A 115343-nucleotide genomic window follows, 5' to 3' on the forward strand; every position below is an offset into this window, starting at 1 on the left:
GGACAACATATCGGGCGCCAGCTTGGCCGCGAGTAGATCTGACGGACGAACACCTCGCTCCGTAGCAAAGCGTTCTGCTTTGGATACGAGGTCCCGCAGTTGGGCGAGGTAGCGGAGGAAGACGGGAACGGATGCGTCGTGTAGCGAGAGGGACATGGGATTCAAGGCTTCTTTGACGCCATAACGTGGGCAACGATGGCATTGGCATGACCGTGCCCCAACCCATGCTCAGACTTAAGAAGCGCAACAATTTCCATGTGCTTCTTGTCTTTGTTTTTGCGAACCAGATCGAGCCAATGGTCGATTGGTTTTCCGTACTTTTGCTCGATAGACGGAAAGTACGATGCAGGGCCTTTGACCTTCTCAGTTGCCATGTGGGACTCCGGTTATGGGTAGTGACTTGAAATACGAGACAGGAAGAATGCCACGGATGCGGCATTGTTTCTACAGCTTGCTCCGCTTGCTGGCGCACACCCCGAAAGCGCCAAACCCAACAGGAGCGAACACGGCGCTTGAAAGAGTGGCAATCGCCTGAATCCTCATGGTCGCAACTTCTGCCGCTACGTCGCCTCACCAACCGAACGGAGATCGACATGCCTACACATCATGCAAAGTGGGTTGGGTACGGGCGCTGTTGAAGACAGCAAACTGCGCCGCAAACGCGCGTTGGAAGGCAGGCCTAGCTTCGGCGCGCGCAATGTAAGCGCAGAGGCTTGGGTACTCTGAAAGCAAGTTCGAACTCCCCAGCCTGCGCAACACCTGCACCACGAGTAAATCACCTGCACTGAATGTGCCGTCTAGCCAATCAAAGGTCCCCAGCCTTTCAGAAAGTTCCCCAAGCCGAATGCGAATCAGGTCTTTCACGAGGGGCAGGCGCTCGAAAAACCAAGGTTTGTCCCGTTCCATGTATACGGTGTTTTCCAGCTGAGTGATCACCGGCTCCACAGTCGACACGGCAGCAAACATCCAGGTGATGGCACGCGCACGCGCGTCGGGATCATCCGGCAGAAGCCCTGTGTGGTTCTGTGCAATATGAAGGACGATGGCTCCTGACTCGAACAGTGCAAGACCGCCGCACTCGTAGGTTGGAATTTGTCCGAATGGCTGTAGCGTGCGATGGGCTGTTTGCTTCATCTCCGCAAACGATAGAAGTCGAACGTCGTAAGGTTGCCCAACCTCCTCGAACGCCCAGCGAACCGGCATATCCCTCGCCAAACCACGCCCTCTATCTGGCGATGCTGCAAACGCAGTAATTACAGGATGCATGGATGAATCTCCATTGGGTGCGTACTTCCAGACTCACTAAGGGCCTAGTCTCTCTCAACCCTGCGACGAATAGGCTGAACTTGCTTGTGCCGCCTATTGCACCGAAAGGGGCTGCTCTTTATACTGTATATACAAACAGTATAAAGATATCAAGACCCCATGTCCACCCACCCCCTGCACTTCTTCAAAGGCCGCGGCTCGGGCTCCAACCCGGGTTCGCGCTTTGACGCGTTTCAGCGCGAGGCGCTGGCGCCGGAGTTGCAGGACTGGCCGGGGGACGAGGAGCCGGATGCGGAAGACGCGCCTTCTGCCAAGACCATCGTCGTGCAGCAGCAGGCGCGCTCCATCATCAGCCGCAACCAGTCGCCCGATATTGGTTTTGACCAGAGCATCAACCCCTACCAGGGGTGCGAGCACGGCTGTGTGTATTGCTATGCGCGGCCCACGCATGCATATCTGGGCTTGTCGCCGGGCTTGGACTTTGAGACGCAGATATTTGCCAAGGTCAACGCCGCCGCGCTGCTGCGTGCCGAATTGTGCAAGCCGAGCTATGTGCCAGGGCTGATCGTGGTGGGGTCCAATACCGATCCGTACCAGCCCACGGAACGCAAGCTGGGCATCACCCGCTCTGTGCTGGAGGTGCTGGCCGAGGCGCAAGTGCCGGTGGGCATCATCACCAAGAACGCGCTGGTCACGCGCGACCTGGACATTCTCAGCGGCATGGCGCGCAAGGGTCTGGTGCAGGTGAATGTGTCGGTGACCACGCTGGACCACGCGCTGGCGCGCAAGCTGGACCCGCGTGCCAGCTCACCAACGAGCCGCTTGCAGGCCATAGAGATGCTGGCAAGTGCGGGCATTCCGGTGGCGGTGTTCAGCTCGCCCATGATTCCTGCCATCAACGATGTGGAGTTGGAGAAGATCATGCAGGCCGCAGCACAGGCCGGTGCGCGCTATGCCACGTATGTGCTGCTGCGTTTGCCGCTGGAAGTGCGCGAGCTGTTTGTGCAGTGGCTGCAGCAGCACTACCCGCTGCGCGCCGAGCATGTGATGCACCGCGTGCAGCAGATGCGCGGAGGCAAGGATTACGACCCCGACTTTGCCACCCGCATGAAGGGCAGCGGCCTGTTTGCCAGCCTGCTGGCGCAGCGCTTTCAGATTGCGCTCAAGCGCTACGGGCTACGGAAGCCGCCGCCGTTGGCGGATGTGTCGCAGTTCATACCGCCCCGGTTGCCCAGCGCGCAAAGCAGCCTGTTCTAGCGCGTATGCAATTCAGGCAAAAGCCTGCACTACGTTGACCGCGTTGATGCCCACCTCGGCCACGGCATAGCCGCCCTCGAACACCAGCACGGTGGGCAGGCCCGCACGGCGCAGTCGTTCGCCCACGCGCAGGTAGTCATCGCTCTGTAGCTTGAAGCCTGATATCGGGTCACCCGCAAAGGTGTCTACGCCCAGCGACACTACCAGCGCCTGCGCGCCAAATTTCTGAATGTCTGCCAGCGCCGTCTCCAGCGCGGCAAACCATTCGGCAAAGCCGGTGCCGCGCGGCAGCGGCAGGTTGAGGTTGTAGCCCTCGCCTGCGCCCGCGCCCTTTTCATCAGCATAGCCCAGAAAGAACGGGTACTCGGTGCGCGGGTCGCCGTGGATACTGGCGAAGAACACATCGGGGCGTTTATAGAAGATGGCCTGCGTGCCATTGCCATGGTGGTAGTCCACATCCAGCACCGCCACGCGCTCCAGGCCTGAGGCACGCAGGTGTTCTGCCGCAAGCGCGGCGTTGTTCAGAAAGCAGTAACCACCAAAGAAGTCCACGCCTGCATGGTGGCCTGGCGGGCGGCTCAGCGCAAAGGCCGCTTGCTCGCCTTGTGCCACTGCCTGCGCGGCACTCAGCGCACACTCGGCACCGGCACGCGCGGCGACCCAGGTGCCACCCGTGAGAGGCGTGCCCGCGTCATACGAGAACAGCCCCATGCGCGCCGCAAAGTTGTCGGGCAGCACATCGCTGCGCAGGGTACGTGTGGGCCAGACCGAAGGCAGCGCATCACGCGTGGCATTGGCCGGGTCCAGCGCCACCCACTCGCTCCAGGCGTGTTCCAGAAAGTGGAGATAGCGTGCACTGTGCACACGCTCCAGCGCCCCAGCATCGAAGGCCGTCGGTGCCAGCACTTCACCCAGCTTGCGCCGCTGCAGTTCCGCCAGCACATGGTCGGCACGCGCGGGCACTTCGTGACATGGCACCAGCGCACCGCGGAACATTTCGTACTGGCCCTGGTGCTGGGCGTGGAGGTGGTTGTAAAAGGTTTTCATGCTGCCAATCCTAACCAGCGCTTGAACGCCGCACTCACCGCATCCGGTTGCTCCAGCGTCGCCATATGACCGCACTGCTCCACGATGCACAGCTCCGCATGGGCAATGGCGGCAGCCATGCGCTCATGCGCGTCGGGCGGGCTCCACAGGTCTTCGCGGCCGGTAAGTACCAGGGTGGGGCAGTTGATGGTGGGCAGCACCGGAGTGGCGTCGGGGCGGGTCAGCAGCGCGTTGATCTGGGCTGCGTACTGCTCAGCACTGCTGCGCTCCAGCATGTCGAGCACAGCGGCAAACACTGGCGTGCCGTGGCGCGAGGGATGCACCATGGGTTTGGCCCACAGCTCGGCCATGGCGCGCATGCCTTTGCGCTCGGCGGTCTGCAGCAGGCCCATGCGGCCGGCACGTTCCTTGGCGCCTGCATCGCCCTCGGCCAATGGGTGGGTGCCCGTATCCAGCAGGGCCAGGTGGTGCACACGGTGTGGCGCACGGCGAAACACTTCCAGCGCCACGCGGCCACCCATGGAGTGACCGGCCAACGCAAAGGTCTGCACGGGCGCGGTGTCCAGCACATGCTGGGCCATGGCGCCCATGGAATCGAGCAGGCCGTGATCCACCACATGGCAATGCGCATGGGACGACAGGGCTTGCACTTGCGGCGCCCAGACGGCGCTGTCACACACCAGGCCGGGCAGAAGAATGAGCGTGGGTTTCATCAGGATGCGTTTGCAGAAGAAGGCGGGAGCGTTACTGTAATCTCCAGCCCCGGCTCTGCATTGGCAATGCGGAATTCACCGCCATGTGCCAGCGCCACCAACTTGCACAGGTAGAGCCCCAGCCCCACACCGCCGTCTTCACGGGTGCGGGCGGCATCCGGCCGGTAGAAAGCCTGTGCCAGGTGCGGCAACTGCTCCGGCGGCACGCCCGCGCCAAAGTCACGCACGCTCAGCACCACACCCCCCTGCTCTGATGCATGCGCCCGCAGAACCGGCGCTTGCGCTGCATTCGCACTGTGGCGCAAGGCGTTGTCCAGCAGGTTGCGCACCAGCAGGCGGATGCGGGCCGGGTCCAGCATCAGGGTGGGTAGCTCCTGCGCGATGTCTTGTTGCACGGGTTGGCTCATGCCCTGCACCACTTCCTGCAGCAACGCCTGTACGTCCACAGGCTCCAGATGCAGTGCAGCGTGGCGGGTGGAGAGGCGTTCACTCTCCAGCAGGTCGGTGACCAAGTCGCGCATCAAGGCCAGATCGCGCAGCAGGGCTTCGCGACTAGCCTGGAGTTCGGAGGTTTCGGGCAGCAGCTCGGTGTTGAGTCGCGCCCGTGTCAGCGGGCTGCGCAGCTCGTGGCTGATGGCCAGCAACAGGCTACGCTTGGCGTCCAGCATCTGCTGGATGTCGGTGGCCATGGTGTTGATGGTGGTGGCCAACTCGCCCAGTTCGTCGGGTTTGCGGGCACGGCGCACGGGAATAGGCTTGGCAAAGTCGCCTGCGCCATAGCGCAAGGCGCCGGCACGGATATCGTCCAGTGGATGCAGCAGGCGACGCACGCGACGGTACGCCAACGCCGTAAAGAACAGCAGCAGGGCCAGCGTGAACCAGCCCACCAGCCGCGGGCGGTCTTCCCAGGCGGCAACATTCAGGGCGAATTCCAGCCGGTGACCATCTGCAGTATTGCGCTCCAGCAAATGCTCCCGTTGATTCCAGCGGCTGCTATCGCGCCAGCGCGCGCTGCGGTCCGGCAATTGCGGATGGCTGTTCCAGTTCACCACCGGTCCGGTGATGATGATGTGCAAGGGCAGTCTGTCCACAATGGCCTGCGCGCGCTCCACGCTGGGCGGGCTTCCGATGTCCGCGGCCAGCCGGTCCACATAGTCCACCACCAGGGGACGGGCCGCGTCGCGCCAGCCTATGCCCAGCGCGTACTGCATGCCACCTATGAACACCGCCGCCATGGCCAGCGCCAGCACTACAAACAGGGCCATGAGGCGCATGCGCAGCGAATGCGAGAAGGCGTGGCGCGCCCGCCTGTGCCACCTCATGCCGGGGCCCGGCTGACGGCCAGCGTATAGCCGGCGTTTCGCAATGTCTTGATGCAGTCCAGTGGTTCCAGCTTCTTACGCAGGCGGCTGACCACAATGTCCACCGCACGGGTGAGCATGTCCACCTCGTGGCCGCGCAGGTGGTTGAGGATGTCGTCACGGCTGAACACCTTGCCCGGCTCCAGCGCCAGCAGATGCAGCAAGTCGAATTCAGTGCTGGTGAGGTTGAGCACTTCGCCCTGGCGCATCACCGTGCGCGTCACCGGGTCAATGCGCAAGCCATCAAACACCAAGGCACCGTCGGCGCGGGCCGTGGGCTGCGCGGGTGGCTGCACGCGCCTGCGCAACACGGTTTGCAGCCGTGCCACCAGCTCGCGTGGCTCAAAGGGTTTGGGCACATAATCGTCCGCGCCCAGCTCCAGCCCGACCACGCGGTCCATCACCTCGCCACGGGCGGTGAGCATGATGATGGGCATGTCGCTCTCTTTGCGGATGGCGCGGCACAACGCAAAGCCATCCATCTCGGGCAGCATCACATCCAGGATGGCGGCGTCATAGCGCTCACGCTGCAAGCGCGCCAGCCCCTCGCTGGGCTTGAGTGCGCAGTCGAGCTTGAAATCAAAACGCGCAAAGTAGGCCGTCAGGGGCGGGCCCAATTGCGCGTCATCGTCGATCAACAGGATGCGAGGCATGGGACTATTGTCACACCGGGCAGCCCAGCGGGTCGCCCGGTGCTCCGTGCCTTAGCCGCGGTGGAACCAGCCGTGGCGGCCTTCCATGAAGTCCCGCACCTTTTGCTGCTGGGTGGGGTTCAGGCTGTCGTAAAACGCTGCCAGTGCAGCCACCACCTCGGGGCTCTTGCTTTGCAGTGCGGCCGTCTTGTCGTTGATCAGGGCCTGGGCCTTGGCGGCATCAAATTTGGGGCCAGCTACCAGCGACTTGATTTCTGCACGCGGGTCGGTGCCTTGGCCCATCAATGCCTTGCGCTGCTCGAACAGCTTGTCGCCCACCACGGCCAGCAGCTTCTTCTGCTCGTCGTTGAGGTCCAACTTGCTGGCGGCACGGTCCACCATCTTGTCGCGGCGCTGGGCGTATTGCTCGGGCGATACATCGGCGCCCCAACGGTCACCGTGGTGGCCGCAGGCCGACAGGCTTCCGACCACCAGCGTGGCCCCAAATAGACCAAACAGGGTGCGGCGGAAATTGCGTTTGAAAAAACTACGCATTGCGATCTTTCTTACTCTTGTGGAGTGGTTGAACATGACCGCAATGGTGCCGGTTCAAAGCGCGCAGCGGGTGTCGCTGCGGTATCGCTTTGTTTCGGTTTATGTCAACGCGCCAGCAGTGCCTGCAAGGCCACTCCGGTGTGGGTGCCCAGGCGCACCACCTGCTCCGGCGTGGCAGCCGCCACCACAAAGCCGCCGCCGCTGCCGCCTTCGGGCCCCAGGTCCAGCACCCAGTCGGCCTCGGCGATCACGTCCAGATCGTGCTCGATGACCACCACGCTGTGGCCCGAGCGCACCAGACGGTGCAGCACGTGGATCAGCTTCTCCACGTCGGCCATGTGCAGGCCCACGGTAGGCTCGTCCAGCACGTACAGCGTATGCGGCGCCTTGTTGCCGCGCTTGCCGATGTCGTCACGCACCTTGCTGAGTTCAGTCACCAGCTTGATACGCTGCGCCTCGCCGCCGCTGAGCGTGGGCGATGGTTGGCCGAGCGTGAGGTAACCCAGGCCCACGTCTTTCAGCAATTGCAGCGGATGGCTGATGTTGGGCATGGCGGCAAAGAAATCCACCGCCTCGTCCACTTCCATCTGCAGCACGTCGCCAATGCTTTTGCCGCGCCAGGTGACGGCCAGGGTCTCGGGGTTGAAGCGTGCGCCCTTGCAGGTTTCGCACAGCACTTTCACATCGGGCAGGAAGCTCATGCCGATGGTGCGTATGCCTTGCCCTTCGCAGCTGGGGCAGCGGCCTTCGCCGGTGTTGAAGCTGAAGCGGTTGGCAGCGTAGCCGCGGGCCTTGGCTTCGAGCGTGTCGGCAAAGAGTTTGCGGATGGTGTCCCAGAAGCCAATGTAGGTGGCGGGGCAACTGCGCGGTGTCTTGCCAATGGGGGTCTGGTCGACTTCGAGCACGCGGTCTACGGTCTCGTAGCCGGACACGGCTGTGCAGCCGGTCCAGTCGATTTTTTCGCCGGCGTCCAGTGCGTCGCGGCCAGCTTTGGTGCTGCGCTTTTGCACTGCCGTCTGCACGTTGGCGAGCAGCACGTCCCGGGCGAGTGTGGACTTGCCGGAGCCGCTGACGCCGGTGATGGCGACCAGGCGTTTGAGCGGGATGTGGGCGGTGACGTTTTGCAGGTTGTGCAGGGTGGCGTTGTGGACGGTTAGCCAGTTGATTTTTTCGTGCTGTCTTGGTTGCGTTGGTAGCGTAGTCGCTGGGCCCGCATCGGCAAGGGGTAGGTCGGGCTCCTCATACGGCAAGCCCAAATCGTCACCCGCCCTACCCCTTGCCGCTGCTGCGGCTGAGACTGTTGGCGCACCCGTGGCTCCAGTGGCTGCAGCAAATGCTGCAGCGCTTTGGGCGGACGTTGCTGCTGCTTGTGCGGCAGCGTTGCTTGCCAAGTAATCCGCCGTTTCCTTTTCGCGCGCGGCAAATTCCGCATTCACCGCCACACTCGCCGCAGCTTGCGTAGCAGCGACGGCAGCGGCCTTGGCGGCTTTACCCCGCAACTTCTTCCCGTTAGCGTCCACGAACCCGGAGGCGGGAGCCGGTGTGCCGGGCGCCGATTTGGGCTTGCCGTATGAGGCGCCCGGCACACCGGCTCCCGCCCCCGAGAGCGCCACAAGAGAGGCATCCAACGTCAACGAGTCCAGATAAGAAACTACGTAGCGCCTATCCACCAAGGGATGCCGAATCGCATGCAACAGATACCGCCCCGTCTGAGACTCCGCCACAGCCTGCACATCCGCAACCGACCCCTGCGCCACCAACCGACCACCGCGTTTGCCAGCGCTCGGACCGATGTCGATGATGTGGTCAGCATGGCGGATGGTGTCTTCGTCGTGTTCCACCACCACCAAAGTGTTGCCCTTGTCGCTAAGCTGCTGCAAGGCGCCCAGCAGGATCTTGTTGTCACGCGCATGCAAGCCGATGGTCGGCTCGTCCAGCACATAACACACGCCCTGCAAGTTGCTGCCCAGTTGAGCAGCCAGTCGGATCCGCTGTGCCTCGCCGCCGCTGAGCGTGGGTGCGCCACGGTCCAGCGTCAGGTAGCCCAGGCCCACTTCTTCCATGAACTCCAGCCGGCTCTTGATTTCGGGAATCAGGTCGCGCGCGATGTCGGTCTCGCGCTGGGTCAGACCACCCAGTTGCTGCAGGGTCTCCACCCATTTGCGTACGTCGGTGACCGACAGGCGCGCCACATCGGCAATGCCGACACCTGCGAACTTCACCGCGCGAGCAGTGGCGTTCAGGCGCGTGCCCTGGCAGGTGGGGCAGGCGGTGTCGTGCAGGTCTTCCACATCGGCTTCGGCAAAAGTCTGCTCGCGGCCCTGGTTGTCATCGGCCTTGACCGAATCGTCGAACACCTTGCGCTGCTCCTTGGTGAGCGCAACGCCGGTGCCCACGCAGTCTGGGCACCAACCGTGCTTGCTGTTGTAGCTGAACAGGCGCGGGTCCAGCTCCGCGTAGGACGTGGAGCACACCGGGCAGGCGCGCTTGGTGGAGAACGCATGCAAGGTGCCTATGCCGGCAGCAGGTGTGCCCGCCAGCATGGCCTCGCGCAGGCCGTGCAGGTCGCTGAGCACCTGCACCATGCCCTTGCCATGCGTGAGCGCATCGGCCAAGGCCTTGCGCAGCGCCGTCTCGTTGGCAGGGTTCACATCCAGACTGGCCACGGGCAGTTCGATGTTGTGTTCCTTGAAGCGGTCTATGCGCGGGAAGTGGGTGGTCGGCAGGAAGTTGCCGTCCACCCGCAGGTGCGTGTAGCCACGCAGTCGCGCCCAGTCGGCCAGCTCGGTGTACACGCCCTTGCGGCCCGACACCAGCGGCGCCAACAGGCCAATGTGCTGGCCACGGTAGGTCTTGAGCAGTTGCGCGGCAATGCTGTCCGCCGACTGTGGCTGCACCGCGGCGCCGTCCTTGTAGCAGTGCTGCGTGCCCAGCTTGACGTAGAGCAGGCGCAAGTAATGCCAGACCTCGGTGGTGGTGCCCACGGTGGATTTGCGGCCGCCCCGGCTGAGGCGCTGCTCAATGGCCACGGTGGGCGGGATGCCGTATACGGCATCCACTTCGGGACGCCCCGCCGGTTGCACGATGGAGCGTGCGTAGGCGTTGAGGGATTCGAGGTAGCGGCGCTGGCCTTCGTTGAAGAGTATGTCGAACGCAAGTGTGGATTTGCCCGAGCCCGAGACCCCGGTGACCACGCTGAACTTGCCACGCGGGATGTCGACGCTCAGGGACTTGAGGTTGTGTTCCTTGGCGTTGACGATACGGATGGAATTGTTGTTATCTGTGCCCGCCACCACTCCGTAGGAGGCCGGGGGTACGCCGGTCGCCGATTTGGGCTTGCCGTATGAGGTGACCGGCGCACCCCCGGCCTCCGGAGAGCGAGCAGCTGCCACATAAGCATCTGCAGCAGAAAACTCCCGAACCTCGTGCACCACCCCCATGGCCGCCGCGTACTCCCGTAGCGCCTTGCCAGTGTGCGAGGTAGCGTGCAGCAGCATATCTTCCGGCGTGCCCACACCTACCACCTCACCACCGCCCTCGCCGCCTTCCGGCCCCAGGTCAATGACCCAATCGGAGGCGCGGATCACGTCCAGGTTGTGCTCGATCACCAGCAGCGAATGCCCCGCATCCAGCAGCTTGCGCAGGGCGCGCATCAGCTTGGCGATGTCGTCAAAATGCAGGCCGGTGGTCGGCTCGTCCAGCATGAACAGCGAACCACGCCGCGCCGTGGCCTGGCGGCTGGCGGTGTTGCTCTTGGCGGCTTCGGCCAAGAAGCCGGCGAGTTTGAGGCGTTGCGCCTCGCCGCCGGACAGCGTGGGCACGGGTTGACCCAGCTTCACGTATTCCAGCCCCACATCCACGATGGGCTGCAACACGCGTATCACGTCACGGTCTGCGCTGAACAGATCGGCGGCCTCGCTCACCGTCAGGTCCAGCACATCGGCCACGTTGAGCGCACGACCCTTGCGTTCGATGGTGACTTCAAGGATTTCGGGGCGGTAGCGCTTGCCGTCACAGTCCGGGCAACGCAGGTACACGTCGCTGAGGAACTGCATCTCGATGTGCTCGAAGCCCGAACCGCCGCACGTGGGGCAGCGGCCATCGCCGCTGTTGAAACTGAACTTGGAGCCGGTGTAGCTGCGCTCGCGCGACAGCGGCGCAATGGCAAACAGTTCGCGGATGGCGTCCCACGCGCCCACATAGCTAACCGGGTTGGAACGCGCCGTCTTGCCGATGGGCGACTGGTCCACGAACACCACTTCACTCAGCAGCTCGGCGCCCAGCAGCCGCGCATGGGCACCCGGGGTTTCGGTGGCCTTGCCGAAGTGGCGCAGCAATGCCGGTGCCAGCACGTCCTGGATCAACGTGGACTTGCCCGAGCCGCTGACGCCGGTGACGCACACCAGGCGCTGCAGCGGAATCTCGACATCGATGTTCTTGAGGTTGTGCTCGGTCACGCCTTCCAGAATCAGGCGCGGCGTGTTGGGTGCCACCATGCGCTTGAAGCCCATGCCGACCTGCTTGCGTCCACCCAGGTAAGCACCGGTCAATGTGTCGGCGCCGCGCAGTGCTTCGGTACTGCCGTCAAACACGATTTGCCCGCCCCGCTCACCGGGGCCGGGGCCCATGTCGATCATGCGGTCTGCAGCGAGCATGACAGCCGGGTCGTGCTCCACCACCACCAGCGTGTTGCCCGCATCGCGCAGGCGCTGCATGGCCACGATGATGCGGTGCATGTCACGCGGGTGCAGACCGATGCTGGGCTCGTCCAGCACGAACAGTGTGTTGACCAGCGAAGTTCCCAGTGCGGTGGTGAGGTTGATCCGCTGCACCTCGCCGCCGCTGAGTGTGCGGCTCTGACGGTCCAGGGTGAGGTAGCCGATGCCTACGTCGCACAGGTATTTCAGACGCGTGCCGACTTCTTCGAACAGGAGCTTGAGTGTTTTGGCTTCGGCCTCGCTCGTTGTGTTTGCCTGCTTCGGTGGGGTGGTGCCAGGGGGAGTGGCCGTCGCCTCATGCGCGAGCGCAAAATCGGCGGCATCCACTCCCCCTGTCACCACGTCGTGATTCGGAACATCGCGCGCCGATAACAGTGCGGTGTTCTGTAGCGCGTCCGGCGCGGAGCCTTCCGATCGCGAAGCGGAGGAAGGGGTATCGGGGGGTGACGATTTGGGCTTGCCGTATGAGGAGCCCCCCGATACCCCTTCCTCCGCCCCGCCCCGCAAAGAAGAAGAGTCCAACTGCAACTGCAACGAATCAAAAAACCGCCGCAACCGATCCAGCGGCATCAACATCATGTCGTGCAAACACAGCCCCGGCAGCGCCTCCAGCTGCGCACGGGTCCAGGATACACCTTGCGGCATGAACCGTTTGGAAGGCGGCAACACCGCGTCCGCCTGCTCCTTGGTGCCAATACGCCAGAGCAAACTCTCGGTCTTCAGCCGCGCGCCACCGCACGTACCGCACGGCGTGTAGCTGCGGTATTTGGACAGCAGCACCCGGATGTGCATCTTGTAGGCCTTGGACTCCAGGTATTCGAAGAACCGGTCCACACCAAACCAGTGCTGGTTCCACTTGCCGTTCCAGTTGGGCGAACCCTTGAGCACCCAGTGCTGCTGCTCTGCGGTGAGCTTGTACCAGGGTGTGTCGCGCGGTATGCCGGCGGCTTCGGCGTGGCGCATCAGGTCGTCCTGGCACTCCTGCCACGCGGGCGTCTGCATCGGCTTGATGGCGCCGGCACGCAGGGTGAGTTTGTCATTGGGAATGACCAAGCCGTAGTCCACCCCCACCACCCGGCCAAAGCCGCGGCACTTCTCGCAGGCGCCCACGGCCGAGTTGAACGAGAACATGGAGGCAATCGGGTCGGTGTAGCGCAGATCGCTTTGCGGGCAATGCAGGCCGGTGGAGAAGCGCCAGGTGGGTGCGGGCGTTGCGCCTTCGGCCGTGGCGGCATCGTCCAGCACATACACGTTCAGGCGGCCGCTGCCGCGTTTGAGGGCGGTTTCTATCGCTTCCAGGGCTCGGGCCTTTTCGGCACCTTCAATACGGAAGCGGTCGGCCACGACGTCCAGAATCTTGCGCGAGCCGCTGATGGTGTTTACCTCACGCTCGGCCTGCACGCGGGTAAAACCGCTGGCGCTAAGCCACTGCGTGACTTCTTCTGCCGAAGTGTCGGCAGGCAGCTCCACCGGAAACGTCAGCACCAGCCTGGGATTGGCCGCCTCGGCTGCGCGGCGCATCAGCTCGGCATAAATGGTCTCGGGCGTGTCGTGCTGCACCGGCAATGCGGTCTGCTTGTCAAACAGGTTGCCCGCGCGTGAAAACAGCAGCTTGAGGTGGTCGTTGAGCTCGGTCATGGTGCCGACCGTGGATCGGCTGGAGCGCACCGGGTTGGTCTGGTCGATGGCAATGGCCGGGGGCACGCCTTCGACGCGGTCCACGGCGGGCTTGTCCATGCGGTCCAGAAACTGGCGCGCATAGGCGGAGAAGGTCTCCACATAGCGGCGCTGACCTTCGGCGTACAGCGTGTCGAACACCAGGCTGGATTTGCCTGATCCGCTGGGGCCGGTCACCACCGTCAATTCACCCGTTCGTATATCCAGGTCGAGGTTTTTGAGGTTGTGTTGTCGTGCGCCGCGGATGCGGATGGTGCCCTGGGACATAGTCGATGCTCTTTCGAATGAGGACACACATTCTAGGAGTTCGATATGACCTTCGTATGTGGGCGTGATTGATCAAAAACAAAAAAAGGCCCTCCAATGGAGGGCCTTGAAAACTAGCCCGGCAAGGAACTGCCGGGTGTCGTTAGCTCACTTAGAACAAATCAGTCGTTGGCGTAGATATCCACGTCCTTGGTTTCCTTGATGAAGATGCCGCCAATGATCACGGTAGCACCCGCGATGATGATGGGGTACCAGAGGCCGTTGTACATATTGCCGGTCTGGGCCACGATGGCAAACGCCGTGGTGGGCAGCAGGCCGCCGAACCAGCCATTGCCGATGTGGTACGGCAGGCTCATGGACGTGTAGCGGATGCGCGTGGGGAACATTTCCACCAGCATGGCGGCAATGGGGCCGTACACCATGGTCACCAGAATCACCAGATAGGTGAGCAGGATCACCACCATGACCTTGTCAAACTTGGCCATGTCCGCCTTGGCTGGGTAGCCTGCAGCCTTCAGGGCAGCGCCCAGGTTGGAGCTCAGCAAGGTAGCGCCAGCAGTCTTTTCATTGCCCAGGTCCTTGGCAGCCTTGGCGGCAGCTTCGATGGCCTTGGCATCCGGTGGCTGTGCGGCCTGCAGCTCAGCCAGCTTGGCGTCCGCCTTGGCCTTGGCAGCGGCAATGTCTTCCGGTGTGTACTTGACCTTGATCTCGGTCTCACCCACCTTGATGACAGCCGGTGTGCCAGCAGGTGCGGCCACGTTGTCATAGCTCACCGAAGCGCCAGCCAGGCGTTGCTTGGCAATATCGCAGCTGGATGTGAACTTCTTGGTGCCTGTGGGGTTGAACTGGAACGAGCACTCGGCGGGGTCAGCCGTCACCGTCACCTTGCTTGTAGCCTGGGCTGCAGCCAGATCGGGGTTGGCAGCCTTGGTCAGCGCGGTAAACACGGGGAAATAGGTCACCACCGCCAGCAGGCAGCCTGCCAGGATGATGGGCTTGCGGCCGATCCTGTCGGACAGTGCACCAAACACGATGAAGAACGGTGTGCCGATGATCAGCGATACGGCGATCATGATGTTGGCCGTGGGGCCGTCCACCTTGAGCGACTGCGTCAGGAAGAACAGTGCGTAGAACTGGCCGGTGTACCACACCACGGCCTGACCGGCTGTCAGACCAACCAGTGCCAGGATCACGATCTTGAGGTTCTTCCACTGACCGAAGGATTCGGACAACGGAGCCTTGGAGGTCTTGCCTTCGGCCTTCATCTTGGCGAAAGCGGGTGACTCATTCATGGAGAGGCGGATGTACACCGACACGCCAAGCAACAGAATGGACACCACGAATGGCACACGCCAGCCCCAATCGGCAAAGGCGTCTTCACCGATGCTGGTACGCGTGACCAGAATCACAATCAGTGACAGGAACAGACCCAGGGTCGCTGTGGTCTGGATCCAGGAGGTGTAGGCACCACGCTTGCCGTTGGGCGCATGCTCAGCCACATAGGTGGCAGCACCACCGTACTCGCCACCCAGTGCCAAGCCTTGCAACAGACGCAGGCCGATCAGGATCACAGGTGCGGCCACGCCAATGGATGCGTAGCTGGGCAAGATACCCACGATGAAGGTGGACAAGCCCATGATGAGGATGGTCACCAGGAAGGTGTACTTGCGGCCGATCATGTCGCCCAGACGGCCAAACACTAGTGCGCCGAACGGTCGCACGATGAAGCCCGCGGCAAACGCCAGCAAGGCAAAGATGAAGGCCGAGCCTTCATCGAGTCCGCTGAAGAATTGCTTGGCAATGATGGCTGCCAGCGAACCGTATAGATAAAAGTCGTACCACTCAAAAACCGTGCCCAGCGAGGAGGCGAAGATGACCTTCTTTTCCTCTGCTGACATGGGCCGTGCCACTGTTGTCGCCATATATATGTCTCCTCGTTTATTTAAGTTCACCATTGCCCATGCTCCAGGCAATGGGGGGCACTATCAAGTGATTGACTGACGGCAATCTGACAACGGTCTTTCAAAACCTTACGCGGTACTGAGCGCAGGCTTACGACCCCGTACTTACCCTAGGCGCGGATGAATAGCTCTGATACGTAAGCACTTGGTCAGGCCCCCTCAACAGAATCGCGCCGTGTGTTGACAAGGCACATTCATTCCAACCCATTTCCATTAACCAAGAGGAGACCCACATGAGTGATCCGGTGGTCGACAAAATTCAAAAGAATCCGAAGTACCAAGAGCTTCGACGCAAACGTTCCGGCTTCGGCTGGACACTCACCTTGCTGATGATGGTGGTGTACTACGGCTACATCGCGCTGATCGCGTTCAACAAGCCCTTCCTGGCACAACCCATTGGCGCTGGTGTCACCACCCTGGGCATCCCGATTGGCATGGGCGTGATTGTGTTCACGGTCTTGATTACCGCCATCTACGTACGCCGTGCGAACAGCGAGTTCGACGCACTGACCGCAGAAATTCTGAAAGACGCATCCAAATGAGCAAGGTCCAAAAAACTCTCGCCTCGCTGCTGATGCTGGCAGTTGCCGGTTCGGCGTTTGCAGCCGGTGGCGATCTCGGTCAGGTCGACAAACAGCCCACCAACTGGGTCGCGATCACCATGTTTGCCGTGTTCGTCGTGGGCACGCTCTTCATCACCAAATGGGCAGCAGCCAAGACCAAGTCCGCCGCTGACTTCTATACCGGTGGCGGTGGCATCACCGGCTTCCAGAATGGTTTGGCGATTGCAGGCGACTACATGTCTGCCGCTTCCTTCCTGGGTATTTCCGCTGCCGTGATGGCCACCGGCTATGACGGCCTGATCTACTCCATCGGCTTCCTGGTGGGCTGGCCTGTAGTCACCTTCCTGATGGCAGAGCGCCTGCGCAACCTGGGCAAGTTCACCTTTGCCGACGTGGCCGGTTACCGCTTTCAGGCAACACCCATCCGCGCCTTTGCCGCCTCGGGCACGCTGGTGGTGGTGGCCTTCTACCTGATCGCCCAGATGGTGGGTGCTGGTGCGCTGATCAAGCTGTTGTTTGGTCTGGAGTACTGGATGGCGGTGGTGATCGTCGGCGCGCTGATGATGATTTACGTGCTGTTCGGTGGCATGACTGCCACTACGTGGGTGCAGATCATCAAGGCCTGCATGCTGTTGGCCGGTGTGACCTTCATGGCATTCATGGTCATGGCGCAATTTGGCTTCAGCCCGGAAGCTCTGTTTGCCAAGGGCGTAGAAGTGCGTACCCTGATTGCCGGACACGCCAAGGACGCCGCTGTGGCCGCCGCCGCAGCTGCAACCGCCTCTGCGGCCACACCGGAAGCCGTCAAGGCCGCCGGCGAAGCCGCTGCCAAGGCGGTCGCCATGGACCCCGCCAAGATCGGTCTGGCCATCATGGGCCCAGGCGGTTTTGTGAAAGACCCGATCTCTGCCATCTCCTTCGGTATGGCGCTGATGTTTGGTACCGCCGGTCTGCCCCACATCCTGATGCGCTTCTTCACCGTGCCCGATGCCAAGCAGGCACGCAAGTCCGTGTTGTGGGCCACCACCTGGATCGGTTACTTCTACGTGCTGATCTTCATCATCGGCTTTGGTGCCATCACCCTGGTGCTGACCAACCCTGAATTTTCCAACGTCGTCACCGGTGTCATCAAGGGCGGCGGCGGCTCGGCCAACATGGCTGCGGTGCTGGTGGCCAAGGCGGTGGGCGGCAATGTGTTCTTCGGCTTCATCTCCGCCGTGGCCTTTGCGACCATTCTGGCCGTGGTGGCCGGCCTGACCTTGTCCGGCGCATCGGCGGTGTCCCACGACATCTACGCCACGCTGATCAAGAAGGGCAAGGCCGACAGCGCCTCCGAGCTGCGCGTGTCCCGCGTGACGACCGTGGTGCTGGGCATTGTGGCGGTGGCTCTGGGCATTGCCTTCGAGAAGCAGAACATCGCGTTCATGGTGTCGCTGGCCTTCGCCATCGCCGCATCGGCCAACTTCCCGGTGCTGTTCATGGCTGTGCTGTGGAAAGACTGCACTACCAAGGGCGCAGTGATCGGCGGCTTCATGGGACTGATCTCCTCGGTCGCACTGACCGTGGTTTCCCCTTCCGTGTGGGAAGCCACCCTGGGCAACCCCAAGGGCTCGGCCTGGTTCCCCTACACCTCGCCTGCGCTGTTCTCCATGGCCATCGCGTTCGTAGGTATCTGGCTGTTCTCCATCATGGACCGCAGCGCCAACGCCGCCAAGGAACGCGCTGCGTTCCCCGCGCAGCAAGTGCGCTCCGAAACCGGACTGGGTGCATCCGGAGCTTCCGGTCACTAAGCCGTTGTCTGGCGCGACCTGCGGGTTGCGCCCCGCATGAAAAAGCCGGGCTTCATGCCCGGTTTTTTTATGGGCGTGATTTACCCGCCATTTCTTCGCTTAGAACCGCCATTTGTAACAAGCGCCTTACAAGAACGATATACGGGGGCAACATTGCAGACGAATAATGGAACGGTGAAAAAAGTTCCACCATCACCGTAAGACCATGGATATCAGCCACGTCGAAAAATGCATCCGTGTCCTGGGTGAGGTATCGCGGGCGATTGCTGTTCAACAGAACGCTTCGGCGCGCGCCCTGGAAGATGGCCTGTCCTGCATCAAGGCACAGGGTGTGTTGATTGAATATGCCTCCGCCATGGCGGCACAGCATCGTGCCGAAAAGCACCCCGCGCACCACGACGCCAGCCACAAGCCGGAGTCGCACTCCTTCAAGGACTATGTATTCCGTGGCTCCCGCTCGGCGATGGAACATTTCTACAGCGGCAACCACCATATGGAGTGCCAGGAATACGCAGACGCCATCGGCAGCTACGACGCAGCCATAGAGCAGAACCCATCCATCCCGGAGTTCCACTTCAACAAAGGCAATGCACTGGCCAAGACGCAAAGCTATTCGCAAGCCATCCTGTGCTACGACCTGGCAATTGCTCTGCGCCCCGACTATGCGGTGGCCTATGCCAACCGCGGCAACTGTCTGTATGAAGCCCAGCGCTTTGAAGAGGCCGTCGAGAGTTTCAATGCGGCGGCCATTCTCAACCCCGGCTTGGCCAACGCCTACCTGGGCAAGGGCAACGCGCTGGTGCGTCTACAGCAGTTCGAGGCTGCGGTGCAAGCCTACGACCTGGCAAAAGCGCAGGACCCGATGCTCATTGAGGCCACGTACAACAAAAGCATAGTCCTGGAGCTGATGCTCCTGGAAAGCCAGCCCAAGCAGGCTTAGGCGACTTCATTTTTCCAAAAAGACCAACACCCTTGCATAGAACCTTTTCTCTGCCCGTCATCGCACGGGCACTGTTTGCAGCCATGGCGCTGCAGACCATTCCAGCCATTGCACAAGTCCGGGACGGACTTCCCGACGTTGCCGGCATCGCCGCCAAATACGGTCCGGCCGTGGTCAACATCAGTGTGAGCGGCACGCGCCAGATCTCCACCTCACCCCCATCGCCCGGCGAAGACAGCAAGGGCGAATCCGATGACACCGCCGCGGCGCAGGAGTTCTTCAGGCAGTTCCAGCAGCAGTACGGCAACCTGCCGGCGCAGATTCCCGTACCGGTTCAAAGCGCAGGTTCGGGCTTCATCATGTCTTCCGATGGTCTCATTTTGACCAACGCACACGTGGTCAAGAATGCGCAGGAAGTCACGGTCAAGCTCACCGACCGGCGCGAATTCATTGCGACCGTGGTGGGTGCCGACGCAGTATCCGACGTGGCCGTGCTGAAGATACCGGCACACGATCTCCCCACCATCAATGCCCAGAACACCCGCCCCACCAATGTGGGCGACTGGGTCATGGCCATAGGATCACCCTTTGGCTTTGAGAACACCGTCACGGCAGGTGTGGTCAGCGCCACCAAGAGGCAGGTCCGCAGCGAGAGCAACGCGCCCTATATCCAGACAGATGTGGCCATCAACCCTGGCAACTCCGGTGGACCGCTCATCAACATGAGTGGCGAAGTCATCGGCATGAACGCCATGATCTATTCAAGAACCGGCGGATTCCAAGGTCTGTCCTTCGCCATACCCATTGATGTGGTGCGCAACATTGCCCAACAGATCATCAGCACCGGCTCGGCCCAGCATGCCCGTCTGGGCATGGGCGTGCAGGAAGTCAACCAGCTGCTGGCGGAGGCCTTCAAGCTGCCCCGCCCGATGGGTGTGCTGGTGGATGACATTGAGTTTGGCGCGCCTGCATTCACAGCCGGGCTGCGCACAGGCGATATTGTCCTGAACGTCAATGGCAGACCGATTGAAGCCTCGGTAGACCTGCTGGAAGCACTGGAACTTGCCAAGCCTGGGGATCGCGTGGAAATCGCCTACTGGCGGGATGGACAGACCAAGAAAGGCTTTGCCAATCTGGCAGGCGCCAAACCAGCGCCCAAGCCAGTGGAAAACGCGCTTGCAATGGTCACACTGCCCCGTCTGGGTCTGACACTCAGACCGCAACGCCCAGACGAAAAAGGAAAAGACAATGCCGACTTCGGGTGGGTGATCGAAAAGGTCGATGCATCGGCCTCCAGGGCCGGTTTCCTGGTCGGTGATCTGCTGCTCGCCATCGGAGGCCGCCCGGTCATCTCGGCGGAGCAGATGAAGGCATCCGCACAGGACGGAAGCAAACCGGTTGCACTGCTGATTTCGCGCGCGGGAACCAAGATGTTCCTGGCCATGCACCTGATTTGAATCAAGGCTTCTGTACCAAGAAAGAGATTTTTTACTTAACAATCTGACTTGCATGCCGATACATCAGACATGCAAGTCACCAGTTCAACCTCCTCCACGACGTCCACTGCTTCTGGCTCGAGTGCCAGCAACAGCCAGATCGCTCAGCTACAGAGGAAGCTGAAAGATCTGACCCAGCAGCTCAAAGACCTTGCGACGTCCAACATGGACGCAAAAGCCAAGCAGAAGAAGGCGGAGCTGTTGCAGGCACAGATCGAGGCGATTCAAGCCCAGATTACGGCCATCCAGAACCAGAAGCAGCAAGAGCAGATTGAAAAGGCCAACAAGGCAAAAGCCGAAAAAGACAAGGACAATGACAAGTCCAAGTCAAAAAACACCGGCGCTGCCGCCACAGCTACTTCCGGCTCCCACATCGACGTATTTGTCTGACAGTGACCTAACCGTTGCTGGCGTGTATGGAGTCCCTGACGCGGGGATAGATCTGCTGGTTCCACTTCTTGCCGCTGAACACCCCGTAATGCCCCACGCCGGTCTGCACATGGTGGTTTTTCAAATACGGCCGGATGCCGCTGCACAGGTCCTGCGCCGCCACGGTCTGCCCGACGGAGCAGATGTCATCGCGTTCGCCCTCCACCGTCATGAGCGCCGTGCGCCGTATCGCCCGCGTATTGACCAGGCGACCACGGTAGATCAGCTTGCCCAATGCCAGGTCATAGGTCTGGAACACCTTTTCGATGGTCTCCAGATAGAACTCGGCGGGCAGGTCGTTGACTGCCAGGTATTCGTCGTAAAAGGTCTTGATGGACAGCGCCTTGTCATGATCCCCGTCCACCGTGTGCTTGTACATGTCGATGAAGGCCTGCTTGTGGCGCTCCAGATTCATGCTCATGAAAGCGCTGAGCTGCACAAAACCGGGATACACGCGGCGCATGAAACCGGCATGCGGCAGCGGCACATGGCTGATGAGGTTCTTCTCGAACCACTCGATGGGTTTGCTGGTGGCCAGGGTGTTCACACCGGTGGGGTTAACGCGGCAATCCACCGGGCCGGCCATCAGCGTCAGGCTACGCGGCTGTTTGGGGTTGTCATCCTCCGCCATGATGGCGGTGGCGGCCAGTGCGGCTACGCAGGGCTGGCACACGGCCACCACGTGGGTTCCGACGCCCACTTCCTCTATGAAGCGGATCATGTGGTCGATGTAATCGTCCAGACCGAAACCGCCTTGGGATAGCGGCACGTCGCGCGCATTGTTCCAGTCGGTAATGAACACATCATGGTCCTGCAGCAGGGTGCGCACTGTCTCCCGCAGCAGGGTCGCAAAGTGACCGGACAAGGGCGCTACCAGCAGCACCTTGGGCTGGTCGTCTGGCTGGGCACCCGCTTCTTTGCGAAAGTGCAGCAAACGACCGAAGGGCATTTCCAGCACCGCTTCCTCCTGCACCGCAACGGCCTCTTCCTTGATCCAGACGGTGGATATGCCGTAGTCCGGGCGGCTGTGGGTGAGCCGCATGCGCGAATACACCTCCAGGGCTGCGGAGACACGGCGCGCCAGTCCGGAGCCTGCGCCCGCGAAACCAATGAATGAGCTTCCGATCTGCGACATCAGGCGCAACGGCGAGGTTGCATCGGTCTGGAACTGATAAGCCTGGTACAGCATGAATATCCTGGTCTCTTTTCCAACACAAAAGGTGCATCTGGAGATGGACAGGCAAGTTGCGGGCCAGAATTGCCGCCAGGCTGGCATAAGGCTTGCGGGTGGGCAACCGTCGCAAGTTGCAAGGAGACGTCATGGCCAAGGCAGTATTAACCATCAGCAGCAAGAACTACGGCGCCTGGGCGCTGCGCGGCTGGCTGATGGCCAAGCTGGCCGGGCTGGAATTTACCGAGAAGGTCATCTCGCCGGACGATCCGGCCATGAAGGCGGAGATGCTGCTGCTGTCCTCCAGCATGCTGGTGCCATCACTGCTGCACGACGGCATCAAGGTCTGGGACACCCTGGCCATTGGCGAGTACCTCAACGAGATCAAGCCCAAGGCCCAGTTGCTCCCCGCAGATGCCAAGGCGCGCGCGCATTGCCGCGCCATCTGCGGCGAGATGCATTCCGGCTTTGCTTCGCTGCGGGGCTCCTTGCCAATGAACATCAAGGGCAAGTTTCCGAACTTCAAGGTCTGGTCGCGCGCGCAGGCCGATATCGACCGGGTCAAGGAAATCTGGACCGAGTGTCTGTCCACCTATAAAGGCCCCTTTCTGTTTGGCAAGCAGCCCACGCTGGCCGACGCCATGTACGCGCCCGTGGTGACCCGCTTCCTGAGCTATGACATTCCCATGGACAAGGTGTGCGCGGCGTACGCCAAGCACATCATGGCGCTGCCCGCCATGCAGGAGTGGGTGACTGCGGCATTGGCCGAGCCCGACGAAATCGACGAGCTCGATGCCGAGTTCTGAACCGCGCGCCTACTTCCAGGGTGTGGGCGCAGGGATCTCACAGACCGGTTCCACATCCACCGTCTTGAAGTCTGCTGGCGACACGATCTCCAGGTACTCCATGTCGGGTGAATAGTCGAACAGGTAGTGCCGTATGCCCGGGCGCTGGTGCACCACGTCACCGGCTTTGACCAGCGTTTCCTTGTCCTCGTACATGAAGCGGGCCCAGCCCTTGGTCATGATGACGATCTGAAAATCTGCTTCATGGCGGTGCCAGCCGGTGCCCACTTCTGGTGCCAGGTTGGCTTTTACCAAGTGCGCAATCACTTTGCCGTTGGTTGCGTCGGCAATGCCCAGGTCCCGATACAGAAAGAAGTCGCGCAGACCACCCGACACAAACTCCGTGTCCGTCGGGTGCACATGGGAAAACTTGGTAGCGGTCTTGTCCAGCATGGTGAGCTCCTTGGGTGACAACAGCAAAAATGCTGCGTCGCACCAAGCACAATGTGTTCCACCCGCCGGGAGCTTATTCGCGCACTGTCGCCATCACCGCAGCAAAGCCGACAAAGATGCCTCCGGTCACCCGGTTGAACACGCGCATCACCCGGGCCTGGCGCAGGTAGTGCGAGAGCTTGTGCCCGCTGACGGCGTAGACCAGATACCAGGCCACTTCCACCACAGCAAAGGTACTCAGCAGGATCGCAAACTGGCCGAGCTGTGGCAGCGCCGGGTTGAGAAACTGGGGGAAGAACGCCGCTGCGAACAGAATGGCCTTTGGATTGCTGGCAGCCACCAGTACGCCCTGGCGATACAGGTGTGCCGGGGGTTGCGCCGGCGCCGCGGTGGCTCCTGGCTCTGCCGCATCCGCAACCGGTGCGCGCCAACCCTGCACGCCCAGATAGGCGAGATAGGCCGCACCGGCCAGACGCATGGCATCAAACACGGCCGGAAAGGCATGCAGCAGCACGCCCATGCCAGCAGCCGAGATGCTCATCATCGCCAGCAACGAAGTCATGCAGCCACACATGGTGGCCACTGCGGCGCGCAGCCCGAACCGTGCACTGTGGCTCATCACCAGCAACATGTTGGGGCCGGGCGTGGCAGACACCACAAAGGTCATGGCCACAAACAGCCACCAAGTATGCAAAGTCATTTCACGCCACCCGGAATCGGGCGATTTCCTCAGTCAGTTTGTCGGCCTGGTTTTTCAGGGATTCGGCAGAAGCACTGGTCTCTTCGACCAAGGCTGCATTTTGCTGGGTATGCGAGTCCAGCTCGGTAATGGCACCGACCACTTCGTCCACCTTGGCAGTCTGGGTCCGTGTGGCCACTGCGATTTCGCTCAACAAAAGATTGATCTGCTTGGCATTGGCCATCATCTGGGACATGTTACGCCCTGCCCCTTCGACGACCTCGGCACCGGCAGTCACCTTGTCCACGCTGTTGGTGATGAGATCCTTGATTTCCTGCGCTGCCGTAGCGCTACGGCCAGCCAGGGCCCGCACCTCTGACGCCACCACCGCAAAGCCACGGCCCGACTCACCCGCGCGCGCGGCCTCCACTGCCGCATTGAGCGCCAGGATATTGGTCTGGAAGGCGATGCCATCGATGACGCTGATGATGTCCGCAATACGCTTGGAAGACTCCTGAATGTCGTGCATGGTGGCGTTCACCGAGGTGATGATCTTGCCGCCATTCTCCGCCACCTGGGCATTTTCCTGGGCCATGCTGGCGGCTTCCTGCGTGCGCTGAGCCGAGTGCCTGGTCTGTTCTCCGATCAGCGCCACGGCACCCGCCTGCTGCCCCAGGTTGGATGCGGCGGCCTCGGTACGCTGGGACAGGTCCAGGCTGGCGCGCGACACTTCGGCACTGGTGATGGCCAGCTCGCGCGCCGAGTGGCGCACCCGGCGGATCAGCTCACGCATGGAGTCATACACCTGGTGCAAACCGTGGATCAACTCGGCGGGCTCGTCCCGGCCCAGCGGGTTGATGGGGCGGTTGCGCAAATCGCCACTGGCCAGATCACTCAGGTGCTCGCCCACCAGGGTCAGACCACCTTGCATCACCTTGTAGAAAGAGAGCATCAGGTAGAACGTCAAAAATAGGAACAGCGCCGGAAAAGCCAGCTCCAGCCGCATGGTCCTCCAGGTGCCGTCTATGCGCTCCTGCAGGCGAGATTCCAAGCGTTTTGCGACTTGCTGGTTCAACACCAGCTGTTTGTCCAGCGGGGGCGCCGCAACCGCTTGGAAGGCCTGCGCCTCACCCTGCACCGTTTCACCCATGATCTGCTTGTTGACTGCTGCCATGAAGGCCTCACGGGTACTGTCCACCCCCTTCATGTCCATGGTGCTTGCCACTTCCGGATAGGTCTCTATGCCTTTGTGGTACGAGTTCTCGTAGATGGGGTCCACGTAGTCGATCAAAGTCAGGTAGCGCTCCATCATGCGGCGACGCTCAGGTGACAACGGCTTGCCTGCATCTTGCGACAGAGCCAGAGATCCCATCACCTTGAGTCGGGTCAGATATTCCAGGTACTGCGGCCCCACGACCACCGCCAGATTCATCGCGTGATAGGTGTCCAGTTGCGGGTCCAACGCCAGTTGCGAGTCATCGCCCACGCTTACCAGCAGATCCAGACACGCATCCAGCGCAGCGGTGTAGGCCAGGAATGTAGCGTCCGCCGTATCCAATGTGGGCTTTTGCAGCAGCGGCTGGAGCGCCTTGTCGACCTTGTCGTAGGAACCTTTGGTCTCTTCACCCACCACAGCACCCGACTCACTATGCGCCGCCTTGACCTTGTCCAAAGATGCTTTCACGCGGTTTTGCTTGCCGCTGAGATCCGTGCCCTTGAGTACGGCCTCGGTTCGCATGTCGGACAAATCCTGCGCCAGGAGGTTGACCGCATTGACGTACGCCATACCCTGTAGTTCGGATTTGGCAACATCCACGTTGTCGACGTTGGCACGATAGAGCAGAAACAGAAGCCCGCTGATCGGAATGATCAGGGTAGCCAGTAGCCACGCGGCCTTGGCGGGGAAAGTCAGCCGACGAAAAAGCCGAACCCCTGGGGCCAGCCAGCCGTGGTATGTGAAATAACCTGCCGATTGTGATTTATTGTTGTATGTCAACTCTTCCATTGGTGCCCTGCGCAAAAAAATGCCGTCTTCCCTGAATGCTTGTACGGCGCTCTTTGACGCCAGTCAACCTCGGATCGTAGCGGCTTTCCTCCACGGCACCGGCTTTGTCCCGTGTAGCCACTGCAAAATTCTTGCTACCCCTTGAGCTGCCGCAACTTCACAAAAGCCAGTGCCGCCATGACCGCATCGTTGAGCGCATCGTGGGCTTCGCGCACCGGAAGCCCCAGGTCACACATCATGGTGTCAAAGCGCAGGTCGATCTGCGGCATGTCCTGTCGTGTATGGGCTGGCTGCTGGCGGAACTTGTAGTCGTAGTACAGGCCCGACACCTCGATTTTGGGTTGTGGCAAACCCTGGCCCAGCATGGGGAACAAGGCCTTGTTGATCATGGCCACGTCAAATTCCAGAAAGTAGCCCACCAGGGGGCGGCTGCCGATGAAGCGCAGCAGCTGCTTCATGGCCTCGTCAATCGACAGCCCCTGGGCCACGTCCTGCTCGCGCAGGCGGTGGATCTTCACGCTCTCGGCCGACACGCCACGCTCGGGCCGCACCAGCAACTCCAGCCGCTCGCTGGTCATGATGCGGTTGCCCACGATGCGCACCGCACCGATGGAAATGATCTCATCCTTGCCCACGTTCAGCCCGGTGGTCTCGCAGTCCAGCGACACCCATTCGTTTTCGGGCGGCGGATCGAACATGAAGCGAAACTCCGGATGCCCCAGGTGGTAGATCAGCCACTCGCGCTTGAGCGCCGGCCACCAGCGTTGCGGCTGCAACAGGAGATTCATCACACGGCTTCCAGATGAAAGCGCAAACGCAGCAGACTCTTGAAGCGCTTGACCACACCCAGCGTGTCCTTGAGCAGGTCACGATCCAGGCTACTCAACTGATCTACCTGGATGGCACCGGTCACCGGTCTGCCGGTATCCAGCTCTGCCAGACCGGCCTTGAGCTTGAGGCCCATAAAGAAGTGCAGGCTGTCTGTCAGGTCCGCCCCCATTTCGGCGGTGAGCACTTCCTGCGACACCAGCACGGCAATGCGTGCCGTGGTGCCGGTTTCCTTGACGCGCTGCGCCATGGCCAGGCTGCGCACGCCGTGCACCAGCGGGAAGATGCCTTCCTTCTTGATGTTGAGATGGTTCGCCCCATCGCCCAGGCCCAGCAGTCGGTTCCACCAACCGGTGCCGCTACCAAAGGCATCAATGGCCGAGGCAAAGCGGTTCAACATGGCGTCGTTGTCGGTGGCCAGCGCGCTCAGCGCCTCCTGCACGGCATCCAGCAGATGGGCATCGCCACAGACGGCGTGGGCATCCATGAAGATGGCCAGCTTCATCAGGCTGTCGCCATCGGGCATGATCAGCCACTGGCGTGCCAGACGTGAAAAGTCGGCCACGGTGTGGCGCCAGTCCGCATTGCTCACCATGATGTTGCCCGGGCATGGCGGATAGCCAAAGCTGGCCAGCGCTTGCGAAAACCGGTCACACAGATCAGCGAGGTTGTCCGGCGCCACGTAACCGTCGCGCAGCACCAGACCATTGTCCTGGTCGGTCTTGAGCAACTGCTCGCCACGGCCTTCGCTGCCCATGACAAACAGACAGCTGTTGCTGACCAGCTCTGTCGGCGCTATCAATTGCCAGGCACGCTCAAACAGGCGCGCGTTGAGCTGCTGCACCAGCTTGGCAATCAGGTTTACCCGCGAGCCGCTACGGTGCAGCAAGGTGATCATGCGGGTGATCTGCGCGGCGGCCAGACTCAGGCCTTGCAGGTCCTTGGCCTCCTCGATCTTTTCGGTGATCAGGTGCGACTGGTTGGAGAGAAAACTGAACAGGTCCAGCGCTTCCAGGATTCCGACAATCGCACCGCTGTCATTCACCACCACCACGCGGTGCACCCGGTTGCGCAGCATCACGGCCATGGCGTCGCCCAACTGGTCGGATGACTTGACTTCGATCAGCCTGAAGTTGGCCAGATCCCCCACCGGCAATTTGTCCAGCGGACGCCCATCCAGAATCGCGCGCTGTATGGCCGTGGCGGTAAAAATGCCCAGCCGCTCGGGCTGGCTGCGGCTGTCACGCACCAGCACGTTGGAGCTGCGATGCTCATGAAAGTGCCGCACGATGGACAAGATGTCGGTATCCACATCCACAAAATGCGCAGGCCGCAAAAAGGCCTCATCCACGCGCGACATGGTGAGGCTTTGCAACTCATGCTGGCTTTGCCGGGCGGAGAGTGCGCTGAGCTTGTTGCTGAGGTCGGAAAACAGCAGCGCGCCAAAGGTGGCGTTCGCCGCAATCAGATCGCTGACGGCCTGCTTGGCCAGCTGGTAGGCCACCACTTCTTCTGCCGCCACAAAACGGCTGCTGACCTTGCCGGCAACCAGCCCGCGCCCGTCGAAGCAGTCTTCCGGTCCGTAGCTGGTCATGACCTCGCTGCCATCCATCTGGCTCACATAGCCCTTGATGATGACAAACAGATGGGTAGGCGCAATGCCCACTTCGAGAATGGCGGCCCCCTTGGGGAAGTACACCACGTCCACACTGTCGCGCACTAGGCGCTGCTCTTCCTGCGTCAGGCAATCAAAGGGCGACGCATTGAAGTTGAATGCATTGGGCATAGGACACCTGCTGCGCGTCAGGGCGTGCGTGGCGGCAAGGCAGAAGGCACGGCGTGGGAGGCATTCCAGTTCACGTCACTGAACCAGGCATCGCCTTCCAGATAGCTGCGCAGCATGGGTAGAGCGTCCAGTCCCCAGAACACCTTGCCATCGACCTCGAAGGCAGGCACACCAAACACATCGAGGGCAATGGCCTGATCGGTGTGTTGCTTGAGCTGGGCCTTGACCGATTCGTCCGCCGCGTCGCGTTGCGGCGCCAACGTATCGGCCACTTCTTTCAGGCGGGCCAGATCCGTGGGGTCGGCACCGCCCACCCAGACGTGGCGGAACAGGGTCTCGCACACATAGCGGTTGGGCTCACCCCGTGGGTCGGTGGCTACCGCCAGGCGCAGCAGGGCCATGGGGTTGAAGGGGTGCAGCAGCGGCATGTCCAGCGCGACGCCTCGGTTGTGCGCCAGCCACATCACATGGCGGTAGGTCCAGTCGCGCTTGGCCGGTATCTCGGCCGGCCCCAGGCTGCCGTGGTGGCGCAGCACAAAACCCAGGCCCACCGGCACATAGTGCACTGCATAGCTCAGCCCTTGCAAAGCCCGAGGCAGCTCCTCGAACGCCAAGTAGGCGTAGGGCGATACGAAGTCAAGAAAAAAACGGATCTGTTTCACGTGATTCGACCTTGCAAACGCTGCGCAATCGCAGTCCACACCACGAACTTGCCGTCCTCATCCAAAGTAGACCAGGCCCGCAGTTCGTCCCGTGTGCGCAGGCAGCCCAGACACATGTCCTTGACCTCTTCCATGCGACACACCGACACGCAGGGTGACATAGAACTCTTTCCCGCAGCTTGCACCGAAGCAGATCGGTCAGACAATACCTTGCGCGCACCGGCTGGCATATCGGCAAACGGCCACTCCACCACGTCCGACTCCATGACGCCGGTCATGTCGCACAGCTGGTTGGGAGTCAGTTGGAACACCGCATGCGGGTGACCGGCCGCGGCCCAGATGTCGTCAAAGCGGAACAAGTCCTCATCCATCAGCGTGATGCAGGGCTTGGCATGCGCAATGGGCGCCACGCCGCCAATGCTGAAGCCGGTGCTGGCCTTGACGAAGGCCGCATCAGCGCGCCCCAGCGGCCCCACGATGGCCTCCACCTTCTTCTGGTCGACCCGGCGGTCGCCCGAAGTGATCACCAGCACAGCCGCATCGTCCGACAAGCGCCGGAAGATGATGCTCTTGGCAATCTGGCCGAGCGCCACACCCAGACCGTCTGCGGCCTGCTGCGCGGTGCGCGCAGCCTGGTCCAGCATGACCGGCATATGCGGGTGCTCATGCGACTGCAAAACCGCAGCCACGCGCTGTACACCTTCGGGAAGACTCAGCAATTCAGAACCACACATACATTTTTCCAACGTCAAACGGAATGAATATTGAAACGCCGGGCTTCAGCCCAGTCGTTTGGTCAGCAAGGCATTGGCGGCGCGCGAATGGGGTTTGCGCCCCAGCGCGTCGCTGATGAACTTGCCGGCGTCAATCAGCAAGTCCAGATCGATACCGGTTGCTATGCCCATGCCGTGCAGCATATAGACCACGTCTTCCGTGGCCACGTTGCCGGTGGCGCCCTTGGCATAGGGGCAACCGCCCAGCCCCGCCACCGAGGCGTCGAACTGCCAGATGCCCATTTCCAGGCTCGCCAGAGTGTTGGCCAGCGCCTGCCCGTAGGTGTCGTGGAAGTGGCCGGAGACATCGTTGATGTCGTAGTACTTGAGCGCCGCGTCCAGCGCACGCTGCACCTTGCGCGGCGTGCCCACGCCGATGGTGTCAGCCACGCCCACGTGCTGCACACCGATCTCCTTCATCAGGCGCGCCACCAATTCCACTCGCTCCGGCGCAACCTCGCCCTCATACGGGCAACCCACGGTGCAGGAGATGGCGCCGCGCACGTGGATGCCTGCGGCGCGCGCGGCCTGCGTCACCGGGCGGAAGCGCTCGATGCTCTCGGCAATGGAGCAGTTGATGTTCTTCTGGCTGAACGCCTCGCTGGCGGCGGCAAACACCACGATCTCGTCGGGCCCGGTCTTGGCCGCGGCTTCATAGCCCTGCATATTGGGCGTGAGCACCGAGTAGCGCACACCCGGCTTGCGCTGGATGCCCGCCATCACTTCGGCGTTGTCGGCCATCTGCGGCACCCACTTGGGCGACACGAAGCTGGTGACCTCGATCTCGGTCAGACCCGCGGCCTGCAGCCGGTGCACCAGCTCGATCTTGACCGCAGCCGGCACCGCCTGCTTTTCATTTTGCAGACCGTCGCGGGGGCCGACGTCCACCAGCTTCACACGGGAGGGGTAGTCCATACTGCGCACTCACTTTTCCAATGGCGTTGTTACAACAGGCACCTAGTATCCGCGCTGGCGATCAACCAGACCGGCAACAGGTCTTCCAGCTTCCAGGGCGGCAATCTTGGCGCTGATCTGCGCAATCGATTCGGACCGCAAGGTCAGCGCCGCAACATGCGGTGTGATGCGGATGCGCGGATGGTTCCAGAACGGGTGCGTGGGCGGCAGCGGCTCGGTGCGGAACACATCGAGCGCGGCACCGGCCAAATGGCCTTCGTCGATCAGCGCCAGCAGGTCTTCTTCCACCACCTGCACGCCACGTGCCACATTGATCAGGTAGCCGCCCTCCTGCAGTTGGGACAGCGTGCCGCGGTTGAGCAGGTCGCGTGTCTGCGGGGTGGAGGGCAACACCGACACCAGCACCTTGCTGGCCGCCAGAAAATCGTTCAAGCCCTGCTCGCCATGGAAGCAGCGCACGCCGGGAATGTCCTTGGCGCTGCGGCTCCAGCCGTTGACGGGAAAGTCGAACTGCGCCACGGCACGCGCCACGCGCTCACCGAGCACGCCCAGCCCCATGATGCCCACCGGCACGGCAGAACGCGGCAGCACCTCGTGCTGCTCCCATGCCGTGCTGCCCTTTTGCTGGTCGTAGCGGTCAAAGCCGCGGTAGTGGCGGATCAGCGCGTGGCAGACGTATTCGGCCATCTGCGCACCCATACCAGCGTCGTCCAGCCGCACCAGGCGGGTGGAGGGCGCAACGTTCAGACGCAACAGCGCATCCACACCGGCGCCGATATTGAAGGCTGCACGCAGCTGCGGCTGCTCATCGAAGAAAGCCTGCGGCGGCATCCACACCACACCGTAGTCTGCTGCAGCGGCACCGGGCTGCCACAGGCTGATGTCTGCGCCCGGCAACGCCGCGCGCAGGTCGTTCAGCCAGGGTTCGGCCGGGGTATCGGTACAACAAAAACTGATGCGCATGGGTTCTCCTTACAGTGTCCGGCCTGCATTGTGGCCGGACTTGGCCGCCCCGTGCGCTACGCGGCCACGGTCTCTGGAACCTCCAGGCGCAGCAACTCCGCCCCTTCGGCCACCTGATCACCCGGTGCAAACAAAAGTTCGGCCACCGTGCCATCGGCGGGCGCGGCAATGGTGTGTTCCATCTTCATGGCCTCCATCACCGCCAGGGCTTGGCCTTTCTTGACCCGATCTCCGGCCTTGACGGCGAAGGACACCACCTTGCCCGGCATGGGTGCGGTCAGACGCCCACCTTCGGACTGCGTGTCGCCCGCGTGGGCCAACGCATCCACGCGGGTGATGGTGGTGGCACCCAGCGGGGTGAACACATGCAGCACCTCGCCATGGTCAAACACCTGCGCCTTGATGCGCTGCGCACCCAGCGTGATGTCCAGCGCGCCATTGGACAGGCGCTGGTACTGCAGGTTCTCGCAGACACCGGCCACCTCGATCTGCAGCGCACCGCCATGCAGGCGGGTAAACAGAATCTGCTGTGGTTCGTCATGAAAGACGGCTGCAAAGCGGCGTAGCGAAGGCCCGTGCGAACGCCAGCCATCGCGCTGGGCCCAGGGGTCTATCCAACCGTTCACATCGGCCACGCGCACGGCTTGCGCCTCCTGGTCCAGCGTGTGCGCGACCAGCGCGGCTGCGGCCAACGGCAGGCCGACCTTCTCCTGGTTGAACAGCACGGCAGCTTCACGCGGTATCAGCGCGGTATCCAGCTTCGCTTCGGCAAACGCCGCACTGCGCGCCACATGGCGCAGGAACTGCACATTGGTGGCCAGCCCCACGATATGGGTCTGCATGAGCGCCGCATCCAGCCGCGCCAATGCCTCTTCGCGGGTGCTACCGTGCACGATCAGCTTGGCCACCATGGAGTCGTAGAACGGGCTGATGGTGTCGCCCGCACGCACACCAGAGTCCACCCGCACGCCCAGGTCGGCGCGGGCAAAGCCGCTGCAGGCCGGCAGGCCATACACATGCAAGGTGCCGGTGGCGGGCAGAAAGTTGTTGTCCGGCGTCTCGGCACAGATGCGTGCTTCGATGGCATGGCCGTGAATCTGCAGATCGCTTTGCTGCAGCGGCAGCGGCTCACCACTGGCCACGCGCAGTTGCCACTCCACCAGGTCCAACCCGGTGATGGCTTCAGTCACGGGATGCTCCACCTGCAGCCGCGTATTCATTTCCATAAAGTAGAACTTCATGGCCTCAGGATGCTCGTAGCCCAGCGGTTGCTCCACAATGAATTCCACCGTGCCGGCCCCCACGTAATTCACGGCCCGCGCGGCTTCTACCGCAGCCTGGCCCATGCGCGCACGCAGCTCCGGCGTCATGCCGGGCGCAGGCGCCTCTTCCAGCACCTTCTGGTGGCGGCGCTGCACCGAGCAGTCGCGCTCGAACAGGTACACATAGTTGCCCAGCATGTCGCCAAACACCTGGATCTCGATATGGCGCGGGCGCTGCACATACTTCTCGATCAGCACCGCATCGTCGCCAAAGCTGTTGATGGCTTCACGCTTGCAACTGGCCAGCGCATCGGCAAAGTCCGCGCTCTTGTCCACCGCGCGCATGCCCTTGCCGCCACCACCGGCGCTGGCCTTGATCAGCACCGGGTACCCGATGCGGTCGGCCTCGCGCTGCAGCAGCGCCGGGTCCTGGTCGGCCGCGTGGTAGCCCGGCACCAGCGGCACACCGGCCTTTTCCATCAACTGCTTGGACTCGGCCTTGAGGCCCATGGCCTGGATGGCCGAGGGCGGCGGGCCGATGAAGACCAGCCCGGCATCGGCGCAGGCCTGGGCAAAGGCTTCGTTCTCGCTCAGAAAGCCGTAGCCGGGGTGAATGGCCTCTGCACCGGTGGCCTTGGCGACCTCGATGATCTTTTCCCAGCGCAGATAGCTGTCCTTGGGCGCACTGCCGCCTATGTGCACCGCCTCGTCACAGGCCTGCACATGCTTGGCGCCCGCGTCGGCATCGGAATACACCGCCACGGTCTGTATGGCCATGCGGGCTGCGGTGGCCGCCACGCGGCAGGCGATTTCACCACGGTTGGCAATCAGGATCTTCTTAAACATGGTGGGCTCCCGGGGTGAAATCGCCTGCGCACGCTGCGCGTGCCATGCAATGTGGCTTCGCCACTGCGCGACTTTGTCGCTGGTCGCCCCGGTTGGCAATGAGTATCTTGGTAAACATGGTGGCTCCCGATCACATGCGAAAGACACCGAACTTGGTGTCGGGTATGGGTGCGTTCAGCGCGGCCGACAGGCCCAGCGCCAGCACGCGGCGCGTGTCGGCGGGGTCGATGATGCCGTCGTCCCACAGACGCGCGGTGGCGTAGTAGGGGTGGCCCTGCACCTCGTACTGCTGGCGAATGGGGGCCTTGAAGGCGTTCTCTTCTTCCGCGCTCCAGCTGGCACCCTTGGCTTCGATGCCGTCGCGCTTGACGGTGGCCAGCACGCTGGCGGCCTGCTCGCCGCCCATGACGCTGATGCGCGCATTCGGCCACATCCACAAAAAGCGTGGGCTGTAAGCACGGCCGCACATTCCGTAGTTGCCCGCGCCAAAGCTGCCGCCGATGATGATGGTGAACTTGGGCACAGCGGCCGTGGCCACGGCCGTCACCATCTTGGCGCCGTTGCGGGCAATGCCTTCGTTCTCGTACTTGCGGCCCACCATGAAGCCGGTGATGTTCTGCAGGAACACCAGCGGGATCTTGCGCTGGCAGCACAGCTCGATGAAATGCGCGCCCTTGAGGGCCGACTCGCTGAACAGGATGCCGTTATTGGCGATGATGCCCACGGGCATACCCTCGATGTGGGCAAAGCCGCAGACCAGCGTGGTGCCAAAGCGCGGCTTGAATTCGTGCAGCTCCGAACCGTCGACGATGCGGGCAATGATCTCGCGCACGTCAAACGGTTTGCGCGTGTCGGTAGGGATCACGCCGTACAGCTCCTCGGCGGCAAAGCGCGGTGCAACGGACGGTTGGGTGCTGGTGGGCACGGCCTTGTTCTTGTTGAGGTTGGCAATGGCTTCGCGTGCCAGCGAGAGCGCATGCAGGTCGTTCTGCGCCAGGTGGTCGGCCACACCGGAGAGGCGGGTATGCACATCGCCGCCGCCCAGGTCCTCGGCACTCACCACCTCGCCGGTGGCCGCCTTCACCAGCGGCGGGCCACCCAGGAAGATGGTGCCCTGGTTCTTGACGATGATGGTCTCGTCGCTCATGGCCGGCACATAGGCGCCGCCCGCGGTGCAACTGCCCATCACCACCGCGATCTGGGCAATGCCCTGGGCGCTCATGTTGGCCTGGTTGAAGAAGATGCGGCCGAAGTGGTCGCGGTCGGGAAACACCTCGTCCTGGTTGGGCAGGTTGGCGCCGCCCGAGTCCACCAAGTACACGCAGGTGAGGTTGTTTTGCGCCGCCACTTCCTGCGCGCGCAGGTGCTTCTTCACCGTCAGTGGGTAGTAGGTGCCGCCCTTCACGGTGGCGTCGTTGCAGACGATCATGCAGTCCACGCCGCTGATGCGGCCTATGCCGGCAATCACCCCGGCGCTGGGCGCACTGTCTGTGCCATCGCGGTCGGGGTACATGCCCAGAGCCGCCAGGGGCGAGAGTTCCAGAAACGGTGTACCGGGGTCCAGCAGCATGGCCACGCGGTCGCGCGGCAGCAGCTTGCCGCGTGCCGTGTGCTTGGCGCGGGCCGCTTCGCCGCCGCCCATGGCGGCCTTGTCGATCTGGCGGTTGAGGTCGTCCACCAGGGCGCGCATGGCTGCGGCATTGACCTGGAAGTCGGCCGAACGCGGGTTGAGTTTGGATTCCAGTACGGGCATGGGGCAGCCTTTCAAATCGGTCCCACAGCATAGGGCTGTGGCCGACCAAAAGCTTGCCAGTACGGTTGCAAATCCTGCCACAATGCCTTGGATGTCTGAGCGCCCCGCAAGCAATGCTGCCCCCGGCCCCAACCTTGGGCGTGCCGAAACACCCGTGGCTTTTGTGAATGCCATTGTGCAGACCTACGCCCGCCGCGAGCTGGACCCGTCCGACATGCTGAAGCAGGCACAAATTACGCCAACCATTTTGAAAAAGCCGCAGGCGCGCGTAACCGCCCTGCAGTTCGAGCTGGCCTCTGCCGCTGCCATGCGCGAACTGGACGACGAGGCCCTGGGCTGGTTCGAGCGCCGCCTGCCTTGGGGCAGCTACGGCATGCTGGTGCGCGCCTCGCTCACCGCCCCCACCTTGGGCGTGGCACTCAAGCGCTGGTGCCGCCACCACAATCTGCTGACAGGCAGCATCCAGCTCAGCATCAGCGAGAAAGACGGCGTGGCCAGCCTGAACCTGAAGGAGCTGACCGATCTGGGCGTACTGCGCGAGTTCTGCATTGTTTCGGTTCTGCGCAATGCGCTGGGCGTGGCCTGCTGGCTGAGCGACTCGCGCATAGCCCTGCAACACACCACGCTGCGCTATGCGCCCCCTCTGCACAAGGACAGCTACCGCGTGCTGTTTGATGGCCCCTGCAGCTTCGACGCCGAAGCCAACAGCCTGCAGTTCGACGCGCTCTACCTTGGACTGCCGGTGCGCCGCGACGAAGCCGCCCTGCAGCGCATGCTGGAGCGCGCCCTGCTGCTCACCGTGCGTCCCTACCGGCGCGACCGGCTGCTGGTGGAAAAAACCCGTCAACTGCTGCGGCAGGATGCCGCCGTCCTGCGCAGCGCCGATGCCCTGGCCGAGCGGCTGAACCTGTCGGTGCGCAGCCTGCACCGCCAACTGCACGAGGAAGGCAGCAGCCTGCAGGCCATCAAGGACGCGGTACGCCGCGAGCTGGCGCTGGAACTGCTGCTGCGCAGCCAGCGCCCGATCAAGCAGATCGCCGAACGCGTGGGGTTTCAGAACGAGAAGAGTTTCCTGCGCGCCTTCAAGGGCTGGACCGGGCAGACGGCCGATGCCGTGCGCCAGGCATCCTCTCAGGCCGAGTCCCGGCCTTTGCGCCCTGCCCCCAGGCGCCGGTAGGTCCCGGGAGTGCTGCCGGTCCAGAGCTTGAAGGCGCGGTTGAAGACGCTGAGGTTGTCGATGCCGATGGCGGCGGCAACGGCGGTGATGGGCATGCGGGTCTTCAGCAGCTTCTGGATGGCCATGTCCCGGCGCAGCTCGTCCTTGATGGCCTGGAATGTCGTGCCCTCGTCGGCCAGGCGGCGTGACAGCGAGCGCTCGGAAAAATGCAGCGCACTGGCGGTGGATTCCAGTGTGGGCTTGTGGGCCAGTTGCGCCTCCAGATAGTCGCGCACCCGGTGCGTCTGCATTTTTTCGCTGAACGAGACGAAGAGCCAGTCGGCCGGCGCGTTGCGCAAGAAGGTGCCGAGAGCCTTCATGTCCTGACGGATGGGCGCCCGCAGGTATTCCGAGTCCACGTACAGCGCGGTCTGCGCCTGGTCGAACTGCACCGGCCCGGGAAACAGGTACACGTAGTCGGCAGCACGCTGTGGCCGAGGGTAGGCAAACTCCACCCGCGCCAGCGCGATCTTGCGGTCAATCATCCAGGACGCCACGCCGTGAACCAGCTTGAGCATGATCTCGTGCACCAACACGCGGGAGCGCCGGGGTGGCGCATGCTCGACAAGCGCGATGCGAGTGAGCGCTTCGTTGACCGTCACCTCGAAGCCCATGTCATCGAGCAGCAGACGGAAGTAGCTGCGAAACCGGTGCAGAGCAATCTCCAGACTGGGCGCGCCATACATGCCCAGGCACAGGAACTTCAGCGTGCCCTGGCGTAGCGGACGCGAGAAGAAGCCCGGCGTCTCATCATCCAGCAGGGCGACCAACTGGCGGTAGATGCGCGAGAACTGCTCCACCGAAATGCGCGCCCCGGCCTCCTGCAACAGCTCGGGCGCAATGCCGGCGCGGTCTATCGCCTTGTCTACCCAGGACGGGTCCAGCCCCAGATCGGCCAGCAGTTCCGTGACCATGGCCATGGAGACGGTGGGCGAGAGGGTGTGGATGGAGCTGGGCAGCATGGAAAACGAATGGATTTTGGCGAGATATGCAAATTCAAAGGCTGATTTTGTCCTATCCATCTCCCTATGCCAATCCTAGAATCGACGACGACCTTGGAAGTTGCAGTCCGCCTGACTGGCGACATTTGCAACTCCAACCTACAAGAATGCGCCGCCGCAGGCGCTGCAACGCAGGAGACATGCATGCACTTTCAGCTCACCAGTGAGCAACTGCAGATCAAGGAACTGGCGCGCCAGTTTGCCGACCGGGAGATCCTGCCGCTGGCAGCCGAAGCGGATGTCAAAAGGGAGTTTCCCATGCAGGTGCAGGCCAAGGCGGTCGAGCTGGGCCTGGTGAACCTGACCCTGCCCGAGAGCGTGGGTGGCGCCGGGTTGGGTTGCGTGGAGCTGGTGCTGGTGACCGAGGAGTTCTGCCGTGCCTGCCTGGGCATAGGCACGGCCCTGTGCGTCAACGCATTGGCCTATGAGCCCATCCTGCTGGGCGGTAGCGAGGCACAGCAGCAACGCTACCTCGCGCCGCTGGCCCAGGGCCGCTTTGCCAGCTTCGGCATGACCGAACCAGGTGCGGGCTCCGACGTGGCAGGCATTCGCACCCGTGCCACCCGCACCGAGGGCGGTTACCGGCTGCAGGGCAGCAAGATCTGGATTTCCAACGCCCCGCTTGCCGACTACTTTGTGGTGTTTGCCAAGACCGATCTGTCCGCCGGGCACAAGGGCATGACGGCTTTCATTGTGGAAGCGGGCACCCCGGGCGTGACCGTGGGCCCGGCCATGGGCAAGCTGGGCCAGCGCGCGGCGCCCACTGCCGAGATCTTTCTGGACGACGCCTTTGTGCCGGAGGACCGTCGCCTGGGCGCAGAGGGCAGCGGCTTTGCCCTGGCCATGGCCGTGTTCGACCATTCGCGCCCCATGGTGGCCGCCTTTGGCGTGGGCCTGATCCAGCGCTGCGTGGACGAGTCGCTGGCCTATGCTCGCAGCCGCAGCAGCATGGGCAAGCCCTTGATCGAACACCAGGCCGTGGCCCACAAGCTGGCCGAAATGCAGATGCGCCTGGAAGCCGCACGCCTGCTCACCTACCAGGCTGCCTGGCTGGTGGACCAAGGCCAACGCGGCACCATGCAGGCATCCATTGCCAAGGCGTTTGCGGCGGACGCGGCCATGTGGTGCGCCACCGAAGCCATCCAGATTTTTGGTGGCATGGGCTACAGCACCGAATACCCGGTGGAGAAACTCTTCCGCGACGCCAAGGTGCTGCAGATCTACGAAGGCACCAGCGAGATCCAGCGCAACATCATCGCCCGCGAAATGGCACGCATCTAACCTAGGAACACCAGACCATGACCAACCCAGCCAACGAACCCTTGATCCTGTCTGCCGTGCGCACGCCCTTTGGCCGCCGCAACGGCGCTTTGCGCGACACCCGGCCTGACGTGCTGCTTTCCAGCGCCATCACGGCGGCACTGGAGCGCGCCAAGCTCCCCGGCGAAGCGGTTGGCGACGTGATTGCCGGCTGCGTCAGCCAGGCGGGCGAACAGGGCGCCAACATCGCGCGCCAGGCTGCCCTGCTGGCGCGCCTGCCGCAGGAAGTGCCGGGTGTCAGCCTGAACCGCATGTGCGGCTCCAGCCAGTTTGCGGTGCACGCTGCAGCACAGGTGGTGGCCGCGGGCGACCTGGACTTTGCCATCGGCTGCGGTGTGGAGAGCATGAGCCGTGTGCCCATGTTCCTGGACCTGACCCTGGGCCAGCGCGCCTTTACCGGCTTTGACATGCTGCACCCCGAAACCCTGGCGCGCTACCCCATACCGCACCAGGTGGAGAGCGCCGAACGCGTTGCCGAGCAATGGAAGCTCTCGCGTAGCGACGTGGACAGCTTCGCCGTGGAAAGCCACAGCCGTGCCCATGCCGCACGTCTGGCGGGCCGGCACACCGAAATCGCACCCATGACGGGCGTGGACAAGGACGGCGCCAGCTTCCTGCTGGACCACGACGAAGGCGTGCGCGCAGTCATCGACCACGACAAGATGCAGTCCATGCCACCCGTGTTCCGCACACCCGAAACCGGCGTGGTGACTGCTGCCAACTCCAGCCAGATTTCCGACGGTGCCAGTGCCGTGGTGGTGGGCAGCCGCGCGGCAGCAGAGCGCCATGGCCTACAAGCCAGGGCGCGTTTCCGCGCCCGCGTAGTCACCGGATCGGACCCGGTGATGCAGCTCACCGGCGTGATCCCCGCTACCCACATGGCGCTGAAGAAGGCGGGCCTGTCCATCGCCGACCTGGACTGGATTGAGGTCAACGAGGCCTTCGCCTCGGTCGCACTGTGCTGGGCGCGCGAGTTCCAGCCGGACATGGACAAGCTCAACCCCTGGGGCGGCGCCATTGCGCACGGCCACCCGCTGGGCGGCACCGGTGCGGCGCTGATGGCCAAGATGCTGGCCGGTCTGGAGCAGACCGGCGGCCAGTTCGGCCTGCAGGTCATGTGCATAGGCCACGGCATGGCCACCGCCACGGTGCTGGAACGCTTGAACTAAAAGGTTGACTCCAACCTGCCCGCATATTTGAAATCAATAAAGAGGAGACACCCATGAACCCCGCAATCCGCCGACAAACCCTGGCCGACGTGCTGCGCCGCACCGCCAGGCGCCTGCCCAACAAGACCGCCATCATCTGCGGCAACACGCAATGGACCTATGCGGAATTTGACGCGCTGGTCACGCGCCTGGCCGCCGGCCTGCAGCAGCTCGGCGTGAAGCAGGGTGAGCGCGTGGCCATGCTGGCGCGCAACTCGCACGGCTTTGCCGCCATGCGCTTTGCGCTGGCACGCCTGGGTGCGGTGCTGGTGCCCATCAACTTCATGCTCAAGGCCGAAGAGGTGGCCTACATCCTGCGCCACGCCGGAACCCGTGTGCTGGCCACCGACAGCGGTCTGGCCGAGCTGGCCCGCGCCGGCGCCGCGCTGGACACGCAGGTGCGCGAGTTCGTCTGGATTCCCGCCGAGGAGGACAGCGCGCCCGTGCCCGGCATGCACAGCTTCCCCGACCTGGCCGCATGTGAATCGGAATTGGCCGAGAGCACCCTGGGCAGCAACGACCTGCTGCAGATCGTCTACACCAGCGGGACCGAGTCCTCACCCAAGGGCGCCATGCTTTCGCATGATGCGGTGCTGTGGCAGTACGTGAGCTGCGTGGGCAGTGCCGGCATGGCCGAGCAGGATGTCATGCTGCATGCGCTGCCGCTCTACCACTGCGCGCAGCTCGACGTGTTCTTCGGGCCCGGCATCTTCATGGGCACCACCAACATCATCACGTCCAAGCCGGTGCCCGACAACCTGTTGGCACTGATGGAGCGCTTTTCCATCAGCAGCTTCTTTGCCGCGCCCACGGTGTGGATTGCACTGCTGCGCTCACCCCAGCTCGATCCGGGCAAGCTCACCAACCTGGCCAAGGGCTACTACGGCGCATCCATCATGCCGGTGGAAGTGCTGCGCGAGCTCACCACCCGCCTGCCCCAGGTGCGCCTGTGGAACATGTATGGACAGACCGAGATCGCACCGCTGGCCACCATGCTGCCGCCGGAAGACCAGCTGCGCAAACCCGGCTCCTGCGGCCGCCCGGTGCTGAATGTGGAAACGCGTGTCGTGAACGATGCCATGCAAGACGTGCCCCCCGGTGAAGTCGGCGAAATCGTGCACCGCTCACCGCACCTGATGCTGGGCTATCTGAACGACGAGGAGCGCACCCGCGCTGCGTTCGAGGGCGACTGGTTCCACAGTGGCGACCTGGGCGTGATCGATGACGAGGGCTACATCAGCGTGGTGGACCGCAAGAAGGACATGATCAAGACCGGCGGCGAAAACGTGGCCAGCCGCGAGGTGGAGGAAATGATCTACCGCCTGCCCGAAGTCAGCGAAGTGGCGGTAGTCGGATTGCCCGATCCGCAATGGGTGGAGGCGGTGACGGCGGTGATCGTGCTCAAGGCTGGCAAGACCCTGACCGAAGATGCCGTGATGGCGTTCTGCCGCGAACACATGGCCGGCTTCAAGGCGCCCAAGCGGGTGGTGTTTGTCGATGCCCTGCCCAAGAACCCCACCGGCAAACTGCTCAAGCGCGAACTGCGCCAGATGCACCGCTGAGTGGCGGCGCTGGCGCAGCCCTTACGCCAACACAGCGGCCAAATGCGCCATGTCGGTGAACACCGCATGCGCACCTACATCGCGTAGCGCCTGCCCGTCACCCAAAGGCGCATAGGCAAACACGGTGGCCCCGGCGGCCACACCGGCGCGCACGCCCACCGTAGTGTCTTCCACCACGGCGCAGCGGGCCGGCGCCACGCCCAGGTGCGCAGCCGCAGCCAGATAGACGTCGGGGAAAGGCTTGGAGCGCGGCATTTCATGTCCGCTGAAGATGCGCCCTTCAAAATGCGGCAGCAGCCCTACGCGGGACAGCATGAGTTCGATCTTGGGCCGGTCCGCACCCGAGGCGCAGGCGATGCGCCCTTGTGTGGCGGCATGCAGGTGCTGCACGGCGGCGTGCACATTCGGTATCGCCACGATGTTGGCATCCAGCGTCTCGTTGCGGCGCTGGCGAAACGCCGCCAGCCACTCCTGGGTAAACGGCTTGCCGGTCTCGGCCTCGATGCGCACGCGCTCGTCGGCCACCATCTTGCCGATGAAGATGTCCATGCACTGCTGCAGCGTCAGGGTCCAGCCCAGGTCCTGCAGCATGTCGCGCAGCACGCCGCAGGTGAGGGACTCGGAATCCACCAACACCCCATCGCAATCAAACAGCACAGCATCAAATCTCACAAGGCATCTCCATCCACATACAACCAGCGCCCGTCCTGGCGCACAAACCGGCTGCGCTCGTGCAGCCGCACCGCAGGCCCGCCCATGGGCTTTTGCCGGGCCACGAATTCCACCTCGGCAGTATCCGCCCCGGTCTGGCGGTGCGCACGCACCTCCAGCCCCAGCCATTTGACACCCGCATCAAAGTCAATGTTGGCAGGGCGGTGTTGCGCGGCCCAACTCTGCAGCAGATAGGCCTCTCGCTCCAGCACAAAGGCGCTGTAACGCGAGCGCATCAGGCTCTCGGCGTCGGGCGGAAATGCGCTTGCGGTTTGCGGCTCCAGCCAGCGGCCGCAACAGCTGCCATAGGTGAGCGGCTTGCCGCCCTTGCCTGCGGCAAGCCGCCCGCAGGGGCAAGGCTGGTGTGCGTCCAGCGTCTTCATGCCTTGGCTGCGCGCCGTGCCTTTTGCTGCTCCAGCGTCTCGGTGGGTGCGCCCTGCTTGACCCACTCGGCGTAGCCGCCATCGATATGGGCCACGTTGGTCATGCCCATGTCCTGCAGCGTCTTGGCCGCCAATGCACTGCGCCAGCCGGCGCCACAGAACAGGATGAACTCACGCCCCTCGTCGGCAAAAATCTTCTTGTGGTAGGGCGAGTCCGGATCCACCCAGAACTCCAGCATGCAGCGCGGCGCATGGAAGGCGCCCACCACGGTGCCGTCTGCCAGCTCGCGTACGTCGCGGATGTCGACGATCTGCACTTGGGGGTCATCCAGGCGCGCGCGCACGTCTGGCACCGAATAGGTGGTGACCTGGGCCATGGCTTCATCCACCAGTGCACGGAATCCTTTGGTAATGGGCATGGGTGTCTCCTTATGGGTTGTGGGTATGGATTGCTGCGATCAGGCGTTGTGCACCCACTCGCCTTGCACGTGGGCAGCGCCGGCGCGCACCAGATCATGCACCAGCGCGGACACGGCGTCTGCGCTGGCAGTGCCCGGGAACAGCTGCATGAACAGTGAACGGAAATACGGCGTCGCATCCGACCAGGCCAGCAGATCGGCCATGCGGCTGCGCTGCAACTCCAGCAACTTGAATTTCAGCAACACCTTGGCAGCATGCTGCAAGTGGCGCACCGGGTCGCTCTGAAAACCTTCCAGCCTTGGCGCGCGCGCGCCAAGGCATCGGCCACATCGCTGAACAGGGAACCGTGGCCGGGTATCACCAGCAACGGCTGCAGGCGCTCGATCAGGTCCAGTGTGTCGGCGACTTCGTCAAAGGCACGTGCACCATCCAGCTCGGGAAAGATCACGCCAAAGCCGCGCTCCCACAGCGCATCCGCCGACACCAGCACGCGGCGCTCAGGCGCAAACAGGATGACCGAATGCGGGTCATGCCCTGGCGCTGCATGCACCTGCCACTGCATGTCGCCCAGGCGCAGTTCGGTGCCGGGCTGCAAGGTGCCGCTGAGCGTGAACCGCGGGCAGTTCTGCCCGGTGGGTGTGTAGCTCAGTGCCTGCGGGTCCCACTGCGCCACAAACGGCGCATGGCCGGGCGGCACCAGCGTCTGCAGCTGCGGGTAGCGTGCCTGCAGTGCTGCGTTGCCACCGCAGTGGTCGCTGTGCAGATGCGTGTTGACCAGCACATCCAGCGCCTTGCCCTGCAGTACCGCGTCCACCAGCGAGAGCGTCTGCTCGGCATGGATGCAGTAGCCGCTGTCGATGAGGGCGCTGCTGTCCTTGCCCGTGATGAGGATGTTGTTGCTCGACAGCCAACCACGCTCGAAGATGTGGATGTCGCGCAGCATGTGCGTGCGGTCCAGGCTTGCCGACATGGGCTCAGGCCAGCGCACGCTGGATGATGATCTTCTGCACGTCGCTGGTGCCTTCATAGATCTGGCAGACCCGCACGTCGCGGTAGATGCGCTCCAGCGGAAAGTCGCTCACATAGCCGTAGCCGCCCAGCGTCTGGATGGCAGCACTGCACACGCGCTCGGCCATTTCGCTGGCAAACAACTTGGCCATGGCGGCCTCTTTCAGGCAGGGCCGACCCGCGTCGCGCAGGGAGGCGGCATGCCAGATCAGCTGGCGTGCCGCCTCGATCTGGGTGGCGCAATCGGCCAGCCGGAAGCCTACCGCCTGGTGGTTGAAGATGCTGGTGCCGAAGCTCTGGCGGTCCTTGGCATAGGCCACGGCCACTTCCAGCGCGGAACGTGCCATGCCCACGCTCTGCGCCGCAATGCCGATGCGCCCTCCCTCCAGCCCGCCCAGCGCAATGCCATAACCCTCGCCCTCCTTGCCGATCAGGTTCTCGGCGGGGATGCGGCAGTTGTCGAAGTTGATCTGCGCGGTGTCGCTGCTGTGCTGGCCGAGCTTGTCTTCCAGACGTGCCACCACATAACCCGGTGTGTTGATGGGCACCAGAAAGGCACTCATGCCCTTCTTGCCAGCGCCCTTGTCGGTCACCGCAATGACGATGGCCACGTCGCCGTTCTTGCCGCTGGTGATGAATTGCTTTACGCCATTGATGATGTAGCTATCCCCATCGCGCGTAGCAGTGGTGCGCAGCGATGACGCGTCCGAGCCCACATGCGGCTCGGTCAGGCAGAACGCCCCCAGCATCTGCCCCTGGGCCAGCGGCTCCAGCCATTGTTTCTTCTGCTGAGCGTTTCCGAACTTCATAAGGATGGCATTGACCGGGCAGTTGGTCACACTGATGACGGTGCTGGTGCCGCCGTCGCCCGCGGCAATTTCTTCCAGCACCAGCGCCAGGGTCAGGTAGTCCAGCCCCGCGCCGCCCAGCTCCTCGGGCACGCAGATGCCGTAGGCACCCAGCGCCGCCAGGCCCTTGTGCACGTCCTTGGGAAAGGTGTGCTCCTTGTCCCACTGGGCAGCGTGAGGCCAGAGCTCGGTCTGGGCAAAGTCGCGCACGGCGTCGCGGATCATTTCCTGGTCTTGTGTCAGCAGCATGTTGTCTTGTCTCCGTCTTTGTTTTACCAGGACGCGTAAGGGCGTCCGTCGTGGTGTAGAAATTTGGCTTTGTCTTTGGGGGTGATTGCGCTAAGCGTCTGGCGCATGGCGCCCACGCTGGCTTCCACCGTCAGCGGTGCGCCCGTTCCGCCCATGTCGGTCTGTACCCAGCCGGGGCACAGCGCGATGAAGGTGGCCTTGGGATAGTCGGGCTGCGCCGCCACCACCGCCATGTTGAGCGCGGCCTTGCTCACGCGGTAGGTCCAGCCAAAGCTGGACTCCACCGTGCTGATCTGGCCCATGCCGCTGGTGATGAAGGCGAAGATGCCTTTGGCCTCTTCCACCCAGGGTGCGACCTGGGGAATCGCCTGCATGGCGCCCAGCACATTGGTGTGCATGACCTGGTCGAACTGTTGTTGCGTGGGCGGGCTGAGGGCGCCGCCTGTGGTGTAGACGCCGGCCACGTAGAGGGCGATGTCGATCTTCTCGCCGTCGAGCTGCCAGCTCAGGCCGCTGATGCTGGCGGGGTTGCTGACGTCGAGCTTGAGGGCTTGCGCGCCCACATCGGTGAGGCGTTGCATGCCTGCCGCATCGCGTGCAGTGGCGATGACGCGTTCGCCGGCTTCCAGGTACTGGCGGGTGAACTCCAGGCCTATGCCTCTGGAGGCGCCCAGGATGAGGATGGTCACTTTGTGCTCCTGTTGATGTGCCGGCTTGGTTGGTACGCGGGAAGGGGCAGAGCGACTGGCCTCATCTGTCCTTCGGCCAGAAAATCGGCTAGCCGCTCCGCCCCTTCCCGCTTGGACGAAGTTAACGCACGCAAGAGGTGAAGTCCGTTTGCATTTATCGCACGCACGCGCCCAGCGCGGCGACCGGGTATGCCGGTCGCCGATTTTCTGACCGCAGGGCAGATGAGGCCACCGGCATACCCGGTCGCCGCGCGTGAGAACATCACCAATGCAGGCATGAAAACTCAGAACAGCTCCAAAGCCACCGCCGTAGCCTCACCACCACCAATGCACAAGGTCGCCACCCCACGCTTCAACCCACGTGCCTTCAAAGCATGAATCAGCGTCACCATGATGCGCGCACCCGATGCGCCAATCGGGTGGCCCAGCGCGCAAGCGCCGCCGTTCACATTGACCTTCTCGTGCGGGATCGACAGCTCCGTCATCAAGGCCATGGGCACCACGGCGAAGGCTTCGTTCACTTCCCACAGATCCACATCGGCCACCGACCAGCCGGCCTTGGCCAGCACCTTCTGTACCGCGCCCACGGGCGCCGTGGCAAACCAGTTGGGTTCCTGCGCATGTACCGAGTGGGCCACGACGCGTGCCAGCGGTTTGCAGCCCAGACTGGAGGCGGTACCGGCGCGCATCATCACCATGGCGGCAGCGCCATCGTTGATGGAGCTGCTGCTGGCGGCGGTGATGGTGCCGTCTTTCTTGAAGGCGGTGCGCAGCGTGGGAATCTTGTCGAGCTTGATCTTGCCCGGGCCTTCGTCCGCCGACACCACCACCTCGCCAGTGCGAGTCTTCACCGTGACGGGCGTGATCTCGGTGGCGAATGCGCCGGACTGGATGGCGTTCTGCGCGCGTTGCACGCTGGCAGTTGCAAAGGCGTCCTGCTGTTCGCGGGTGAAGCTGTACTTGGCGGCGCAGTCTTCGCCGAAGGTGCCCATGGAACGGCCTGCCTCGTAAGCGTCTTCCAGACCGTCGAGCATCATGTGGTCGAAGATGCGGTCGTGGCCCATGCGGTAGCCGCTGCGGCCCTTGAGCATGAGGTATGGCGCGTTGGTCATGCTCTCCATGCCGCCCGCCACCAGCACGTCATGGCTGCCGGCCACCAGCATGTCGTGCGCGAACATGGCCGCGCGCATGCCGGAGCCGCACATCTTGGACAGCGTGACGGCGCCTGCGCTCTTGGGCAGCCCGCCCTTGAATGCGGCCTGGCGTGCCGGAGCCTGGCCCTGGCCGGCCATGAGGCAGTTGCCGAAGATGACTTCGGTCACCAGCTCTGGTGCAATGCCTGCGCGCTGCACTGCAGCCGCGATGGCTGCGCCGCCCAGGTCGTGCGCGGCAAGCGACGCAAAGTCGCCCTGGAACGCGCCCATGGGCGTACGGGCTGCACTGACGATGACAACGGATTCGGACATAGGGATCTCCTGTAGTTGGTAAAAAGATGAAACTCAAGCGGCAAGGGTGCCGCGGTACTGGTGGACAAAGCGCTTGCTGCGCTCGTAGGGAAATACGTCGTGCACATGGCCCGCAGCAATGCGGTCCTTGCAGCTCTGCCAGAACTCCACATCCAGCAGGTCGGCATGGTGCTGCATGAACACTTCGCGCACTGCCGGGTTGCCCAGCAGAAACGGGGCAAAGGTTTCGGGGAAGACATCGTGCGGACCCACGGCGTACCAGACTTCGCTGGACATCTCTTCCTCTTCGGTACGGGGTTCGGGCACGCGGCGAAAGTTGCAGTCGGTGATGTATTCGATCTCGTCGTAGTCGTAGAACACCACCTTGCTGCTGCGGGTGATGCCGAAGTTCTTCCACAGCATGTCGCCAGGGAAGATGTTGGCGGCCACCAGGTCCTTGATGGCGTTGCCGTATTCAATGACGGCGCGCGTGATCTGCTCGCGCGCGCGACGGGCCGCAGGGCTGGTGTCATCGGCGCGAGCACCACCGGCATCGAAAGCTTCCTGCAGATAGATGTTGAGCGGGATCATGCGCCGCTCGATGTAGACGTGCTTGAGCACCACCTCCAGCGTGCCGTCACCATCGCGGTCGCTGATCTCGATCTGGCTGGGGGCGAACTTCTGCAGCTCGGCAATCAGGTCGTCTTCAAAGCGGTCGCGCGGAAAGCCTACGTCGCTGTACTCCAGCGTATCGGCCATACGGCCCACGCGGTCGTGCTGCTTGACCAGCTGGTACTTGGCCTTAACCTGCTCGCGCGTGGTGTCCTTCTGCGGCGGAAAGTAATCCTTGATGATCTTGAACACATAGGGGTAGCTGGGCTGGTCGAACACCAGCATGACCATGCCCTTGATGCCGGGTGCTATGCGGAACTTGTCCGTGCTGTGGCGCTGGTGGTGCAGCAGGTCGCGGTAGAACAGGGTCTTGCCCTGCTTGGCCAGCCCCAGCGCGTTGTAGATCTCGTTGCTGGGTTTGCGCGGCATCATGCTGCGCAGGAACTGCACATAGGCCGAGGGAATCTCCATGTCGACCATGAAGTAAGCCCGCGCAAAGCTGAACAGCATGAGCAGGTCGTCTTCGCCGAACAGCGCGGTGTCGATGATCAGCTTGCCGGCCTTGTTGTGCAGCACCGGCAGGGCAAAGCCAAAGGCGTTGAAGCCGTTGATCAGCTTGCCAATGATGTAGCAGCCCTTGTTACGAAAGAACAGGCCGGAGAGCGCCTGGATCTGGAAGTTGGCGCGCAGGGTGACCTCGCCCTGGCGCTCGTGCATGGCCTGTGCCACCCAGGCAATGTCGCGCTCCAAGTCATCAAACGGTGTGCGAAAGGCGTAATCCTCCACCAACTGGCGCAGGCTGTTGTGCAGGCCCGCCGTGCCAGGGTAGTAGGCATGGTAGGTAGGCGCGTTGTGCGGGTCGCTGCTTTCGATGTACTCGGTGCTGACGGCGGGCCGCACGAAGATGAAGTCGTTCTGGAAGTAGCTGCGGTGCAGGATCTTGGTGGTGACCGAGTTGAAAAACGTCTCGGCCAGTTCGGGCTGGTGGTGATCCACCAGCAACCCGATGTAGTGCAGCTTGATCTGCTGCCAGACTTCCATGGGCTGCTCGCTGGCCTTGAACTCGCGCTCCAACCGCTTGGTCGCTTCCTTCACCCGCAGCGCGTAGAACTCGATGCGCTCGCGCTGGGCACGCTGCTGGCCGTGCCAGTCGGAGGTCTCAAAGCGATGCTTGGCACGCGCCGACTCCTTGCGGAACAGCAGGTAGTGGCGGTTGAACCCGTCGAGCATGGCCTTGGCGATGTCATAGGCCAGCGGCGAATCCAGACGCGTGGGAAACATGCCGGTCGCCGCGTGCTTGGTCTTACTTCGGCAGGCGCGGCATCAGGCGCACACCGGAGACGGCTTCGCGGTAGAGCGCATCCAGATCATCTTCACCGGTGACCGTTATGTGCAGGTCGTGCAGCAGGCCGTCGGTAACGCCATAGACCCAGCCGTGCAGGGTGATGTTCTGCTTGCGCGCCCAGGCGTCCTGCAGCACCGTGCTCTGTGCCACGTTGACCACCTGCTCGATCACATTGAGCTCGCACAGCGCCTGGGCCCGACCATGTTCGGGCAGCACGTCCAGCACGTCGCGGTGGCGGTCGCGCACATCCTGGATGTGGCGCAGCCAGTTGTCGGCCAGACCGATGCGTGCGCCTTCCAGCGCAGCCTGCACGCCCGAGCAGCCATAGTGGCCCACCACCATCACGTGCTCCACGTTGATCCGCTCCACAGCGAACTGGATGGTGGACAGGGCATTCAAATCGGAATGCACCACCACATTGGCGATGTTCCGGTGCACAAACACTTCACCAGGGTCCAGGCCGGTGATTTCGTTGGCCGGCACGCGGCTGTCGGAGCAGCCGATCCACATGTACTTGGGGCGCTGCTGGTTGGCCAGGCCGGTAAAAAAACCGGGGCGCTTGCGCTCCATGTCGCTCGCCCAGGACCGGTTGTTGTCAAACAGGTGTGAGAGGTTCTTCATGTCTTGTTACTTTCTCAGGGAGATGCGCACATTCCAGTCCAGCAGACCGTAACGCGCGCGCTCCTGTTGGTCGTCCTTGGCATTGAATGCACATTGGGGATCAGGCTTGGCCGAGGTGCACACGAAGCTGCCGGGATTGCCCAGTTGCCACATGCCCTGGGCGTTGCGCGCTTCGCCGGTAAAGAACATGGCGCGCGGCGCATTGATCGGGTCCGTCGGCTCTTTCAAAGGCTGCAGCAGGTTACGGCCCGCATTGATGTAGGGCCCTTCGATGCCGGCCAGCGGGAACAGGGTGTTGAACATGTCGCGGTGGCTCGCGGGCTGCTCCAGCTGATTGCCACACTGCAGGCCTTCACCCCAGATCACGAAGGGCACCTGGCGGATCAGGTAGCGCCGGCTGTTCTCCGCATACACACCGAAAGAACGCACATTGTGGTCGCCGGTGGCGCCAATGATGGTGTCGGACTTGTGCGGGCCGTTCTGGATGTCCTGCACAAAGCCGCCCAGCAGATCGGCGGCGTAATGGTAGGTGTCCAGGTTGAGCAGCAGCGTGTCGGCACTGGTCTCACCCTTCCACAACGACATGTCGCGCGGCACGCGCTTGTACTCGGGCGGCAGATCGTAGGGTGGGTGGTTGGTGGAGGTCAGCACGAACACGAACAGGGGTTTATCGGAGGGCTGGGACATGCGCTTCTTGAGGTATTTGAAGACGTAGTCGTCCCACACGCCCCACAGACCCAAGGTGGCTTCGGGGTAGGCTTCCTTGAGGGAGTTGGCATCGATGATTTCGTCAAAACCCTGCGCCTGCAGCACCCGGTCCAGGCTGCGCCAGCCGGCGCGTACCGAGGACACGAACAGCGTGCGGTAACCCGCATCGCGCGCGATCTTGGCAGTCGCCCACGGGATAGGTTTGCGCCCCACGTCACCCAGCGTCAGTGGTGTGATGGGCGTGGAAAACAGAATGGCTTCCATGCTGGGATGGGTGCCGGCGTGGGCCGAGTCGAAATTGCTGAAGTGACAGGCCTTGTCCAGTGTGGGCGCCAAGCGGCCCAGCACATCGAACTTGGGACTGTTGTAGAGCATGGGCTCGGCACTCCAGGATTCCATCAGGAAGAACAACAGGTTCTTCTTGGGCGTTCCGGGTGGCAGGGGTGGATGTGCCGTGAGCGCGGCCTTGACCTCGGCATCGCTGTCATGGGGCAGGCCCAGCACCTCGGCTGCGGCGCGCGCGGAATCAAAGCCCATGGCCCTGAGGCCCACCAGAGGGTCCTGCAGGTTTTGCGATTGGCCGCGGCTGTCCCAGGCGTACTTCAACGCAATGACGCCATTGGGCACCATGTCGTTGAGGAACTGCGAGGTGGTGACCGTGAGGTGCTGGCGCTGCAATGCCATCTCGCGCAGCGTGCCCTTGCCAGCAAACACCAGCGCCCAGAACGCCACGAAGATGAACACGCCACGCAGCCAGGCACTGCGCCCGCGCAACGCGGTATCGGGCACGGCACGCACCACGATGCGCTGGTGCAGCCATACCGCAGCCCAACTCAGCAGCACGACGGCCAACAGCGAGGTGACCACCGGGAAGTCGTGCCACACGGTTTTGAGTACGGCGGAGGTGTCGTCTTCCACCAGCCCAAACACCAGCGAGTCGATCGGTGTCTTGTAAAAACCGAAGTAGTGTAAGTTGATCATGGAGAGCAACACAAACACCAGCGCCAGCACCGCCGCAATGGCGCGATACGCCCGGGCGTGGACCCAGGGCAGCAGCACCAGCAGCAAGATGCCGGCAATGGCGCTGACCTTCAGGTCGAAGCGGAAACCCTGAAACGCCACCGTCATCACCTCGGACGGCGGTGCGGTGAAGCCCGCGGGCCAGAAGTGCCAAATCTGTACCCAACGGATCAGGGACAGGGCCAGCACCAGGGGAATGACCAACAGCCAGGCGCGAATCAGACCGCGCATGAAGCCGTTGAAGAAGACGGAGAGGATGCGTTTCAGTGTGGTGAGCATTTACATGGTTTCGGCGAACAATTCGCGGCCGATAAGCATACGGCGGATTTCGCTGGTACCTGCGCCGATTTCGTAAAGCTTGGCATCGCGCCATAGTCTTCCCAGCGGGTACTCATTGATGTAACCGTTGCCGCCGAAAATCTGCACGCCCTCGCCCGCCATCCAGGTGGCCTTCTCGGCACACCACAGAATCACCGAGGCGCAGTCCTTGCGCACCTGGCGAACGTGTTCGGTGCCCAGCATGTCCAGGTTCTTGGCCACGGTGTAGGCAAACGAGCGCCCGGCCTGCAGCACGGTGTACATGTCGGCGACCTTGCCCTGGATGAGCTGAAACTCGCCGATGCTCTGCCCGAACTGCTTGCGGTCGTGGATGTAGGGAATCACGTTGTCCATCACCGATTGCATGATGCCCAGTGGGCCGCCGGTCAGCACGGCGCGCTCATAGTCCAGGCCGCTCATCAGCACCTTGGCGCCCTGGTTCAGGCCGCCCAGGATGTTCTGCGCCGGCACTTCCACGTTGTTGAACACCAGCTCGCCTGTATGGCTGCCGCGCATGCCCAGCTTATCGAGCTTTTGCGCAATGCTGAAGCCCTTCATGCCCTTCTCGATCAGGAAAGCGGTGACGCCGCGCGCCCCCAGCTCGGGTTCGCTCTTGGCATAGACCACCAGGGTGTCGGCGTCCGGGCCATTGGTGATCCACATCTTGTTGCCGTTGAGCAGGTAGTAGCCTCCCTTGTCCTCGGCCTTGAGCTTCATGCTGATGACGTCGCTGCCGGCGCCGGGCTCACTCATGGCCAGTGCGCCCACATGCTCGCCACTGATGAGCTTGGGCAGGTACTTGGCGCGCTGCTCGGGCGTGCCGTTGCGCTTGATCTGGTTGACGCACAAGTTGCTGTGCGCGCCGTACGACAGGCCGACCGAAGCGGAAGCGCGCGAGATTTCCTCCATGGCAATCATGTGCGCCAGGTAGCCCATGTTGGCACCGCCGTACTCTTCGCCCACGGTGATGCCCAGCACGCCTAAAGAGCCCATCTTCTGCCACAGGTCCATGGGGAACTGGTCGTTGCGGTCGATCTCGGCAGCGCGGGGAGCGATTTCTTCCTCGGCAAATGCGCGCACGGCATCGCGCAAGGCATCAATATCCTCTCCGAGTTGGAAATTCAGTCCGGGCATGTTCATGGTGGTCTCCTTCTTTGTAATGTCTGTGTGTGAACGGGATGTGAAATCAGTAAGTCTTGGGTACCGGCACCAGGGTTTGCTGCATCACGGCGCAGGCGCTCTGCTTGCCGGCCGGGTCCACATGCATGACTTCGGCGCTGGTGACGATCAGGCGCTTGCCGCCCTTGATGACGCGCCCGGTGGCGCGCAGCTCGCCCGCCTTGAAGCCCGCCAGGAAATTGATCTTGTACTCGGCCGTTGTGACTTCCATGCCTTCGGCCGCCACCGTGAGGCCTGCATAGCCACCGGCAATATCGGCCAGCGCGCCCATGGCGCCACCATGGAAACCGTCCTGCTGCTGCGAGACTTTGTCGGAATACGGCAATGCAATCTCCACCAGACCGGGCTCCACCCGCAGCAGGCGTGCGCCCAGGTGGCGCATCATGCCCTGGCGGTCCAGGCTGTCCTGCACGCGTTGCCAGAGTGCGTTATTGGGCATTGCTTTTCCCCTTCCCTGCAGCTTTTGTGGCGGACTTGGCCTCGGCCTTGGCGTTCTGCTTGGCCAACAGCGCACGGGCCTCGCGCTGGTGCTCCTTGATCTCGTCGAGATTGGCCTGCAGGTCAGCCATCTGCTCTTCCACCTGGCTGCGGTGCACTGCCAGCACGTCCAGAAACTTGACCAGCTGCGCCCCGGTGTCGCGCGGGCTGTCGTACATGTCGATGATCTCCTTGGCCTCGGTCAGGCTCAGGCCCAGCCGCTTGGCACGCAGCGTGAGCTTCAGGCGGGTACGATCACGGTGGCTGTAGATCCGATTGCGCCCGCCCGGGCCGCTGCGCTCGGGCTGCAGCAAACCCAGATCTTCGTAAAACCGGATGGCCCGGGTGGTGAGGTCGAACTCACGTGCAAGATCGCTGATGGTGTAGGTTGTCGTCATGTGTAATAGGGCCGCAACGTGGGAGACAGCACGCTTCACGTGCACTGCATACAATGGCCTACGCAGTTGACGTTTACGTAAACGTCAATTATGAAGCATAAAACACCCCATGAACGAACTCGAAAAACAACTCCACTATCCCCTGGGCGAGGCCTTGCCTGAACCGGGCCACTGCATCACAGTCGCGCCCGGTGTGAAATGGATTCGCATGGCACTACCCTTTGTGCTCAACCACATCAACCTGTGGCTGCTGCGCGACGCGATCGATGGCGTAGAGGGCTGGAGCATTGTGGACTGCTGCATCCACCGGCAAGAGGCCAAGGCGCAGTGGGAATCGCTGTTTGCCAACGAGCTGGATGGCCTGCCGGTGCTGCGGGTGATCGTGACCCACATGCACCCGGACCATATCGGCCTGGCGCATTGGCTGTGCGAACGCTGGGACGCCCCCCTGTATATCAGCGCCACCGACTTTCTGGTGGCGCACATGGCCTGCTCGGGCCAGGACACCTTCAGCGGCGAGCGCACTGCAGCGTTCTATGCCGCGCATGGGCTCAACGACGCACAGACCCGCGCCAAGGTGATGGACCGCACCTCGTATTTCTCGTCGCTGGTGCCGTCAGTGCCTGACCGCCACCACCGGCTGCTGGACGGGCTCACGCTGCGCATCGGCGGGCATGCCTGGACCTGCATCAGCGGCTATGGCCATGCCCCAGAACACATGGCGCTGCACTGTCAGGACCTCGGTTTGCTGATTGGTGGCGACATGATGTTGCCGCGCATCTCCACCAATGTGAGCGTGTACGAGCAGGAGCCCGAGGCCGATGCACTCAAGCTGTTCCTGCATTCCATAGACCGCTTCAAGGCGCTGCCCGCGTCCACGCTGGTGCTGCCCTCGCATGGCAAGCCGTTCACCGGTCTGCATATCCGCATCCAGCAACTGCACGACCACCATGATGAACGACTGCAGGAAGTCATGGAAGCCTGCACCCGCACACCCTGCAGCGCCGCCGACGCGCTGCCAGTCCTGTTCAAGCGACCGCTGGATTTTCACCAGACCACGTTTGCCATTGGCGAAGCCGTGGCCCACCTGCATACGCTGTGGCATCGCGGTGATCTGGTTCGCCAGCGCTCCCCGGACGGGGTGTACCGCTTCACCACTTCGGAATCGCGTCGTCCTTGAGCTGCGAGCGCAGCTGCTGGTAGTCGGGGACTACGGTGGCTACGGTGTTCCAGAATTGGGCGCTGTGGTCCATGACCCGCAGGTGGCTGAGTTCATGCGCCACCACGTAGTCGATCACCGGCTGACGGTAATGAATCAGGCGCCAGTTGAGCCGGATGGAGCCGTCCGCACTGGCACTGCCCCAGCGGGTGCCAGCGCTGCTCAGCCGCAGTTTCTTCCACTGCACGCCCAGTAGCGGCGCAAAGTGGTCCATGCGTTCCTTGAAGTTGGCCTGGGCCTGGCGCATCAGCCAGGCCTGCACCGCATCGCGGATCTGGTCGGCCGTGGCGGCCTTGGGCAGGCCCACATGCAGGGTTTGCGATGCACCGCCTTCTCCCCCCGGCTTGAGTTGCGCGCCTCTGCCGCTGAAGCCGTGCGCAGGGTCCAGCAGCACGGTGATGTCTTCCCCCATGAACGGGATGGCGACACCGTCGCGCCACTGCACGCGCGCACTGTGCGCACGCTGCTGGCGCTCCCGCGACTCCTGTAGCTTGCGCAGAATCCAACTGCCCTTCTCCTGTAACGCGGCATCCACTTCATGCAAAGGCGTCCAGCGCGGCGCACGCACCACCAATCCATCAGGGCCCACAACAAAACCAATGGTTCTGCGCTTGGCCCGGGCAAAGGCGTAGGCAATGACGGCATCCTGTATGCGTACTTCGCGGTTGGCCTGCGGATGTGCAAATTGGGCTGGCGCGATGACACCTTGCAGGGGCACGCCGGGAATGTGAGCGCCTTCGCGCCGCCTGGGGGGCGCTGCAGATACAGGAGGCTCCTGCGGCTTGACCACAGGCTCGGTGGAAAACAGGTCCAGTGTGTAGCGCAGCAGGGGGAGCATGGTGGGTACCGTCAGCGCGGGGCCGTGCAGCACGTCATGGTGGTGGCTACCGATTCACCAGATAGTGGGCAAACGCAGGCAGGTCTTCATGCACCATGGTGCCCTGGGGCAGCCCTTCGGGCAGCGCACGCCCTCTGTACCCGGCCGACTTGCCGGTCAGCACCAGGTGTGGTGCGCAGCCTACGGTGGTTCCAGCCACCAGATCACGCACCGAGTCACCCACGGTCGGCATGCCCTTGAGATCCACGCCATAGCGATCGGCAATCTGCTCGTACAAGCCTGGTGCTGGCTTGCGGCAGTGGCAGTTGTCTTCTGGTGCGTGGGGGCAGTAGAAGATCGCATCCACGCGCCCCCCCACTGCTGACAGCATGTCGTGCATCTTGGCGTGCATGGCGTTGAGCGCGCTCACATCAAATAGGCCACGCCCCAGACCCGACTGGTTGGTCACTACCACCACATGCCAGCCAGCGTGGTTGATGCGGGCGATGGCCTCCAGAGCCCCCGGCAGCGGCAACCACTCAGCGGGCGATTTGACGTAGTCTGCACTGTCTTCGTTGATGGTGCCGTCGCGGTCGAGAATGCAGAGCTTCATGGTGTGGTCCCCAGTTTTCAGCTGGCCAGCTTGGAGAGGTCGGCAACGCGGTTCATCGCCACGTGCAGACTCTTGAGCAGGCCCAGGCGGTTCAAGCGCAGATCAAGCTGCTCGGCGTTGACCATGACGTCTTCAAAGAATACGTCCACCGGCGTGCGCAACTCGGCCAGCGATTGCAGCGAGGCGGTGTAGTCACCCGCCTCCCAGCGCGCCTGTGCCACCGGCAACACCGTCTTCATGGCGTCAAACAGATTCTTCTCGGCGGACTCCACCAGCAGCACCGGGCTGACGTGGGCATCCACGTCGTCGGCCTTCTTAAGGATATTTCCGATGCGCTTGTTCGCAGCAGCCAGCGCGGCGCTCTCCGGCAGTTCGGCAAAAGCGCGCACCGCAAGCAGACGCTTGGGAATGTCGCCCAGACGCTGGGGCCGCAGGGCCAGCACGGCATCCACTTCCTGCGCGCTGTAACCTTGCTCACGCAAGGAGCCGGCCAGGCGGTCGTAGATGAAGTCGGCCAGTGCGGGCGTGGCATCGGTGATGCGATCGCCAAAAGCAGGAACGGCGCTTTGCAGCAGCGTCAGCAAGTCCAGCGGCAGGTCTTTTTCAACCAGCATGCGGATCACACCCAGCGCGTGGCGGCGCAGGGCAAAGGGGTCCTTGTCGCCCGTGGGCAGATTGCCGATGCCGAACATGCCGACCAGGGTCTCCAGCTTGTCGGCCAGTGCGACCACCAGACCCGCGTCATTGCGGGGCAAATCGTCGCCGGCAAAGCGGGGCTTGTAGTGGTCCTCGATGGCAAATGCGATGTCCTCGCCCAATCCATCGTGGCGTGCGTAGTAGCCACCCATGATGCCTTGCAGCTCGGGGAATTCGCCCACCATGTCGGTGACCAGATCGGTCTTGGCCAGACGCGCTGCGGTATCAGCCTGTGCAGAGAGTGCGCCCGTGTTGGCATATCCGCCTTGCTCCAGCAGTGCGGCAATGGCAGTGGCGATGGCACGCACCCGCTCGCTGCGCTCACCTTGAGTGCCGAGCTTGTTGTGGTACACGACCTTGCCCAGACCTTCGACGCGCGACTCCAGCGTTTTCTTGCGGTCCTGGTCAAAGAAGAACTTGGCATCCGCCAGCCGTGGACGCACTACGCGTTCGTTGCCGCCGATGACGGCACTGGCGTCCTCCGGGCTGATGTTGCTCACCACCAGAAACTGGTTGGTGAGCCTGCCTGCGGCGTCCAGTAGCGGGAAGTATTTCTGATTCGCCTTCATGGTGAGGATCAGGCACTCCTGGGGCACTTCCAGGAACTGGTACTCAAAGCTGCACACCAGCACATTGGGGCGCTCGACCAGAGCGGTGACTTCGTCCAGCAAGGCTTCATCTTCAATGGCACGCGCGCCATTGCCTACCTTGGCTGCTGCCGCAGCGAGCTGGCGCACGATGTCGGCACGGCGCTCGGCAAAGCTGGCGATCACGGCGCCTTGCTCGCGCAAAGTGTGGGCATAGCTGTCGGCATCCGCAATCACTACAGGCGAGACCTTGGCTTCAAAGCGGTGGCCTGTCGTGGCGTTGCCGGCTTTGAGTCCCAGTACCTGGATGGGCACAACATCCGCACCGTGCAAAGCGACCAGGCCATGGGCCGGACGCACAAAGCTCACACTGCTCCATCCGGGCAACTCGCAACCGCTGGATGCGTCCAACTGGTAGGTCATGACCTTGGGAATGGGCAGCTTGGACAGAGACTCTTCCAGCGCTTTCTGCAAGCCGTCACGCAGTGTGATACCGGTCACCATGCTCTCGAAGAACAGCGCTTCGGCCTTGCCATCCATGGCACGCTTGAGGCCTGCGACCGCCGAGGCATCGGCACCCAGGGAGGCCAGCTTCTTCAGCAAGGCGGGAGTAGCCTGGCCTTCTGCATTCAGGCCCACGGTCACGGGCATGAGCTTGGCAGAGACCGCCTTGTCGGCCGCCTGCGCAGCAACATCCGTCACATGCACGCCCAGGCGGCGCGGCGAGGCAAAGTGTGTCACAACAGCATCTGCTGCGGCCAAACCCTGTGACTTGAGCGAGTCCGCTAGTACGGAAGCAAACGCTTCGCCCAATTTCTTGAGCGCCTTGGGCGGCAGCTCTTCCACAAACAGTTCAACCAGAAGGTTTTTTGTCGTCATCTCATGCAGCCTTCTTGGCAATTTGCTCAATCCATTCGCGTGGCGCCATGGGGAATCCCAGGCGCTCACGGCTCTCGTAGTAACTCTGTGCGACGGCACGCGCCAAGTTGCGAATGCGGCCGATATAGGCGGCGCGCTCGGTCACACTGATCGCACCGCGCGCATCCAGCAGGTTGAAGCTGTGCGCCGCCTTGAGGACCTGCTCATAGGCCGGCAGCGCGAGCTGGACTTCGATCAGATGCTTGGCCTGTTTTTCATGCGCTGTGAAGGCAGTGAACAGGAAGTCGGCGTCGCTGTGCTCGAAGTTGTAGGTGGATTGCTCCACTTCGTTTTGCTTGTAGACATCGCCGTACGACATGCCTTCGGTCCACTTCAGGTTGTAGACGTTGTCCACGCCCTGCAGGTACATGGCCAGGCGCTCCAGACCATAGGTGATCTCACCCGTTGCGGGTTTGCAGTCAATGCCGCCCACCTGTTGGAAGTAGGTGAACTGTGTGACTTCCATACCGTTGAGCCAGACTTCCCAGCCCAGGCCCCAGGCACCCAGCGTCGGGTTTTCCCAATCGTCTTCCACAAAGCGGATGTCGTTCTTCTTCAGATCAAAGCCCAGGGCTTCGAGTGAACCCAGATACAGCTCCAGGATGTTGGCAGGCGCAGGCTTGAGCACCACCTGATACTGGTAGTAGTGCTGCAAACGGTTGGGGTTTTCGCCGTAGCGGCCGTCCTTGGGGCGGCGGCTGGGCTGCACGTAGGCAGCCTTCCAAGGCTCGGGACCAATGGCTCTCAAGAACGTGGCGGTGTGTGAGGTGCCCGCGCCGACTTCCATGTCATAGGGTTGCAGCAGTGCGCAACCCTGGCGGTCCCAATAGTCCTGCAGTCTAAGGATGATTTGCTGAAAGGTAAGCATAGGTGTGGGGGCCAAACCGGACGGCCCTCGTGTAAACCCCCAATTCTACGGGGCGGGGCTTGGCAATCTGGCAGAAGGTGCGGTGCGCCATGCCAGCAGCAGCACGGCAATGGCCACGATCCACAGCGGCCACAAGCCCCAGCGCGATACCCACCAGGCAAACGGTGTGGTGCCGGTACGGCCCTCCACGGTACCTTCGAGCACACCCTGCGTAAGGCGTGTCAGGCTGTTGGTGACATGGCCGCGATAGTCCATGACGACAGTCGCGCCTGTGTTGGTGGCTCTCAGAAAGGGCCGCTGAAATTCCAGTGCCCGCATGCGGGAAATCTGCAAATGCTGGTCTATCGCGACGGTGTCGCCAAACCAGCCCAGGTTGCTGACGTTGGCAAAGACCGTAGGTGCCAGCGCTGGGTCGATAAAGCGGGCACCGAGTTCTTCGCCAAAGAGATCTTCGTAACAGATGTTGGGCGCGATGCGCTGCCCTTTCCAGGCAAAGGAAGGTTGTCCTATGCCTCCGCGCTGGAAGTCGCCCAGCGGTATGTTCATCATGCGCGTGAACCACTTGAACAGCGGCGGGATGAATTCTCCGAATGGAACCAGATGGTGTTTGTCGTAGCGCCAGGCCTTTGGCGCTCCCGGTTGCAGCGCAATGACCGAGTTGGTGTAGCCGCGCTGGTAGTCGCCCAGCGGTATGCCGGTCAGCAGCGCACTTTGTCCCTGGTCGACCTGCCTACGCAACGCATCCCAGTAGCCCTCGGGCAGCTCCTGAGGTAGCAAGGGGATGGCAGTTTCGGGTGCCAGTACCAAGTCCGCCTGGCGTTGCTGCATGTGGTCTGCATACCAGCGCAATGCCAGCGGAACTCCGGTGCCGGCGTCGAATTTTTCATCCTGGGGAATATTGCCTTGCAGCAAGGCGACCCGGATAGGTCCTGTGGAGGAGGTGTGATCCGCTTGAATGGGAAGCCAGCCGGCTGCCAGCAATAGCACCATGGTGACGCGTTGCCACCAGCCTGCTTCTCTCAGCAGCGCAAGTGAAGCTGCCACCCAGGCGGCCAGCGCACCGACACCGTATGCACCCACCACCGGTATCCAGCGGGACAGCGGACCGCCGGTGTGGGCATAGGCCATGGCTCCCCAGCCGAAGCCGGTCAGCCACGTTCCGCGAGCCATTTCGGCCATGGTCCAGAGGGCGGCGAATAGCAGGGCCATCACGGCGGGGCGTCCTTGCCCCAGCTTCCAGCACAGCGCCATAGCTGCACCGTAGTACAGACTTAGCGCCCCTGCCAATGCCAGTACCGCGACAAGTGCCAGCGCCGATGGCAACCCTCCGTAGGTGTGCATGGCCACAAAAAGCCACCAGAACGTGGCACAAAGCCAGGCGACGGTGTAGAGGAAGCTCCATCCAAACGCTTGTTTGGCTGTGGTGCAACGCCCCACAGCCCGTGACAGGCAGGCCAGGGAAAGCAACTGCAGCCACCATATGGTTTCGCCAACCTGGCCCACGTTTGCAAATGGCCAGCAAACCGCCAGGGAGGCAGCAGCGGCAGCCAATACCAGCAGGGCGGCCTGCAAGGCGTGTGCCGAACGTTGGGCTACGCCGGGTGAATCTACCATCCGGCTCAAGACAGGGGCGTCTTGGAGGGTGCGACTTTGAACCACTTCACCGCTCCACCTTTGGTATGCAGGACTGCAAAGTCAAGCCCACCCATGGAGTGCCGTTCGCCGCGTTTGGGCACATGGCCCATTTCATGCGCAATCAGACCGCCGATGGTCTCAAAGTGGTCGTCCGGATCGCTGCTGGTCAAGGTGACGTCGAAAGCATCATTCACACGTTCAATCGGTGTATCTCCACTCACTCTATAGCTTCTATCCGGCAGGCCAAAGATGTCACCTTCATCATCGGGCATGTCGAATTCGTCTTCGATTTCGCCCACGATTTGCTCCAGCACGTCTTCAATAGTGATGAGACCAGCTACGCGTCCGAATTCGTCGATGACGATGGCGAGGTGATTCCGATTACCCCGAAAGTCGCGCAACAGATCGTTGAGTCCCTTGGACTCCGGTACAAAGACCGCGGGTCGTATAAGTGCGCGGATGTTGAGTTCCGGCGCGCGTTGCAGCTTGAGTAGATCCTTGGCCATCAGTATGCCCAGGATGTTTTCGCGTTCATTTTCAAAGACCGGAAAGCGTGAGTGGCCGGTATCTATCACCTGGTGCAGCAGCTCATCCATCGTTGAGCCTATGTCCAGAAAATCCATCCGCGTCGCGGGCACCATGACGTCACCTGCTGTCATGTCCGCCATGCGAATGACCCCTTCAAGCATCAGACGCGAGTCTGCGCCAATGATGTTGTTGTCCTGTGCTTCGGCCAGCGTTTCAATCAGTTCATCCGTGGAATCGGGTCCAGGGTGAATGAACTCAGCCAGCTTTTGGAGAAAGGTGCGTTTATCTTCCTTTTCATTGGTCCGCGCGGGATGGGGGTCTGACACTTCGGAAAGGGCAGTAAAGCCGTTGTTGCGTTGTCGCAAGGATAGCGGATTTGTAAGACGGGCGAATTCGCCGCGCATCTTGGCCCGTATTGAGGCCGTCGAAGCTACTGCGAAATTCAGCTTACTTCACTCGGCGAATTAATCAATGAGCGGATCTGATACGCGCGCACTTTGAGCCGGAAGTCTGCTTTTGCAATTCGCTCTTGTAGCAATTCGCCAAAGCGGCTGTACACAGTGGATGCTGGCAGTTGAAGATAGGCCTGCGATTCGGATCCGTCTCTCTGCACATGGGCGCCTGCAGCCCGTGCTATCTTCAGCATAGCGGCGTTTTCACTCAAGGCGTGTATGAACATGGTCCGCACGCCTAAATTGCTCGCATGCGTGGCGGCCCTAGCGAACAGTCTTGCCCCATATCCCAGGCCGCGAACTTCCTTCAAAACGGACACGCCAAATTCAACGCGCTGTTCTGAAGCCTCTTCTCCGTATGCGAGATGCGCGACCGCAACGAGTTTCAGCTGTCGATCATAGATCCCAAGCACTTCGTCGCGCAGAAAGTCCAGTCCTTGTACGTAGCGCAATATCTGTGCATCTTGCGCCGGATAACCAAAGCGCAGATAGCGATCCTGTGCGCTCAGTGCCAGCAAGTGGGCGGCAATACGCTCTCTGTGATGTGCTCCCAGCGTACGTATGAGAGTGCCACTCGGCATCAACCGACGAAGCCAAGAAAAAGCCACTTTGGCAATCGCGCTGAATTTGTAGGCAAGTTGAATCATGAATGCAACTATAAGGGTTTACCCTAGATTCTGCACTTCACAGGAGAAAGACCCTGCTACGTATCAGCCATGTGAGCCGATTTCGCTGGGCAAAAAAAAACGCCCCAGGGATACCTGAGGCGTTTTTGGCTGTAAATAGCCTGACGATGACCTACTTTCACACGGGAACCCGCACTATCATCGGCGCTGACTCGTTTCACTGTCCTGTTCGGGATGGGAAGGAGTGGTACCAAGTCGCTATGGTCGTCAGGCATAACTTTTTTGTCTGATTGACTGAAGTCAACCGGACCAATTTATAGAGCTAATCAGCTTGTCTGTTACGACACCACTTGTGGTGGATTTTGAATGCGTCAACTTGGCATAACTTCCTTGAGTACATGGTGTACATCAAAGTTATAGGGTCAAGCCGCACGAGCAATTAGTATCGGTTAGCTTAACGCATTACTGCGCTTCCACACCCGACCTATCAACGTCCTGGTCTTGAACGACTCTTCAGGGGGCTCAAGGCCCCGGCAGATCTCATCTTGAAACGAGTTTCCCGCTTAGATGCTTTCAGCGGTTATCTCTTCCACACTTAGCTACTCGGCAATGCCACTGGCGTGACAACCGATACACCAGAGGTGTGTCCACTCCGGTCCTCTCGTACTAGGAGCAGGCTTCCTCAAATCTGCAGCGCCCACGGAAGATAGGGACCAAACTGTCTCACGACGTTTTAAACCCAGCTCACGTACCTCTTTAAATGGCGAACAGCCATACCCTTGGGACCGGCTACAGCCCCAGGATGAGATGAGCCGACATCGAGGTGCCAAACACCGCCGTCGATATGAACTCTTGGGCGGTATCAGCCTGTTATCCCCAGAGTACCTTTTATCCGTTGAGCGATGGCCCTTCCATACAGAACCACCGGATCACTATGTCCTGCTTTCGCATCTGCTCGACTTGTCAGTCTCGCAGTTAAGCACGCTTATGCCATTGCACTATTAGCACGATGTCCGACCGTACCTAGCGTACCTTCGAACTCCTCCGTTACGCTTTGGGAGGAGACCGCCCCAGTCAAACTGCCTACCATGCACTGTCCCCGATCCAGATAATGGACCTAGGTTAGAACCTCAAACACACCAGGGTGGTATTTCAACGTTGGCTCCACAAGATCTAGCGACCCTGCTTCAAAGCCTCCCACCTATCCTACACAGATCTGTTCAAAGTCCAATACAAAGCTACAGTAAAGGTTCATGGGGTCTTTCCGTCTTTCCGCGGGGAGATTGCATCATCACAAACATTTCAACTTCGCTGAGTCTCGGGAGGAGACAGTGTGGCCATCGTTACGCCATTCGTGCAGGTCGGAACTTACCCGACAAGGAATTTCGCTACCTTAGGACCGTTATAGTTACGGCCGCCGTTTACTGGGACTTCAATCAAGAGCTTGCACCCCATCATTTAATCTTCCAGCACCGGGCAGGCGTCACACCCTATACGTCCACTTTCGTGTTTGCAGAGTGCTGTGTTTTTAATAAACAGTCGCAGCCACCGATTTTTTGCAACCTCATTGGGCTCCCCAAGTAAATGGTTCACCTACTAAAGGCACACCTTCTTCCGAAGTTACGGTGTCAATTTGCCGAGTTCCTTCTCCCGAGTTCTCTCAAGCGCCTTAGAATACTCATCTCGCGCACCAGTGTCGGTTTGCGGTACGGTCGTGTGTAGCTGAAGCTTAGTGGCTTTTCCTGGAAGCAGGGTATCACTCACTTCGGCTGCAAGCAGCCTCGTTATCACCCCTCATCTAAGCCCGGCGGATTTACCTACCAGGCACGACTACAGGCTTGAACCAACATATCCAACAGTTGGCTGAGCTAACCTTCTCCGTCCCCACATCGCACTACACATCGGTACAGGAATATTGACCTGTTTCCCATCAGCTACGCATCTCTGCCTCGCCTTAGGGGCCGACTCACTCTACGCCGATGAACGTTGCGTAGAAAACCTTGCGCTTACGGCGAGGGGGCTTTTCACCCCCTTTAACGCTACTCATGTCAGCATTCGCACTTCTGATACCTCCAGCACGCTTTACAACGCACCTTCACAGGCTTACAGAACGCTCTCCTACCACTTGCAATAAATTGCAAATCCGCAGCTTCGGTAACTGGCTTAGCCCCGTTACATCTTCCGCGCAGGACGACTCGATCAGTGAGCTATTACGCTTTCTTTAAATGATGGCTGCTTCTAAGCCAACATCCTGACTGTTTTAGCCTTCCCACTTCGTTTCCCACTTAGCCAATTTTAGGGACCTTAGCTGGCGGTCTGGGTTGTTTCCCTCTTGAGTCCGGACGTTAGCACCCGGTGCTCTGTCTCCCAAGCTGTACTCTGCGGTATTCGGAGTTTGCATTGGTTTGGTAAGTCGCCATGACCCCCTAGCCAAAACAGTGCTCTACCCCCGCAGGTAATACTTGAGGCACTACCTAAATAGTTTTCGGAGAGAACCAGCTATTTCCAAGTTTGTTTAGCCTTTCACCCCTATCCACAGCTCATCCGCTAGTTTTGCAACACTAGTCGGTTCGGACCTCCAGTACCTGTTACGGCACCTTCATCCTGGCCATGGATAGATCACTTGGTTTCGGGTCTACACCCAGCGACTTGACGCCCTATTCGGACTCGATTTCTCTACGGCTTCCCTATTCGGTTAACCTTGCCACTGAATGTAAGTCGCTGACCCATTATACAAAAGGTACGCAGTCACCCTTGCGGGCTCCTACTTTTTGTAAGCATACGGTTTCAGGATCTATTTCACTCCCCTCCCGGGGTTCTTTTCGCCTTTCCCTCACGGTACTAGTTCACTATCGGTCAATGATGAGTATTTAGCCTTGGAGGATGGTCCCCCCATATTCAGACAGGATTTCTCGTGTCCCGCCCTACTTGTCGCAAGCTCAGTACCACACAGGTCATTTCACGTACGGGACTATCACCCTCTATAGTCGACCTTTCCAGATCGTTCCGTTATGTCTTGTGCTATCACTTGCAGGCTTCTCCGATTTCGCTCGCCACTACTTTCGGAATCTCGGTTGATGTCTTTTCCTCGAGCTACTGAGATGTTTCAGTTCACCCGGTTCGCCTCGCATGACTATGTATTCATCATGCGATACCTTTGCAGGTGGGTTTCCCCATTCGGAAATCTCCGGATCAAAGCTAATTTGCCAGCTCCCCGAAGCTTATCGCAGGCTATCACGTCCTTCGTCGCCTATCATTGCCAAGGCATCCACCATATGCTCTTATTCACTTGACCCTATAACTTTGATGATTCTTGCGAATCAACCAGTTATCTTCAAGGAATGTTTGACAGGTCTCTCACCTGTCGCGTTATGCCGTATTCAATTAACTTGAATAACTCGAATTTCAAACGTGAAGTTTGATATTCATTTTGACGCAATCAAAATTATGTCGCTAGCGGCACGGTCTGCACTAAACCTTTACGAATGTGCAGTTTCCGCTAGCAACGCTGATTAAACTCTATAAATTGTTAAAGAACAGCCGATTGATCAAGTAATCTCGATCAACAACAAAGTAGCCTTAAATCATAATAAATCTAAAGCAACTTTGGTGTTGAATAACTACCAAAGGATAAGTTTTGAAAGGTTGGTGGAGGATGACGGGATCGAACCGACGACCCCCTGCTTGCAAAGCAGGTGCTCTCCCAGCTGAGCTAATCCCCCGTGTACCCGAATATCTGTATATTGGACGACGATGGTGGGTCTGGTTGGTCTCGAACCAACGACCCCCGCCTTATCAAGACGGTGCTCTAACCAACTGAGCTACAGACCCAAGCCGGTCACTTGTGACCAGGCCATAAGCCAGAGTCGTCAGCGACAACCTTCCAACAACCGATAAGTGTGAGCGTTCAAATTAAATTGCAGTTTCCAGAAAGGAGGTGATCCAGCCGCACCTTCCGATACGGCTACCTTGTTACGACTTCACCCCAGTCACGAACCCTGCCGTGGTAATCGCCCTCCTTGCGGTTAGGCTAACTACTTCTGGCAGAACCCGCTCCCATGGTGTGACGGGCGGTGTGTACAAGACCCGGGAACGTATTCACCGTGACATTCTGATCCACGATTACTAGCGATTCCGACTTCACGCAGTCGAGTTGCAGACTGCGATCCGGACTACGACTGGCTTTATGGGATTAGCTCCCCCTCGCGGGTTGGCAACCCTTTGTACCAGCCATTGTATGACGTGTGTAGCCCCACCTATAAGGGCCATGAGGACTTGACGTCATCCCCACCTTCCTCCGGTTTGTCACCGGCAGTCTCATTAGAGTGCCCAACTAAATGTAGCAACTAATGACAAGGGTTGCGCTCGTTGCGGGACTTAACCCAACATCTCACGACACGAGCTGACGACAGCCATGCAGCACCTGTGTTACGGTTCTCTTTCGAGCACTAAGCCATCTCTGGCAAATTCCGTACATGTCAAAGGTGGGTAAGGTTTTTCGCGTTGCATCGAATTAAACCACATCATCCACCGCTTGTGCGGGTCCCCGTCAATTCCTTTGAGTTTCAACCTTGCGGCCGTACTCCCCAGGCGGTCAACTTCACGCGTTAGCTTCGTTACTGAGTCAGTGAAGACCCAACAACCAGTTGACATCGTTTAGGGCGTGGACTACCAGGGTATCTAATCCTGTTTGCTCCCCACGCTTTCGTGCATGAGCGTCAGTACAGGTCCAGGGGATTGCCTTCGCCATCGGTGTTCCTCCGCATATCTACGCATTTCACTGCTACACGCGGAATTCCATCCCCCTCTACCGTACTCTAGCTATACAGTCACAAATGCAGGTCCCAGGTTGAGCCCGGGGATTTCACATCTGTCTTATATAACCGCCTGCGCACGCTTTACGCCCAGTAATTCCGATTAACGCTCGCACCCTACGTATTACCGCGGCTGCTGGCACGTAGTTAGCCGGTGCTTATTCTTACGGTACCGTCATTAGCCCCTTGTATTAGAAAGGGCCGTTTCGTTCCGTACAAAAGCAGTTTACAACCCGAAGGCCTTCATCCTGCACGCGGCATTGCTGGATCAGGCTTGCGCCCATTGTCCAAAATTCCCCACTGCTGCCTCCCGTAGGAGTCTGGACCGTGTCTCAGTTCCAGTGTGGCTGGTCGTCCTCTCAGACCAGCTACAGATCGTCGCCTTGGTGAGCCTTTACCTCACCAACTAGCTAATCTGATATCGGCCGCTCCAATCGCGCGAGGTCTTGCGATCCCCCGCTTTCATCCATAGATCGTATGCGGTATTAGCACAGCTTTCGCTGCGTTATCCCCCACGACTGGGCACGTTCCGATATATTACTCACCCGTTCGCCACTCGCCACCAGGATTGCTCCCGTGCTGCCGTTCGACTTGCATGTGTAAGGCATGCCGCCAGCGTTCAATCTGAGCCAGGATCAAACTCTATAGTTCGATCTTGAATTTTTTCGCTCTTTCGAGCAACTCATAAATTGGAATCGACGTGAATATCATCTCTGACTTTCACATCTTTTTTACTTCATGAGCGTTTGTAGGTCAGTTAAGACCTAGTTCCGAAGAACTTGGCAATCGCCTTCAAACGCCCACGCTTATCGGCTGTAAATTTTTAAAGATCACAAAGAACTTTTTACTTCTCTTTGCTTGCTTCACTGTGATCAGCGAAGCCTTGAATTATGACACAGTTTTTAGCTGCTGGTCAACAAAAACGAACTTTTTTCGTTTTCATCAGCATCTTTCTTATCTGAAGACGCTGATGAAAACGCCCCAGGGATACCTGAGGCGTTTTTGGCTGTAAATAGCCTGACGATGACCTACTTTCACACGGGAACCCGCACTATCATCGGCGCTGACTCGTTTCACTGTCCTGTTCGGGATGGGAAGGAGTGGTACCAAGTCGCTATGGTCGTCAGGCATAACTTTTTTGTCTGATTGACTGAAGTCAACCGGACCAATTTATAGAGCTAATCAGCTTGTCTGTTACGACACCACTTGTGGTGGATTTTGAATGCGTCAACTTGGCATAACTTCCTTGAGTACATGGTGTACATCAAAGTTATAGGGTCAAGCCGCACGAGCAATTAGTATCGGTTAGCTTAACGCATTACTGCGCTTCCACACCCGACCTATCAACGTCCTGGTCTTGAACGACTCTTCAGGGGGCTCAAGGCCCCGGCAGATCTCATCTTGAAACGAGTTTCCCGCTTAGATGCTTTCAGCGGTTATCTCTTCCACACTTAGCTACTCGGCAATGCCACTGGCGTGACAACCGATACACCAGAGGTGTGTCCACTCCGGTCCTCTCGTACTAGGAGCAGGCTTCCTCAAATCTGCAGCGCCCACGGAAGATAGGGACCAAACTGTCTCACGACGTTTTAAACCCAGCTCACGTACCTCTTTAAATGGCGAACAGCCATACCCTTGGGACCGGCTACAGCCCCAGGATGAGATGAGCCGACATCGAGGTGCCAAACACCGCCGTCGATATGAACTCTTGGGCGGTATCAGCCTGTTATCCCCAGAGTACCTTTTATCCGTTGAGCGATGGCCCTTCCATACAGAACCACCGGATCACTATGTCCTGCTTTCGCATCTGCTCGACTTGTCAGTCTCGCAGTTAAGCACGCTTATGCCATTGCACTATTAGCACGATGTCCGACCGTACCTAGCGTACCTTCGAACTCCTCCGTTACGCTTTGGGAGGAGACCGCCCCAGTCAAACTGCCTACCATGCACTGTCCCCGATCCAGATAATGGACCTAGGTTAGAACCTCAAACACACCAGGGTGGTATTTCAACGTTGGCTCCACAAGATCTAGCGACCCTGCTTCAAAGCCTCCCACCTATCCTACACAGATCTGTTCAAAGTCCAATACAAAGCTACAGTAAAGGTTCATGGGGTCTTTCCGTCTTTCCGCGGGGAGATTGCATCATCACAAACATTTCAACTTCGCTGAGTCTCGGGAGGAGACAGTGTGGCCATCGTTACGCCATTCGTGCAGGTCGGAACTTACCCGACAAGGAATTTCGCTACCTTAGGACCGTTATAGTTACGGCCGCCGTTTACTGGGACTTCAATCAAGAGCTTGCACCCCATCATTTAATCTTCCAGCACCGGGCAGGCGTCACACCCTATACGTCCACTTTCGTGTTTGCAGAGTGCTGTGTTTTTAATAAACAGTCGCAGCCACCGATTTTTTGCAACCTCATTGGGCTCCCCAAGTAAATGGTTCACCTACTAAAGGCACACCTTCTTCCGAAGTTACGGTGTCAATTTGCCGAGTTCCTTCTCCCGAGTTCTCTCAAGCGCCTTAGAATACTCATCTCGCGCACCAGTGTCGGTTTGCGGTACGGTCGTGTGTAGCTGAAGCTTAGTGGCTTTTCCTGGAAGCAGGGTATCACTCACTTCGGCTGCAAGCAGCCTCGTTATCACCCCTCATCTAAGCCCGGCGGATTTACCTACCAGGCACGACTACAGGCTTGAACCAACATATCCAACAGTTGGCTGAGCTAACCTTCTCCGTCCCCACATCGCACTACACATCGGTACAGGAATATTGACCTGTTTCCCATCAGCTACGCATCTCTGCCTCGCCTTAGGGGCCGACTCACTCTACGCCGATGAACGTTGCGTAGAAAACCTTGCGCTTACGGCGAGGGGGCTTTTCACCCCCTTTAACGCTACTCATGTCAGCATTCGCACTTCTGATACCTCCAGCACGCTTTACAACGCACCTTCACAGGCTTACAGAACGCTCTCCTACCACTTGCAATAAATTGCAAATCCGCAGCTTCGGTAACTGGCTTAGCCCCGTTACATCTTCCGCGCAGGACGACTCGATCAGTGAGCTATTACGCTTTCTTTAAATGATGGCTGCTTCTAAGCCAACATCCTGACTGTTTTAGCCTTCCCACTTCGTTTCCCACTTAGCCAATTTTAGGGACCTTAGCTGGCGGTCTGGGTTGTTTCCCTCTTGAGTCCGGACGTTAGCACCCGGTGCTCTGTCTCCCAAGCTGTACTCTGCGGTATTCGGAGTTTGCATTGGTTTGGTAAGTCGCCATGACCCCCTAGCCAAAACAGTGCTCTACCCCCGCAGGTAATACTTGAGGCACTACCTAAATAGTTTTCGGAGAGAACCAGCTATTTCCAAGTTTGTTTAGCCTTTCACCCCTATCCACAGCTCATCCGCTAGTTTTGCAACACTAGTCGGTTCGGACCTCCAGTACCTGTTACGGCACCTTCATCCTGGCCATGGATAGATCACTTGGTTTCGGGTCTACACCCAGCGACTTGACGCCCTATTCGGACTCGATTTCTCTACGGCTTCCCTATTCGGTTAACCTTGCCACTGAATGTAAGTCGCTGACCCATTATACAAAAGGTACGCAGTCACCCTTGCGGGCTCCTACTTTTTGTAAGCATACGGTTTCAGGATCTATTTCACTCCCCTCCCGGGGTTCTTTTCGCCTTTCCCTCACGGTACTAGTTCACTATCGGTCAATGATGAGTATTTAGCCTTGGAGGATGGTCCCCCCATATTCAGACAGGATTTCTCGTGTCCCGCCCTACTTGTCGCAAGCTCAGTACCACACAGGTCATTTCACGTACGGGACTATCACCCTCTATAGTCGACCTTTCCAGATCGTTCCGTTATGTCTTGTGCTATCACTTGCAGGCTTCTCCGATTTCGCTCGCCACTACTTTCGGAATCTCGGTTGATGTCTTTTCCTCGAGCTACTGAGATGTTTCAGTTCACCCGGTTCGCCTCGCATGACTATGTATTCATCATGCGATACCTTTGCAGGTGGGTTTCCCCATTCGGAAATCTCCGGATCAAAGCTAATTTGCCAGCTCCCCGAAGCTTATCGCAGGCTATCACGTCCTTCGTCGCCTATCATTGCCAAGGCATCCACCATATGCTCTTATTCACTTGACCCTATAACTTTGATGATTCTTGCGAATCAACCAGTTATCTTCAAGGAATGTTTGACAGGTCTCTCACCTGTCGCGTTATGCCGTATTCAATTAACTTGAATAACTCGAATTTCAAACGTGAAGTTTGATATTCATTTTGACGCAATCAAAATTATGTCGCTAGCGGCACGGTCTGCACTAAACCTTTACGAATGTGCAGTTTCCGCTAGCAACGCTGATTAAACTCTATAAATTGTTAAAGAACAGCCGATTGATCAAGTAATCTCGATCAACAACAAAGTAGCCTTAAATCATAATAAATCTAAAGCAACTTTGGTGTTGAATAACTACCAAAGGATAAGTTTTGAAAGGTTGGTGGAGGATGACGGGATCGAACCGACGACCCCCTGCTTGCAAAGCAGGTGCTCTCCCAGCTGAGCTAATCCCCCGTGTACCCGAATATCTGTATATTGGACGACGATGGTGGGTCTGGTTGGTCTCGAACCAACGACCCCCGCCTTATCAAGACGGTGCTCTAACCAACTGAGCTACAGACCCAAGCCGGTCACTTGTGACCAGGCCATAAGCCAGAGTCGTCAGCGACAACCTTCCAACAACCGATAAGTGTGAGCGTTCAAATTAAATTGCAGTTTCCAGAAAGGAGGTGATCCAGCCGCACCTTCCGATACGGCTACCTTGTTACGACTTCACCCCAGTCACGAACCCTGCCGTGGTAATCGCCCTCCTTGCGGTTAGGCTAACTACTTCTGGCAGAACCCGCTCCCATGGTGTGACGGGCGGTGTGTACAAGACCCGGGAACGTATTCACCGTGACATTCTGATCCACGATTACTAGCGATTCCGACTTCACGCAGTCGAGTTGCAGACTGCGATCCGGACTACGACTGGCTTTATGGGATTAGCTCCCCCTCGCGGGTTGGCAACCCTTTGTACCAGCCATTGTATGACGTGTGTAGCCCCACCTATAAGGGCCATGAGGACTTGACGTCATCCCCACCTTCCTCCGGTTTGTCACCGGCAGTCTCATTAGAGTGCCCAACTAAATGTAGCAACTAATGACAAGGGTTGCGCTCGTTGCGGGACTTAACCCAACATCTCACGACACGAGCTGACGACAGCCATGCAGCACCTGTGTTACGGTTCTCTTTCGAGCACTAAGCCATCTCTGGCAAATTCCGTACATGTCAAAGGTGGGTAAGGTTTTTCGCGTTGCATCGAATTAAACCACATCATCCACCGCTTGTGCGGGTCCCCGTCAATTCCTTTGAGTTTCAACCTTGCGGCCGTACTCCCCAGGCGGTCAACTTCACGCGTTAGCTTCGTTACTGAGTCAGTGAAGACCCAACAACCAGTTGACATCGTTTAGGGCGTGGACTACCAGGGTATCTAATCCTGTTTGCTCCCCACGCTTTCGTGCATGAGCGTCAGTACAGGTCCAGGGGATTGCCTTCGCCATCGGTGTTCCTCCGCATATCTACGCATTTCACTGCTACACGCGGAATTCCATCCCCCTCTACCGTACTCTAGCTATACAGTCACAAATGCAGGTCCCAGGTTGAGCCCGGGGATTTCACATCTGTCTTATATAACCGCCTGCGCACGCTTTACGCCCAGTAATTCCGATTAACGCTCGCACCCTACGTATTACCGCGGCTGCTGGCACGTAGTTAGCCGGTGCTTATTCTTACGGTACCGTCATTAGCCCCTTGTATTAGAAAGGGCCGTTTCGTTCCGTACAAAAGCAGTTTACAACCCGAAGGCCTTCATCCTGCACGCGGCATTGCTGGATCAGGCTTGCGCCCATTGTCCAAAATTCCCCACTGCTGCCTCCCGTAGGAGTCTGGACCGTGTCTCAGTTCCAGTGTGGCTGGTCGTCCTCTCAGACCAGCTACAGATCGTCGCCTTGGTGAGCCTTTACCTCACCAACTAGCTAATCTGATATCGGCCGCTCCAATCGCGCGAGGTCTTGCGATCCCCCGCTTTCATCCATAGATCGTATGCGGTATTAGCACAGCTTTCGCTGCGTTATCCCCCACGACTGGGCACGTTCCGATATATTACTCACCCGTTCGCCACTCGCCACCAGGATTGCTCCCGTGCTGCCGTTCGACTTGCATGTGTAAGGCATGCCGCCAGCGTTCAATCTGAGCCAGGATCAAACTCTATAGTTCGATCTTGAATTTTTTCGCTCTTTCGAGCAACTCATAAATTGGAATCGACGTGAATATCATCTCTGACTTTCACATCTTTTTTACTTCATGAGCGTTTGTAGGTCAGTTAAGACCTAGTTCCGAAGAACTTGGCAATCGCCTTCAAACGCCCACGCTTATCGGCTGTAAATTTTTAAAGATCACAAAGAACTTTTTACTTCTCTTTGCTTGCTTCACTGTGATCAGCGAAGCCTTGAATTATGACACAGTTTTTAGCTGCTGGTCAAATTTCTTTTAAAGTTTTTTTATTTGCTTTACTTAGAAATTTGTCTTCGCCGTCATTAGCGAAGCCCTCGACTATAGCACTGTTTTTTGGGATTTCAAAACAACTTCAAAAAAAGTTGCCCTGAACGCCTTGACGCACATTCCAAGGTACGAGGTCACACCCGGTAGCGATCAGTACTTCCAGAGAGCTTGGCAAGTAATGCCGTCGCTATGGAGGTCAAGGGCAATACCTCGTCCGCAGCGCCGTGCAAGATGGCTTCGCGCGGCATTCCAAAGACGACGCAGCTGGCTTCATCCTGCACGAAGTTGTAGCTTCCGGCATCCCGCATCTCTTTCATGGCCTTGGCACCGTCATTACCCATGCCTGTGAGCATGATTCCAAAGGCGTTGCGGCCCACTACCCGGGCAGCCGACTTGAATAACACCTCGACAGATGGTTTGTGGCGATTCACCAGTTCGCCGTCTTCCACGACACATTGGTAATTGGCCCCGCTTCTGTCAATTCGGAACTGCTTGCCCCCCGGCGCAATGTAGGCGTGCCCCGGAAGAATCCGCTCACCATTTACCGCCTCTTTCACGGAAATTTGACACAAGCCATTGAGCCGGGCTGCAAAACTGGTGGTGAAGCCGGGCGGCATGTGCTGCGTGATGACAATTCCAGGCGAATCTGCTGGCATCCGTACCAAGATTTCCTTGATGGCCTCCGTACCTCCCGTAGAAGCACCGATGCAGATCAGTTTTTCAGTGGAAATACGTCCGATGGACGCGTTTTGGGGTTTGGCCGCCGGCGTAGAAGCGGGCACGGCCGCCGGTGTAACGGTACGTCGAACGTGCGCCTGGGCCGCAACCCGTACCTTTTCGACGATCAGTCCGGCAAGCTCGTTAATGCCATCAACCAAGCCAATCCGTGGTTTTGCCACGAAATCCACCGCGCCCAGCTCCAGAGCGCGCATGGTGATCTCGGCGCCGCGCTCCGTCAGGGTAGAGATCATAAGAACCGGCATGGGACGCAGGCGCATCAGCCGCCCCAGAAACTCAATTCCATCCATCTTCGGCATCTCGATATCCAGGGTGATCACGTCCGGATTGAGTTCACGAATCATTTCACGTGCGATCAGTGGATCGTTGGCTGTGCCAATGCACTCCATGTCCGGCTGGCGGTTGATGATCTCAGACAACAAGCTGCGCACCAGCGCGGAATCGTCCACAACAACTACGGTAATCTTCTTGCTCAAACCACATCCTCAAAACAAATCAACAGAGCCACCGGCGTTTGACTTGGCAACCGTGGCCGCATTTCCGCGACGCTCCTCCACCGCCAGTGTTTCGGGGTGCGAGTGAGCGAGCCGTTTGACCAGCGCCTTGCCCGTAACCGGGAAAAAACACACCTTGCGCGGATGGATATCCAGCACATCCTGTGAGACGATGGGAATACGCTCTGTAGCCAGGTAATCCTGAACAAACTGCGTATTGCGCTCCCCCACATTCATGGTCGTAAATCCGGCCATCACCTGGCCGCCGCCAAAGATCTTGGCCTGCATGGTCTCTCGCCTGGCTCCCAGCTTGAGCATTTCGTTGATCAACAACTCCATGGCAAACGAGCCATAGCGACCGGACCCGTCACCGGTATCACCGTCCGGGAGCATGAAGTGGTTCATGCCACCTACGCGTGACCTTCCATCCCACAGACAGGCTGCGATGCACGAACCCAGAACGGTCATGATCACAATTTCCTCGCCGGAGACGAAGTACTCGCCCGGCAACACTTTGACAGCGTCGTACTGAAAGTGGTGATCTGCATAGAAAAAGGAGGCTTCACCCGGTTTGCGTGCCTGCGCCTTGAGCTGGTCGACCCGCGAGACCCGTCCATTAGGCAGCGTCTTGGCCGCGGGCATGGCCGCGCTCAAGCGCGAGGCATTCGGGGTGGGGAAATTTGAACTCATAGGGTTGTTGCCATCAGGTCCACGCAATAACGCATTGCACTAGCGGCGCTCATAGGCGGTTTTCCCCTTCAATACAAACAAATCGCGCGAGTCACTGAAATTTTCTGCATGTCCGACAAATAGAATTCCGCCCGGCTTCATGACACGGTGAATCCGCTCCAGCACCCGGCGCTGCGTTTCCGCGTCAAAGTAGATCATCACGTTGCGACAGAAGACGACGTCAAAGGGCTCCCTGAAGGGCCAGTCGTCCTTGATCAGATTGATGATCAGGAACTCTATGTATTGCCTTAACTCCGGCTTGACCCGCACCATTCCCTGATTGGCGCCCTTCCCACGCATGAAAAAGGCCTGCATCTGCGCCTGGCTGACCCCCTTGAGCGACTCCGCCTTGTAGACACCGTTGGCCGCCGTAGCCAGCACTTTGGAGTCGATATCGCTGGCAGCCAAGGAAAACTGGGGGCGGCTACCCAAAGCCTCCAGCGCGGTCATCACGATCGAGTAAGGCTCCTCCCCCGTGGAGGCTGCGCTGCACCAGACCTTCCAGTGGTGCGACGCCGGTTTTGACTTCAGGTGCTCAGCAAAAATCTGGAAGTGGTGATGCTCACGAAAGAAGGACGTGAGATTGGTCGTGAGTGCGTTCACGAACTCCTGCCACTCATCACCATCGGTGGACTCCAACCAGGACAGATACTCCTTGAAGCTCTGGTGCCCGGTTTCACGCAAACGCCGAGACAAGCGGCTATACACCATGGCATGCTTGCCATCATGCAGGCTGATTCCGGCACGGCGGTAAATCAGGTCCTGTACGCGGTCAAAATCTGCGCTGGTCCATGCAAATTCTCGCCCTTGGATTCCTGCGTCACCCAGACTGTCCATGGAAGCGCGTGCATTCATCGTATTTCAATCGTTCTTCTAGTTGTAATTGAACGCTCCCGGGAAGCGGTTACTCTTCGGAACTGACCAGCCCCATATCGGGTGCAGACATAAGTCGCTCGATGTCCAACAGAATCAGCATGCGTTCGCCAAGAGAGCCCAGGCCCATGACCGCACTGCTGTCAATCACGCTGTCAATGTCCGGTGCGGCCTTCAACGCCTCGGGGGGAAGCTCCATCACGTCGCTCACGGAGTCGACCACAATCCCCACGATACGGTTGCGCAGGTTCAGGATGATCACAACCGTAAAGCTGTTGTACTCCGCCTTTTCGCAATTGAATTTCAGGCGCATATCCACGATAGGAACAATCGTGCCCCGCAAGTTCACCACACCCTTGATGAAACTGGGCGCATTGGCAACCCGCGTGGGAGGCTCATAGCCCCGGATTTCCTGCACCTTGAGAATGTCGATGCCGTACTCTTCGGTATCCAGCCGGAACGTCAGATACTCGCGTGCGCCCGTCGATGTGAGCTCTTCCATTTTTTCCATCATTCCCATAACTTGCTCCTAGTGCCTGGATCGACGCACCAACGCGGCCGTATCCAGAATCAATGCAACTTTGCCATCCCCCAATATCGTGGCGCCAGACACGTTGGGCACCTTGCGATAGTTGGATTCCAGGTTCTTGACCACCACCTGCTGCTGGCCCAACAGCTCGTCCACCAACAGAACCACGCGACTTCCGTCAGCTTCCACCACGACCATGATGTCGCTGTTCTTCTCAAAGTCAAAACGCGGCACCTGGAACACTTTTTCAAGCTCGATCACCGGCATGTACTCGTCACGCACCTTGACCAGTTGAGAGCCCTGTCCGACTGTGCTGACCGCATCGGCCTTGACCTGGAAGGACTCCACTACGGAGGACAACGGCAAGATGTACACCTCCTCGCCCACGCCAACGGACATGCCATCCATGATGGCCAGCGTCAGCGGCAGGCGCACCGCCACCCGCATGCCAAAGCCCTCTGCGGAGTCAATCTCCACGGTGCCATTCAGGGCGGCGATATTGCGCTTCACCACGTCCATGCCAACGCCGCGGCCTGAAACATCGGTAACCACCTCGGCCGTCGAGAAGCCGGGGGCAAAGATCAGCCCCCAGACGTCCGCATCGGACATCTGATCTGATACGTCCATACCGCGGTCTCGCGCTTTCTTGAGAATCTTTTCCCGCGACAGGCCCTTGCCGTCATCCCGGACTTCAATCACGATGGAGCCGCCTTGGTGTGAAGCAGACAAGGTGATCGTTCCGGTTTCAGGCTTTCCAGCCGCCAAACGCTCGGCCGGCGACTCAATGCCATGGTCGCAACTGTTGCGAACCAAATGCGTCAACGGGTCTGTGATCTTCTCAACCAGCCCCTTGTCAAGCTCAGTGGCTTCGCCTTGCGTCACAAAATCCACCTTCTTGCCCAGTTTGCCGGCCAGATCGCGCAACATGCGAGGGAATCGGCTGAACACAATGGACATGGGGATCATGCGGATCGACATGACCGATTCCTGCAAATCACGGGTATTGCGGTCCAGGTCGGCCAACCCCGTCAACAGCTGCTGGTACACCGCCGGATCCAGCGCCCGACTGTTTTGCGCCAGCATGGCCTGCGTGATCACCAGCTCGCCCACCAGATTGATGAGTTGATCCACTTTGCTGATGGCCACACGGATGGTGGCGGCTTCAGGCTGCTGCGCAGCCGGTGCCGCCGCGGTCTTTGCCACAGCCTTGGCCCCGGTCTTGACTTCCGCTACATGGTTGTCCGTAACACCGGCACTGGCTTCGTGACCCGCTACTGGCGCGCCCGGTGAACCGTCAAAGAATCCATAGCCAGCAGGTGCCTCGGGCTGCGCGGGCGCCGGAGTGGCGGCTGCAGGCGCTCCGGGTGCATCGTCGAAGAAACCATGGCTGGCATCCGCCTCGGCGGGCGTAGGGGCGGCCACAGGCCGAATTTCGATCTGCTCGCGCGCCACATGGAAGGTAAACAGGTCCAGCAGGTCTTCATCGGTAGAAGCCGTTTCAACGGCAAACATACGAAAGTCCTTGCGGTCTGAACTCAACGCCTTGATGGTGCCCAGCCCCGGGATATCCCGGAACAGCTCAGAAATGGCATCTGCCTGCTCGGGATGGGTTAGCGGGCCAACCTTGATTTCCAATGGCCGAACGCCTCCAGCAGCAACGGGCTCCGCTGGTTTAGCCACCGCAGCCGGTTTGGGCGCAGGTGCCGGCGCGGGCGCGGGCGCCGCCACTTTGGCCGGTGCCGGAACATTGCCAGCCGCCAGATCCGCAATACGGCGCACCAAGTCTGCAGTCGGTGGGGCCTCACTGGTATCGCCAGACTGGTGGCGTGCCAACAGGCTGCGCGACGCGTCCGCCGACTCCAAGAGAACATCAACCATCACAGAAGTTGGCTGCAACTCGTGCCTGCGCAAGCGGTCCAGAAGAGACTCCATCTTGTGGGTCAGCTCGGCAACGTCCGCAAAACCAAAAGTCGCGGCACCGCCCTTGACGGAGTGGGCGCAACGGAAGATGCCATTGAGCTCTTCGTCATCCGCTGTTTCCAGGTTCAGATTCAGCAGCATGGTCTCCATCAGGTCCAGGTTTTCGCCTGCTTCCTCAAAGAAGATCTGATAGAACTGACTTAAATCAATATCGCCGCCTGCGCCGCTTTCTTGATGCGTTTCTGACATTATTTATTCTCCTGTTTGGCGTCCTGGGGTGCCCCAACCGACTTGTTAGCGAATGACTTTCTTGATGACGTCGAGCAACTTGGCTGGGTCAAACGGCTTCACCAGCCAGCCGGTAGCCCCCGCGGCGCGTCCGGCTTGCTTCATCAGATCGCTGGATTCTGTCGTGAGCATCAAAATGGGCGTTGTCTTGAACTGGGGATGGTCACGCAATTTGCGGGTAAGCCCCAAGCCGTCCAGGCGTGGCATGTTTTGATCGGTAAGAACCAGATCGAATGATTGCGTCTGCGCCTTTTCATAGGCGTCCTGGCCATCCACGGCCTCCACAACCTGATAACCCGCTCCGGTGAGCGTAAAAGAGACCATCTTCCGCATGGAAGGTGAGTCGTCGACGGCGAGAATTACAGGCATCAAATGCTCCAGCTAATCAATCTTGGAATGGGGTGGATCAGAAAAGTTCAATGGAACCGGCGTCCATTTCGTCCTGAGTGACAGGGTTGGGCCGCTCCGGTACTTCTTCCACAAAGGGTACTGCCTCCCCGTCCTCCACCCCCATGGACTCGGAAGCCAGACGGTAGGCGCAGCCTTGCAATATCTTGGAAGTGTGGGTAATCAGCTGGGAGGCCATGTCCTGAAACTGAAGCTCGGTTACTGCCGCACGCAATGTGCTGCGCACCACATCGAGCTCCTTGGAGGCGACCAGATCGGGGTTGGCCAGATTGGCGCTTGCCGCGGTGAAGCGCTCCATCAGGTTTTCCATGGTGTGCGCCAACAGGCCATCCAGCCGGTTGAGATCATGGACCACCACCAACAGAGAGTCCTGCACTTCCGCCACAAGCATCAGCGGCATTTGAACAGATGGCGCACTCGGTGTTGTCAGTGATGCTGGCATCGTTATTAACCCTCAAAGCCACTCGGCAATTTATTCATTTTGGCATGCCTCCCACTTTCTATCTTGGAGGTTATCAGGAAACTCCGTGATTGTGGAAATTTTGACTTGGCTCGCCGCTCTTTCGAAGCGAAAAAACTTGCGCCCGCGCAGAACGTAAACAGATAATCTGCCCCAATGCGCATGGCTCCCCTTGTATCCCCCACACCTACCCAGCCACTTCGCATTCTTCACCTGGAAGATTCGGAGCTGGACCATCAGTTGGTTTGCAGGGCTCTGAAGAAAGACAAGCTGGACTTCACTGTCACCCGGGTCGATTCGCTTGCTGAATTTGACCACCAACTGCGGAACCGCGATTTCGATATCGTTCTGGCAGACTATCGTTTGCCTGGTTTCACTGCCCTGGACGCATGGACCGTACTGAAGGAGATCGGGAGCAAGATCCCTTTTGTGCTCCTGTCCGGCGCCATCGGGGAGCCGGCGGCGGTTGCCGCCATCCAATTGGGCATCAGCGACTACCTCCCCAAAGAAGGCTTGGACAAACTGGCCCGCGTGATTGCCAGCGCCATCGAAGTGCACAAGGCCAAGGCTGCAGAAGCACGCGCCGTGGCGGAGCTCGCAGCCTCCGAAAAGCGTCTGGCCCACTTTGCCCAACACCTGCAAACCGCCATTGAAAATGAACGCGCCTCGATTGCGCGGGAAATACATGATGACATTGGCGGATCGCTCGCTGCTGTGCGGCTGGACCTGTCCTGGTTGGCGCGCCACGCGCCAAGCACGGAGGCACAAGACCATGTGACAGCGGCCAATGACATGCTGCAACACGCCATTGGAGCGAGCCAGCGCATCATGATGAACCTGCGTCCTGCCATCCTGGACCAGGGCCTGTACCCCGCCATCCAATGGCTCGCCGAAAGTTTCCAACGCAGAAGCGGCGTCAAGACCTCGCTCTTGACCAACAATCCGGCCATCAACCCTGAAAAGCACCTTCAGCTGACGGCATACCGCACGGCGCAGGAAGCCCTTACGAATATTTCCAAATACGCGCAGTGCACTCTGGTCAAGATAGACTTGTCCGATGCGGAAGGCGTGCTGACGCTTGAGATCTCTGACAATGGCCAGGGCATCTCGCAAGAGGCCCTGGACAATCCCGCGGCTTTCGGGATCCGGGGGCTGAAGGAGCGGGCCAAAGTTGTGGGCGGCTGGCTGGACATCAGTACACGCCCAGGCCAGGGCACCACCCTCATACTTAACATCCCGCTGGATGAAAAGACCAGTTCCCACGACGAGGCGGATTTTCTGTGATCAAAGTAGTACTGTGTGATGACCACGCCATGGTGCGCAGAGGCATTCGCGACACGCTCAGTGAAGCCGTGGACATCCAGGTCGTAGGCGAGTCGGGCAGTTATTCTGAAGTGCGCGAAGTTCTGCGATCAGCGGCCTGTGATGTGCTGATTCTTGACCTGAATCTACCGGGCCGAGGCGGCCTGGAAGTGCTTTCTTCCCTGCGCGAATCGGGCTCCGCCGTGCGTGTGCTGATTGTTTCCATGTTCGCCGAGGACCAATACGCCATTCGCTGCCTGCGCGCTGGCGCCCATGGATACCTCAACAAGGCGGGAGACCCGGCCGAACTGATCGCTGCAGTGCGCACGATTGCGCAAGGACGCAAATACGTGACGGCTGCGGTGTCCGACATGTTGGTCAACAACCTGGCCGAACCCAGCGCCGAGACATTGCACTCCACCTTGTCCGAGCGGGAGCTGCAAACCCTGCTGAAGATTGCCTCCGGCAAGAAACTCTCGGAAATTGCCGAAGAGCTGATGCTCAGTCCCAAGACCGTAAGCGTCTACCGCGCCCGGCTACTGGAAAAGCTCAAACTCAGCAACAACGCCGAGTTGACTGTCTACGCCATTCGCAACGAGCTGGTCTGAACGCTGGTTAGCCAAAGATCTCGATGACCCGTGTCATCAGATTGATGAAGGGCTGGTCCAGCATGGGGAGGGTAAAGGCAATCCCCACCAGCCCCACCAGCAAGGTGACCGGAAAGCCGATGGCAAAAATGTTCATTTGCGGCGCAACCCGCGAAATGATGCCCATCGCCAAATTGCTGAACATCAAGAGTCCTACCATGGGCATGGCAATCCACAGCGCGCTGGAGAAGATTTCGGAACCCAGCTTGTGCAACTGCATCTGCGACAAAGACTTCAGAAAGTTCTGTCCAACCGGGAATGCCACGAAGCTTCGGTTGATTGCCATCAGCACCATTAGATGTCCGTTCATCACAATGAACAGCAGCGACGTCATCTGGGTAAAAAAGCGTGCCACAGCACTGGACTGGGAGTTCAGACTGGGGTCAAAGAAAGACGCGAAGTTCAGCCCCATCTGAAAACCCACCACCTCTCCAGCCAGTTCCACGGCCGAGAACACCACGCGTACGGCAAAGCCAATGCATAGCCCCACCCCCACCTCCTGCACCACTACACCAAGGGCGCCAGGATCATTGAAGCCGACGATGGCAGCAGGTGGCAAACTGGCCTGAGATGCCAGGGCCACCAGAAAAGCAAGGGCCACCCGACCTCGGGTGGTAAAGGCCTTGGAAGAAAGTACGGGTGCCGAGGTAAACACAGCCAGCACACGGATGAACGGCCAAAAGATCGGCGATATCCAGGCAGCAAGCTGCGCCTCGGAAAGACTGATCACGGCATGGACTCCGCCTAGACCACGGAGCCGGGAATGGCTTCCAGGGTACGGCGTATGTACTCGACCAGCATCGTGAGCATCCAAGGACCGGCAATGGCGAACACAGCCACCACGGCAATCAGCTTGGGCACAAAGGCCAGCGTGGCTTCATGAATCTGGGTAACCGCCTGAAAAAGGCTTACCAGCAGACCCACCACCAACGCCGCCCCCAACACAGGAGAGGACACCATCAGCAACATCAGCAGGGCCTCCTGGCCCATGGTCAACACCATCTGGGAATTCATGTGCGCCCCTTCTAACTCACGAAGCTCGCTGCCAGCGAGCCTACCAACAGGTTCCAACCGTCAGCCAATACAAAAAGCATCAGTTTGAATGGCAGGGCAACCAGCACTGGCGACAACATCATCATGCCCAGCGACATCAGCACGCTGGCCACCACAATGTCGATGACCAGAAACGGAATGAAGATCATGAAGCCGATCTGGAAGGCCGATTTCAGCTCACTGATGACAAATGCGGGAACCAGCACGCGCATGGGAGCGACATCGACCTTGGTATCCGGTGGCAGCTTGGCCAGTTTGACGAACAAGGCAAAGTCGGACTGTCGGGTCTGCTTGGACATGAAACTGCGCAAGGGCGCCTCAGCCCGGGTCAGGGCCACGTCAAACGTAATGGAGCTGGTGGAATAGGGCAAGTAGGCGTCTTCATAGACCTTGTCCAGCGTCGGCCCCATGACGAAAAAGGTGAGGAACAGGGACAGTCCCACAATGACCTGATTGGGAGGCGCCGACTGGGTTCCCAGCGCCTGGCGCAACAGGGACAGCACAATCACGATACGGGTGAAACCCGTCATCATCAGCAGCACGGCGGGAAGGAAAGACAGTGCCGTGAAGAACAGCAACGTCTGGATGGGAACCGAATAATTCGTGCCCCCCTGGCCGCTGCCGATGATCAGGGGCAATTGGCCCGGCGTAGTCTGCGCTTGGGCCAACCCGTGCAGCAGCAATGCCAGCAAAGGCAGCGCGATCTTGGCAAAACGGGCAAGGGATTTCATGCGTGCAAGGGCTAAGGTTGGGGCGTGGCCTTGAGCATAACCTCAGCCGCTTGAGCCTGGCCATCGGCCGCGCCCGCGGAATCGGCAGGCATGGTGTGCAGGCACTGTATGGACTGTTGCGTCACACCCAGCACCAGCCAGACACGGGCATGCGCAGGCCCCACTTCTACGGTCACCACCTTTTGCTGTGGCCCCAAAGCCAGCATCGACACCAGTCTGGCCGATCCCATGGGCCCCAGATTGCTCAGGCCATAGTGCTTCTTGACGCGCTCAATGAGGAACGGCAGGCTCACCAATACACACAGAAACAGGCCGATCAGAATCAGGGACTGCGTCATTCCTCAGCGGCTGTCAGTTCTTGCTGACGCGGCGCAGGCGCTCGGACGGAGTCACCACATCGGTCAGCCGGATGCCGAACTTGTCGTTCACCACCACCACCTCACCTTGCGCAATCAGGTAGCCATTGACCAGCACGTCCATGGGTTCACCAGCCAATGCATCCAGCTCCACAACCGAGCCCTGGCCCAATTGCAGAATGTGTTTGATTGGCACCTTGGTGCGGCCCAGTTCCACCGACAGTTGCACCGGGATGTCCAGCACCATGTTGATGTCCTGGGTGGTACCGTCTGGACCTGTCGAGGAAAACGGACGCGGCGCCTCGTTGCCGGACAGCACCGAACCGGGTTGCGCCTCCGTGCTGTCGGCGGCCTTTTGCTCCATGAGCGCTTCGGCCCAATCGGCCATGCCGTCGTCGGCTGCTTCGTCGGGCTTGTCTTCAGTGGCCATGTCTATCCCCTAACCAGTTGTGGTCATTGTTGCGCAACGCCTTTTCGATGCGAATTGCATATTTGGCGTTGTGTGTTCCGTAGTTGCACTCGAAGATCGGGACACCATCCACGGTCGCCTGGATGCGGGGTTGCCGCTCAAGCTCGATAAAGTCCCCCTTCTTCAAGGAAAGCAGGCGCTCCACCGTGGCGTCCGCCTTGGCCAGGTTGGCTACCAGGGTCACCTCCGCCGCCTGGATTTCCCGCGTGAGCACATTGACCCAGCGTTTGTCCACTTCCATGGAGTCGCCCTGGGTGGACGAATACAGCACATCACGAATGGGCTCCAGCGTGGAATACGGAAAGCAGAAGTGGATGGCGCCCGCAATGTCACCGATTTCCAGCTGGAACGAAGTGGAAATCACGATCTCGCTGGGCGTCGCGATGGTGACGAACTGAGGCTGCATTTCCGAGCGCTGGTAGTCCAGCTCCAGCGGATAGATGCCCTTCCACGCCTTCTTGTACTCTTCCGAGATCACCTCTACCAGGCGGTTGATCACCCGCTGTTCGGTGGCGGAGAAATCGCGACCCTCGATACGCGTCTGGAATTTGCCTATGCCGCCAAACAGGGTGTCGATCACACCGAACACCAGACTGGGTTCGCACACAATCATCCCGCTACCACGCAAAGGCCGGATGGCCACGATATTGAAATTGGTCGGCACCGCCAGCTCGCGCAAAAAGGCGCTGTAGCGCTGCACGCTTACCGGCCCTACGGAAACTTCCGGGCTGCGGCGAATGAAGTTGAAAAGTCCCTGGCGCAAATTGCGGGCAAAGCGCTCATTGACGATCTCCATCGTGGGCATACGCCCACGCACGATGCGCTCCTGGCTGGAGATGTTGTAGGGGCGAACCTCGCCATGTTCGGCCGCTTCTTCGACCGACTTCTGACTTTCGCCCGTTACACCCTCCAGAAGTGCATCAACTTCTTCTTGGGAAAGGAACGATTCGCTCATGGGGCAATTTCCGTGTCGCGTCTATTGAACAATGAAACTGGAAAACAGCACGCCAGTCACCGGCAGGTCAGCGTGGGGGGCCGCAGCCTTCTTCTTCTTTTTGCCATCCTCGGGCGCGGCCTCTTCTTCATCACCGCCACCAAAGGGAATCAGCGCCTGGTGCAGGATTTCCTTGGCCAGCTTGGTCTTTCCTTCCGGCGTCAGCAACTCCACCGCCGTCTTTTGCGATATCAGCAGCAGGACACCACTGCGAATGGTCGGCAAAAAGGCTTTGACCTGGTCGGATGCATGTGCATCCGTGACCACCAGCGTCACGCCGATCTGGGCGACCCGATCACCACCGACATCGGCCAAATTGACCACCATGTTGTCCATGGGCAGATAGGCTGGCGGCACCGGATGCGCGTCATGCGCTGCCGCCTTGGCCGGCTCTTCGCCATCTTCTGCGGCGGCAGCGGCACGCTGCTTGGATATGTACCAGAACGCACCACCTCCGCCCAAAAGCAGGACGAGCACCACCGCGCCAACAATGATCAGCAACTTCTTGCTCTTCTTGGGGGCGGCCGCTTCGGTCGCTTCGGGTGCTGCAGTAGCCACTGTTATTCCTCGCTCACTATGTCCATGTAGAACGGATTATTGGGCCGTCAGTACCTATTAAAGGCTGAAAAAGGCCTGTATTTCCAATACGCAATCCCTATTTTTGCCCAATTGGACATCGCTACACAAAAAGATCCACCGAACGTCCTGTTGCGGCTCCCGCGCGCGCCGCGCCAGAGGCCACCACCGGCTGCAACGGAGCAATGGCCACCTGCCTTGCCGACTGGCGTCCCCGTCGGTCACCCGCTCCGGAGTCGCCACTGCCCGAAGTACCTACGGACACTCCGGTCAACACCATGCCTTCACGTTGCAGCATGTCTTTCAGGTGGGCGCCTGCGCTCTCCAGCACGCCGCGTGTCATTGCCTCGTCGCTGCGGAACGCAATCTGCGCCTCATTGCCCTGGACGCTGATGCTCACTTCCACGGGGGAGTGGCCCAGACCGTCGAGTTTCATCTCGGCGTTCTGCACGTTTTGCGATACCCAGTACGTTACCTGCTCAGCAACCTGCATGTCCGGCGCCATGGCCGTGGGCTGCGCTGCGGTCTGCGAGAAATCCGGACCACTGACGCCAATTGCGGTGCCCGTGTAGGTGGGGTCGGCATTCTTCGCACCGCCTATGGCGCGCTCGGACTGCGACTTTTCGGGCCGGTTGTTCAACGCCACCAGAGCGGGCTCCGCGACTTTGCTGGCAGGTGCGGCTTTGGCCTGTTCCAGCGCGGCCAGGAATTTCGCATCCACAGCCTCCTTGTGGTCACTTGCAGGCGTGGCGGTCGCGGTGGCATTGGCGGCGGTGGAACTGGTGGAATCCGAAAGCGTGGGCAGGCTGTCCTTGCCGCCCTTGGCGTGCGCACCCGCATGCTGCAGGCCCACGGTTGCCGACTCCTGGCTGATCGTCACGTCCCGGGGGACGGATTCCTGAACGTCACCCACACCAAGGCGCACCGGACGCACACCGCCCTTGCCGTCTTGTGGCAAGGAAGCGTCCTGCCCCTTTTGCGAACCACCACCCTTTTGCGAACCACTGGAAGCCAGGCTGGCTGCCAAAGCATTTGCATCAACACCCTTTCCGGCCGCATCGGTGGCGACGCCTTGCATCGCGGCGGCAATCTGGGGGTTCTGCAACAGCAGGGTATTGGGATCCATCGCACCAGCAGATGGGGTGGAGGTATCCGGGGTCGTCGCATCACCCGTATCTGTCGCGGCGGCTGTGCCGTCGATGGAACCCAGTATCGCCATGAATCCATTGGCACCGGCATCCGGTTTGCCGTCAGACGTTCCAGACTTGGATTTGGATTTGGCAGCCTGCGCTTCGCTCGGCTTGGCAGGTGTTGTGGCAGGGGGGCTGAGTTCGATGGTCATGAAGCGTCTTCCAGGGATTGATCGGCACGGCCACGGATGTGGCGCTGAGCGGCAAATTCGTCGGTGGCGAGCTGTTCGCGCCGGTGCAGGAGTTGGCTATGGGCTGCGCGCCGGGCCTTGAGCACTTGCTTGAATCCGGCCAGGCGAAACTCGGCCTGCAGCACGCGCTGGTGGGCGGCCTCCAGCTGGCGCTCCAGATTCTGCAAGACACCCTGCTGCAGATGCACGGCGTTTTGCAATCGGTCCATGAACTGGTAATGGTGTTTGACCATTTCCACCGACAGATTGACGGCGCGGCCGGCAACCCAGCGCGCATCGGTATCTGCCGAATAGTTCTGCAACTGGTCGAGCTGGTTGCGCGCATAGCTGAGTGCACGCTGCGCCTGCGCATACAGACGCGCCTGCTCATCGCGCTGCCGCGAGGCCTGGTCGATGGCAAGTTCCAGCGCTCTGAATTTAGGCATGGTGCATTGCTTTCATGCGGCGGCCTCAGGAAGCATCCAGCGAGACATTGCAGACCTGTGCCATCTGGGGCAGCACTTGCTCCATGGGCGCTGCCTCAAACATGTCCTGCTGCAGGAAGTGCGCCATGCCATCGTGCAGGGAAATGGCCTCGTCCAACGCCGGGTCCGAACCCTGCGCATAGGCCCCAATCTGGATCAGATCGCGGCTCTTCTCGTACTTGGAATAGAGCGAGCGGAAACGTCGCGCCACCTCGAAATGGTCCCGGCTCACCACGTTGTGCATCACACGCGAGGCCGACTGCTCCACGTCAATGGCCGGGTAGTGTCCGGATTCTGCCAGAGCGCGGGACAGCACGATATGGCCGTCCAGAATGGCACGCGCCGCATCGGCAATCGGGTCCTGCTGGTCATCGCCCTCGGTCAGCACGGTGTAGAAAGCGGTGATGGAGCCCACGCCATGCAGGCCGTTGCCGCTGCGCTCCACCAGCTGGGGCAGCTTGGCAAAGCAGGAAGGCGGGTAGCCCTTGGTGGCTGGTGGCTCACCGATGGCGAGTGCAATTTCGCGCTGGGCCATGGCATAGCGGGTCAGCGAATCCATTAACAGCAGCACGTGCTTGCCCTGGTCCCGAAAACTCTCGGCAATGGCAGTGGCATAGGCCGCACCCTGCATGCGCAGCAGCGGGGGCGCGTCGGCGGGCGCCGCAACCACCACCGAGCGCGCGCGGCCTTCGGCGCCCAGAATGTCTTCGATGAATTCCTTGACTTCCCGGCCCCGCTCGCCGATCAGCCCCACCACGATGACATCGGCCTGGGTATAGCGCGCCATCATCCCAAGCAGCACACTCTTGCCCACGCCGGAACCGGCGAACAGGCCGATGCGCTGGCCGCGTCCCACGGTCAGCAAGGCATTGATGGCGCGTATACCGGTGTCCAGAACCTGGCGCACCGGGTCACGGTCCATGGCGTTGATGGGTGCGCGGTCCAATGGCTTGGCGGCCACGTCCGCAATGGGGCCCATGCGATCCAGCGGCATACCTTGCGAATCCACTACCCGACCCAGCAGCCCCTCGCCCAAAGGCAGGCGCAACATGCCGGTTTCAGATGTGAAATCGGCAGCGGACGGCTTATGCAGTTGCGGCACCGGAACATAGTGCGCCGCGGGCGCGACGCTGGCGCCGCTCGAGAGGCCCTGCACGTCCCCCGCAGGCATGAGAAAGGCCCGGTCGTTGGAAAAGCCCACAACTTCGGCCAGGATGGTTTCACGCGTACGCGCTGTGACGATGCACTGGGAGCCGACCGGAGCACGCAGCCCGCTGGCCTCCAGCACCAGCCCGGCCAGCTTGGTCAGGGTGCCGCGCACTTCCAGCGGCGAGCTGCGTGCCAGGCGTGCCTGCGAGCGGGCAAAGAAATCCTCCCACTGGACAGGGCTGCCAGGCAGAGCAGCGGGCGCCTCAGGGGGCATCATCTTCTTGCTCCCAGCTTGAATCCAATCCCAGGCTGGCAACCGCCTTGTTCCACCGGCGCTGCACCGTGCCATCGATCACGGTACCTGCGGCCTCCACCAGACAGCCGCCTGCGAGGACGTTGACGTCGGGCACCAGCGTGAGCTGCAGGTTGGGAAATTCACTCTGCAGATCTTCTGCAAACACGTCGAGATCCACCGGATTCATGCGCACAGCCGCCATCTTGGTATCCACTGTCAGCATGCCCAGCGCTTCGCGCACCACGGGCTGCAAGGCATTGGGGTTGACCGTCAATTCGCGCCGCAGCACCTGGCGCGCGAGCTCGCAGGCCAGTTCCAGCACACCCTTGGCCAGGGTCTGCTGGGACTGCTCAATCTGCTCCTGCGCGGACCGGAAGAGGCTGGCGAAATGTTGGGCCGCCTGCTGACCTTCATTGGCAATGTATTCGTTGATCAGCCGCTGGCCTTCCAGCGTGGCCTGTGCATGGCCCTGGGCATAGCCTTCGGCATAACCGGACTGGCGCGCCAGCTCATCGCGCGCACGGTCCTGCGCTTCGGCCTGCGCCTTGACCTTGGCGGCGAACCGCAGCGAGGCCTGATCGACGGGATCGAAGTTCCAGTTGCTGGCTTCTGCGACCTTTTCTGCGGGGATGAAGGTTGAGTGGGCGCGTGACATCAGACCATGGCGTCGTCGCCACCTCCACCGCCGATGACAATCTGCCCTTCGTCCGCCAAGCGGCGCACGGTCTTGAGAATTTCCTTCTGTTGCGCTTCCACTTCGGATAGGCGCATGGGCCCGCGCGACTCCAGGTCTTCCTTGAGCGTGGCCGCAGCACGGGTCGACATATTGGCCAGGATCTTGTCCTTGAGCTCGGGCTGTGCACCCTTGAGCGCCACGATGAGCACATCGGTAGACACTTCCTTGAGCACCATCTGGATGGCCTTGTCGTCGAGCTTGATGACGTCGTCGAACACAAACATCTTGTCCATGATCTTCTGCGCCAGATCGGCATCGTGGCTGCGGATGGACTCGATGACGGTGCCTTCAATGGCAGTGCCCATCAGGTTGATCATCTCCGCGGCGGTCTTGATACCGCCCATGGAGGCCTTGCGGATCTTGTCGCCACCGGCCAGCACGTTGAACAGAACTTCATTGAGGTCCTTCAGGGCCGTGGGCTGAATGCCCTCCATGGTGGCCACACGCAGCATGACTTCGTTGCGCTGGCGTTCGTTCAGGCACTTGAGCACATCGGCGGCCTGATCAAATTCCAGGTGGACCAGAATGGCGGCCACGATTTGCGGATGTTCGTTGCGCAGCAGCTCGGCCACGGACAGCGGATCCATCCACTTCAGACTCTCGATTCCGGAGACGTCACCACCCTGCAGAATGCGGTCGATCAGCAATGCCGCCTTGTCGTCACCCAGGGCCAACTTCAGCACCGAACGCACATAGTCACCCGAATTGGAGACCAGCAGGCTTTGCGATGCCGCCACTCCGTGGAACTTGTCGATGACCGCGTCCACCTTGTCACGGGTGATCTGGGAGGTCTTGGCAATCGCCTCGCCCAGCTTTTGCACCTCTTTGGGAGACAGGTGCTTGAAAACTTCAGACGCCTCGGCCTCGCCGAGGGACATCATCAGAATCGCCGCATTTTGCAGACCGTCGTCGTCATTTGCCATGGTTTTTGGTTACTCCCGTGTGTTAGGCGGGAGCTTCCCCGTTGATCCACGATTTCACAATATTAGCGACTGCCGCAGGATTGTCACGGGTCAGCTTGCGTGCCTCTTCCATGCGCAGCTCGGACGGTGTCATGACGCCATCGGCGTGCGCGCTCGGGGCGACCAGTTGGGGGCGCTCGGGTTGTTCGGACTCCAGCGCGTCAAGCTGGTTCTCGTGGCCCTGCGCATGGGCCGCACGCGGACGGCTCTCGGTCAAGGCCTTCATGGCGGGCTTGACAAAGCCCAGCAGCACCAGCGTGGCAAGTGCCAAGGTACCCAGCGGCCAGGCCAGACTCTGCGCCAGGCTGGTCACCTCGGGCTGACGCCAGATCGGTATGTCCAACTGCTCGGGCTTTTCGACGACAAACGGTGCATTCATCAGATTGACCGAGTCACCGCGATCCTGCTTGAAGCCCACGGCCTCGCGCACCAGGGCGGTCATTTTCTCGATCTGGGCATCCGTCAACGGGGTGCTGGTGACCTTGCCCTTGTCATCGGTCTTGACGATGTTGTTGATTACCACGGCGGCGTTGATGCGCTTGAGCACGCCGGTCGCCCCCTTCACCACCTGCACTGTCTTGTCCACCTCGTAGTTAACGATGGATTCCTTCTTGCTGCTGCCGCCAGCTGCGCTCTGGCCCGCTGCGGTGAGCGGCTGGGTCTGCCCGTTGATAGGTGCGGCAGACGCTGCAGGAGGCTGGTTCGAGGTCGCACCCGGCACACCGGTCGGACCGGAACTGCTGCCGCCGTTGATGCTTTCCACCGTCTGCTGGCTGCGCACGGCACTGTTTTCCGGCGTCAGATTGGGTTTGTGGGACTCGGTGGTGGACTCGGTTTGCGAAAAATCCAGCTCGGCGGTTACCTGCGCCTTGACGTTTTGCGGCCCTACCAGTGGCTCCAGGATGTCCAGGATGCGGCGGCTGTAGAGTTGCTCAAGCTGTTGCACGTACTGCAGCTGCTCGGCATCCACGTTCATGCCGTTGGCCGATTCCGGGGGTTTGGACAGCAACTTGCCGGTGTCGTCCAGCACGCTCACAGCGCTGGCATCCATCTCGGGAACACTGGCCGCCACCAGATGCACGATGCCGGCGAGCTGGGTCTTGTCCAGTGAATGGCCGGGGTGCAGGCTGAGCAGCACGGAGGCAGAAGGTTTCTGCTGGTCCCGGAAAAAACCATTCTGGTTGGGCAGGGCCAGGTGCACGCGCGCATTGGCTACCGAGGCAATCGACTGGATGGAGCGGGTCAGCTCGCCTTCCAGCCCGCGCTGAAAGGTCAGCCGCTCCTGGAACTGGGTCATGCCGAAACGGTTGGATTCCATCATCTCAAAGCCGGCGACTGCGCCTTTGGGCAAACCCAGCGAGGCCAGCTTCAGGCGGGCATCGTGCACCCGATCTGCGGGCACCAGGATGGCGCCGCCGCCGTCGGAGTACTTGTAGGGAATGTTCATGGTGCCCAACTGGGCAATGACGGCGCCGCCATCCTTATCAGGCAAATTGGAATACAGCACACGCCATTCGGCCTGGCGCCCCATGACCAGACCCACTGCTGCAATCGCCACAAACAGCACCACACCCAGTACCAGACGCAGACGCTGCCCTTGGTCCAGACCGTTGAAACGCTGGACGATGCTGGGGTTGACAGGTATGGCGGCGGTGGCGGGCATGTTGGATTCCATAGAAGCAAGGCGCTCTTTGCCTTTCGATTGGGACTGATTATTCGAGCCGATCCGCAAAACATTAGGGGGAAAAGCACCGGATTTACCGTCCAATTGAAAATAATGCCCCTTGGCCGTGCGACCTAGTATTACCCCCAATCAAGTTTCACCGGAAGCCGCCATGGACCACCTCAAACTCTCGCCACTCACGATGCCGACCACGGTACGCCCCGGCGCAGGCGTGCGGCCCAACGCTACCGCCGATACCCAGGGCACGGGTGGCGGGTTTTCCGGGGCTCTCAAGAGCGCCCTGAATTCGGTCAGCTCCGCCCAGAACGAAGCAACCCGCTTGCAGCAGGAAGTGCAGATGGAAAACCCCAAGGTCAGCCTGGAAGAGACCATGGTGGCCATCCAGAAGGCCCAGATCGGCTTTACCGCCACCCTGCACGTCAGAAACCGCATGGTGCAGGCTTACACTGACATCATGAACATGCAGGTTTAACCGCATTGCCTTCGTGGCATGCAATGGACCAAGACACAGACAAAATCAAGCTGCACCTATATGAAAGCTGTCATTCTTGCTGGCGGGCTGGGCACCCGGATTTCAGAGGAGACCCACCTCAAGCCCAAACCCATGATCGAGGTTGGCGGCATGCCGATCCTGTGGCACATCCTGAAGATCTACTCCCACCACGGCATCAATGACTTCGTCATCTGCTGCGGCTACAAGGGCTACCTGATCAAGGAGTACTTTGCGAACTACTTCCTGCACATGTCGGATATCACTTTTGACATGCAGAACAACAGCATGACGGTGCACCAGCGCAAGGCCGAACCCTGGAAGGTGACCTTGATAGACACCGGCGCCGAGACCATGACGGGTGGCCGCCTCAAGCGGGTAGCGCAACACCTGGACGGTGAAGAAGCCTTCTGCCTGACCTATGGCGATGGCGTGTCCGACATCAACATTGCGCAAAGCATCGCTTTCCACAAGGAACACGGCCTCAAAGCCACCATATCGGCTACCTTCCCGCCGGGCCGCTTTGGCGCCCTCGACCTGCAGGGTCACAAGGTTGCATCCTTCAAGGAAAAACCCAAGGGAGATGGCGGACGCATCAACGGCGGCTTCTTCGTGCTGTCGCCCCAGGTGCTCTCCTATATTGACAGCGACGACACCATCTGGGAGCGCGGTCCGCTGGAGCGCCTGGCAGAAGAAGGCCAACTGGCCGCCTTTGAACACGATGGCTTCTGGCAACCCATGGACACCTTGCGCGACAAGACTTATCTGGACGAGTTGTGGGCTTCGGGCTCGGCGCCCTGGAAGGTCTGGGCGTGAATCCCGCATTCTGGTCGGGCAAGCGCGTCTTCCTGACGGGCCATACCGGCTTCAAGGGAAGCTGGCTGTCGCTCTGGCTGCAGAGCCTGGGTGCAGAAGTCTCCGGCTTTGCCCTGGCACCACCCACTACGCCCAATCTGTTCACCGAGGCCCGCCTGGAGCAAGGCATGCAGTCGGTCCTGGGCGATATCAGGGACCTTGGAGCAGTCCAGTCGGCGCTGCAAACCGCCCGGCCCGAGATCGTCATCCACATGGCCGCGCAACCCCTGGTACGGCTGTCCTACGAAGACCCGGTCACCACCTATGCCACCAATGTCATGGGCACGGTGCATCTGCTGGAAGCCATTCGACAAACGCCTGGTGTAAAGGCCGTGGTCAACGTCACCACCGACAAGTGCTACGAAAACCGTGAATGGGTCTGGGGCTACCGTGAGAACGAGCCCATGGGTGGCTTTGACCCCTACAGCAACAGCAAGGGCTGCGCCGAGCTGGTCAGCTCGGCCTACCGCAACTCCTTCTTTCACCCCGACGCCTACGCACGCCACGGCGTGGCCCTGGCCACAGCCCGGGCCGGCAACGTGATTGGTGGCGGCGACTGGGCGCGCGACCGCCTGATTCCGGACATGGTGCAAGCCTTCGAGCAGGGCAAACCGGTGCAGATCCGCAACCCGGGCGCCATCCGCCCCTGGCAACATGTGCTGGAGCCTTTGCGCGGCTACATGACGCTGGCAGAGCGCCTGTTCGAGCAGGGCCCGGCATTTGCCGAAGGCTGGAATTTCGGCCCCATGCCGCACGATGAGCAACCCGTCGGATGGATCGTGCAGAACCTGGCCCAACTCTGGGGTGACGGCGCCACTTGGACCATCGACAAAGGCCCGCACCCCCACGAGGCCAACCACCTGCGCCTGGACATCTCCAAAGCCCAAAGCCTGTTGGGCTGGCAGCCCGCGCTGGGCCTTTCCCAGGCCCTGGAAAAAGTGGTCAGCTGGTACAAAGACCGCGCTACCGGCCAGGACGTGCGCGAACTCACTCTGAAACAGATCCAGTCCTATCAAAATACCCTGCCCCACACCCGCTGACTATGGAAAACAACAAGACCCTGGCAATCCGTGCACAGATTGCCCACCTAGTAGATGCGTACGCTGCCATTGCCCTGGCACCGCAGCCTTTCCTACCGGGCGCGTCGGCCGTTCCGCCATCCGGCAAGCAACTGGATGCGCGCGAACTGCAACTGATGGTGGAAGCCTCGCTGGACGGCTGGTTGACTACCGGGCGCTTCAATGCCGAGTTCGAGAAAAAACTGGCCGCCTTCATTGGCGTGAAGCACCTGATCACCGTCAACTCGGGCTCCTCCGCCAACCTGGTGGCCTTCAGCACCCTGACCTCGCCCAAGCTGGGCAAGCGTGCCATCCAGCAGGGTGACGAAGTCATCGGCGTGGCCGCGGGCTTTCCGACCACGGTGAACCCCATCCTGCAGTTCGGTGCCGTGCCCGTGTTTGTGGACGTGGACCCGCTCACCCACAACATCGACGCGTCCAAGGTCGAAGCCGCCATCGGCCCCAAGACCAAGGCCATCATGCTGGCCCACTCGCTGGGCAACCCCTTCAACCTGGATGTCATCACCGCGCTGTGCAAGAAGCACGGACTGTGGCTGGTGGAAGACTGCTGCGACGCGCTGGGCTCCAGCTACCGCGGCCAGATGGTGGGCACCTTTGGCGACATTGCGACCCTGAGCTTCTATCCGGCGCACCACATCACCATGGGTGAAGGTGGCGCTGTCTTCACCAACAGCGACGAGCTCAAGACCATTGCCGAGAGCTTCCGCGACTGGGGCCGGGACTGCTACTGCAACCCAGGCAAGGACAACACCTGCGGCAAGCGCTTCTGCCAGAAGCTGGGCGACCTGCCCGAGGGTTACGACCACAAGTACACCTACAGCCACCTGGGCTACAACCTCAAGATCACCGACATGCAGGCCGCCTGCGGTCTGGCCCAGTTGGAGAAGGCACCGCGCTTCATCGAACAGCGCCGCAAGAACTTCGCCTTTCTCAAGGAGCGGCTCAAGGACTGTGAGGAGTTCCTCAATCTACCCCAGGCCACCGAGCACTCGGACCCGTCCTGGTTTGGCTTTCCCATGACGCTAAAGCCCAATGCCCCGGTGTCCCGGCTGGAGCTGCTGACCTACCTGGATGAGAACAAGGTGGGAACACGCCTGCTTTTCGCAGGAAACCTGACCCGCCAACCCTATATGGTTGGGGCCAAGTACCGCATCAGCGGCGATTTGAAGAACACCGACAACGTGATGAACAACACTTTCTGGATCGGGGTACAGCCCTCGCTCACACCGGAAATGCTGGAATTCGCGGCACGCAAGATAGAGAGCTATCTTGGCGTCAACTTTTAATTGAATTCAGGAGAACATTCATGGGATACGTAACGCAAAGAGACCGCGATCTGTTCGAGAACTTCTTCGTTCTGGAGCTTGCCAACAACCACTGGGGCAAGCTGGACCGCGGCCTCAAGATCATCCGGGACCACGCTGCCATCGTGCGCTACAACAACGTCAAGGCCGCCATCAAGCTGCAGTTCCGCGACGTGGACGAATTCATCCACCCTGAATTCAAGGGCAACACCGAGAACCGCTACATCAAGAAGACGGAAGACACCAAGCTCAGCCGCGCGGACTTTGCCCGCATGGTGGAGGAGATCCGCTACCTCAGCTGCATCCCCATGGCCACGCCGTTTGACGAGGCGTCGGTGGACCTGTGCGTCGAGTTCGACATGCCCATCATCAAGATCGCCAGCTCGGACATGAACGACTGGGTGCTGATCGAGAAGATTGCCTCCACCCGCCGCCCCACCATCGTGTCCACCGGCGGCGCATCGGAAAAGGACCTGGACGACCTGGTGCGCTTCTACGAAAAACGCGACATCCCCCTGGCCATCAATCACTGCGTGTCCCTGTATCCGTCCGAAGACGGCGAGCTCGAACTGGACCAGATTGATTACCTGAAGAACCGCTACCCCAACCACGTGATCGGCCTGTCCACCCACGAGTACCACGACTGGCACTCGTCCATGCTGATTTCCTACGGCAAGGGCGCGCGCAGCTGGGAGCGCCATATCGATATTGATTACGAAGGCGTGCCGGTCTCCACCTACTGCTCCAAGCCGGAGCAATGTGACACCTGGTTCAAGGCTTTCCACAAGGCCGCCGAAATGTGCGGGGGCCGCAGCCAGTCCAAGCGCATCATCTCCAAGAAGGAAATCGAATACCTGGACGCCCTGGTGCGCGGCGCCTATGCCAAGAAAGATCTGGAATCTGGCTACGTTTTCACCAAGGAAAGCTTCGAACGCGACTTTTACCTCGCCATTCCGCTGCGCAAGGGTCAGCTGTCCTGCCGCGAAGTCATGAACGGTGAACTGCTGTCCAACGGCATCAAGGCCGACGAACCGCTCACCATAAACCACGTCAGTGGCCCCTACAGCCAGAACGAAGGCCTCAAGAGCCTGATTCTGAATCGCGGCCTGTAAATGAAGACGGTTGCAGAACAGATTGCCGACTGGTTGGTGCGGCAAGGCGTAGAGCAGGTCTTCACCGTCACCGGTGGCGGCTCCATGTTCCTGAATCAGGCGCTGGGCGGCCACCCGGGCCTGCGCTGCACCTTCATGCACCACGAGCAGGCCTGTGCCATGGCGGCAGAAGGCTACGCGCGCATTGCCGGTAAACCGGCGGTGGTGATGCTCACCACCGGCCCCGGATCCATCAACGCCTTCAACGGTGTGTATGGCGCCTTCACCGACTCCATCCCCATGATCGTGATTTCCGGACAGGTCAAGCGCGAAACCTGCCTGTCCTTCCACGATCTGCCCGGATTGCGCCAGCTGGGCGACCAGGAAGGCCCGACCGTGGCCATGGCCGCGCCCATCTGCAAGAGCGCTACGCTGATCCGCGAAGCCACCGATGTGCAGACCGTACTGCCCGCGGCCTACTCCTTGGCCATCACCGGGCGGCCCGGCCCCGTCTGGATAGATGTTCCGCTGGATGTGCAGTCGTCCAAGGAGGCCCTGACCATTCCCGATCCGGCGCCCGTGGCTGCGCCCCTGGATGACGGACTGGAAGCGGCCTGCCTGACCATTGTCGAGCGGCTCAAGCAGTCCGACCGTCCGCTGCTTCTGGGCGGCACCGGCGTGCGTCTGGCAGGTGCCACCGAACTGCTGCGCCAGCTGGTGGAGCAGACCGGCATTCCCCTGGCCACGGCCTGGACCCATGATCTGATTGCCTCCGACCATCCGCTGTTTGCAGGGCGCCCCGGCACCATCGGCACCCGTTCCGGCAACTTCTGCCTGCAAAACGCGGACCTGGTGCTGGTCATCGGCTCGCGCCTGAACATCCGCCAGACCAGCTACAACTGGGATTCCTTTGGCAAGAACGCCTGGATCGTGCAGGTCGATGTGGACCCAGCCGAACTGGCCAAGCCCGGTGTGCAGGCCGATCTGCGCATTCAGGCCGATGCCAAGGCATTCATCAGCAAGCTTCTCTTAGTGCTGGCGCGCCAGACCTTGCCCAGCTATGCCCAGTGGGGTGCCTGGTGCCGCGACATAGGCGAGCGCTACCACGCCCGGCGCGAGCACGCGCAAAAGCCCGGCGCCACACTGAACCCCTATGTGATCGTGGACCGCATCTTCCGCCAGATGCGCGATGACGACGTGGCAGCCTGCGGCAATGCCTCTGCCTGCATCCTGCCGTTCCAGATGGCCCACCTCACGTCCAACCAGCGACTGTTCAGCAACTCCGGCTCCGCTTCCATGGGCTTTGACCTGCCTTCGGCCATTGGCGCCTCCTTTGCCGGCACGCCCGACAACCGCCGACGCGTGATCTGCTTTGCCGGCGACGGCAGCCTGCAGATGAACATCCAGGAATTGCAAACCCTCAAGACCACCGGCCGCAACGTCGTGATCGTGGTACTCAACAACGCGGGCTACCTGTCCATCTGGCAGACCCATGAGAACTTCTTCGGCCGCGTGATCGGTGCCACCCCCGCATCGGGCGTGGAGTTCCCCGACTTTGAAGCCGTAGCCACCGCCTATGGCATCAAGGCCGCCACCATCCGCACCGAAGCCGACCTGGCCCGCATGGACAGTCTGCTGCAGGAAGACGGCCCGTTGCTGCTCAACGTGATAGTGGACCCGCGCCAGGAGTTTGTGCCGCGCATCAAGTCGCGGGTAGATGAGAACGGCAAGTTCGTCACCCCCGAGCTGGACGACATGCACCCGTTCCTGGAACGTGCCGAGCTCCAGTCGGTGGCCGAGTCGGCCCGTGCCATCCGGGCTGTCGCCTGACATCACGCTGGAGTAGCCCGAACATGACCCCATCAGTGCTGGAAGAACTGCACGCCCTGCCCCAGCGATACGCCAGCCGGCAGTCCAGGGACTTGCCCGCCGGCAAGCCCGTCTGGATCTTCGGCACCGGTCAGTTTGGGCGCGATCTGTGTGGCGCACTGCAAAAGACCGGCCACCCGGTGGCTGGCTTTGTGGAGACCAAACCATCTGCCGCGCAAGTGCTAGGCCTGCCCGTGCTCGGATGGCAGCAATGGGCGCCTGCGCATACCGCTGAACCCTTGTGCGTAGGCATCTTCAACCGTGGCATGCCACTGGACCAGCTTGAAGCCCTGGCCCGGCAATCGGGTGCACAGGACGTCTATCTCCCCTGGGATCTGTACCACTCCCTCAAGCAGCAACTGGGCTGGCGCTTCTGGCTGAGCGAGCCCGAACGCATCCTGGACCAGACCGATGCCATCGCTGCTGCACTGGACTGCATGGACGACGAGGTCAGCCAGCGTTGCATGCTTGATATCGCCGCATTCCGCCTGGGCCTCAAGACTGCATACGGCAGCTTCCAGCACGACGAAAACCAGTACTTCAATCCGCTGACCCTGAATGACCAACAGGGCAAGGCGCTGCGATTTGTCGATGGTGGTGCCTACAACGGCGACACCTATCTGGAGCTGTGCAGTGTGGCCGACGTACAGACGGCTTACCTGTTCGAGCCCGACACAGCCAACTTCGCCCAGCTCACCAAGCATGTTGCCCAGACCGGACGCTCGGCGCAATGTCTGCCCCTGGGGCTGTCGGACTCCTACCGCATCCTGAGCTTCAATGCGGGAAGCGGCGAAGGTGCCGCCATCTCCGAGAACGGAACCGCCCACATTGCAGTGGCCGCGCTGGACGATGTCCTGGCGGGCTGTACCGTGGATTTCATCAAGCTGGATGTGGAAGGCGCTGAACTCCAAGCCCTGCAAGGGGCTCGCAAGCTGATCCAACGTTCACGCCCGGTGCTGGCCTTATCGCTCTACCACTGCCCGCAGGACCTGTGGGAGTTGCCGCTGGCGCTCTCCAGCCTGTGCGAGGACTACCGCTTCCACGTGCGCCAGCATTACTTCAACAGCTTTGACAGCGTGTTGTATGCCGTGCCCAGGCACCGCTAGCCCAAACACCAGAGCCTGCCCATGAGCCTGACGACCCGCCCCTGCCCCATCTGCTCCAGCACGGAAGCACAACCCTGCCTGGACAACCCCATGGCTGCGGTGGGCGGTTTTGACATGAGCTACAAGGTGGTGCGTTGCAGCCACTGCGGCTTCCATTACGCCCAGGAGTTGCCCGACGCCGACACCTTCAGCGCCTACTACCAGTCGGTGTCCAAATACGACGCGCCGGATTCAGTAGCGCCGGTGGACAGAGCCCGCATCGATGCCACGGTGCGCTTCCTGGATGGGCGCATAGATAAGTCCGAGCGCATTGCCGACCTGGGCTGCGGCTACGGTGCGCTGCTTGGTGGCCTGCAGGCAGCGGGCTGGCAACACCTAGAGGGACTGGACCCGGCACCCAACGCAGCGCAGTGCGCACTGAAGATGTTTGGCGTGCGCAATATCCATCGCGGCCTGATGTCCGAGGCCCACACCGTGCTGGACCTGCAGTCGGTGGACCTGGTGTGCATCATGTGTGTGCTGGAACACCTGCCCCAATTGCGCCAGGACATGGCCAAGCTGGTGTCACGCCTGCGTCCGGGCTGCAAGATCCTGCTGGAAGTGCCTGCCATCGAGTGTTTCCTCCATCCCGACTGCGAGCCCTTTGGCGAGTTCTCGCTCGAACACATCCAGTTTTTTGACATGGCCTCTTTGGCAAACCTCATGCAATCCCTGGGTGCCAGGCAACTGGCGCTGGAATTGCTGGACTTGCCCATGGTCGCATCCGGCTCCATGCTGGGGCTGTTCGAATGGAGCGGCAGCATTCCCCAAGAGCCCACCTTCCAACGTTCCGAAACAGGCGCCCTGCAGGCCTACATCGAGGAGTCACAGCGCCAGTTGGACCGTGCCTTGCAGCGGGTTCCCGCCGGGCCGGTGATCGTCTACGGAGCGGGCTCGCACACGGCGCGTCTGCTGGCCCATCTGGAAAAGATACCGGGTTGCGAGGTGCGCGGCATTGTCGACAGCAACCCCAACCTGGAAGGCAAGCGCATGGGCCGCTGGACCGTGCGCGCACCGTCTAGCATCCACGAAACCCCGGACACTGCGGTGCTGGTGTCCTCGTTCCGCTCGCAGCAAGCCATAGCCGCGCATCTGCGCAAGACCGCACCCAACCCCCTGGTGTTGCTCTACCACTGAGCGCGCATCCGCCATGACCCACAGCCACATCCTGCTGACCGGCGGCACCGGTTTTTTCGGCAAGGCCCTGCTGCGCCACTGGATCGACAGGGAACGCAAGGGTCAGGCGCCTACCCGGGTGACGCTACTCTCACGCGACCCGGACCGGTTTGCGACCCAGCATCCGGCACTGGTGGAGCACCACTGGCTGCAGCTCGTCCGCGGCGATGTGTGCGATGCCGCCAGCCTGCCACAAGGCCAGGCCTTCACCCATGTGCTGCATGCGGCCACCGACTCCACCACCGGACCGCAACTGACGCCCCAGCAGCGCTTTGACCAGATTGTGGATGGCACGCGCCACATGCTGAACCTGGCCGTGGCCTGCGGCGCCAGCCGCTTCCTGCTGACCAGCTCGGGTGGTGTGTACGGTGCTCAGCCGCCGGACATGGAGCAGATTCCCGAACATTGCCACACCCTGCCCGACCCGCTCAACCCGGCCCAGGCCTACAGCATCGGCAAGCGCATGGCCGAGCACCTGTGCGCGCTGACCATGCAGGCCCACGGCCTTCCCATCGTGGTGGCGCGCTGCTTTGCCTTCGTGGGCCCGGACCTGCCGCTGGACGTGCACTTCGCCATTGGCAACTTCATCCGCGATGCCCTGCAGGCCGACAGCATCACCGTACAGGGCGATGGCAGTCCGCTGCGCTCCTACATGGACCAGCGCGACCTGGCGCAGTGGCTGCTGGCGCTCTTGACCCGAGGCCGCGCAGGCCAGGCCTACAACGTAGGATCCGACCACGCCGTCAGCATCCATGAGCTGGCGCATACCGTGCGCGATCTGCTGGCTCCCCACAAGCAGGTCCACGTGCTGGGCGCGCCCAATCCGGCGGCCGCACGCAACCGTTACATCCCCAGCATTGCCAAGGCCCGGCAGGAGCTGGGACTGGACATCACCATCGGACTGGAAGACGCCATTCGCTTCACGGCACAGGCCCACGTGCGCCGCACCGGCACTTCATGAAGGCAGCATTCGATGCCGTCGTGTTCGACCTGGACGGCACCCTCATCGACAGCGCACCCGGCATCTTGCAGGGGTTTGAACTGGCCTTTTCCCGTTGCGCGGTCACGCCGCGCCAGCCCTGGACGCCGGCACTGATAGGGCCGCCCCTGCTGCAGACCATTGCCATGCAATGTGCGTCGCAAGACCCTGTGCTGCTGGAAAGCCTGCGCCAGGCGTTCATGACCTGCTACGACACCGAGGGCTACCGCTTGAGCACCGCCTACGACGGCATCCATGCCGTGCTGCAGGCCTTGCGCGGTGATGGCCTGCGGCTGTTCATCGCCACCAACAAGCGCATCGTGCCCACCCTGCGCATCCTGGAGCACCTGGGGTGGAGCGGATTCTTCGAAGGCGTGTTTGGGGTGGACTCCCTCGCGGCCGGCCAGACGCCCAAGGCCCAGGTGATTGCCCACATCACGCGGGAATTCGGACTGCAGGCCACGCGCAGCCTGTACGTGGGCGACCGCTTCGAGGACTATGACGCCGCTTCCACTGCCGGCCTGCCCTTTGCCCTGGCCACCTGGGGTTTCAGCGACGCCAACGCGCTGGTGCCCCCCGCCTGTGCGCGGCTGCCTGACACCGATGCGCTCTATCAGCTGGTAAACCGCAGCAGCCTGGGCTAGCAGCACTGCCGCTCAGGCGGCGAGCTTGCGCACGATGTTCCCCATGTGTTCCATCGCCTGCAGTGGGTCGCCGCTGCACGCATATTCCAGCCATGCACCGGCACTCCATGCCTGAGGCTGCAGCCGGGGCAGCGACGGATGGGCATGTCGCAATGATTCCAGGGCACCACGCCCCATCAGGCTGCAACCAGCAGATTGCAGCCAGGCATCCGCCGGCAGCCGCATGCAATGAGCCCGCAGGGCTTCGGGGTCGAACACATCTTCCAGAGAGGCCCTGAACAGCAGGAAATGGTCGGGATGGCGACGCAACAGCATGTCATGCACGGCACGCTCCAGGTCCGTACCTTGGCCCACCAGCAGGTCGCATCCGTTATCCCGTATCTCGCCCTGGCCCAGGCCTGCCGTGTGGCGCACGAAGTAGAACTGCACCGCGGGAAAGTAGCCTGCGAAGAACTGCCAGAGGCCACGCAGCTTTTGCTGTGCAGGCTCCTGCGGATCGTAGGGGAACCAGACGATGAGGGGCACGTCAACCGATCTGACCTCCATGGCCAGGCTGACCGGGTTCTGTTCCAGCACGGCACCGGGCAAACGGGGTTGGCGCAGGTCCCAGTCCAGGGTGCGCGTCAGCCCTTCGATCATGCAGGCTATGGAAAACGGTCGGTAGCCTGGGCCGGTGATGAACTGCGCGATGCGGTCCAGATAGCCAGCATAGGTCTGCGCGTCCATACCGCGCAGAAAGTCGTACAGCGCAAAGTAGTCGCTGAACTGGTTGATGGAGATGAAGCAGTCCTGCGGAATCCAGCGCGTCACATTGGGTGCACCGCCGTACACGGGGATGGTGCCCACGCGCAGGCAGTCCAGCATCTTTTCGGTGATGTAGCCGCTCAGGCCTTGGGCGTTCTCGTAGCAGATGCAGAAGCGGTAGTTGGCCAATGTGGCCAGCTTGTCTTCGACCGCACCCCGGTAGCTGGGGAACTGCTCCTGGTTCCAGCCCATGCCATACAGGTCGAAATGTTCCGGCGCCTCGGACTCGAACCAGCGGATGGCACGCACGCGGTGCGAGTACAGCTCGTTGGGATGCTGCGAAGACTTGGCACCGGCAATCAGCGTCACCAGCTTGCGCTCGTGGAAACGGGCCTTCTGCTGCTCAAAGTCGCAGGCCAGCACCGGGTCGGTGACCGAGTTGCTCTTGAGGTAGAAGCTGCCATCCACCAAAGAGTCGTCCCAGGTCCAGACGCGGCGGAACTGGCGGTGGTACTGCGGGTCCCAGCTGGGCTGGTAGATGATGGGGCACTCGGATGTGATGAGGTACTTCGCCGCGCGCGATTGCATGGCAGCCTCCACCAGCGGGTTGCCGGGCAGGGGCCGGTCGCACAAGAGGATGGCGTCCACGCTGTCCCAGTCCTGCACCTGATCGAAGGTGAGGAATTCGAAGCCTTGCGTGCGGCCGTAGTCGTAGAGGTCGCACCAGGCCTTGAGCAGGTCGGCGCCCAGGCCCGCATCGCGGTGCTTGAACAGGTAGCCGTCCTTGACGATGCCCTCGTACAGGCACCACAGCGCAACGCGCAAGGTGCGCGCGCCACTGCCATGGGAGCGCCCGGGAAGGGGTTGCACGTCGTTCATGGATGCACCGGTGGGGATGCTGCGGCCCGCAGGTCGGGATGGATCGCCTCGGCTTCTTCGTCCGTGAGCGGGAAGTCCCGCGGACCGCTAAAGAAGTGGTCTTCATAGGCTGCCATGCTGACACCGCTGCGCGTGCCCAGGCTCTTGAGCAGGCGCGCCCGCAGGTCCACCGCCGCAGCCGGATTGGGCTGGTAACCCAGGATGGTCCGCATGATTTCCAGCATGATCCACGGGTCCACGTCTTCCCTGCGGCCCAGCTGCATCTGTTCGCTGGTGGTCTTGACCCGGAACTGGTAGTGGCCGGTGTCCAGCATCCTGCGGGTGATGGCGCCCACATTGCCAAGGCCAGTGGCGGGGTCGCGCGGCTTGATGAAGGAGAAGAACGGCAGGGGTGTGCGCGCGATGTCGCGCAGCATGTAGGACACGTTCACATCCTGCGGAATGCCGTTGTGGGGGCTGTGCGGATCGAAACGCTCCAGCATCAGCTCCACCATATCGCGGGTGAACAGGCAATTAGTGCCACACACCACCGACAGGTTCTCGTAATCACCCGGGGTCGTGATGCGTGCGGGCATGCCGGCAAAGACACCCGCGCTGGATAGCGAGTCCACCAGGGCAAACAGCAGGCGGAAATCCACCACCGAGGTGATGGTGGAGTGACACACGTAAAACGGTTTGTCGTACCGTCGCAGCAGGTAGTCGTAGATGGCAAACTGAAAGGAGACCTGCGACAGGTTCTCGGCGCTGGACCACACGCCCGAGGTCGCATAGCCCGCTTCTCCACTGCCTTTGCGATGGGTGCGAGGATCACTGCCTATGAGCAGGTCATGTCCGTCGTGGACCACCTCGCCGTGCCCCAGTTCATTCGTTGCGCGGCACACGAAATAGGTGAGGTTCGGAAAATGCGAGAGATAGAAGTCCCACAACGCGCGCGCGCGGCCGAAGACAGGCAACTCAAAACCATACCCCAGCACGACGATGACGTCGGGGCGGCCCACCCGCTCCAGGGACTCCCTCAGGCCAGACATGGAACTGGAACCTGTTCCCACTGAAAGCGCAGAATGCCCACCGAGTTGCGCGTGCCGTTGCGGATCTTCTCCAGACCCAGTGCCGCGTTGCGGCTCAGATCACGGCTGAGGCTGGACGTTCCGAAGTTGGTGTCCTCGAAAAAGTCCGGCGTGCTGAAGAGCGTGCGCACGCCCCCGTTGCGTTCCCAGACCCGTGGCATGTACAGGTCTTCATAGCCGTAATGCCCGGCGAAGTCCTCGTCGTACATGCCTTGGCGCTTGAAGGTCGCCACGTCCACCAGGAAGGTGCTGGGGTGCGAGGTAAGTGTAGTGTTGTTGGTGGTATCCACCAGCTCCTTGATCTTGAAGTAGTACAGGGTGTTCTTGTTCAGGATATGCAGCTGGTTCAGAACCATGTGCATGGGCTCTGCGTAGAAGTGCTGATCGATGTCGAAATACAGCGCCCATTCGCCGCTGGCATTGAAGATGCCCAGATTGCGCGCACCGGCCTGGTTCCAGGGGATGTCGGTAGTGATGCGGAATACCTTGAGGTCGATGTTGGTTGCAAAAAACTCCGGTCGCTCTTCGGAGCAGTCGTCCACCAGAATGAACTCGACCTGGCTCAGGAATGATTCGGGCAGCGTTTCCCAGTAGCGGATCTGCCGCAGCACCATGTCCGGATGGTTGTAGAAGTGGCTGATGATCGAGAGCTTCTTCATGCGGGTTTGTAGCATTCAACGCACAGGCTTTCCATGGCCTTGATCGACACATAGGGCTCCACTTCCACGATGTCGGGCAGGTCGCTGCTCTGGACCAGCGTGCGGCGTATGCGCTCGAAGCCGGCGCGCTCGAGCACCCACTTCAGGGTGTCGAAGTCGTAGCCGCATTTGTGCTCGTGGTTGTGCAGCATGCCCATGAAGACCGCACCCTTGGTCGGGTACAGATGTTCCTCCGGCGCCAATGCCTTGCGGTACTCGTCGAAGAAGAAGGTGTTGCCCTGCACATAGTTGTTGATCCACAGCTCCAGGTCCGGCACCAGCACGCGCATGATGCCGCCGGGCTGCAGCGCCTTGAAGCAGTTCTCGATGAAGACCATACCGTCCTTGTAGGACAGATGCTCCAGCAGATGCGAGTGGTAGATGACTTCCAGGCTGCCGTCCGAACAGGGTATGCCCTTGACCAGATCGTGGTTGAGCATGTAGGTGCCCTCCACGCCATTGGGGTTCACGTAGAGCACGTCGCTCTGCAACTGGCTCCAGTAGCCGATGTTCAGATAATTCTTGATGAAGATGGTTCCACAACCCAGGTGGAACTTCTTGAAGTGTTGCGAGTAGTCAATCATTTCGGGCATGCTACAACTGCTGGGTAATGTGGATGAAGTGGTGCAACTGGGCCCGAAATTCGTCGAGCGTCGGCATGTAGGAAGTTTGCAATGGCCGCATCTGGCCTGAGGCATCGATAAGCGTGACATTACACCCGCAAAGTTTCGCTTCATGCGCCAGCATGGTGAAATCGTCGTAGGTGTAGAGCGTGCTCACCGTCTGCAACAGATCCGCCAACTGTCTGCGGGTTGGCGGAAACACCTTGGTGATCTCCACACAGCCATCAGGATGGGCGCCCAGGTTGCGGCCCTTGCCTACATAGACGGCGTCCCTGTCGCGCACACCACCGGCATCGTGAAAAAACGGCTCCGTGGTGGGGACCTGCAGAACCAGTCCATCCGTATACGGCGCCAGCTCGTTGTTGTAGGCCACCAGCAGCTCGTTCGGTGCGTACACCTTTTCTCCATGCCCGAGCTTGCCAGGCGTGTTCAGTATGAACCGCACCACGCGCTTGGCCTGCAACACATTGCCGGGTGCCACTTCGGGGTAGACCACGATGTCCTCGGCAAATGACTCGATCGGGTAGCCAGCAAACCAGGTGCAGACCACCGCGTCATAGCCTGCCAGCACCAACCACTTTTGCAAGTCGTACAGCACCCGGATTCCGGCCGACGCATGCTGATAGGGCGGCGCCACGATGACATAGCGCCTGCCGCGCTGGCGCGGCGCGTGCAGATAGGCCAACTCGGAATCGGTGGGCACTGGCACGGGTTCGCGCGCGGGAAGTTGGCGGTCGACTGAGCGCAGCAGTGCCTCCACGCGGGGCATCAAGCCGGCGTCTGCCGTGCCCGCTTCCACTTGCGGACGCTCCAGGCGCAGTACGGATTCCCGAAATTCCTTTTTCCTGGACGCAGGCAGGGTCTGCCCATCTGCCAGGACTGCATCCACCGCCACAAGGCCGCTGGGTTCGGGGTCTGCCTGCCACGCCAGCACCGTAGGCGCAGGGTGGTAGGCCACGATGCCGGGGCGCCCGTCCGATTTCCACCCGGTCAGGTCTATCAGTACGTCTGCCTCCCGCTTGCGGATTTCGCAGGCAACAGCTTCGTCGTTGAGGGCGCCTATGTCTTGAGCGTCCACGGGAATGTCCTGGCCCCAGGCCAGCATGAAATGCATCTCACGGCCTTCACGAAGGCCTGCCAGCAGGTTCTGCACATGCGATGCGGCAAAGGAACGGGCGTGCCCGATCCAGACAATGCGCAGTGCGTCATGACCGTAAGAGACACGTGCCGCCATCGGGCGCCGCTGGTCCATGGTTGGTTCGACACACAGCTTGCGCGCCATTTCAAAGCCGGGGTTGCAGCGCAGACAGGCCCGCAAAGCGGCCTGTGCCAGACCGGTCTGCAGCTTCTTGAAATAGAGGACGGCCAGGTTGAAATATGCGGCGTAGGCCTCGGGTGCATCGTTCAGCGCCAACCAGCTGCGGTACGCATCGATGGCAGCATCCACATGCCCGGCTCCCGCCAGCGCCTCTGCCCTACCGATGATCTCGACCCATGTTTCCGGAATTGTTGTGGCGCTCACCATGTGCTCAGAGACTACGTTTATTTGGGCTCTCTGACTGCTTCATCCAATCCTTTGGTCAATGGCCAGGCCAGGTAGGAAATCATGGAGCGCTTGCCCACCACGATTTCCGCACTCAAAGTCATCCCCGGAAGCAGTCTGGATCCGTCCATCATATTCTTTAAGTCGGTGTGTTCCAACGCAATGTGGCCCAGGTAGTAGGCATCAGAGCCGGACTTGCCCGCGGCGTCTCGCTTGAAGGCATCCTCGCTGACCGAGACGACCTTTGCTTCCAGTGTTCCATGGCGCTGGAACGGAAAGGCATCGAGCTTGATGTGCACCGGCAGACCGGCCTTGATGTAGCCCACATCGCCCGAGTTGATCTGCACTTCCGCTTCCAGCTTGGCATTCAGAGGGACCAGGGTGAAGAAGGTCTCCGCGCCACGCACGATGGAGCCGGGTGACAGCTTGGCAATTTCCAGCACCACGCCATCTACCGGCGCGTAAAGCGTCACCAGTTGGGTACGCAGGTCCGCCTTCTGCAATTGCTGCAGGATGGAGTCGCGCTCGCGCGACACGGTGAGCAGCTCTTCCATGGCCTTCTGGCGCCAGTTGCGCTCGAAGGCGGTTTTCTCCGCGTCAAAGGCGGAGAGTTCCAGCCGCAGCTCCTTCTCCCGGTTCTGGGCCAGCTCCAGGTCACGCTGGACTTCCTTGCTGCGTTGCTGCGCTTCCAGCAGTTGCAACGGTGCGCCGTATTTCTGGGCAACCATCTTTTCCTGCATCGCTTCCATCTCCTTCATGGAGCGCAGGCGCGACTCAATCTGGCGCTGGTCGCTGCGGTTGGTGGCAAGGGCGGCCCGCAGCTTGGCGGCCGACTCCGTGAGCTTGAGCTCCTGGGCGCGGTAGTTGGCGCGGCGCTCGGCCAGCAGATTGGCCTGCAATCGTTCGTCATCGGTCGTCGGCACACTCAGGTTGGCGTTGGAGCCGTTGAGTTCGAGTTCAATGCCGCGGATTTGCGTCTCCAGGCTGGCCAGCCGCACCTTGAGCTGCGATTCATCGGCTTTGGCAAAGGTGGCGTCCAGCATGGCCAGCTTGTCACCCTTTTTCACCACCTGACCCTGGCGCACGTCCACGGTCTGGATGATGGAGGTGTCCAGGGGCTGCACCACCACGTTGGGCAAAGGATTGGTCAGCTGGCCCCGTGCAACCACCACCTGATCCAGTTCAGATACGGTGGCCCAGATGATGAAGGTCAGCAGCGCCACCAACAGGAGATGCAGGGTGAACTGGGCATACCGTGGAACCGGACTGCGCTCTATCTCGTCGGCATCCGGTAGGTACTCGATGACGGTCTTGCCCTTGCCCACCTTGGCGGACTTGCTCTCGGCCGGTTTCGCTGGCTTGGCGACCTTGGCCGGCTTGGGCGCGGCAGGCGCACCCTTGTCTTTGGATTTCAGAAACGGCAGCTTCATAGGTGGCTCGTCTGCTGATTCCAGAGTTGCTGATAGGTCTCGCAGCGCGTGACCAACTCTTCATGGCGTCCGCTGTCCATCAATTTGCCTTGCTGCATGACCAGGATGGCGTGTGCGTTGACCAGCGTGGATAGGCGGTGTGACACCATGATGACGGTGCGCCCCACGGCAATACGCGTGAGGTTGTTCATGAAAATGGCTTCGCTCTCGGGGTCCAATGCGCTGGCCGCTTCATCCAGGATCAGGATGCGTGGATTGGTCAGCAGCGCCCGTGCAATCGACAGCCGCTGCTTCTGACCGCCCGACAGGTTGGCCGCGTTCTCCTCAAGCATGGTGTTGTAGCCCTGGGGCATGCGCTCGATGAACTCGGCAGCCCCTGCGGCCTCTGCCGCTGCCACGATCTGTTCGAACGTGGACTCGGGCTTGGCCATGGCGATGTTGTCGCGCACCGAGCCGCGGAACAGAAAATTCTCCTGCAGCACGACGCCGATCTGCCGACGCAGATGGGCCAGTTCAATTTCGCGTGCATCGGTGCGGTCGAAGCGGACCACACCTTCCTGAATGGTATAGAGCCCCTGAATCACCTTGGTCAGCGTGGACTTGCCCGAGCCGCTGCGGCCCACGATGCCCACCACCTTGCCGGCGGGAATAGTGAACGAGGCGCGGTCCAGCGCATTGATGCTGGAGCCGGGGTAGCGGAAAGTGACGTTGTCGAATGCCACCTCGCCAGCCAGTTCAGGGCGCAAGCCGCCCGCCGTCGCCCGCCCTTCCGAGGGCCGGTTCATCACTTCGCCCATCATCTTGATGGACAGCATGGTTTCCTGGTAGTCGTTGACCAGTCCCACAATGGAGATCAGGGGCCCGGTGACGCGCCCGGTAATCATCTGGAAGCCGATCAGTGCGCCCACGGTCATGGTCTGGTCGAACACCTGCTGCGCACCCATCACGATGATGACCACCGGCAGCAGCTTGCCCAGAAAATCGGTCACGGCGTTACCGGTGACGGCCAGCTTGCCGACGCGGAAATGCATGTTGATGGAATGCGCCGAGCGCTGGTCCCACAAGCGCCGTTGGGCCGGCTCGATGGCCAGTGCCTTGACCGTGCGCATGCCGTGAATGGTCTCCACCATCATGGACTGGCGTTCGCCTTCCGCCTGGTACAAATCCTTGAGCCGCTTCTGGAAGGTAGGCACCATCAGCGCGACGATACCCGCTATCAGCAAGGTGAACACCAGGGTGATCAGGGCCAGTTGTACCGAGTAGGTGAACAGCAGCGGCAGGAAGATCACCAGCGATGTGGCGTCCAGCACGGTAAAGAACATGCGCCCGGTCAGGAAGGCCCGTATCTTGTCCACCTGCTGCATGTGCCGGGTGATCACGCCCGCAGTGGTCGTCTCGAAGTAGTCGATCGGCAGCGACAGCAAATGGGCAAAGGTCTTGCGCGTCAGGCGCATGTCGATCTTGTTGGTCGCCGACAGGGTCAGGATTTGGCGCAGATAGCCGAACAAGGAGTCGAATATCAGCGCGATCACGATTCCCACCCCCAACACCCACAGCGTGGACACGCTTTGGTGCACCAGCACCTTGTCGATCACCAGCTGAAAGAAGATGGGCGAGCCCAGCGCCAGAAAGTGCATGGCGATGGCAGCCACGGCAATGTCGCGCAGGGCCGCCTTCTGCTTCAGGATGTCCGGTATGAACCAGCGAAAGCCAAAGGGTTGTCCTTCTTCCGGCAGCGTGTAGATACGCTTCATGAGGAAGACTTCACCATCCCAGTGGGCGCAGAACTGCTGCTGATTCAATAGCAGCACTTCGGTGGGAGTGGTCGCAGCCGGGTTCAGTACCGCAACCTTTTCACCGTCCTTGGCGTTGGCACCCACCACGATCACACTGGTGCCGTCCTTCATGCGGGCGATCAGCGGGAACACGCCACCTTGGGCCAGCAGATTGGACCAGGTCAGTCGGTCGGCCTTGGCCTTCAGGCCAATGTCCGTGGCAATGCGCAGTACGGTTGCTTTGGACGGCTCTTCCCCCACCAAGGCATAGTCTTCAATCAATCGCTCAGGATTGATCGGCAACCGGTGGTGCTGTGCAATGGCAGCAATGCATTGGACAGTGGTGTGGGGAAATCTTTCGGCCATGTGTATGTATCCCAAGGGGACACGGCGATTTCAACATGGTCACCCCTTGCCCAGCCAAAGAAATAGGGGCCCTTTGGGCCCCTATTTCATCAGCTGCCTGTTGGCTTCGGCGTAGCCGCCGCCAGCGCTCCCGCCGCGTTCGGATCCTGCGTCGCCGTCAGGCTTGGCACACCGTTGAGCGCGTTTGCCGATGTACCCTGCGCCGCCAGCAAGTTGCCGTTCGCGTCGAATTGCTTCATGACGTCGGCCATGCTCACCGCCGTCAGCGCCACCCCGCTTCCACTGCTGCTGCTTGCAACATTGAGTTTGGGCGTATCCGCCGTTCCCGCCGCAGCGTCCCCGGCAAATGCGCTGATGGCCTGTGCAATGCCGCTCACCTGGGTTCGCAAGTCGACCGTACCGGCAACTTGCGGAACCGGTGCCGGCGATGCAGCCGTTGCAGTCTGTGTAGCAGCCGGTGCAAGGGCCACGTTCCAGTCCAGCGCAATCGGCGTGCTTGCCGCAGTCACCTGCGTAGTCGGCTCCGAAACCGCAGTGGTAACAGAAGCCACAGGTTGCGAGGTGCCAGCCAAAGCCGCTGCCTTGTCCGCCACGAACCAGACGTCCGCAGCAGTCTGCGTCGTACCGTTCATTTCAAACGTCGAAGTCAGGCCGATCAGGTTGCCGTTGTCCTTGGTCGGCTCGGCAGTCGCGTTGGTACTGATGCTGGTAATTCCAAGGGAATCCAGACTCACCACCTCGCCTGTCTCGGAGATGCCGTCGGAATTGGCGTCTATCCAGACACGCAAGTTGGCAAATGCTGCGTCATCCTTGGTGATGGCACCATCACCGTTGCTATCCAGATCCTTCAGGGCCTGATAACCGTCGGTCGCCTTGGTGCCGTTGGACAAGGTGGTGGACGATCCGAACAGCTCAGAGCCGTCGTTGATCTGTCCATCGCCATTGCGGTCCATCACCAGCAAACCATCGCTGCTGGAGACCCAGCCTGTGGAGACCTTGGTACCGGTGGCAAACAGGTCGAAGTTCACACCATCGGCAGCACTCTTGGTCTTGACGCCATCGCCATTCAAGTCCAGCACGATAGGCGTACCCAATCCCAGGGCCGGTCCCTGTGCGGTGGTAAACGCCGCAGTCTGCGCCGTTGTCAGCGCCGCCACCTGCATGGTGGTCAGCATGGCCACCTGTTGCGTCGTCAACGCTGCGATTCCTGCCGTCGTGATGGCCTGGATCTGCGAGGTCTTGAGGGCAACCAGGTCGGTCGTCTCAATGCTTGCAATCTGCGCGGTCGTCAATGCCGCGACCTGGCTGGTCGTCAGCGCCATGGCCTGCGCCGTCGTCAACGCCACCACCTGATCGGTCGTGAGCGCCACCACTTCCGCAGTTTGCAGTGCAGCGACCTGAGATGTCTTGAGCGCTGCAATGTCCACTGTTTCAATGGAGGCCACCTGCGATGTCGTGAGCGCTGCCATCTGGACCGTGGTCAAGGCCTGCACCTGATTGGTCGTGAGCGCCACGATCTGGTTGGTCGTGAGTGCTCGCACCTGGCTGGTCGTGAGCGCTGCCACGTCTGCCGTGGTGATCGCCTGGATCTGCGCAGTCGTCAGAGCCACTACGCCCGCCGTGGTGATCGCCTGGATCTGTGCCGTCTTAAGTGCTGCCACATCCACCGTCTGGATTG

93 protein-coding genes, 4 tRNA genes, 6 rRNA genes and 3 pseudogenes (2 of these 106 running past the window's edge) are annotated in these 115343 nt (G+C 60.6%); 24 read left to right on the plus strand and 82 right to left on the minus strand.

Annotated elements, in window-relative coordinates; genetic code table 11:
• The 3 genes from AC1RMF_RS06425 to AC1RMF_RS06435 all read right to left on the minus strand — a co-directional run.
• Window positions 1–156: the 5' portion of a DUF1993 domain-containing protein gene (locus AC1RMF_RS06425; protein ID WP_493140554.1), read on the minus strand. Its footprint begins 378 nt before the window's first position; 156 of the gene's 534 nt are visible here — the first part of the coding sequence; its start codon is at window positions 154–156; its stop codon lies off the left edge, out of view.
• A 5-nt stretch (window positions 157–161) separates the two neighbouring features.
• Entirely contained in the window at window positions 162–374 is a 213-nt protein-coding gene (locus AC1RMF_RS06430) for a DUF4287 domain-containing protein (RefSeq protein ID WP_342618883.1), read from the minus strand.
• A 223-nt stretch (window positions 375–597) separates the two neighbouring features.
• The gene (locus AC1RMF_RS06435; protein ID WP_493140556.1) at window positions 598–1266 is read right to left on the minus strand and encodes a glutathione S-transferase family protein; all 669 of its coding nucleotides are present in this window, start codon (window positions 1264–1266) and stop codon (window positions 598–600) included.
• Between the two features lie 159 nt (window positions 1267–1425).
• On the opposite strand from AC1RMF_RS06435, the gene AC1RMF_RS06440 reads away from it, so the two are divergent.
• Window positions 1426–2523, plus strand: coding sequence for a PA0069 family radical SAM protein (locus AC1RMF_RS06440; protein WP_493140558.1), 1098 nt, complete (start codon window positions 1426–1428; stop codon window positions 2521–2523).
• A 12-nt stretch (window positions 2524–2535) separates the two neighbouring features.
• On the opposite strand, the gene AC1RMF_RS06445 is transcribed toward AC1RMF_RS06440, so the two are convergent.
• The 8 genes and pseudogenes from AC1RMF_RS06445 to AC1RMF_RS06480 all read right to left on the minus strand — a co-directional run bounded on the left by AC1RMF_RS06445 (window position 2536) and on the right by AC1RMF_RS06480 (window position 15415).
• Window positions 2536–3570, minus strand: coding sequence for a histone deacetylase family protein (locus AC1RMF_RS06445; protein ID WP_493140560.1), 1035 nt, complete (start codon window positions 3568–3570; stop codon window positions 2536–2538).
• Window positions 3567–4283 carry an alpha/beta fold hydrolase gene (locus AC1RMF_RS06450; protein ID WP_493140562.1) on the minus strand — a complete coding sequence of 239 codons (717 nt, stop codon included), beginning with the start codon at window positions 4281–4283 and terminating at the stop codon, window positions 3567–3569. Before AC1RMF_RS06450 ends, AC1RMF_RS06445 begins: the two co-directional genes overlap by 4 nt.
• On the minus strand, window positions 4283–5605 hold the full coding sequence (locus AC1RMF_RS06455) for a HAMP domain-containing sensor histidine kinase (protein ID WP_493140564.1): 1323 nt from the start codon (window positions 5603–5605) through the stop codon (window positions 4283–4285). Before AC1RMF_RS06455 ends, AC1RMF_RS06450 begins: the two co-directional genes overlap by 1 nt.
• Complete coding sequence (locus AC1RMF_RS06460) at window positions 5602–6297, minus strand: response regulator transcription factor (protein WP_493140566.1); 696 nt, start codon at window positions 6295–6297, stop codon at window positions 5602–5604. The genes AC1RMF_RS06455 and AC1RMF_RS06460 overlap by 4 nt, the downstream gene beginning before the upstream one ends.
• A gap of 51 nt (window positions 6298–6348) precedes the next feature.
• Window positions 6349–6831, minus strand: a complete 483-nt coding sequence (locus AC1RMF_RS06465; RefSeq protein ID WP_493140569.1) for a Spy/CpxP family protein refolding chaperone — start codon at window positions 6829–6831, stop codon at window positions 6349–6351.
• Window positions 6832–6935: 104 nt separating this feature from the next.
• Window positions 6936–7994, minus strand: a pseudogene (locus AC1RMF_RS06470) (excinuclease ABC subunit UvrA); the annotation flags it as partial.
• Window positions 7995–8483: 489 nt separating this feature from the next.
• Window positions 8484–13493, minus strand: a pseudogene (locus AC1RMF_RS06475) (excinuclease ABC subunit UvrA); the annotation flags it as partial.
• Between the two features lie 161 nt (window positions 13494–13654).
• Window positions 13655–15415, minus strand: coding sequence for an MFS transporter (locus AC1RMF_RS06480; RefSeq protein ID WP_493140571.1), 1761 nt, complete (start codon window positions 15413–15415; stop codon window positions 13655–13657).
• 272 nt (window positions 15416–15687) lie between these two features.
• On the opposite strand from AC1RMF_RS06480, the gene AC1RMF_RS06485 reads away from it, so the two are divergent.
• The 5 genes from AC1RMF_RS06485 (at window position 15688) to AC1RMF_RS06505 (ending at window position 20633) form a co-directional block, all read left to right on the plus strand.
• On the plus strand, window positions 15688–15996 hold the full coding sequence (locus tag AC1RMF_RS06485; protein ID WP_342618896.1) for a DUF485 domain-containing protein: 309 nt from the start codon (window positions 15688–15690) through the stop codon (window positions 15994–15996).
• Entirely contained in the window at window positions 15993–17807 is a 1815-nt protein-coding gene (locus tag AC1RMF_RS06490) for a cation acetate symporter (RefSeq protein WP_342618897.1), read from the plus strand. Before AC1RMF_RS06485 ends, AC1RMF_RS06490 begins: the two co-directional genes overlap by 4 nt.
• A 205-nt stretch (window positions 17808–18012) precedes the next feature.
• Window positions 18013–18747 carry a tetratricopeptide repeat protein gene (locus tag AC1RMF_RS06495; RefSeq protein ID WP_493140573.1) on the plus strand — a complete coding sequence of 245 codons (735 nt, stop codon included), beginning with the start codon at window positions 18013–18015 and terminating at the stop codon, window positions 18745–18747.
• 32 nt (window positions 18748–18779) lie between these two features.
• Window positions 18780–20204 (plus strand): trypsin-like peptidase domain-containing protein, encoded by a 1425-nt coding sequence (locus AC1RMF_RS06500; protein WP_493140575.1) that lies wholly within the window; start codon window positions 18780–18782, stop codon window positions 20202–20204.
• A gap of 69 nt (window positions 20205–20273) precedes the next feature.
• Window positions 20274–20633 (plus strand): FlxA-like family protein, encoded by a 360-nt coding sequence (locus AC1RMF_RS06505; protein WP_493140577.1) that lies wholly within the window; start codon window positions 20274–20276, stop codon window positions 20631–20633.
• 7 nt (window positions 20634–20640) lie between these two features.
• On the opposite strand, the gene AC1RMF_RS06510 is transcribed toward AC1RMF_RS06505, so the two are convergent.
• A complete protein-coding gene (locus AC1RMF_RS06510; RefSeq protein WP_493140579.1) occupies window positions 20641–21861 on the minus strand; it encodes a polyhydroxyalkanoate depolymerase in 1221 nt (406 codons plus the stop codon).
• Between the two features lie 131 nt (window positions 21862–21992).
• Here AC1RMF_RS06510 and AC1RMF_RS06515 point away from each other — a divergent pair, with 131 nt between their 5' ends.
• Window positions 21993–22649, plus strand: coding sequence for a glutathione S-transferase (locus AC1RMF_RS06515; RefSeq protein WP_493140581.1), 657 nt, complete (start codon window positions 21993–21995; stop codon window positions 22647–22649).
• Window positions 22650–22658: 9 nt separating this feature from the next.
• On the opposite strand, the gene AC1RMF_RS06520 is transcribed toward AC1RMF_RS06515, so the two are convergent.
• From AC1RMF_RS06520 to AC1RMF_RS06570, 11 genes are all read right to left on the minus strand, one after another.
• On the minus strand, window positions 22659–23081 hold the full coding sequence (locus AC1RMF_RS06520) for a cupin domain-containing protein (protein ID WP_493140582.1): 423 nt from the start codon (window positions 23079–23081) through the stop codon (window positions 22659–22661).
• A 73-nt stretch (window positions 23082–23154) separates the two neighbouring features.
• Window positions 23155–23781, minus strand: a complete 627-nt coding sequence (locus AC1RMF_RS06525; protein WP_342618904.1) for a LysE family translocator — start codon at window positions 23779–23781, stop codon at window positions 23155–23157.
• 1 nt (window position 23782) lies between these two features.
• Window positions 23783–25765 (minus strand): methyl-accepting chemotaxis protein, encoded by a 1983-nt coding sequence (locus tag AC1RMF_RS06530; RefSeq protein ID WP_493140585.1) that lies wholly within the window; start codon window positions 25763–25765, stop codon window positions 23783–23785.
• Between the two features lie 134 nt (window positions 25766–25899).
• On the minus strand, window positions 25900–26553 hold the full coding sequence (locus AC1RMF_RS06535) for a 3'-5' exonuclease (protein WP_342618906.1): 654 nt from the start codon (window positions 26551–26553) through the stop codon (window positions 25900–25902).
• Window positions 26553–28379, minus strand: a complete 1827-nt coding sequence (locus AC1RMF_RS06540) for a DUF294 nucleotidyltransferase-like domain-containing protein (protein WP_493140587.1) — start codon at window positions 28377–28379, stop codon at window positions 26553–26555. The genes AC1RMF_RS06535 and AC1RMF_RS06540 overlap by 1 nt, the downstream gene beginning before the upstream one ends.
• Before the next feature lie 17 nt (window positions 28380–28396).
• Window positions 28397–29041, minus strand: a complete 645-nt coding sequence (locus tag AC1RMF_RS06545) for a 2-hydroxychromene-2-carboxylate isomerase (protein WP_493140589.1) — start codon at window positions 29039–29041, stop codon at window positions 28397–28399.
• A complete protein-coding gene (locus tag AC1RMF_RS06550; RefSeq protein ID WP_493140591.1) occupies window positions 29038–29775 on the minus strand; it encodes a YbaK/EbsC family protein in 738 nt (245 codons plus the stop codon). Before AC1RMF_RS06550 ends, AC1RMF_RS06545 begins: the two co-directional genes overlap by 4 nt.
• A 45-nt stretch (window positions 29776–29820) precedes the next feature.
• The gene (locus AC1RMF_RS06555) at window positions 29821–30729 is read right to left on the minus strand and encodes a hydroxymethylglutaryl-CoA lyase (RefSeq protein ID WP_493140593.1); all 909 of its coding nucleotides are present in this window, start codon (window positions 30727–30729) and stop codon (window positions 29821–29823) included.
• Window positions 30730–30771: 42 nt separating this feature from the next.
• A complete protein-coding gene (locus AC1RMF_RS06560) occupies window positions 30772–31692 on the minus strand; it encodes a 2-hydroxyacid dehydrogenase (protein ID WP_493140595.1) in 921 nt (306 codons plus the stop codon).
• A gap of 56 nt (window positions 31693–31748) precedes the next feature.
• Complete coding sequence (locus tag AC1RMF_RS06565; RefSeq protein ID WP_493140597.1) at window positions 31749–33800, minus strand: acetyl/propionyl/methylcrotonyl-CoA carboxylase subunit alpha; 2052 nt, start codon at window positions 33798–33800, stop codon at window positions 31749–31751.
• A 130-nt stretch (window positions 33801–33930) separates the two neighbouring features.
• Complete coding sequence (locus AC1RMF_RS06570; RefSeq protein ID WP_493140600.1) at window positions 33931–35553, minus strand: carboxyl transferase domain-containing protein; 1623 nt, start codon at window positions 35551–35553, stop codon at window positions 33931–33933.
• A gap of 91 nt (window positions 35554–35644) precedes the next feature.
• Between AC1RMF_RS06570 and AC1RMF_RS06575 the strand changes: the two genes are divergently transcribed.
• Window positions 35645–36730, plus strand: coding sequence for an AraC family transcriptional regulator (locus tag AC1RMF_RS06575; protein ID WP_493140602.1), 1086 nt, complete (start codon window positions 35645–35647; stop codon window positions 36728–36730).
• Here AC1RMF_RS06575 and AC1RMF_RS06580 read toward each other — a convergent pair.
• Complete coding sequence (locus AC1RMF_RS06580) at window positions 36685–37791, minus strand: AraC family transcriptional regulator (RefSeq protein ID WP_493140605.1); 1107 nt, start codon at window positions 37789–37791, stop codon at window positions 36685–36687. The two genes, AC1RMF_RS06575 and AC1RMF_RS06580, sit on opposite strands and share 46 nt — an antisense overlap.
• Window positions 37792–37914: 123 nt before the next feature.
• Here AC1RMF_RS06580 and AC1RMF_RS06585 point away from each other — a divergent pair, with 123 nt between their 5' ends.
• Genes AC1RMF_RS06585 through AC1RMF_RS06595 form a run of 3 tightly spaced genes read left to right on the plus strand, consistent with a single transcriptional unit; the run spans window position 37915 to window position 41860 of the window.
• Entirely contained in the window at window positions 37915–39051 is a 1137-nt protein-coding gene (locus AC1RMF_RS06585) for an acyl-CoA dehydrogenase family protein (protein WP_493140607.1), read from the plus strand.
• Window positions 39052–39068: 17 nt separating this feature from the next.
• Window positions 39069–40259, plus strand: coding sequence for a thiolase family protein (locus AC1RMF_RS06590; protein ID WP_493140609.1), 1191 nt, complete (start codon window positions 39069–39071; stop codon window positions 40257–40259).
• Between the two features lie 53 nt (window positions 40260–40312).
• Window positions 40313–41860 carry an acyl-CoA synthetase gene (locus AC1RMF_RS06595; protein ID WP_493140611.1) on the plus strand — a complete coding sequence of 516 codons (1548 nt, stop codon included), beginning with the start codon at window positions 40313–40315 and terminating at the stop codon, window positions 41858–41860.
• 21 nt (window positions 41861–41881) lie between these two features.
• Here the strand turns inward: AC1RMF_RS06595 and AC1RMF_RS06600 are convergent, their stop codons facing one another.
• The 13 genes and pseudogenes from AC1RMF_RS06600 to AC1RMF_RS06660 all read right to left on the minus strand — a co-directional run bounded on the left by AC1RMF_RS06600 (window position 41882) and on the right by AC1RMF_RS06660 (window position 54291).
• Window positions 41882–42532 (minus strand): HAD family hydrolase, encoded by a 651-nt coding sequence (locus tag AC1RMF_RS06600; RefSeq protein WP_493140613.1) that lies wholly within the window; start codon window positions 42530–42532, stop codon window positions 41882–41884.
• Window positions 42529–42954: a YchJ family protein gene (locus AC1RMF_RS06605; RefSeq protein WP_493140615.1), complete on the minus strand. Its 426-nt coding sequence runs from the start codon at window positions 42952–42954 to the stop codon at window positions 42529–42531. The genes AC1RMF_RS06600 and AC1RMF_RS06605 overlap by 4 nt, the downstream gene beginning before the upstream one ends.
• Window positions 42951–43373 carry a rhodanese-like domain-containing protein gene (locus tag AC1RMF_RS06610; RefSeq protein ID WP_342618934.1) on the minus strand — a complete coding sequence of 141 codons (423 nt, stop codon included), beginning with the start codon at window positions 43371–43373 and terminating at the stop codon, window positions 42951–42953. The genes AC1RMF_RS06605 and AC1RMF_RS06610 overlap by 4 nt, the downstream gene beginning before the upstream one ends.
• A 39-nt stretch (window positions 43374–43412) precedes the next feature.
• Window positions 43413–44344, minus strand: a pseudogene (locus tag AC1RMF_RS06615) (MBL fold metallo-hydrolase).
• A 4-nt stretch (window positions 44345–44348) separates the two neighbouring features.
• Complete coding sequence (locus tag AC1RMF_RS06620) at window positions 44349–45479, minus strand: acyl-CoA dehydrogenase family protein (protein WP_493140617.1); 1131 nt, start codon at window positions 45477–45479, stop codon at window positions 44349–44351.
• A gap of 23 nt (window positions 45480–45502) precedes the next feature.
• A complete protein-coding gene (locus AC1RMF_RS06625) occupies window positions 45503–46168 on the minus strand; it encodes an SDR family oxidoreductase (protein WP_493140619.1) in 666 nt (221 codons plus the stop codon).
• A 284-nt stretch (window positions 46169–46452) separates the two neighbouring features.
• Window positions 46453–47634 (minus strand): acetyl-CoA C-acyltransferase, encoded by a 1182-nt coding sequence (locus AC1RMF_RS06630; RefSeq protein WP_493140621.1) that lies wholly within the window; start codon window positions 47632–47634, stop codon window positions 46453–46455.
• Window positions 47635–47667: 33 nt separating this feature from the next.
• Window positions 47668–49506, minus strand: a complete 1839-nt coding sequence (gene aceK / locus AC1RMF_RS06635; protein ID WP_493140623.1) for a bifunctional isocitrate dehydrogenase kinase/phosphatase — start codon at window positions 49504–49506, stop codon at window positions 47668–47670.
• Window positions 49507–49528: 22 nt separating this feature from the next.
• The gene (can, locus tag AC1RMF_RS06640) at window positions 49529–50191 is read right to left on the minus strand and encodes a carbonate dehydratase (protein ID WP_493140625.1); all 663 of its coding nucleotides are present in this window, start codon (window positions 50189–50191) and stop codon (window positions 49529–49531) included.
• Between the two features lie 6 nt (window positions 50192–50197).
• Entirely contained in the window at window positions 50198–52198 is a 2001-nt protein-coding gene (locus tag AC1RMF_RS06645) for an LTA synthase family protein (protein WP_493140627.1), read from the minus strand.
• On the minus strand, window positions 52199–53377 hold the full coding sequence (locus AC1RMF_RS06650; protein WP_493140629.1) for an isovaleryl-CoA dehydrogenase: 1179 nt from the start codon (window positions 53375–53377) through the stop codon (window positions 52199–52201).
• A gap of 46 nt (window positions 53378–53423) precedes the next feature.
• Entirely contained in the window at window positions 53424–53855 is a 432-nt protein-coding gene (locus AC1RMF_RS06655) for a PaaI family thioesterase (RefSeq protein ID WP_493140631.1), read from the minus strand.
• Window positions 53845–54291: a MerR family transcriptional regulator gene (locus tag AC1RMF_RS06660; protein WP_493140633.1), complete on the minus strand. Its 447-nt coding sequence runs from the start codon at window positions 54289–54291 to the stop codon at window positions 53845–53847. Before AC1RMF_RS06660 ends, AC1RMF_RS06655 begins: the two co-directional genes overlap by 11 nt.
• 109 nt (window positions 54292–54400) lie before the next feature.
• Here AC1RMF_RS06660 and AC1RMF_RS06665 point away from each other — a divergent pair, with 109 nt between their 5' ends.
• Complete coding sequence (locus tag AC1RMF_RS06665) at window positions 54401–55471, plus strand: MBL fold metallo-hydrolase (protein WP_493140635.1); 1071 nt, start codon at window positions 54401–54403, stop codon at window positions 55469–55471.
• Here AC1RMF_RS06665 and AC1RMF_RS06670 read toward each other — a convergent pair.
• From AC1RMF_RS06670 to AC1RMF_RS06785, 24 genes are all read right to left on the minus strand, one after another.
• Entirely contained in the window at window positions 55443–56348 is a 906-nt protein-coding gene (locus AC1RMF_RS06670; RefSeq protein ID WP_342618946.1) for a M48 family metallopeptidase, read from the minus strand. The genes AC1RMF_RS06665 and AC1RMF_RS06670 overlap by 29 nt on opposite strands.
• Window positions 56349–56394: 46 nt before the next feature.
• Window positions 56395–56940, minus strand: coding sequence for a D-glycero-beta-D-manno-heptose 1,7-bisphosphate 7-phosphatase (gene gmhB / locus AC1RMF_RS06675; protein ID WP_342618947.1), 546 nt, complete (start codon window positions 56938–56940; stop codon window positions 56395–56397).
• Window positions 56941–56957: 17 nt separating this feature from the next.
• Entirely contained in the window at window positions 56958–59102 is a 2145-nt protein-coding gene (glyS, locus tag AC1RMF_RS06680) for a glycine--tRNA ligase subunit beta (protein WP_493140638.1), read from the minus strand.
• 1 nt (window position 59103) lies between these two features.
• Window positions 59104–60009: a glycine--tRNA ligase subunit alpha gene (gene glyQ / locus AC1RMF_RS06685; protein WP_342618949.1), complete on the minus strand. Its 906-nt coding sequence runs from the start codon at window positions 60007–60009 to the stop codon at window positions 59104–59106.
• 45 nt (window positions 60010–60054) lie between these two features.
• Window positions 60055–61623 (minus strand): apolipoprotein N-acyltransferase, encoded by a 1569-nt coding sequence (gene lnt / locus AC1RMF_RS06690; RefSeq protein WP_493140790.1) that lies wholly within the window; start codon window positions 61621–61623, stop codon window positions 60055–60057.
• Between the two features lie 5 nt (window positions 61624–61628).
• Window positions 61629–62498 carry a CorC family transporter gene (locus tag AC1RMF_RS06695; protein WP_342621203.1) on the minus strand — a complete coding sequence of 290 codons (870 nt, stop codon included), beginning with the start codon at window positions 62496–62498 and terminating at the stop codon, window positions 61629–61631.
• Between the two features lie 116 nt (window positions 62499–62614).
• Complete coding sequence (locus AC1RMF_RS06700) at window positions 62615–63271, minus strand: GNAT family N-acetyltransferase (protein WP_493140641.1); 657 nt, start codon at window positions 63269–63271, stop codon at window positions 62615–62617.
• Window positions 63272–63409: 138 nt separating this feature from the next.
• Window positions 63410–63522, minus strand: a 5S ribosomal RNA gene (rrf, locus tag AC1RMF_RS06705).
• Window positions 63523–63668: 146 nt separating this feature from the next.
• Window positions 63669–66545: ribosomal RNA gene (locus AC1RMF_RS06710) — 23S ribosomal RNA — on the minus strand.
• 351 nt (window positions 66546–66896) lie between these two features.
• Window positions 66897–66972, minus strand: a tRNA-Ala gene (locus AC1RMF_RS06715).
• 32 nt (window positions 66973–67004) lie between these two features.
• Window positions 67005–67081: transfer RNA gene (locus AC1RMF_RS06720), tRNA-Ile, on the minus strand.
• A gap of 99 nt (window positions 67082–67180) precedes the next feature.
• Window positions 67181–68715: ribosomal RNA gene (locus AC1RMF_RS06725) — 16S ribosomal RNA — on the minus strand.
• Between the two features lie 364 nt (window positions 68716–69079).
• Window positions 69080–69192 (minus strand): 5S ribosomal RNA (rrf, locus tag AC1RMF_RS06730).
• A gap of 146 nt (window positions 69193–69338) precedes the next feature.
• Window positions 69339–72215, minus strand: a 23S ribosomal RNA gene (locus tag AC1RMF_RS06735).
• 351 nt (window positions 72216–72566) lie between these two features.
• Window positions 72567–72642 (minus strand) — tRNA-Ala (locus AC1RMF_RS06740).
• A gap of 32 nt (window positions 72643–72674) precedes the next feature.
• Window positions 72675–72751, minus strand: a tRNA-Ile gene (locus AC1RMF_RS06745).
• Between the two features lie 99 nt (window positions 72752–72850).
• Window positions 72851–74385, minus strand: a 16S ribosomal RNA gene (locus AC1RMF_RS06750).
• Together the 16S, 23S and 5S rRNA genes with 4 tRNA genes alongside form the textbook arrangement of a ribosomal RNA operon.
• A gap of 419 nt (window positions 74386–74804) precedes the next feature.
• Complete coding sequence (locus AC1RMF_RS06755; protein WP_493140642.1) at window positions 74805–75884, minus strand: protein-glutamate methylesterase/protein-glutamine glutaminase; 1080 nt, start codon at window positions 75882–75884, stop codon at window positions 74805–74807.
• 9 nt (window positions 75885–75893) lie between these two features.
• Window positions 75894–76544, minus strand: a complete 651-nt coding sequence (gene cheD, locus AC1RMF_RS06760) for a chemoreceptor glutamine deamidase CheD (RefSeq protein WP_342621017.1) — start codon at window positions 76542–76544, stop codon at window positions 75894–75896.
• Window positions 76545–76631: 87 nt separating this feature from the next.
• Window positions 76632–77486: a CheR family methyltransferase gene (locus AC1RMF_RS06765; protein WP_342618952.1), complete on the minus strand. Its 855-nt coding sequence runs from the start codon at window positions 77484–77486 to the stop codon at window positions 76632–76634.
• Between the two features lie 49 nt (window positions 77487–77535).
• On the minus strand, window positions 77536–78024 hold the full coding sequence (locus tag AC1RMF_RS06770; RefSeq protein WP_342618953.1) for a chemotaxis protein CheW: 489 nt from the start codon (window positions 78022–78024) through the stop codon (window positions 77536–77538).
• Between the two features lie 9 nt (window positions 78025–78033).
• Window positions 78034–80202: a chemotaxis protein CheW gene (locus AC1RMF_RS06775; protein ID WP_493140645.1), complete on the minus strand. Its 2169-nt coding sequence runs from the start codon at window positions 80200–80202 to the stop codon at window positions 78034–78036.
• A 45-nt stretch (window positions 80203–80247) separates the two neighbouring features.
• On the minus strand, window positions 80248–80610 hold the full coding sequence (locus tag AC1RMF_RS06780) for a response regulator (protein ID WP_342618955.1): 363 nt from the start codon (window positions 80608–80610) through the stop codon (window positions 80248–80250).
• Window positions 80611–80647: 37 nt separating this feature from the next.
• Window positions 80648–81091 carry a hypothetical protein gene (locus AC1RMF_RS06785; protein ID WP_342618956.1) on the minus strand — a complete coding sequence of 148 codons (444 nt, stop codon included), beginning with the start codon at window positions 81089–81091 and terminating at the stop codon, window positions 80648–80650.
• 180 nt (window positions 81092–81271) lie between these two features.
• Between AC1RMF_RS06785 and AC1RMF_RS06790 the strand changes: the two genes are divergently transcribed.
• Together AC1RMF_RS06790 and AC1RMF_RS06795 are read left to right on the plus strand one after the other, a co-directional pair.
• Entirely contained in the window at window positions 81272–82393 is a 1122-nt protein-coding gene (locus AC1RMF_RS06790; protein WP_493140648.1) for a sensor histidine kinase, read from the plus strand.
• Window positions 82390–83019, plus strand: a complete 630-nt coding sequence (locus tag AC1RMF_RS06795; protein ID WP_493140650.1) for a response regulator — start codon at window positions 82390–82392, stop codon at window positions 83017–83019. Before AC1RMF_RS06790 ends, AC1RMF_RS06795 begins: the two co-directional genes overlap by 4 nt.
• A gap of 7 nt (window positions 83020–83026) precedes the next feature.
• Here AC1RMF_RS06795 and fliR read toward each other — a convergent pair whose 3' ends face one another.
• From fliR to fliF, 13 genes are all read right to left on the minus strand, one after another.
• A complete protein-coding gene (gene fliR, locus AC1RMF_RS06800) occupies window positions 83027–83788 on the minus strand; it encodes a flagellar biosynthetic protein FliR (RefSeq protein ID WP_493140652.1) in 762 nt (253 codons plus the stop codon).
• Between the two features lie 14 nt (window positions 83789–83802).
• Entirely contained in the window at window positions 83803–84072 is a 270-nt protein-coding gene (gene fliQ, locus AC1RMF_RS06805) for a flagellar biosynthesis protein FliQ (RefSeq protein WP_342618960.1), read from the minus strand.
• Between the two features lie 11 nt (window positions 84073–84083).
• The gene (gene fliP / locus AC1RMF_RS06810) at window positions 84084–84842 is read right to left on the minus strand and encodes a flagellar type III secretion system pore protein FliP (RefSeq protein ID WP_493140654.1); all 759 of its coding nucleotides are present in this window, start codon (window positions 84840–84842) and stop codon (window positions 84084–84086) included.
• A gap of 11 nt (window positions 84843–84853) precedes the next feature.
• Window positions 84854–85180, minus strand: coding sequence for a FliO/MopB family protein (locus tag AC1RMF_RS06815; RefSeq protein WP_342618962.1), 327 nt, complete (start codon window positions 85178–85180; stop codon window positions 84854–84856).
• 13 nt (window positions 85181–85193) lie between these two features.
• Window positions 85194–85628, minus strand: a complete 435-nt coding sequence (gene fliN, locus AC1RMF_RS06820) for a flagellar motor switch protein FliN (RefSeq protein WP_342618963.1) — start codon at window positions 85626–85628, stop codon at window positions 85194–85196.
• On the minus strand, window positions 85618–86622 hold the full coding sequence (gene fliM, locus AC1RMF_RS06825; RefSeq protein WP_493140657.1) for a flagellar motor switch protein FliM: 1005 nt from the start codon (window positions 86620–86622) through the stop codon (window positions 85618–85620). The genes fliN and fliM overlap by 11 nt, the downstream gene beginning before the upstream one ends.
• A 21-nt stretch (window positions 86623–86643) precedes the next feature.
• Window positions 86644–87219 (minus strand): flagellar basal body-associated FliL family protein, encoded by a 576-nt coding sequence (locus AC1RMF_RS06830; RefSeq protein WP_342618965.1) that lies wholly within the window; start codon window positions 87217–87219, stop codon window positions 86644–86646.
• A 121-nt stretch (window positions 87220–87340) separates the two neighbouring features.
• Window positions 87341–88579 (minus strand): flagellar hook-length control protein FliK, encoded by a 1239-nt coding sequence (locus AC1RMF_RS06835; protein WP_493140660.1) that lies wholly within the window; start codon window positions 88577–88579, stop codon window positions 87341–87343.
• Window positions 88576–89043, minus strand: coding sequence for a flagellar export protein FliJ (fliJ, locus tag AC1RMF_RS06840; protein ID WP_493140663.1), 468 nt, complete (start codon window positions 89041–89043; stop codon window positions 88576–88578). Before fliJ ends, AC1RMF_RS06835 begins: the two co-directional genes overlap by 4 nt.
• A gap of 25 nt (window positions 89044–89068) precedes the next feature.
• Window positions 89069–90508, minus strand: coding sequence for a flagellar protein export ATPase FliI (fliI, locus tag AC1RMF_RS06845; protein ID WP_493140665.1), 1440 nt, complete (start codon window positions 90506–90508; stop codon window positions 89069–89071).
• On the minus strand, window positions 90495–91181 hold the full coding sequence (locus tag AC1RMF_RS06850; RefSeq protein WP_493140667.1) for a FliH/SctL family protein: 687 nt from the start codon (window positions 91179–91181) through the stop codon (window positions 90495–90497). The genes fliI and AC1RMF_RS06850 overlap by 14 nt, the downstream gene beginning before the upstream one ends.
• Window positions 91181–92185, minus strand: coding sequence for a flagellar motor switch protein FliG (fliG, locus tag AC1RMF_RS06855; protein ID WP_342618969.1), 1005 nt, complete (start codon window positions 92183–92185; stop codon window positions 91181–91183). Before fliG ends, AC1RMF_RS06850 begins: the two co-directional genes overlap by 1 nt.
• Before the next feature lie 22 nt (window positions 92186–92207).
• Window positions 92208–93887 (minus strand): flagellar basal-body MS-ring/collar protein FliF, encoded by a 1680-nt coding sequence (gene fliF, locus AC1RMF_RS06860; protein ID WP_342618970.1) that lies wholly within the window; start codon window positions 93885–93887, stop codon window positions 92208–92210.
• A 172-nt stretch (window positions 93888–94059) separates the two neighbouring features.
• Here fliF and fliE point away from each other — a divergent pair, with 172 nt between their 5' ends.
• From fliE to AC1RMF_RS06910, 10 genes are read left to right on the plus strand one after another with little or no spacing between them, the layout of a single operon-like run.
• On the plus strand, window positions 94060–94380 hold the full coding sequence (gene fliE / locus AC1RMF_RS06865) for a flagellar hook-basal body complex protein FliE (protein ID WP_342618971.1): 321 nt from the start codon (window positions 94060–94062) through the stop codon (window positions 94378–94380).
• 60 nt (window positions 94381–94440) lie between these two features.
• Complete coding sequence (gene rfbF, locus AC1RMF_RS06870) at window positions 94441–95214, plus strand: glucose-1-phosphate cytidylyltransferase (RefSeq protein WP_493140670.1); 774 nt, start codon at window positions 94441–94443, stop codon at window positions 95212–95214.
• Complete coding sequence (rfbG, locus tag AC1RMF_RS06875; protein WP_493140672.1) at window positions 95211–96293, plus strand: CDP-glucose 4,6-dehydratase; 1083 nt, start codon at window positions 95211–95213, stop codon at window positions 96291–96293. Before rfbF ends, rfbG begins: the two co-directional genes overlap by 4 nt.
• A gap of 2 nt (window positions 96294–96295) precedes the next feature.
• Window positions 96296–97618 carry a lipopolysaccharide biosynthesis protein RfbH gene (rfbH, locus tag AC1RMF_RS06880; protein ID WP_493140674.1) on the plus strand — a complete coding sequence of 441 codons (1323 nt, stop codon included), beginning with the start codon at window positions 96296–96298 and terminating at the stop codon, window positions 97616–97618.
• A 20-nt stretch (window positions 97619–97638) separates the two neighbouring features.
• A complete protein-coding gene (locus tag AC1RMF_RS06885) occupies window positions 97639–98748 on the plus strand; it encodes an N-acetylneuraminate synthase family protein (RefSeq protein ID WP_493140676.1) in 1110 nt (369 codons plus the stop codon).
• Window positions 98749–100557, plus strand: coding sequence for a thiamine pyrophosphate-binding protein (locus tag AC1RMF_RS06890; RefSeq protein ID WP_493140678.1), 1809 nt, complete (start codon window positions 98749–98751; stop codon window positions 100555–100557).
• A gap of 23 nt (window positions 100558–100580) precedes the next feature.
• The gene (locus AC1RMF_RS06895; RefSeq protein WP_493140680.1) at window positions 100581–101702 is read left to right on the plus strand and encodes an FkbM family methyltransferase; all 1122 of its coding nucleotides are present in this window, start codon (window positions 100581–100583) and stop codon (window positions 101700–101702) included.
• A gap of 21 nt (window positions 101703–101723) precedes the next feature.
• On the plus strand, window positions 101724–102878 hold the full coding sequence (locus AC1RMF_RS06900; protein ID WP_493140682.1) for a class I SAM-dependent methyltransferase: 1155 nt from the start codon (window positions 101724–101726) through the stop codon (window positions 102876–102878).
• 13 nt (window positions 102879–102891) lie between these two features.
• On the plus strand, window positions 102892–103878 hold the full coding sequence (locus AC1RMF_RS06905; protein WP_493140684.1) for an NAD-dependent epimerase/dehydratase family protein: 987 nt from the start codon (window positions 102892–102894) through the stop codon (window positions 103876–103878).
• Complete coding sequence (locus AC1RMF_RS06910; protein WP_493140686.1) at window positions 103875–104540, plus strand: HAD family hydrolase; 666 nt, start codon at window positions 103875–103877, stop codon at window positions 104538–104540. Before AC1RMF_RS06905 ends, AC1RMF_RS06910 begins: the two co-directional genes overlap by 4 nt.
• A 12-nt stretch (window positions 104541–104552) precedes the next feature.
• Here the strand turns inward: AC1RMF_RS06910 and AC1RMF_RS06915 are convergent, their stop codons facing one another.
• The 8 genes from AC1RMF_RS06915 to AC1RMF_RS06950 all read right to left on the minus strand — a co-directional run.
• On the minus strand, window positions 104553–106163 hold the full coding sequence (locus tag AC1RMF_RS06915) for a glycosyltransferase family 10 domain-containing protein (RefSeq protein WP_493140688.1): 1611 nt from the start codon (window positions 106161–106163) through the stop codon (window positions 104553–104555).
• Complete coding sequence (locus AC1RMF_RS06920) at window positions 106160–107191, minus strand: hypothetical protein (protein WP_493140690.1); 1032 nt, start codon at window positions 107189–107191, stop codon at window positions 106160–106162. Before AC1RMF_RS06920 ends, AC1RMF_RS06915 begins: the two co-directional genes overlap by 4 nt.
• Window positions 107179–107889 carry a glycosyltransferase family A protein gene (locus AC1RMF_RS06925; protein WP_493140692.1) on the minus strand — a complete coding sequence of 237 codons (711 nt, stop codon included), beginning with the start codon at window positions 107887–107889 and terminating at the stop codon, window positions 107179–107181. Before AC1RMF_RS06925 ends, AC1RMF_RS06920 begins: the two co-directional genes overlap by 13 nt.
• Entirely contained in the window at window positions 107886–108521 is a 636-nt protein-coding gene (locus AC1RMF_RS06930) for a class I SAM-dependent methyltransferase (protein WP_342618985.1), read from the minus strand. Before AC1RMF_RS06930 ends, AC1RMF_RS06925 begins: the two co-directional genes overlap by 4 nt.
• Before the next feature lies 1 nt (window position 108522).
• Window positions 108523–110073 carry a hypothetical protein gene (locus AC1RMF_RS06935; protein WP_493140696.1) on the minus strand — a complete coding sequence of 517 codons (1551 nt, stop codon included), beginning with the start codon at window positions 110071–110073 and terminating at the stop codon, window positions 108523–108525.
• A 20-nt stretch (window positions 110074–110093) separates the two neighbouring features.
• Window positions 110094–111524 carry an HlyD family type I secretion periplasmic adaptor subunit gene (locus tag AC1RMF_RS06940; RefSeq protein WP_493140698.1) on the minus strand — a complete coding sequence of 477 codons (1431 nt, stop codon included), beginning with the start codon at window positions 111522–111524 and terminating at the stop codon, window positions 110094–110096.
• The gene (locus tag AC1RMF_RS06945) at window positions 111521–113665 is read right to left on the minus strand and encodes a peptidase domain-containing ABC transporter (protein WP_493140700.1); all 2145 of its coding nucleotides are present in this window, start codon (window positions 113663–113665) and stop codon (window positions 111521–111523) included. Before AC1RMF_RS06945 ends, AC1RMF_RS06940 begins: the two co-directional genes overlap by 4 nt.
• Before the next feature lie 89 nt (window positions 113666–113754).
• On the minus strand, window positions 113755–115343 hold the 3' portion of the coding sequence (locus AC1RMF_RS06950) for a beta strand repeat-containing protein (protein ID WP_493140703.1). Its footprint extends 6451 nt past the window's final position; 1589 of the gene's 8040 nt are visible here — the last part of the coding sequence; the start codon falls outside the window, past its right edge — the gene reads right to left on this strand; its stop codon occupies window positions 113755–113757.

Source organism: Rhodoferax sp. GW822-FHT04A08 (assembly GCF_058801025.1).

Coding starts and splice junctions, on each gene's coding strand:
- AC1RMF_RS06765 (WP_342618952.1), bottom strand. CDS start 77,486: ATGAATGCACGCGCTTCCATGGACAGTCTGGGTGACGCAGGAATCCAA.
- AC1RMF_RS06650 (WP_493140629.1), bottom strand. CDS start 53,377: ATGAACATGCCCGGACTGAATTTCCAACTCGGAGAGGATATTGATGCC.
- AC1RMF_RS06900 (WP_493140682.1), top strand. CDS start 101,724: ATGAGCCTGACGACCCGCCCCTGCCCCATCTGCTCCAGCACGGAAGCA.
- AC1RMF_RS06660 (WP_493140633.1), bottom strand. CDS start 54,291: ATGACGACAACCTACACCATCAGCGATCTTGCACGTGAGTTCGACCTC.
- AC1RMF_RS06505 (WP_493140577.1), top strand. CDS start 20,274: ATGCAAGTCACCAGTTCAACCTCCTCCACGACGTCCACTGCTTCTGGC.
- AC1RMF_RS06770 (WP_342618953.1), bottom strand. CDS start 78,024: ATGGGAATGATGGAAAAAATGGAAGAGCTCACATCGACGGGCGCACGC.
- AC1RMF_RS06645 (WP_493140627.1), bottom strand. CDS start 52,198: ATGCTCACCACACTGAAACGCATCCTCTCCGTCTTCTTCAACGGCTTC.
- AC1RMF_RS06890 (WP_493140678.1), top strand. CDS start 98,749: ATGAAGACGGTTGCAGAACAGATTGCCGACTGGTTGGTGCGGCAAGGC.
- AC1RMF_RS06785 (WP_342618956.1), bottom strand. CDS start 81,091: ATGCCAGCATCACTGACAACACCGAGTGCGCCATCTGTTCAAATGCCG.
- AC1RMF_RS06485 (WP_342618896.1), top strand. CDS start 15,688: ATGAGTGATCCGGTGGTCGACAAAATTCAAAAGAATCCGAAGTACCAA.
- rfbF (WP_493140670.1), top strand. CDS start 94,441: ATGAAAGCTGTCATTCTTGCTGGCGGGCTGGGCACCCGGATTTCAGAG.
- AC1RMF_RS06530 (WP_493140585.1), bottom strand. CDS start 25,765: ATGGAAGAGTTGACATACAACAATAAATCACAATCGGCAGGTTATTTC.
- AC1RMF_RS06570 (WP_493140600.1), bottom strand. CDS start 35,553: ATGCCCGTACTGGAATCCAAACTCAACCCGCGTTCGGCCGACTTCCAG.
- AC1RMF_RS06850 (WP_493140667.1), bottom strand. CDS start 91,181: ATGTCACGCGCCCACTCAACCTTCATCCCCGCAGAAAAGGTCGCAGAA.
- AC1RMF_RS06665 (WP_493140635.1), top strand. CDS start 54,401: ATGAACGAACTCGAAAAACAACTCCACTATCCCCTGGGCGAGGCCTTG.
- aceK (WP_493140623.1), bottom strand. CDS start 49,506: ATGTTTCCCACGCGTCTGGATTCGCCGCTGGCCTATGACATCGCCAAG.
- AC1RMF_RS06585 (WP_493140607.1), top strand. CDS start 37,915: ATGCACTTTCAGCTCACCAGTGAGCAACTGCAGATCAAGGAACTGGCG.
- AC1RMF_RS06535 (WP_342618906.1), bottom strand. CDS start 26,553: ATGAATCTCCTGTTGCAGCCGCAACGCTGGTGGCCGGCGCTCAAGCGC.
- AC1RMF_RS06915 (WP_493140688.1), bottom strand. CDS start 106,163: ATGAACGACGTGCAACCCCTTCCCGGGCGCTCCCATGGCAGTGGCGCG.
- AC1RMF_RS06510 (WP_493140579.1), bottom strand. CDS start 21,861: ATGCTGTACCAGGCTTATCAGTTCCAGACCGATGCAACCTCGCCGTTG.
- AC1RMF_RS06930 (WP_342618985.1), bottom strand. CDS start 108,521: ATGCCCGAAATGATTGACTACTCGCAACACTTCAAGAAGTTCCACCTG.
- fliJ (WP_493140663.1), bottom strand. CDS start 89,043: ATGCCTAAATTCAGAGCGCTGGAACTTGCCATCGACCAGGCCTCGCGG.
- AC1RMF_RS06440 (WP_493140558.1), top strand. CDS start 1,426: ATGTCCACCCACCCCCTGCACTTCTTCAAAGGCCGCGGCTCGGGCTCC.
- rfbH (WP_493140674.1), top strand. CDS start 96,296: ATGGAAAACAACAAGACCCTGGCAATCCGTGCACAGATTGCCCACCTA.
- AC1RMF_RS06590 (WP_493140609.1), top strand. CDS start 39,069: ATGACCAACCCAGCCAACGAACCCTTGATCCTGTCTGCCGTGCGCACG.
- AC1RMF_RS06560 (WP_493140595.1), bottom strand. CDS start 31,692: ATGCGCATCAGTTTTTGTTGTACCGATACCCCGGCCGAACCCTGGCTG.
- AC1RMF_RS06490 (WP_342618897.1), top strand. CDS start 15,993: ATGAGCAAGGTCCAAAAAACTCTCGCCTCGCTGCTGATGCTGGCAGTT.
- AC1RMF_RS06700 (WP_493140641.1), bottom strand. CDS start 63,271: ATGATTCAACTTGCCTACAAATTCAGCGCGATTGCCAAAGTGGCTTTT.
- AC1RMF_RS06520 (WP_493140582.1), bottom strand. CDS start 23,081: ATGCTGGACAAGACCGCTACCAAGTTTTCCCATGTGCACCCGACGGAC.
- gmhB (WP_342618947.1), bottom strand. CDS start 56,940: ATGAAGCTCTGCATTCTCGACCGCGACGGCACCATCAACGAAGACAGT.
- AC1RMF_RS06465 (WP_493140569.1), bottom strand. CDS start 6,831: ATGCGTAGTTTTTTCAAACGCAATTTCCGCCGCACCCTGTTTGGTCTA.
- AC1RMF_RS06925 (WP_493140692.1), bottom strand. CDS start 107,889: ATGAAGAAGCTCTCGATCATCAGCCACTTCTACAACCATCCGGACATG.
- AC1RMF_RS06910 (WP_493140686.1), top strand. CDS start 103,875: ATGAAGGCAGCATTCGATGCCGTCGTGTTCGACCTGGACGGCACCCTC.
- AC1RMF_RS06550 (WP_493140591.1), bottom strand. CDS start 29,775: ATGTGTGGTTCTGAATTGCTGAGTCTTCCCGAAGGTGTACAGCGCGTG.
- AC1RMF_RS06790 (WP_493140648.1), top strand. CDS start 81,272: ATGGCTCCCCTTGTATCCCCCACACCTACCCAGCCACTTCGCATTCTT.
- AC1RMF_RS06605 (WP_493140615.1), bottom strand. CDS start 42,954: ATGAAGACGCTGGACGCACACCAGCCTTGCCCCTGCGGGCGGCTTGCC.
- AC1RMF_RS06495 (WP_493140573.1), top strand. CDS start 18,013: ATGGATATCAGCCACGTCGAAAAATGCATCCGTGTCCTGGGTGAGGTA.
- AC1RMF_RS06480 (WP_493140571.1), bottom strand. CDS start 15,415: ATGGCGACAACAGTGGCACGGCCCATGTCAGCAGAGGAAAAGAAGGTC.
- AC1RMF_RS06515 (WP_493140581.1), top strand. CDS start 21,993: ATGGCCAAGGCAGTATTAACCATCAGCAGCAAGAACTACGGCGCCTGG.
- AC1RMF_RS06595 (WP_493140611.1), top strand. CDS start 40,313: ATGAACCCCGCAATCCGCCGACAAACCCTGGCCGACGTGCTGCGCCGC.
- AC1RMF_RS06940 (WP_493140698.1), bottom strand. CDS start 111,524: ATGAAGCTGCCGTTTCTGAAATCCAAAGACAAGGGTGCGCCTGCCGCG.
- AC1RMF_RS06455 (WP_493140564.1), bottom strand. CDS start 5,605: ATGAGGTGGCACAGGCGGGCGCGCCACGCCTTCTCGCATTCGCTGCGC.
- AC1RMF_RS06580 (WP_493140605.1), bottom strand. CDS start 37,791: ATGGATAGGACAAAATCAGCCTTTGAATTTGCATATCTCGCCAAAATC.
- cheD (WP_342621017.1), bottom strand. CDS start 76,544: ATGCCCGCGGCCAAGACGCTGCCTAATGGACGGGTCTCGCGGGTCGAC.
- AC1RMF_RS06445 (WP_493140560.1), bottom strand. CDS start 3,570: ATGAAAACCTTTTACAACCACCTCCACGCCCAGCACCAGGGCCAGTAC.
- lnt (WP_493140790.1), bottom strand. CDS start 61,623: ATGGTAGATTCACCCGGCGTAGCCCAACGTTCGGCACACGCCTTGCAG.
- AC1RMF_RS06905 (WP_493140684.1), top strand. CDS start 102,892: ATGACCCACAGCCACATCCTGCTGACCGGCGGCACCGGTTTTTTCGGC.
- AC1RMF_RS06670 (WP_342618946.1), bottom strand. CDS start 56,348: ATGCTCCCCCTGCTGCGCTACACACTGGACCTGTTTTCCACCGAGCCT.
- AC1RMF_RS06555 (WP_493140593.1), bottom strand. CDS start 30,729: ATGGACTACCCCTCCCGTGTGAAGCTGGTGGACGTCGGCCCCCGCGAC.
- fliQ (WP_342618960.1), bottom strand. CDS start 84,072: ATGAATTCCCAGATGGTGTTGACCATGGGCCAGGAGGCCCTGCTGATG.
- AC1RMF_RS06630 (WP_493140621.1), bottom strand. CDS start 47,634: ATGTCCGAATCCGTTGTCATCGTCAGTGCAGCCCGTACGCCCATGGGC.
- AC1RMF_RS06895 (WP_493140680.1), top strand. CDS start 100,581: ATGACCCCATCAGTGCTGGAAGAACTGCACGCCCTGCCCCAGCGATAC.
- AC1RMF_RS06460 (WP_493140566.1), bottom strand. CDS start 6,297: ATGCCTCGCATCCTGTTGATCGACGATGACGCGCAATTGGGCCCGCCC.
- AC1RMF_RS06885 (WP_493140676.1), top strand. CDS start 97,639: ATGGGATACGTAACGCAAAGAGACCGCGATCTGTTCGAGAACTTCTTC.
- fliI (WP_493140665.1), bottom strand. CDS start 90,508: ATGATGCCCCCTGAGGCGCCCGCTGCTCTGCCTGGCAGCCCTGTCCAG.
- AC1RMF_RS06430 (WP_342618883.1), bottom strand. CDS start 374: ATGGCAACTGAGAAGGTCAAAGGCCCTGCATCGTACTTTCCGTCTATC.
- fliG (WP_342618969.1), bottom strand. CDS start 92,185: ATGGCAAATGACGACGACGGTCTGCAAAATGCGGCGATTCTGATGATG.
- AC1RMF_RS06620 (WP_493140617.1), bottom strand. CDS start 45,479: ATGCTGCTGACACAAGACCAGGAAATGATCCGCGACGCCGTGCGCGAC.
- AC1RMF_RS06920 (WP_493140690.1), bottom strand. CDS start 107,191: ATGTCTGGCCTGAGGGAGTCCCTGGAGCGGGTGGGCCGCCCCGACGTC.
- fliP (WP_493140654.1), bottom strand. CDS start 84,842: ATGAAATCCCTTGCCCGTTTTGCCAAGATCGCGCTGCCTTTGCTGGCA.
- fliF (WP_342618970.1), bottom strand. CDS start 93,887: ATGCCCGCCACCGCCGCCATACCTGTCAACCCCAGCATCGTCCAGCGT.
- fliE (WP_342618971.1), top strand. CDS start 94,060: ATGGACCACCTCAAACTCTCGCCACTCACGATGCCGACCACGGTACGC.
- AC1RMF_RS06575 (WP_493140602.1), top strand. CDS start 35,645: ATGTCTGAGCGCCCCGCAAGCAATGCTGCCCCCGGCCCCAACCTTGGG.
- AC1RMF_RS06775 (WP_493140645.1), bottom strand. CDS start 80,202: ATGTCAGAAACGCATCAAGAAAGCGGCGCAGGCGGCGATATTGATTTA.
- AC1RMF_RS06525 (WP_342618904.1), bottom strand. CDS start 23,781: ATGACTTTGCATACTTGGTGGCTGTTTGTGGCCATGACCTTTGTGGTG.
- fliM (WP_493140657.1), bottom strand. CDS start 86,622: ATGAGCGAATCGTTCCTTTCCCAAGAAGAAGTTGATGCACTTCTGGAG.
- AC1RMF_RS06815 (WP_342618962.1), bottom strand. CDS start 85,180: ATGACGCAGTCCCTGATTCTGATCGGCCTGTTTCTGTGTGTATTGGTG.
- AC1RMF_RS06835 (WP_493140660.1), bottom strand. CDS start 88,579: ATGACCATCGAACTCAGCCCCCCTGCCACAACACCTGCCAAGCCGAGC.
- glyS (WP_493140638.1), bottom strand. CDS start 59,102: ATGACGACAAAAAACCTTCTGGTTGAACTGTTTGTGGAAGAGCTGCCG.
- AC1RMF_RS06655 (WP_493140631.1), bottom strand. CDS start 53,855: ATGCCCAATAACGCACTCTGGCAACGCGTGCAGGACAGCCTGGACCGC.
- AC1RMF_RS06565 (WP_493140597.1), bottom strand. CDS start 33,800: ATGTTTAAGAAGATCCTGATTGCCAACCGTGGTGAAATCGCCTGCCGC.
- AC1RMF_RS06540 (WP_493140587.1), bottom strand. CDS start 28,379: ATGCCCAATGCATTCAACTTCAATGCGTCGCCCTTTGATTGCCTGACG.
- AC1RMF_RS06435 (WP_493140556.1), bottom strand. CDS start 1,266: ATGCATCCTGTAATTACTGCGTTTGCAGCATCGCCAGATAGAGGGCGT.
- AC1RMF_RS06610 (WP_342618934.1), bottom strand. CDS start 43,373: ATGCCCATTACCAAAGGATTCCGTGCACTGGTGGATGAAGCCATGGCC.
- can (WP_493140625.1), bottom strand. CDS start 50,191: ATGAAGAACCTCTCACACCTGTTTGACAACAACCGGTCCTGGGCGAGC.
- AC1RMF_RS06945 (WP_493140700.1), bottom strand. CDS start 113,665: ATGGCCGAAAGATTTCCCCACACCACTGTCCAATGCATTGCTGCCATT.
- AC1RMF_RS06780 (WP_342618955.1), bottom strand. CDS start 80,610: ATGCCTGTAATTCTCGCCGTCGACGACTCACCTTCCATGCGGAAGATG.
- AC1RMF_RS06450 (WP_493140562.1), bottom strand. CDS start 4,283: ATGAAACCCACGCTCATTCTTCTGCCCGGCCTGGTGTGTGACAGCGCC.
- fliN (WP_342618963.1), bottom strand. CDS start 85,628: ATGGCCACTGAAGACAAGCCCGACGAAGCAGCCGACGACGGCATGGCC.
- glyQ (WP_342618949.1), bottom strand. CDS start 60,009: ATGCTTACCTTTCAGCAAATCATCCTTAGACTGCAGGACTATTGGGAC.